General features: G+C 33.9%; 92 protein-coding genes (1 of these 92 running past the window's edge). 57 read left to right on the forward strand and 35 right to left on the reverse strand.

Features of this window, described 5'->3' with window-relative positions; translation table 11 throughout:
- The 32 genes from fusA to eno all read left to right on the forward strand — a co-directional run.
- Positions 1 to 171, forward strand: partial view of an elongation factor G gene (gene fusA, locus H593_RS0103210; protein ID WP_028871101.1) — the end only. It extends 1,956 nt beyond the left edge of the window; only the last 171 of its 2,127 coding nucleotides appear in the window; its start codon lies off the left edge, out of view; the stop codon is at positions 169 to 171.
- A 13-nt stretch (positions 172 to 184) separates the two neighbouring features.
- Positions 185 to 490: a 30S ribosomal protein S10 gene (gene rpsJ, locus H593_RS0103215; protein ID WP_007650482.1), complete on the forward strand. Its 306-nt coding sequence runs from the start codon at positions 185 to 187 to the stop codon at positions 488 to 490.
- A 144-nt stretch (positions 491 to 634) separates the two neighbouring features.
- Positions 635 to 1,252 (forward strand): 50S ribosomal protein L3, encoded by a 618-nt coding sequence (gene rplC, locus H593_RS0103220; protein WP_028871102.1) that lies wholly within the window; start codon positions 635 to 637, stop codon positions 1,250 to 1,252.
- Complete coding sequence (gene rplD, locus H593_RS0103225) at positions 1,252 to 1,881, forward strand: 50S ribosomal protein L4 (RefSeq protein ID WP_028871103.1); 630 nt, start codon at positions 1,252 to 1,254, stop codon at positions 1,879 to 1,881. The genes rplC and rplD overlap by 1 nt, the downstream gene beginning before the upstream one ends.
- A gap of 7 nt (positions 1,882 to 1,888) precedes the next feature.
- Positions 1,889 to 2,179, forward strand: coding sequence for a 50S ribosomal protein L23 (gene rplW / locus H593_RS0103230; protein WP_028871104.1), 291 nt, complete (start codon positions 1,889 to 1,891; stop codon positions 2,177 to 2,179).
- 10 nt (positions 2,180 to 2,189) lie between these two features.
- On the forward strand, positions 2,190 to 3,017 hold the full coding sequence (gene rplB / locus H593_RS0103235; protein WP_028871105.1) for a 50S ribosomal protein L2: 828 nt from the start codon (positions 2,190 to 2,192) through the stop codon (positions 3,015 to 3,017).
- Positions 3,018 to 3,027: 10 nt separating this feature from the next.
- Complete coding sequence (gene rpsS, locus H593_RS0103240; protein WP_028871106.1) at positions 3,028 to 3,306, forward strand: 30S ribosomal protein S19; 279 nt, start codon at positions 3,028 to 3,030, stop codon at positions 3,304 to 3,306.
- Positions 3,307 to 3,312: 6 nt separating this feature from the next.
- Positions 3,313 to 3,720: a 50S ribosomal protein L22 gene (gene rplV / locus H593_RS0103245; protein ID WP_028871107.1), complete on the forward strand. Its 408-nt coding sequence runs from the start codon at positions 3,313 to 3,315 to the stop codon at positions 3,718 to 3,720.
- An 8-nt stretch (positions 3,721 to 3,728) separates the two neighbouring features.
- Positions 3,729 to 4,451, forward strand: coding sequence for a 30S ribosomal protein S3 (rpsC, locus tag H593_RS0103250; RefSeq protein WP_028871108.1), 723 nt, complete (start codon positions 3,729 to 3,731; stop codon positions 4,449 to 4,451).
- A gap of 19 nt (positions 4,452 to 4,470) precedes the next feature.
- The gene (gene rplP, locus H593_RS0103255; protein WP_028871109.1) at positions 4,471 to 4,890 is read left to right on the forward strand and encodes a 50S ribosomal protein L16; all 420 of its coding nucleotides are present in this window, start codon (positions 4,471 to 4,473) and stop codon (positions 4,888 to 4,890) included.
- Positions 4,891 to 4,901: 11 nt separating this feature from the next.
- The gene (rpmC, locus tag H593_RS0103260; RefSeq protein ID WP_028871110.1) at positions 4,902 to 5,093 is read left to right on the forward strand and encodes a 50S ribosomal protein L29; all 192 of its coding nucleotides are present in this window, start codon (positions 4,902 to 4,904) and stop codon (positions 5,091 to 5,093) included.
- A gap of 18 nt (positions 5,094 to 5,111) precedes the next feature.
- Entirely contained in the window at positions 5,112 to 5,369 is a 258-nt protein-coding gene (gene rpsQ / locus H593_RS0103265) for a 30S ribosomal protein S17 (RefSeq protein ID WP_028871111.1), read from the forward strand.
- Positions 5,370 to 5,371: 2 nt separating this feature from the next.
- Positions 5,372 to 5,740 (forward strand): 50S ribosomal protein L14, encoded by a 369-nt coding sequence (rplN, locus tag H593_RS0103270; protein ID WP_028871112.1) that lies wholly within the window; start codon positions 5,372 to 5,374, stop codon positions 5,738 to 5,740.
- An 11-nt stretch (positions 5,741 to 5,751) separates the two neighbouring features.
- Positions 5,752 to 6,063, forward strand: a complete 312-nt coding sequence (gene rplX, locus H593_RS0103275) for a 50S ribosomal protein L24 (protein ID WP_028871113.1) — start codon at positions 5,752 to 5,754, stop codon at positions 6,061 to 6,063.
- Between the two features lie 2 nt (positions 6,064 to 6,065).
- Positions 6,066 to 6,617, forward strand: a complete 552-nt coding sequence (gene rplE / locus H593_RS0103280; RefSeq protein ID WP_028871114.1) for a 50S ribosomal protein L5 — start codon at positions 6,066 to 6,068, stop codon at positions 6,615 to 6,617.
- A gap of 3 nt (positions 6,618 to 6,620) precedes the next feature.
- Positions 6,621 to 6,890, forward strand: a complete 270-nt coding sequence (gene rpsN / locus H593_RS0103285; RefSeq protein WP_028871115.1) for a 30S ribosomal protein S14 — start codon at positions 6,621 to 6,623, stop codon at positions 6,888 to 6,890.
- Between the two features lie 101 nt (positions 6,891 to 6,991).
- Positions 6,992 to 7,390, forward strand: coding sequence for a 30S ribosomal protein S8 (gene rpsH, locus H593_RS0103290; RefSeq protein ID WP_028871116.1), 399 nt, complete (start codon positions 6,992 to 6,994; stop codon positions 7,388 to 7,390).
- A 17-nt stretch (positions 7,391 to 7,407) separates the two neighbouring features.
- Positions 7,408 to 7,950, forward strand: a complete 543-nt coding sequence (rplF, locus tag H593_RS0103295; RefSeq protein WP_028871117.1) for a 50S ribosomal protein L6 — start codon at positions 7,408 to 7,410, stop codon at positions 7,948 to 7,950.
- A 10-nt stretch (positions 7,951 to 7,960) separates the two neighbouring features.
- Positions 7,961 to 8,317 carry a 50S ribosomal protein L18 gene (gene rplR / locus H593_RS0103300; RefSeq protein WP_028871118.1) on the forward strand — a complete coding sequence of 119 codons (357 nt, stop codon included), beginning with the start codon at positions 7,961 to 7,963 and terminating at the stop codon, positions 8,315 to 8,317.
- Between the two features lie 6 nt (positions 8,318 to 8,323).
- Complete coding sequence (rpsE, locus tag H593_RS0103305) at positions 8,324 to 8,848, forward strand: 30S ribosomal protein S5 (RefSeq protein ID WP_028871119.1); 525 nt, start codon at positions 8,324 to 8,326, stop codon at positions 8,846 to 8,848.
- Between the two features lie 11 nt (positions 8,849 to 8,859).
- Positions 8,860 to 9,042, forward strand: coding sequence for a 50S ribosomal protein L30 (gene rpmD / locus H593_RS0103310; protein WP_028871120.1), 183 nt, complete (start codon positions 8,860 to 8,862; stop codon positions 9,040 to 9,042).
- A 9-nt stretch (positions 9,043 to 9,051) separates the two neighbouring features.
- Positions 9,052 to 9,504: a 50S ribosomal protein L15 gene (gene rplO / locus H593_RS0103315; protein ID WP_028871121.1), complete on the forward strand. Its 453-nt coding sequence runs from the start codon at positions 9,052 to 9,054 to the stop codon at positions 9,502 to 9,504.
- Between the two features lie 10 nt (positions 9,505 to 9,514).
- Positions 9,515 to 10,870 carry a preprotein translocase subunit SecY gene (gene secY / locus H593_RS0103320; RefSeq protein ID WP_028871122.1) on the forward strand — a complete coding sequence of 452 codons (1,356 nt, stop codon included), beginning with the start codon at positions 9,515 to 9,517 and terminating at the stop codon, positions 10,868 to 10,870.
- Positions 10,871 to 10,942: 72 nt separating this feature from the next.
- Positions 10,943 to 11,158, forward strand: coding sequence for a translation initiation factor IF-1 (gene infA / locus H593_RS0103325; RefSeq protein WP_026753784.1), 216 nt, complete (start codon positions 10,943 to 10,945; stop codon positions 11,156 to 11,158).
- A gap of 8 nt (positions 11,159 to 11,166) precedes the next feature.
- On the forward strand, positions 11,167 to 11,283 hold the full coding sequence (ykgO, locus tag H593_RS20390; protein ID WP_008269159.1) for a type B 50S ribosomal protein L36: 117 nt from the start codon (positions 11,167 to 11,169) through the stop codon (positions 11,281 to 11,283).
- Between the two features lie 2 nt (positions 11,284 to 11,285).
- Positions 11,286 to 11,660, forward strand: a complete 375-nt coding sequence (gene rpsM, locus H593_RS0103330) for a 30S ribosomal protein S13 (RefSeq protein ID WP_028871123.1) — start codon at positions 11,286 to 11,288, stop codon at positions 11,658 to 11,660.
- Positions 11,661 to 11,764: 104 nt separating this feature from the next.
- Complete coding sequence (rpsK, locus tag H593_RS0103335; RefSeq protein ID WP_028871124.1) at positions 11,765 to 12,148, forward strand: 30S ribosomal protein S11; 384 nt, start codon at positions 11,765 to 11,767, stop codon at positions 12,146 to 12,148.
- 213 nt (positions 12,149 to 12,361) lie between these two features.
- Positions 12,362 to 12,967, forward strand: coding sequence for a 30S ribosomal protein S4 (rpsD, locus tag H593_RS0103340; RefSeq protein ID WP_028871125.1), 606 nt, complete (start codon positions 12,362 to 12,364; stop codon positions 12,965 to 12,967).
- A gap of 21 nt (positions 12,968 to 12,988) precedes the next feature.
- On the forward strand, positions 12,989 to 13,981 hold the full coding sequence (locus H593_RS0103345; protein WP_028871126.1) for a DNA-directed RNA polymerase subunit alpha: 993 nt from the start codon (positions 12,989 to 12,991) through the stop codon (positions 13,979 to 13,981).
- Between the two features lie 62 nt (positions 13,982 to 14,043).
- Positions 14,044 to 14,517: a 50S ribosomal protein L17 gene (gene rplQ / locus H593_RS0103350; RefSeq protein ID WP_028871127.1), complete on the forward strand. Its 474-nt coding sequence runs from the start codon at positions 14,044 to 14,046 to the stop codon at positions 14,515 to 14,517.
- A 304-nt stretch (positions 14,518 to 14,821) separates the two neighbouring features.
- Entirely contained in the window at positions 14,822 to 15,928 is a 1,107-nt protein-coding gene (gene carA, locus H593_RS0103355) for a glutamine-hydrolyzing carbamoyl-phosphate synthase small subunit (RefSeq protein ID WP_028871128.1), read from the forward strand.
- 197 nt (positions 15,929 to 16,125) lie between these two features.
- Positions 16,126 to 17,418, forward strand: a complete 1,293-nt coding sequence (gene eno, locus H593_RS0103360) for a phosphopyruvate hydratase (protein WP_028871129.1) — start codon at positions 16,126 to 16,128, stop codon at positions 17,416 to 17,418.
- Positions 17,419 to 17,719: 301 nt separating this feature from the next.
- Here eno and H593_RS0103365 read toward each other — a convergent pair whose 3' ends face one another.
- On the reverse strand, positions 17,720 to 18,472 hold the full coding sequence (locus H593_RS0103365) for a DUF481 domain-containing protein (RefSeq protein ID WP_028871130.1): 753 nt from the start codon (positions 18,470 to 18,472) through the stop codon (positions 17,720 to 17,722).
- Positions 18,473 to 18,684: 212 nt separating this feature from the next.
- Here H593_RS0103365 and H593_RS0103370 point away from each other — a divergent pair, with 212 nt between their 5' ends.
- Both H593_RS0103370 and H593_RS0103375 read left to right on the forward strand, forming a co-directional pair.
- Positions 18,685 to 19,971 carry a citrate synthase gene (locus tag H593_RS0103370; protein WP_028871131.1) on the forward strand — a complete coding sequence of 429 codons (1,287 nt, stop codon included), beginning with the start codon at positions 18,685 to 18,687 and terminating at the stop codon, positions 19,969 to 19,971.
- Between the two features lie 63 nt (positions 19,972 to 20,034).
- Entirely contained in the window at positions 20,035 to 20,949 is a 915-nt protein-coding gene (locus H593_RS0103375) for a dimethylarginine dimethylaminohydrolase family protein (RefSeq protein ID WP_028871132.1), read from the forward strand.
- A 325-nt stretch (positions 20,950 to 21,274) separates the two neighbouring features.
- Here the strand turns inward: H593_RS0103375 and H593_RS0103380 are convergent, their stop codons facing one another.
- From H593_RS0103380 to rsfS, 10 genes are all read right to left on the reverse strand, one after another.
- Complete coding sequence (locus H593_RS0103380; RefSeq protein WP_028871133.1) at positions 21,275 to 21,943, reverse strand: RluA family pseudouridine synthase; 669 nt, start codon at positions 21,941 to 21,943, stop codon at positions 21,275 to 21,277.
- A 311-nt stretch (positions 21,944 to 22,254) separates the two neighbouring features.
- Positions 22,255 to 23,028: a hypothetical protein gene (locus H593_RS18430; RefSeq protein WP_051229609.1), complete on the reverse strand. Its 774-nt coding sequence runs from the start codon at positions 23,026 to 23,028 to the stop codon at positions 22,255 to 22,257.
- A 130-nt stretch (positions 23,029 to 23,158) separates the two neighbouring features.
- The gene (locus H593_RS0103390; RefSeq protein WP_028871134.1) at positions 23,159 to 24,238 is read right to left on the reverse strand and encodes an NADH:flavin oxidoreductase; all 1,080 of its coding nucleotides are present in this window, start codon (positions 24,236 to 24,238) and stop codon (positions 23,159 to 23,161) included.
- A 15-nt stretch (positions 24,239 to 24,253) separates the two neighbouring features.
- Positions 24,254 to 25,414 (reverse strand): M28 family peptidase, encoded by a 1,161-nt coding sequence (locus H593_RS0103395; RefSeq protein ID WP_028871135.1) that lies wholly within the window; start codon positions 25,412 to 25,414, stop codon positions 24,254 to 24,256.
- A 20-nt stretch (positions 25,415 to 25,434) separates the two neighbouring features.
- Positions 25,435 to 25,701, reverse strand: coding sequence for an acyl-CoA-binding protein (locus H593_RS0103400; protein WP_028871136.1), 267 nt, complete (start codon positions 25,699 to 25,701; stop codon positions 25,435 to 25,437).
- Positions 25,698 to 26,351 (reverse strand): phosphatidylserine decarboxylase family protein, encoded by a 654-nt coding sequence (locus H593_RS0103405; RefSeq protein WP_028871137.1) that lies wholly within the window; start codon positions 26,349 to 26,351, stop codon positions 25,698 to 25,700. Before H593_RS0103405 ends, H593_RS0103400 begins: the two co-directional genes overlap by 4 nt.
- Complete coding sequence (locus tag H593_RS0103410) at positions 26,341 to 27,162, reverse strand: phosphatidate cytidylyltransferase (protein WP_028871138.1); 822 nt, start codon at positions 27,160 to 27,162, stop codon at positions 26,341 to 26,343. Before H593_RS0103410 ends, H593_RS0103405 begins: the two co-directional genes overlap by 11 nt.
- The gene (locus H593_RS0103415; RefSeq protein ID WP_028871139.1) at positions 27,163 to 27,768 is read right to left on the reverse strand and encodes an LUD domain-containing protein; all 606 of its coding nucleotides are present in this window, start codon (positions 27,766 to 27,768) and stop codon (positions 27,163 to 27,165) included.
- Positions 27,769 to 27,883: 115 nt separating this feature from the next.
- Positions 27,884 to 29,920, reverse strand: coding sequence for an ATP-dependent zinc metalloprotease FtsH (gene ftsH, locus H593_RS0103420; protein ID WP_028871140.1), 2,037 nt, complete (start codon positions 29,918 to 29,920; stop codon positions 27,884 to 27,886).
- Positions 29,921 to 29,955: 35 nt separating this feature from the next.
- Complete coding sequence (gene rsfS, locus H593_RS0103425; protein ID WP_028871141.1) at positions 29,956 to 30,327, reverse strand: ribosome silencing factor; 372 nt, start codon at positions 30,325 to 30,327, stop codon at positions 29,956 to 29,958.
- A 96-nt stretch (positions 30,328 to 30,423) separates the two neighbouring features.
- On the opposite strand from rsfS, the gene H593_RS0103430 reads away from it, so the two are divergent.
- Positions 30,424 to 31,155: a biotin--[acetyl-CoA-carboxylase] ligase gene (locus H593_RS0103430; protein ID WP_028871142.1), complete on the forward strand. Its 732-nt coding sequence runs from the start codon at positions 30,424 to 30,426 to the stop codon at positions 31,153 to 31,155.
- On the opposite strand, the gene H593_RS0103435 is transcribed toward H593_RS0103430, so the two are convergent.
- Positions 31,152 to 31,547 (reverse strand): SRPBCC family protein, encoded by a 396-nt coding sequence (locus tag H593_RS0103435; protein WP_028871143.1) that lies wholly within the window; start codon positions 31,545 to 31,547, stop codon positions 31,152 to 31,154. The two genes, H593_RS0103430 and H593_RS0103435, sit on opposite strands and share 4 nt — an antisense overlap.
- 32 nt (positions 31,548 to 31,579) lie before the next feature.
- Entirely contained in the window at positions 31,580 to 32,224 is a 645-nt protein-coding gene (gene pyrE / locus H593_RS0103440; RefSeq protein WP_028871144.1) for an orotate phosphoribosyltransferase, read from the reverse strand.
- 99 nt (positions 32,225 to 32,323) lie between these two features.
- Between pyrE and H593_RS0103445 the strand changes: the two genes are divergently transcribed.
- Positions 32,324 to 32,905 carry an NUDIX hydrolase gene (locus H593_RS0103445; protein ID WP_028871145.1) on the forward strand — a complete coding sequence of 194 codons (582 nt, stop codon included), beginning with the start codon at positions 32,324 to 32,326 and terminating at the stop codon, positions 32,903 to 32,905.
- A gap of 9 nt (positions 32,906 to 32,914) precedes the next feature.
- On the opposite strand, the gene H593_RS0103450 is transcribed toward H593_RS0103445, so the two are convergent.
- The 4 genes from H593_RS0103450 to H593_RS0103465 all read right to left on the reverse strand — a co-directional run bounded on the left by H593_RS0103450 (position 32,915) and on the right by H593_RS0103465 (position 38,198).
- The gene (locus tag H593_RS0103450) at positions 32,915 to 33,595 is read right to left on the reverse strand and encodes an N-formylglutamate amidohydrolase (RefSeq protein ID WP_028871146.1); all 681 of its coding nucleotides are present in this window, start codon (positions 33,593 to 33,595) and stop codon (positions 32,915 to 32,917) included.
- The gene (locus tag H593_RS0103455) at positions 33,592 to 34,818 is read right to left on the reverse strand and encodes a glutamate-cysteine ligase family protein (protein ID WP_028871147.1); all 1,227 of its coding nucleotides are present in this window, start codon (positions 34,816 to 34,818) and stop codon (positions 33,592 to 33,594) included. The genes H593_RS0103450 and H593_RS0103455 overlap by 4 nt, the downstream gene beginning before the upstream one ends.
- Before the next feature lie 2 nt (positions 34,819 to 34,820).
- The gene (locus H593_RS0103460; RefSeq protein WP_028871148.1) at positions 34,821 to 36,266 is read right to left on the reverse strand and encodes a RimK family protein; all 1,446 of its coding nucleotides are present in this window, start codon (positions 36,264 to 36,266) and stop codon (positions 34,821 to 34,823) included.
- A gap of 156 nt (positions 36,267 to 36,422) precedes the next feature.
- Positions 36,423 to 38,198 (reverse strand): M14 family metallopeptidase, encoded by a 1,776-nt coding sequence (locus H593_RS0103465; protein ID WP_051229610.1) that lies wholly within the window; start codon positions 38,196 to 38,198, stop codon positions 36,423 to 36,425.
- An 85-nt stretch (positions 38,199 to 38,283) separates the two neighbouring features.
- On the opposite strand from H593_RS0103465, the gene H593_RS0103470 reads away from it, so the two are divergent.
- Both H593_RS0103470 and ctlX read left to right on the forward strand, forming a co-directional pair.
- On the forward strand, positions 38,284 to 38,670 hold the full coding sequence (locus tag H593_RS0103470; RefSeq protein WP_028871150.1) for a hypothetical protein: 387 nt from the start codon (positions 38,284 to 38,286) through the stop codon (positions 38,668 to 38,670).
- 47 nt (positions 38,671 to 38,717) lie between these two features.
- Positions 38,718 to 39,650, forward strand: a complete 933-nt coding sequence (gene ctlX / locus H593_RS0103475) for a citrulline utilization hydrolase CtlX (protein WP_028871151.1) — start codon at positions 38,718 to 38,720, stop codon at positions 39,648 to 39,650.
- Positions 39,651 to 40,337: 687 nt separating this feature from the next.
- Here the strand turns inward: ctlX and H593_RS0103480 are convergent.
- Positions 40,338 to 42,392, reverse strand: coding sequence for a tetratricopeptide repeat-containing sensor histidine kinase (locus H593_RS0103480; RefSeq protein WP_028871152.1), 2,055 nt, complete (start codon positions 42,390 to 42,392; stop codon positions 40,338 to 40,340).
- A gap of 588 nt (positions 42,393 to 42,980) precedes the next feature.
- On the opposite strand from H593_RS0103480, the gene argS reads away from it, so the two are divergent.
- From argS to H593_RS0103500, 3 genes are all read left to right on the forward strand, one after another.
- Positions 42,981 to 44,765 carry an arginine--tRNA ligase gene (argS, locus tag H593_RS0103490; protein WP_028871153.1) on the forward strand — a complete coding sequence of 595 codons (1,785 nt, stop codon included), beginning with the start codon at positions 42,981 to 42,983 and terminating at the stop codon, positions 44,763 to 44,765.
- A gap of 124 nt (positions 44,766 to 44,889) precedes the next feature.
- Complete coding sequence (locus H593_RS0103495; RefSeq protein WP_028871154.1) at positions 44,890 to 45,480, forward strand: porin family protein; 591 nt, start codon at positions 44,890 to 44,892, stop codon at positions 45,478 to 45,480.
- Between the two features lie 121 nt (positions 45,481 to 45,601).
- A complete protein-coding gene (locus tag H593_RS0103500; protein WP_028871155.1) occupies positions 45,602 to 46,564 on the forward strand; it encodes a lipid A deacylase LpxR family protein in 963 nt (320 codons plus the stop codon).
- Here the strand turns inward: H593_RS0103500 and H593_RS0103505 are convergent.
- The 5 genes from H593_RS0103505 to H593_RS0103525 form a co-directional block, all read right to left on the reverse strand.
- Positions 46,554 to 47,105, reverse strand: coding sequence for a YfiT family bacillithiol transferase (locus H593_RS0103505; RefSeq protein WP_028871156.1), 552 nt, complete (start codon positions 47,103 to 47,105; stop codon positions 46,554 to 46,556). The two genes, H593_RS0103500 and H593_RS0103505, sit on opposite strands and share 11 nt — an antisense overlap.
- 4 nt (positions 47,106 to 47,109) lie before the next feature.
- Positions 47,110 to 47,454, reverse strand: a complete 345-nt coding sequence (locus H593_RS0103510) for a divalent cation tolerance protein CutA (RefSeq protein WP_037051401.1) — start codon at positions 47,452 to 47,454, stop codon at positions 47,110 to 47,112.
- A gap of 27 nt (positions 47,455 to 47,481) precedes the next feature.
- Entirely contained in the window at positions 47,482 to 49,797 is a 2,316-nt protein-coding gene (locus tag H593_RS0103515; protein WP_147231911.1) for a TonB-dependent receptor plug domain-containing protein, read from the reverse strand.
- A complete protein-coding gene (locus H593_RS0103520) occupies positions 49,790 to 50,686 on the reverse strand; it encodes a FecR family protein (protein WP_028871159.1) in 897 nt (298 codons plus the stop codon). The genes H593_RS0103515 and H593_RS0103520 overlap by 8 nt, the downstream gene beginning before the upstream one ends.
- Before the next feature lie 187 nt (positions 50,687 to 50,873).
- Positions 50,874 to 51,389 carry an RNA polymerase sigma factor gene (locus tag H593_RS0103525; protein WP_028871160.1) on the reverse strand — a complete coding sequence of 172 codons (516 nt, stop codon included), beginning with the start codon at positions 51,387 to 51,389 and terminating at the stop codon, positions 50,874 to 50,876.
- Positions 51,390 to 51,725: 336 nt separating this feature from the next.
- Here H593_RS0103525 and ffh point away from each other — a divergent pair, with 336 nt between their 5' ends.
- The 3 genes from ffh to H593_RS0103540 all read left to right on the forward strand — a co-directional run bounded on the left by ffh (position 51,726) and on the right by H593_RS0103540 (position 54,907).
- Positions 51,726 to 53,054 carry a signal recognition particle protein gene (gene ffh, locus H593_RS0103530; protein WP_028871161.1) on the forward strand — a complete coding sequence of 443 codons (1,329 nt, stop codon included), beginning with the start codon at positions 51,726 to 51,728 and terminating at the stop codon, positions 53,052 to 53,054.
- Between the two features lie 48 nt (positions 53,055 to 53,102).
- On the forward strand, positions 53,103 to 53,978 hold the full coding sequence (locus tag H593_RS0103535) for a bifunctional 5,10-methylenetetrahydrofolate dehydrogenase/5,10-methenyltetrahydrofolate cyclohydrolase (protein WP_028871162.1): 876 nt from the start codon (positions 53,103 to 53,105) through the stop codon (positions 53,976 to 53,978).
- Positions 53,979 to 54,187: 209 nt separating this feature from the next.
- A complete protein-coding gene (locus H593_RS0103540; protein ID WP_028871163.1) occupies positions 54,188 to 54,907 on the forward strand; it encodes a YwaF family protein in 720 nt (239 codons plus the stop codon).
- On the opposite strand, the gene H593_RS0103545 is transcribed toward H593_RS0103540, so the two are convergent.
- The 6 genes from H593_RS0103545 to H593_RS0103570 all read right to left on the reverse strand — a co-directional run bounded on the left by H593_RS0103545 (position 54,893) and on the right by H593_RS0103570 (position 59,481).
- Positions 54,893 to 55,318 carry a VOC family protein gene (locus H593_RS0103545; RefSeq protein WP_028871164.1) on the reverse strand — a complete coding sequence of 142 codons (426 nt, stop codon included), beginning with the start codon at positions 55,316 to 55,318 and terminating at the stop codon, positions 54,893 to 54,895. The two genes, H593_RS0103540 and H593_RS0103545, sit on opposite strands and share 15 nt — an antisense overlap.
- Positions 55,319 to 55,328: 10 nt before the next feature.
- A complete protein-coding gene (locus tag H593_RS0103550; protein WP_028871165.1) occupies positions 55,329 to 56,075 on the reverse strand; it encodes a pseudouridine synthase in 747 nt (248 codons plus the stop codon).
- Positions 56,076 to 56,092: 17 nt separating this feature from the next.
- The gene (locus H593_RS0103555) at positions 56,093 to 56,920 is read right to left on the reverse strand and encodes an alpha/beta fold hydrolase (RefSeq protein WP_028871166.1); all 828 of its coding nucleotides are present in this window, start codon (positions 56,918 to 56,920) and stop codon (positions 56,093 to 56,095) included.
- Positions 56,917 to 57,282: a cupin domain-containing protein gene (locus H593_RS0103560; RefSeq protein WP_028871167.1), complete on the reverse strand. Its 366-nt coding sequence runs from the start codon at positions 57,280 to 57,282 to the stop codon at positions 56,917 to 56,919. The genes H593_RS0103555 and H593_RS0103560 overlap by 4 nt, the downstream gene beginning before the upstream one ends.
- A gap of 69 nt (positions 57,283 to 57,351) precedes the next feature.
- The gene (locus H593_RS0103565; RefSeq protein ID WP_028871168.1) at positions 57,352 to 57,912 is read right to left on the reverse strand and encodes a hypothetical protein; all 561 of its coding nucleotides are present in this window, start codon (positions 57,910 to 57,912) and stop codon (positions 57,352 to 57,354) included.
- Between the two features lie 30 nt (positions 57,913 to 57,942).
- Positions 57,943 to 59,481: a helicase HerA-like domain-containing protein gene (locus H593_RS0103570; protein WP_028871169.1), complete on the reverse strand. Its 1,539-nt coding sequence runs from the start codon at positions 59,479 to 59,481 to the stop codon at positions 57,943 to 57,945.
- Between the two features lie 57 nt (positions 59,482 to 59,538).
- Between H593_RS0103570 and H593_RS0103575 the strand changes: the two genes are divergently transcribed.
- The 4 genes from H593_RS0103575 (at position 59,539) to H593_RS0103590 (ending at position 63,677) form a co-directional block, all read left to right on the forward strand.
- Positions 59,539 to 59,985 carry a RidA family protein gene (locus H593_RS0103575; RefSeq protein ID WP_028871170.1) on the forward strand — a complete coding sequence of 149 codons (447 nt, stop codon included), beginning with the start codon at positions 59,539 to 59,541 and terminating at the stop codon, positions 59,983 to 59,985.
- A gap of 300 nt (positions 59,986 to 60,285) precedes the next feature.
- Positions 60,286 to 60,918: a 7-carboxy-7-deazaguanine synthase QueE gene (locus H593_RS0103580; RefSeq protein WP_028871171.1), complete on the forward strand. Its 633-nt coding sequence runs from the start codon at positions 60,286 to 60,288 to the stop codon at positions 60,916 to 60,918.
- A 102-nt stretch (positions 60,919 to 61,020) separates the two neighbouring features.
- Complete coding sequence (locus tag H593_RS0103585; protein WP_028871172.1) at positions 61,021 to 63,039, forward strand: sensor histidine kinase; 2,019 nt, start codon at positions 61,021 to 61,023, stop codon at positions 63,037 to 63,039.
- Positions 63,040 to 63,041: 2 nt separating this feature from the next.
- A complete protein-coding gene (locus H593_RS0103590; protein WP_028871173.1) occupies positions 63,042 to 63,677 on the forward strand; it encodes a response regulator transcription factor in 636 nt (211 codons plus the stop codon).
- A gap of 453 nt (positions 63,678 to 64,130) precedes the next feature.
- Here the strand turns inward: H593_RS0103590 and H593_RS0103595 are convergent, their stop codons facing one another.
- Entirely contained in the window at positions 64,131 to 64,676 is a 546-nt protein-coding gene (locus H593_RS0103595) for a DUF2911 domain-containing protein (RefSeq protein WP_028871174.1), read from the reverse strand.
- Between the two features lie 259 nt (positions 64,677 to 64,935).
- On the opposite strand from H593_RS0103595, the gene asnB reads away from it, so the two are divergent.
- From asnB to H593_RS20710, 7 genes are all read left to right on the forward strand, one after another.
- Complete coding sequence (gene asnB / locus H593_RS0103600) at positions 64,936 to 66,606, forward strand: asparagine synthase B (RefSeq protein WP_028871175.1); 1,671 nt, start codon at positions 64,936 to 64,938, stop codon at positions 66,604 to 66,606.
- Positions 66,607 to 67,048: 442 nt separating this feature from the next.
- The gene (gene gyrB / locus H593_RS0103605; RefSeq protein WP_028871176.1) at positions 67,049 to 68,998 is read left to right on the forward strand and encodes a DNA topoisomerase (ATP-hydrolyzing) subunit B; all 1,950 of its coding nucleotides are present in this window, start codon (positions 67,049 to 67,051) and stop codon (positions 68,996 to 68,998) included.
- Positions 68,999 to 69,254: 256 nt separating this feature from the next.
- Positions 69,255 to 70,268, forward strand: a complete 1,014-nt coding sequence (locus tag H593_RS0103610; RefSeq protein WP_028871177.1) for a DUF6588 family protein — start codon at positions 69,255 to 69,257, stop codon at positions 70,266 to 70,268.
- 198 nt (positions 70,269 to 70,466) lie between these two features.
- Complete coding sequence (locus H593_RS0103615; protein WP_028871178.1) at positions 70,467 to 71,393, forward strand: malate dehydrogenase; 927 nt, start codon at positions 70,467 to 70,469, stop codon at positions 71,391 to 71,393.
- A gap of 188 nt (positions 71,394 to 71,581) precedes the next feature.
- A complete protein-coding gene (locus tag H593_RS0103620) occupies positions 71,582 to 72,196 on the forward strand; it encodes a hypothetical protein (RefSeq protein WP_028871179.1) in 615 nt (204 codons plus the stop codon).
- A 207-nt stretch (positions 72,197 to 72,403) separates the two neighbouring features.
- Positions 72,404 to 75,385, forward strand: coding sequence for a protein translocase subunit SecDF (secDF, locus tag H593_RS0103625; protein WP_028871180.1), 2,982 nt, complete (start codon positions 72,404 to 72,406; stop codon positions 75,383 to 75,385).
- Between the two features lie 431 nt (positions 75,386 to 75,816).
- Positions 75,817 to 75,978 (forward strand): hypothetical protein, encoded by a 162-nt coding sequence (locus tag H593_RS20710; protein ID WP_157588765.1) that lies wholly within the window; start codon positions 75,817 to 75,819, stop codon positions 75,976 to 75,978.
- 3 nt (positions 75,979 to 75,981) lie between these two features.
- Here the strand turns inward: H593_RS20710 and H593_RS0103630 are convergent, their stop codons facing one another.
- The 5 genes from H593_RS0103630 to folE all read right to left on the reverse strand — a co-directional run bounded on the left by H593_RS0103630 (position 75,982) and on the right by folE (position 80,358).
- The gene (locus tag H593_RS0103630; protein WP_028871181.1) at positions 75,982 to 76,488 is read right to left on the reverse strand and encodes a DUF192 domain-containing protein; all 507 of its coding nucleotides are present in this window, start codon (positions 76,486 to 76,488) and stop codon (positions 75,982 to 75,984) included.
- Positions 76,489 to 76,490: 2 nt separating this feature from the next.
- Positions 76,491 to 77,324 carry a prolipoprotein diacylglyceryl transferase gene (lgt, locus tag H593_RS0103635; RefSeq protein ID WP_028871182.1) on the reverse strand — a complete coding sequence of 278 codons (834 nt, stop codon included), beginning with the start codon at positions 77,322 to 77,324 and terminating at the stop codon, positions 76,491 to 76,493.
- A 235-nt stretch (positions 77,325 to 77,559) separates the two neighbouring features.
- The gene (yidD, locus tag H593_RS0103640) at positions 77,560 to 77,796 is read right to left on the reverse strand and encodes a membrane protein insertion efficiency factor YidD (protein WP_028871183.1); all 237 of its coding nucleotides are present in this window, start codon (positions 77,794 to 77,796) and stop codon (positions 77,560 to 77,562) included.
- Positions 77,797 to 78,108: 312 nt separating this feature from the next.
- Positions 78,109 to 79,590, reverse strand: coding sequence for a cysteine--tRNA ligase (gene cysS / locus H593_RS0103645; RefSeq protein WP_028871184.1), 1,482 nt, complete (start codon positions 79,588 to 79,590; stop codon positions 78,109 to 78,111).
- A gap of 90 nt (positions 79,591 to 79,680) precedes the next feature.
- On the reverse strand, positions 79,681 to 80,358 hold the full coding sequence (gene folE / locus H593_RS0103650; RefSeq protein WP_028871185.1) for a GTP cyclohydrolase I FolE: 678 nt from the start codon (positions 80,356 to 80,358) through the stop codon (positions 79,681 to 79,683).
- A gap of 226 nt (positions 80,359 to 80,584) precedes the next feature.
- On the opposite strand from folE, the gene H593_RS0103655 reads away from it, so the two are divergent.
- Positions 80,585 to 81,046 carry a hypothetical protein gene (locus H593_RS0103655; protein WP_028871186.1) on the forward strand — a complete coding sequence of 154 codons (462 nt, stop codon included), beginning with the start codon at positions 80,585 to 80,587 and terminating at the stop codon, positions 81,044 to 81,046.
- 29 nt (positions 81,047 to 81,075) lie between these two features.
- Positions 81,076 to 85,059 (forward strand): PKD domain-containing protein (locus H593_RS21195; RefSeq protein WP_051229612.1); only part of this gene is annotated, 3,984 nt, incomplete at its 3' end.

An 85,059-nucleotide genomic window follows, 5' to 3' on the forward strand; every position in this document is an offset into this window, starting at 1 on the left:
AAGACTGTAAAAGCTACAGTGCCTTTATCTGAAATGTTTGGATATGTAACTACATTAAGAACATTATCATCTGGTCGTGCAACATCAACAATGGAATTTTCACATTATGCTGAAACTCCTTCGAATATTTCAGAAGAAGTAATCAAGGCGGCTAAAGGCATAGAAGCTTAAAACTAAAAAGAAAATGAGTCAGAAAATTAGAATAAAGTTAAAGTCTTACGATCACAATTTAGTTGATAAGTCTGCTGATAAGATTGTAAAGACAGTAAAAAGTACTGGTGCTGTTGTAACTGGACCAATTCCGTTACCTACACACAAAAAGATTTTTACAGTATTACGATCACCACACGTAAATAAGAAGTCTAGAGAGCAATTTCAATTAAGCTCATACAAGAGATTATTGGATATCTACTCTTCATCTTCTAAGACAATTGATGCGTTAATGAAGCTTGAATTGCCAAGTGGAGTTGAAGTTGAAATTAAGGTGTAGTGGAATTTATCATGTAGTTGATAAAAGTGAAGAACATGTCCTGAGCTGCGTGCAAAGGAAAAACGGTTAAATACAATTCAAGGTCGAATGTATTTTCGGCCTTAAGTTTTTTAATAAATAGTAATAATAAATAAATTAATAATTATGTCTGGGTTAATAGGAAGAAAGATCGGTATGACCAGCATTTTCGATGAAAATGGAAAGAATATTCCGTGTACAGTAATCGAAGCTGGACCATGTATCGTTACCCAAGTCAGAACCGAAGAGGTCGACGGGTACAGAGCCCTTCAACTTGGTTTCGATGACAAGACAGAGAAAAGTGCTACAAAAGCTGAAATTGGTCACGCCAAAAAAGCTGGTACTTCTGTTAAATCAAAAGTCGCGGAATTTCAAGGATTTGAAGGAGATTACAAATTAGGAGATGCTATCACAGTAGAACACTTTATAGAAGGTGAGTTCGTTGATGTAGCTGGTACTTCAAAAGGAAAAGGTTTCCAAGGTGTTGTAAAACGTCATGGATTTGCTGGTGTGGGTCAAGCGACACATGGTCAGCATAACCGTTTAAGAGCTCCGGGTTCTATTGGTGCTGCTTCATATCCTGCAAGAGTTTTCAAAGGAATGAAAATGGCTGGACGAATGGGTGGCGAAAGAGTATATGTTGAAAATTTAAGAGTCTACAAGGTAGTTGCTGAAAAGAACTTAATTGTGGTTAAAGGATGTGTTCCAGGGCACAAAAACTCTTATGTAATTATTCAAAAATAATGAAAGTAGCAGTTTTAGATATAAACGGAAAAGACACAGGTAGGAAGGTAGACCTTTCTGCACATGTGTTCGCTATTGAGCCTAATAATCATGCGGTTTATTTAGATGTTAAGCAATATCTTGCTAACCAACGTCAAGGAACGCACAAGGCAAAAGAAAGAGCAGAAATTTCAGGTAGTACACGAAAGATTAAAAAGCAGAAAGGTACGGGTACGGCGAGAGCAGGTAGTATCAAATCTGGTGTATTTAGAGGTGGTGGACGTATGTTCGGACCAAGACCAAGAAATTACAGTATTAAATTGAACAAAAACCTGAAGCGTTTAGCACGTAAATCAGCGTTAACAATGAAGGCAAATGATAAGGATATCGTTGTTTTAGAAGACTTTAATTTCGAGGCTCCAAAGACGAAAAACTTTACTGCTGTATTGAAGGCATTAGACATACAAAACAAAAAGTCATTGTTTGTGTTGGGTGCGTCAAATAATAATGTATATTTGTCATCACGAAATTTTAAAGGCTCTGAAGTTATAATGAACTCAGAATTAAGTACTTATAAAATTTTGAATGCAAATAAATTAATTCTTCTAGAGAGTTCTTTAGAGGGAATTGAATCGAACTTAAGTAAATAATAAGACAATGAGTATCTTAATTAAACCTATCATCACTGAAAAAGCGACAACTAATAGTGAGTTGAACAACTGCTTTACATTTCAAGTGAAAACCAAGGCGAACAAGGTAGAAATCAAAAAAGCGGTGGAAGCTGCTTATGGTGTCTCTGTTGAAAAAGTTCGTACTATAAATGTCCGTCCAGATCGTAATACTAAGTTTACAAAAACTGGTGTTCAACATGGTAAAACAAATGCTGTTAAAAAAGCAATTGTACAACTGGCGGAAGGTGAAGTAATTGATTTATACACTAACATGTAATTAGACAATAATGTCAGTAAGAAAATTAAAACCAATCACAGCAGGTCAGCGATTTAGAGTAGTAAATGGATTCGATGCCATAACTACTGATAAGCCGGAAAAGAGTTTACTCCTTCCGAATAAAAGATCTGGTGGAAGAAACAATCGAGGAAAAATGACGATGCGCCAAATTGGTGGAGGTCATAAGAAGAAATATCGTATTATCGATTTTAAAAGGGATAAAGCGGGTTTACCTGCCGAAGTTGCTTCTATTCAATACGATCCAAACAGAACAGCGTTTATTGCATTATTGAACTATCAAGATGGTGAAAAGCGCTACATTATTGCTCAAAACGGTTTACAAGTTGGGCAGAATGTGGTTTCTGGAAGAGAAGGAGTAGCACCAGAAATTGGTAATGCTATGCCATTAAACGAAATGCCTTTTGGTACAATTATTTCTTGTATTGAGTTACGTCCAGGACAAGGAGCGGTAATGGCTAGAAGTGCTGGAGCGTTTGCTCAGTTAATGGCAAGAGACGGTAAGTTTGCTAATGTAAAGTTACCATCAGGAGAGACTAGAATGATTCTTGGAGAATGTATGGCTACAATTGGAGTAGTTTCTAACTCTGATCATCAATTAACTGTATCTGGTAAAGCGGGTAGAAGTAGATGGTTAGGGAGAAGACCACGAGTAAGACCAGTGGTAATGAATCCAGTTGATCACCCAATGGGTGGTGGTGAAGGTAAATCTTCAGGAGGACACCCAAGATCGAGAAATGGTATTCCAGCTAAAGGTTATAGAACGCGTTCTAAGACTAAAGCTAGTAATAAGTATATTGTAGAACGTAGAAAGAAATAACTGAGATAATATGGCACGTTCATTAAAAAAAGGACCTTACATCCATTATAAATTGAGTAAAAAAGTTGATGCAAATGTTGCTTCAAACAAAAAGACGGTAATCAAAACGTGGTCAAGAGCCTCTATGATTTCTCCTGATTTTGTAGGACAAACTATTGCTGTACACAACGGACGCCAATTTGTACCAGTCTATGTTACTGAAAACATGGTAGGTCATAAATTAGGAGAATTTTCACCGACAAGATCTTTTAGAGGTCATGCAGGTGCGAAAAATAAAGGTAAAAAATAGTAAGCTATGGGAAGTCGTAAAAAACAAATGGCAGATGCTATTAAGGAAGGCAGAAAAAAAATTGCATTTGCAAAACTAAATAACTGCCCTACCTCACCAAGAAAAATGCGATTAGTTGCAGATTTGGTAAGAGGAAAGGAAGCTGAAAAAGCATTACAAATCTTAAGATTTAGTTCAAAAGAAGCGTCAAGGCGTTTAGAGAAGTTGGTGTTATCAGCAATTTCTAACTGGCAGGCTAAAAATGAAGATGCTGATATGGAAGAAGCAGATTTATTTGTTCAAGAGATTAGAGTTGACGGAGGGACTATGTTGAAGAGATTACGTCCAGCACCTCAAGGTCGTGCACACAGAATAAGAAAAAGATCTAATCACGTAACAGTTGTGATTGGAGCTAAAAATAACACACAAGCTTAGATAGAGATATGGGACAAAAGACAAATCCAATCGGAAATCGTTTAGGAATTATCAGAGGATGGGAATCTAACTGGTATGGTGGGAACGATTATGGTGATAAACTCGCTGAGGATTATAAAATCAGAGAGTATATTCATGCTCGTTTATCAAAAGCTAGTGTATCTAGAGTTATTATTGAGCGAACGCTTAAACTTGTAACCGTTACTATCACTACTGCTAGACCTGGTATTATTATAGGTAAAGGCGGACAAGAGGTAGACAAGTTAAAAGAAGAGCTTAAGAAAATTACTGGAAAAGAAGTTCAGTTGAATATCTTTGAAATTAAGAGACCTGAACTTGATGCATTTTTAGTAGGTACGAGTGTTGCTCGTCAAATTGAAAATCGTATATCTTACAGACGTGCGATCAAGATGGCAATTGCTGCTGCAATACGAATGAATGCTGAGGGAATAAAAATTCAAATTAGTGGTCGTTTAAATGGTGCTGAAATGGCACGAAGCGAACATTATAAAGAAGGTCGTATTCCTTTGTCTACTTTCAGAGCTGATATTGATTATGCTTTAGTTGAGGCACATACTACTTACGGTAGACTAGGTGTTAAAGTATGGATTATGAAAGGTGAAGTATACGGAAAAAGAGAACTTTCTCCATTAGTAGGTTTGTCTAAGAAACAAGGTGGTAAGCCTGGAGGACGCGGTCGTGATAATAATAAATCTCGTCGTAGAAAGTAATTTTTAAAGAAAAGTAATAATGTTACAACCGAAAAGAACAAAATTTCGTAAAGTCCAGAAAGGACGTATGAAAGGAAATACCGGAAGAGGTTACACACTTTCGAATGGTATGTTTGGAATAAAATCTTTGGATACAAATTTCTTGACATCTCGTCAAATTGAAGCTGCGCGTATTGCTGCAACTCGATTTATGAAGAGAGAAGGTCAATTGTGGATTAAGATATTTCCAGACAAGCCAATTACCAAAAAGCCATTAGAAGTACGTATGGGTAAAGGTAAAGGAGCTGTAGAATACTGGGTAGCTGTGGTAAAACCAGGAAGAATTTTATTCGAAGTTGGTGGAGTGCCAATCGAAGTTGCGAAGGAAGCCTTAAGATTAGCTGCACAAAAATTACCAGTAAAGACTAAATTTTTAATAGCTCGAGATTACGAGGCTTAATATTAATAATTATGAAGCAAGCAGAAATTAAAAAGCTATCAGTAGCTGAGTTGCAAGAAAATCTTGGCGAAACTAAAAAGAGTTATGCAGACCTTAAAATGGCACATGCAATTTCTCCGTTAGATAATCCAATTCAGTTACGTAACGTTAGACGTTCGGTAGCAAGAATCGCAACAGAATTAACTAAAAGAGAAATACAATAATTGTATTCTGGCTGAAAGATGGAAAAAAGACACTTAAGAAAAGAACGTATTGGAGTTGTTACTAGTAACAAAATGCAGAAATCAATTGTGGTTGCTGAAGTTAAAAAAGTAAAACACCCTATGTACGGAAAGTTCGTTTTGAAAACAAAGAAATATGTTGCTCACGACGAAACAAACGACTGCAATATTGGAGATACTGTAAAGATCATGGAAACAAGACCTTTAAGTAAATCAAAATGTTGGAGATTAGTAGAAATAATTGAAAGAGCGAAGTAATTATGGTACAACAGGAATCAAGATTAAAAGTAGCTGATAACACTGGAGCGAAGGAAGTTTTAACTATCCGAGTTTTAGGTGGGACAAAAAGAAGATACGCTTCTATTGGAGATAAAATTGTTGTCTCCGTTAAAGATGCCACCCCTAATGGAAACATTAAGAAAGGAGCGGTTTCTACGGCAGTAGTTGTTCGTACTAAAAAAGAGGTTAGACGTCCAGACGGATCTTATATTAGATTTGATGATAACGCATGTGTCCTTTTAAATCCGACAGGAGAAATGAGAGGAACCCGTGTATTTGGACCAGTAGCTAGAGAACTTCGTGATAGACAATTCATGAAAATTGTTTCATTGGCACCAGAAGTGCTTTAATGACTAATAAAATGACAAAGTTTAAAATTAAATCAGGAGATACTGTTAGAGTAATAGCTGGAGACCATAAAGGTACGGAAGGCAACGTTCTTAAAGTATTAAAGGATAAGAACAAGGCCATTATTGAAGGCGTGAACATGGTTAAGAAACACACTAAGCCAAGTGCACAAAGCCCCCAAGGTGGAATTGTTGAGAAAGAAGCACCAATGCATTTGTCTAACTTATCATTGTTAACATCGAAAGGTGAAATAACAAGAGTAGGTTACAAAATGGAAGGTGACAAGAAAGTAAGATTTTCAACAAAATCAAATGAAGTAATATAGTTATGACTTATATTCCAAGATTAAAACAAGAGTACAAGGACAAAGTAGTTTCTGCTCTTACAGAAGAATTCGGATATATAAACGTAATGCAAGTTCCTAAGCTTAAAAAGATAGTAATATCTAAGGGTGTTGGAGCTGCTGTTGCAGATAAAAAATTAATTGATCATGCAATTGATGAATTAACGATGATATCTGGTCAAAAGGCTGTAGCTACATTATCTAAAAAGGATGTTGCATCATTCAAATTACGTAAGGGCATGCCAATTGGTGTACGTGTTACGTTAAGAGGAGAGCAAATGTATGAGTTTTTAGATCGTTTAGTAACTTCGGCGTTACCACGTGTTAGAGATTTCAACGGTATCAAAGCTACGGGTTTTGATGGTAGAGGGAACTATAACTTAGGTGTTGTTGAGCAAATTATCTTTCCAGAAATAAATATTGATAAAATCAATAAAATCTCAGGTATGGATATTACATTTGTAACATCTGCAGATACAGATAAAGAGGCAAAATCGTTATTAACTGAAATGGGTTTACCATTTCAAAAGAACTAAGATATGGCTAAAGAATCAATGAAAGCCCGCGAGGTTAAAAGAGCAAATACAGTAGCAAAATATGCTGAAAAGCGTAAGGCTTTGAAGGAAGCTGGAGACTATGAGGGATTACAAAAGCTACCAAAAAATGCTTCACCGGTTAGGATGCATAATAGATGTAAGTTAACAGGAAGACCAAAAGGGTATATGAGAACTTTTGGACTTTCACGTGTTACATTTCGTGAAATGGCAAATCAAGGCTTGATCCCAGGTGTTAGAAAAGCATCTTGGTAGTCGAAATAGTATTACACGATTTAAACAAGAATTATAAATTGGTTTTAGGTTCGATGTCCGATAAACGGATGGTCGAAAACCATTACCGCAAATTAGTATAAATGAATACAGATCCAATTGCTGATTATTTAACAAGAATCAGAAATGCAGTGAAAGCCAACCATAGAGTAGTTGAGATTCCTGCATCAAATTTAAAGAAAGAGATGACTAAAATATTATTCAATCAAGGATATATATTAAGTTATAAATTTGACGATTCTGTTGTGCAGGGGACAATTAAGATTGCCTTAAAGTACAATAAGGAAACTAAAGAGTCGGTTATCAGAGAAATTCAACGAATCAGTACACCAGGTTTACGTAAGTATTCTGGCGCTAATGAAATGCCAAGAATCCTTAATGGTTTAGGTATTGCTATCGTTTCTACATCTAAGGGTGTAATTACAGCTAAGCAAGCGCAAAGAGACAATGTCGGTGGTGAAGTATTGTGTTACGTTTACTAATATAAAGCAGAAAGAACATGTCAAGAATAGGAAATAATCCAGTAGCAATTTTAGAAGGGGTTACTGTAGATGTTAATGATAGCTTAGTTACAGTAAAAGGTAAATTAGGGCAATTAACACAAGCATTTGATACTGTTGGTATTAAAGTTGAAGACGGTAACGTACTTGTAACTAGAACAGCAGATAACAAAGATCATAAAGCAAAACATGGTTTATATAGATCCTTAATCAATAATATGATTGAAGGGGTATCTAAAGGATGGACTAAAGAATTAGAACTTGTAGGTGTCGGTTATAGAGCATCTAATCAAGGTCAGAAATTGGAATTAGCTCTTGGTTTCTCTCATAATATAGTTTTAGATATTGCTCCAGAAGTTAGTATTGAGACGATTTCAGAAAAAGGAAAAAATCCAAGAATAAAATTAACGTCATTCGATAAACAATTAGTTGGACAAGTAGCTGCGAAAATTCGTGGTTTTAGAAGTCCAGAACCTTATAAAGGAAAAGGTATCAAGTTTGTTGGAGAAGAGTTAAGAAGAAAAGCAGGTAAATCAGCTTAAAAAATTAGTTATGGTATTAACAAAGAACGAAAAAAGACTAAGAATAAAGAGCAGAATCCGTAAGGTTGTTTCTGGTACAGAAGCAAGACCACGATTAGCTGTTTTTAGAAGTAATAAAGATATCTATGCTCAGGTTATAGATGATGTATCGGGGAAAACCTTGGCTGCAGCATCTTCTAGAGATAAGGAGGTCCTTGCTTCAAAAGGAAATAAAACGGAAATGGCAACCTTAGTGGGTAAAGCTGTTGCCGAGAGAGCTGTAAAAGCAGGTGTTGACACTATATCTTTTGATAGAGGTGGATACCAATATCACGGAAGAGTAAAATCATTAGCTGAAGGCGCAAGAGAAGGCGGACTTAAATTCTAAGACACTATGTATCAAAAATATAAAAACGCAGAATTAGTAAAACCGAGTGGAATTGATCTTAAAGATCGTTTGGTAGGTGTACAGAGAGTTACTAAGGTAACAAAAGGTGGTAGGGCTTTTGGTTTTTCAGCGATCGTAGTGGTTGGTGATGAGGCCGGAGTAGTAGGTCACGGTTTAGGGAAATCTAAAGACGTAGCTACTGCAATAGCAAAAGCTGTTGAAGATGCTAAGAAAAACTTGGTACGTATTCCTATTATTAAAGGTACGTTACCGCACGAACAGAAAGGTAAGTTTGGTGGAGCTAGAGTAAATATTATTCCTGCTGCTCCTGGTACAGGTGTAATTGCTGGTGGAGCTGTGAGAACAGTTTTGGAAGCAGTTGGTATACATGACGTATTATCGAAATCTCAAGGATCTTCTAACCCTCATAATGTAGTTAAGGCAACTTTTGACGCTCTATTACAATTAAGAGATGCTAGAACAATAGCAAAGGATAGAGGTATTTCTCTTGAAAAAGTGTTTAACGGTTAATCAATAGGACGATGGCAAAGATTAAAGTAACAAAGGTAAAAAGCGCAATAAATCGTACTCAGACTCAGAAGAGGACATTAGAATCTCTAGGGTTGAGAAAAATTGGTCAAACAATTGAGCACGATGCGTCTCCAAGTATACTTGGGATGGTAAGTAAAGTTTCACATTTAGTTTCTGTTGAAGAGACAAAATAATAAGATACAATGAACTTAAGTAATTTAAAACCAGCAAAAGGTTCTGTAAAGAGCCAAGGTAAAAGAATAGGTAGAGGACAGGGTTCTGGAAAAGGTGGTACTGCGACTCGTGGTCACAACGGAGCAAAATCTCGTTCAGGTTATTCTAAAAAATTAGGTTTCGAAGGTGGTCAAATGCCACTTCAAAGACGTGTTCCTAAGTTTGGATTTACCAATATTAACCGTGTTGAATATCAGGGTGTGAACTTAGATAAGTTGCAAGAGTTAGTAGAAAATAAGAAAATAAAGGATACAGTTGATTTTCAAATTCTAGTAGATCTAGGTTTGGCGGGAAAGAATGAAGTAGTAAAGATTCTTGGCCGTGGTGAATTAAAGTCGAAATTAACCGTAACTGCTCATAAATTTACTGCTTCAGCAAAGGCTGCAATAGAAGCTGCAGGTGGAGAAGCTGTAACTTTATAAGAACACTACTATGAAAATAATAGATACATTAAAGAACGTTTGGAATATAACTGAATTAAAAGATAGAATCATTTTAACGCTTGGTTTGCTTTTGGTTTATCGTTTTGGTGCTCAGGTTGTTTTGCCTGGTATTGATGCAAGTCAACTTGGAGGTTTAGCTAGTGGTACTGATGGTGGGATATTAGGAATTCTTAATATGTTTACTGGTGGTGCTTTTGCTAATGCATCTGTTTTTGCACTTGGTATTATGCCTTATATTTCAGCGTCTATTGTAGTGCAGTTAATGGGGATCGCGATTCCATATTTACAGAAATTACAAAAGGAAGGTGCGAGTGGACAAAAGAAGATCACACAAATCACACGTTGGTTAACGATCATCATTTGTTTATTTCAAGCTCCAGGGTATTTGGCTAGTTTACAGCCTGCCTTTGGTATCCCATCTTCAGCATTTTTGCTAGGAACAGGACCTCAATTTTATATTTCTTCTGTGATAATATTAGTTACTGGATGTATTTTTGCAATGTGGCTAGGAGAGAAAATCACAGATAAAGGTATTGGGAATGGTATTTCATTATTAATTATGGTTGGTATTATAGCCACCTTACCACAATCGTTTATTCAGAATGCGGCCTCTCGTTTAGATGGTGGAGGAAACGGTGGTTTAATGATGATTTTAATTGAACTTGTAGTTTGGTTTTTAATCATACTGGCGTGTATTATGTTAGTTATGGCTGTTCGTAAAATAGCAGTGCAATACGCGAGACGTACTGCGTCTGGTGGATATGAGAAGAATGTGTTTGGAGGGAACAGACAGTTCTTACCATTAAAATTGAATGCTTCGGGTGTAATGCCTATTATTTTTGCTCAGGCAATTATGTTTGTTCCTAGTTTAGTTGGAAAGTCTATGGGCTCTTCAAGCGAAGTAGGTCAATGGATGCAGTCACAGTTTAATGACCCTTTTGGGTTATGGTATAATGTATTGTTTGCTTTATTAATTATCATCTTTACATATTTTTACACTGCGATTACTGTTCCTACTAACAAAATGGCAGATGATTTAAAAAGAAGCGGTGGTTTTATTCCAGGTATTAGACCGGGAACAGAAACATCTGAATACTTAGATAAAATAATGTCACAAATAACATTACCTGGTTCTATATTTTTAGCACTACTTGCTGTGTTCCCAGCGATTATAGTTAAGATTATGGGTGTTCAGGGTGGTTGGGCATTATTCTTTGGTGGCACATCGCTACTAATTATGGTTGGAGTTGCAATAGACACGATGCAGCAAATCAATTCATACTTGTTGAATAAGCATTATGATGGTTTGATGAAGACTGGTAAAAACAGAAAAGCAGTAGCTTAGTACGAATAATAAATTAGAGTTTAATTTAGTCAGGTTAATTCCTGACTGAGGTTAAAAACTATAATAGAAAATATGGCAAAACAAGCAGCAATAGAGCAAGACGGTTCAATCATAGAGGCATTATCAAATGCGATGTTTCGTGTTGAGCTAGAAAACGGTCACATTGTGACAGCACACATTTCGGGTAAGATGCGTATGCATTATATTAAGTTGTTACCAGGAGATAAAGTAAAATTAGAAATGAGTCCTTATGATTTAACTAAGGCTCGCATAACTTATAGATACTAATTAATACGATGAAAGTAAGAGCATCAGTTAAAAAGAGAAGTGCCGACTGTAAATTAGTCCGCAGAAAAGGTAGACTTTACGTCATTAACAAAAAGAATCCGAGATTCAAACAAAGACAAGGGTAATTATGGCAAGAATTGCAGGTGTAGACATACCAAAACAGAAAAGAGGAGTAATTTCTTTAACTTATATCTACGGCGTAGGTAGAAGCAGATCAATTGAAATTTTAGCTGAGGCTAAGGTTGACCAAAGCGTCAAGGTACAAGATTGGACAGATGAGCAAATTGGAGCAATCCGTGAGGCTGTTGGAACTTATACTATTGAAGGTGAGTTGCGTTCTGAAACACAATTAAACATTAAGAGATTAATGGATATTGGATGTTACAGAGGTATACGTCATAGAGCTGGTCTTCCATTAAGGGGTCAGAGAACTAAGAACAACTCTAGAACTAGAAAAGGTAGAAGAAAAACTGTTGCTAATAAGAAAAAAGCAACGAAATAAAAATTAGACATTAGTCATTAGTTTGAACCGTTAGACGAATCTGTTTGAAATAGAAATGTTTAGGATTCTAACAACAAAAAACTGACAACTAGAAACTTTATAATATGGCAAAGTCAAGTACTAAAAAGCGTAAGGTAATAGTAGATGCTGTTGGAGAAGCTCATATAGCTGCTTCGTTTAACAACATTCTTATTTCTTTAACAAACAAAAAAGGTGACGTTATTTCATGGTCATCAGCCGGTAAAATGGGATTTAGAGGTTCTAAAAAGAACACACCATATGCTGCTCAGCTGGCTGCAGAAGATGCATCAGGAGTTGCAAAGGAAGCGGGACTTAAAAAAGTGAAAGTTTACGTAAAAGGTCCTGGTAACGGTAGAGAATCTGCGATCAGATCAATTCATAATGCAGGTATTGAAGTAACAGAAATCATTGATGTTACGCCATTACCACATAATGGATGTCGTCCTCCGAAAAGAAGAAGAGTTTAATCTGAATTAGTTTCAGATGCTGCATGATATTTATCGTGTAATCTCATAAAAATTTAGATAAACTAATATTAATACATTTTTGTATGACATTAGTTTATTTTGCATAAATTTGCAAACTGAAAAACAATAAACAAGTATCAACGAGAGATCAACGTTCGTCGAAGGATAAGATTAAGACCTTAATTCACAAACACTCTCTAAACAAATTTTAAAATGGCAAGATATACTGGTCCTAAAACGAAAATAGCCCGAAAGTTCGGTGAAGCTATTTTTGGAGATGATAAGGCTTTCGAGAAAAGAAATTATCCTCCAGGTCAACATGGTGCAAATAAGCGTCGTGGAAAGAAATCTGAATATGCAATCCAATTGATGGAGAAGCAGAAAGCGAAATATACTTATGGTATATTAGAAAAGCAGTTCAGAAACATGTTCAAAAAGGCAACAGCTGCTCAGGGAATTACTGGTCAAGTTTTACTTCAACTATGTGAATCTCGTTTAGATAACGTTGCTTACAGAATGGGATTATCTCCATCTAGAAGTGGAGCAAGACAATTAGTCTCACACAGACATATCACTGTAAATGGTGAAATAGTTAATATTCCTTCTTACCAATTAAAGGCAGGGGATGTTGTAGCTGTTAGAGAGAAATCTAAATCATTAGAATCCATTCAATCTTCATTGGCTAACTCAAGCAATGTATTTGAGTGGATTACATGGAACAACGATACAAAACAGGGGACTTATGTTTCTATTCCTGAAAGAATCCAGATTCCAGAAAATATCAATGAGCAGTACATCGTTGAACTATATTCTAAATAATAACTAGATACAAAACGCAATATGGCAATATTAAATTTTCAGAAGCCCGACAAAGTAATCATGATTGATTCAACTGAGTTTGAAGGTAAGTTTGAATTTAGACCTTTAGAACCAGGTTATGGATTAACAGTAGGTAATGCTTTAAGAAGAGTTTTGTTATCTTCTCTAGAAGGTTTTGCAATCACATCAATTAGAGTAGAAGGAGTAGATCATGAGTTTTCTACAATTGCTGGAGTAGTTGAGGATGTTACAGAAATTATTTTGAACCTTAAGCAAGTTAACTTTAAACGTCAAATCGACGAAGTTGATAACGAGTCGGTTTCAATTTCTATTTCTGGACAGAATCAAATAACTGCTGGTGATTTTCAGAAGTTTATTTCAGGGTTCCAAGTATTGAATAAAGACTTAGTGATTTGCAATTTAGATCCTAAAGTAAATATCAATATGGAGATTACTATTGAAAAAGGTAGAGGATACGTTCCTGCTGAAGAGAATAAAAAAGCTTCTGCACCAATAGGGACCATCTTCACAGATTCAATTTATACTCCTATTACAAATGTAAAGTATAGCATAGAAAACTGGCGTGTTGAGCAAAAAACCGATTTCGAAAAATTAGTTTTTGAAATTGAAACAGATGGTTCAATTGCACCTAAAGATGCTTTAACTGAAGCAGCTAAAATATTAATTCATCACTTTATGTTATTCTCTGATGAGCGTATCACTTTAGAAGCTGATGAAATTGCTCAAACAGAAACTTATGATGAAGAATCACTTCACATGAGACAACTATTGAAAACTAAATTAGTTGATATGGATCTTTCTGTTCGTGCTTTAAACTGTTTAAAAGCTGCAGAAGTTGATACTCTGGGAGACTTGGTATCTTTCAATAAGAACGATTTAATGAAATTCCGTAATTTTGGAAAGAAATCTTTAACCGAGCTTGAAGAGCTTGTAAATGTTAAAGGTCTTAACTTCGGAATGGATTTAGCAAAATATAAATTAGATAAAGATTAATACGTCATATTTTGCTCCCCTATATTGGGTTTGTAGCAAGATGATGATTAAAATAAAATGTCATGAGACACGGAAAGAAATTTAACCATTTAGGAAGACAAACTGCGCATAGAAAAGCAATGTTAGCTAATATGGCGTGTTCGTTAATCGAGCACAAACGTATCAATACTACTGTTGCAAAAGCTAAAGCTTTAAAACAATTTGTTGAGCCAATGATTACAAAGTCTAAAACTGATACGACTCACAACAGACGTATTGTTATGGCTAAGTTAAGACAAAAGGATGTTGTCGCTGAATTATTCAGAGATGTAGCTCCTAAAATTGGTGATCGTCCAGGTGGTTACACAAGGATAATTAAATTAGGAAACAGACTTGGTGATAATGCTGATATGGCTATGATTGAGTTAGTGGATTACAATGAAATCTACAATATAGGTAAAGTTGAGAAGAAGACAACTAGAAGAAGTCGTCGTGGTGGTGTTAAACCAGTAGCTCCTCCAGTTGATGCGAAAGCAACTAACGAAGAAGAAGAATAAATGTTAATAAGCATTTTATATATAAAGGATAATCTATTTTAGATTATCCTTTTTTTTATGGATTTTTGTGAAAGCAATTTGGACAATACCTGTCAGTTTTCCTAATTGAGCTTTACTACATTAAGGATTCAAGAGTTGATAGGTTGTTGTTGTCGCTCTATTTAATGAGTATTATCAAAGCTTCAAACACAAATTACTAACAGCCTTGGTATAAAAAAGGAGTCGTATGTGCACGGATTGGTAATCTTTAGCACATAACAATAAGAATAGTGAGCAAAATAACAACATACAATATATAACAAAAATGAAATACCAAAAACGTAAAAAAGCGCTAATCTTACTCGCAGACGGAACAATTTTTCACGGTAAATCAATAGGTAAAGAAGGTACTGCCTTTGGTGAAGTTTGTTTTAATACTGGAACAACTGGTTATCAAGAAATTTTTACTGATCCTTCATATTATGGTCAGTTGATGGTTACTACCAATGCACATATTGGGAACTACGGTACAAAAGACGAGGAAGTAGAATCAGATTCTATTAAAATTTCTGGATTAATCTGTAAGAACTTTAGTTTTAATTATTCACGTCCAGATGGTGATAGCTCTTTAGACGATTTTTTAAATGATAACAATCTTTTAGCAATTTCAGATGTAGATACAAGAGCTCTTGTAAGTCACATAAGAGACAATGGCGCTATGAATGCTGTAATTTCTACAAACGTTGATAATGTTGATGAACTAAAGAAACAGTTAGCTGAAGTTCCAAGTATGGAAGGTTTAGAGTTAGCGTCTCAAGTATCAACCAAGGAGGCTTATTATTACGGTGATGAGAGTGCACAGTATAAAATAGCAGCTTTAGATATTGGTATTAAAAAGAATATTCTTCGCAACTTATCGAAGCGTGGTGCTTATATTAAAGTATTTCCGTACAATTCTAGATTTGAAGATCTAGAAGCTTTTAAACCAGATGGTTATTTCTTGTCTAATGGTCCTGGAGATCCAAAGCCACTTATTGAGGCTCAAGCTTTAGCAAAAGAAATCATTAAACGTAATTTGCCCTTATTTGGTATTTGTTTAGGACACCAAGTGATTGCATTAGCAAATGGCATTTCAACCTATAAAATGCATAATGGACATAGAGGAATCAATCATCCTGTAAAAAATTTAATAACAACTAAAGGTGAAATAACATCTCAAAATCATGGTTTTGCTATAAATAGAGAAGAAACGGAAAAGAATAATGAATTAGAAATAACACATGTACATCTCAATGATGATACAGTTATGGGTATTAAAATGAAAAACAAAAACTGCTTTTCTGTACAATATCATCCTGAAGCAAGTCCTGGGCCAAACGATTCAAACTACTTATTTGATGAGTTTATTCAGAATATAAAAAATAACGAATAACAAAAAAGCAATGAATTTTAGAATTCATTGCTTTTTCTCTTTTACGAAAACATTGTAGTTGAGATATAATGTAATTCTGGGTTAGGTAGATTCAATATAGACTAACTATTTTGTAAATTTGTAATACATGGTTACCAAGATTCTAAAAAGGTTCTTGGTATCTTTAGAATAAATTAATCAATTTTAAAATTCATATAATGAGCATTATAATTAATATTCATGCGAGACAAATATTAGATTCAAGAGGAAACCCTACGGTAGAAGTAGATGTGGTTACTGAAAATGGAGTTATGGGAAGAGCAGCAGTGCCTTCTGGAGCTTCAACCGGTGAGCATGAAGCTGTAGAATTGAGAGATGGTGGCGATGCTTATATGGGAAAAGGGGTATCCAAAGCTATTGCCAATGTTAATACTTTAATTGCTCAAGAATTATTAGGAGAATCTGTTTTTGATCAAAACAGAATTGATCAATTAATGATCGATTTGGATGGTACGCCAAACAAATCAAAATTAGGAGCTAATGCAATCTTAGGTGTATCTTTAGCCGCTGCTAAAGCTGCTGCAGGAGAATTAGGAATGCCATTGTACAGATATGTAGGAGGTGTTTCAGCAAATACATTACCAGTACCAATGATGAATATAATTAATGGAGGATCTCACAGTGATGCGCCAATTGCATTTCAAGAGTTCATGGTGATGCCAGTAAAAGCGAAAAATTTTTCACATGCCATGCAAATGGGAACAGAGATTTTTCATAATCTTAAAAAAGTATTACATGATAGAGGTTTAAGCACAGCTGTTGGAGACGAAGGTGGTTTTGCGCCAAATCTTCCAGGTGGAACAGAAGACGCTTTAGAAACTATCGCTGTAGCTGTATCAAATGCAGGTTATAAATTGGGTGATGATGTAATGATTGCTTTAGATTGTGCGGCAGCAGAATTTTATGTGAATGGAAAATATGATTACACCAAGTTTGAAGGTGAATCTGGTAAGGTGCGTACAAGTAAGGAACAGGCAGATTATTTAGCGGAATTATCTCGTAAATATCCAATATTATCTATAGAAGACGGGATGGATGAAAACGACTGGGACGGTTGGAAATACTTAACTGAGCAAATAGGTGATAAAGTACAATTAGTAGGTGATGATTTATTTGTAACCAACGTAGAGCGTTTATCTCGCGGAATTGAAAACGGAATTGCAAACTCAATACTTATTAAAGTAAATCAGATTGGTACGCTGACAGAGACAATTTCCGCAGTGAATATGGCACATAATGCAGGTTATACATCTGTAATGTCACATCGCTCTGGAGAAACAGAAGATAATACTATTGCAGATTTAGCAGTGGCTTTAAATACAGGCCAAATTAAAACGGGTTCTGCTTCACGAAGTGATCGTATGGCTAAGTACAACCAGTTACTGCGTATTGAAGAAGAATTAGATGCTACGGCTTATTTTCCAGGAATGAAGGCCTTTAAAATAAAATAAATTAGGGTTGCTGATCTGTTTGAAGTATCGGAACACAAAAACTTAACACCTATTCGTTAATTCGGATAGGTTTTTTTTATGTCATTGAATAGGAGCCCCTTTTCGTCACTAAAAACTTTATTAAAAAAATATAGATTCTTCGTAAGCTCTGAATGATTACAAAATTAAATATTAGTTATATTTTAAGGACTCTGTCATTCTTTGGGAGGTGGTAATCCACAATTAAGAAATCTATAGCTTATTTATTATTAGTAAGAATAATAAGCTCAATTCTATGACTTTAAATATTAATAAATTAGAATTAAAATGAATAAATTAACCCATTAGTCAGTTCAAATTGTGTCTTCGGAATGTTAGAACTTACAGGAACCGCATCATAAAAAAAATTAAAGTTAGTCTTAAATGCTAAGTCTTTAAAGATCTCAAATAGGAGCGAAGTGTTACTAGAAAAGCGATAATCACTAAATGCATCCAATTTTGGTTGGTAGTAGCTCGTGCTTAGAATACTTATCGTTTCTGTAGGATATAGGCTAAAGGATAGGTAGACACTTCCTCTCAGATCGTTTTGTGTTCGGTTACTAATAACATTAGATGCTTTTTCATATTCGTACATGATTAAGGTACCTAAATAGAAACGATAGTCATCACTTTTCGTTAATTTAAAACGGGGACCAGTTCCAACCAAACCTCTAAAATCAATTTCTGAAATCGCATCGTATTGTGCCTGTGTAAAAGCTTCCCATTTGACACGCTCTGAGATTTTTCGGTTATATCTTAGATGTTGTGTACCTCTATTAACTAATGAGTTGCCTCCTGTTTTTTGAAAGTTTAAATCATTAACAAATAACCATAAATTGATTTGATCGTTGTATTGAACATGCGCCTTGTTCGCAATTCTAAAAATATCATTCTTATTTTTTATCAATGATACATCTAAACTCACCGAGCCTGTCCATTTTGCAGAATCTGATGCTTTTCTTAAAGTTTCAATATTGACTACCTGAGAGAAACTAGTAAGGCTTATAAAGAATATTAGATATAAAAGTTTCGACATATGAATAAAAATTAAGCTACAAAAATAAAATTTTTAATCTATATGGAACCATCGCTATTACGAATAATGTATGTTTCCGTAGAAAAAGATAATCTACTTTATCAATATCGTAATTGTTAAAAGCATTATAAATGTACTTCGTAAATCCTTAGATATTTCGTAAATTTACATACAGCATAAAAAAATCAATTTTAATATAATTCTAAGAATAAATGTCAGATAAAGCTACACTAGAAATTAATGGTCAAAAATACGAATTCCCGTTAGTTAAAGGTACAGAAAACGAAGTCGCAATAGATATCAAAACATTGAGAAGTGTTACAGGTGGTTTTACAACAATTGACCCTGGTTACAAAAACACAGGTGCTTGTGAAAGTGCTATTACGTTTTTGGATGGAGAAAAAGGAATCTTAAGATATCGTGGTTACTCAATAGAAGAGTTGGCAGAAAAGGCAGATTTTCTTGAAGTAGCTTATTTACTGATATTTGGAGAATTACCAAATAAAGCAGAACTTGATAAGTTTCATGCAGATATAAAAAAGCATGCTGTTGTTGATGATGACATTAAGAAAATTTTGGATGCATTTCCTAAATCTGCGCATCCAATGGGAGTTTTAGCATCTTTGACAAGTGCTTTAACAGCATTTAATCCAACATCTGTTAATGTAGAATCTGAAGAGGATATGTACAATGCCATTGTTAGGATTCTTGGGAAATTTCCAATATTGGTAGCGTGGACAATGCGTAAGAAAAAAGGAATGCCATTAGAATATGGAAGTTCATCTTTAGGTTACGTAGAAAACATCTTAAAAATGATGTTTAAGCACCCAAATGAAGATTATGTACAAAATCCTATTTTAGTAAATGCATTAGATAAATTATTAATTTTACATGCAGATCACGAGCAAAACTGTTCTACATCTACTGTGAGAATTGTAGGATCATCACACGCAGGATTATTTGCTTCATTAGCGGCAGGAATCTCTGCACTTTGGGGACCACTTCATGGTGGAGCAAACCAAGCAGTTTTAGAAATGTTAGAAGGTATCAAAAAAGATGGAGGTGATACTAAAAAATATATGGGTAAAGCTAAGGATAAAGAAGATCCTTTTCGCTTGATGGGCTTTGGACACCGTGTTTATAAAAACTTTGATCCAAGAGCAAAAATCATTAAAGTTGCAGCAGATGACGTACTAACAAATTTAGGAATCGAAGATCCAATTTTAGATATCGCAAAAGGTCTTGAAAAAGAAGCCTTAGAAGATGCTTACTTTGTAGATAGGAAATTATATCCAAATGTGGATTTCTACTCAGGAATCATTTATAGAGGTATGGATATTCCAACCGAAATGTTTACAGTAATGTTCGCTTTAGGTCGTTTACCAGGTTGGATAGCGCAATGGAGAGAAATGCGTTTACGTAAAGAGCCAATAGGTCGTCCACGTCAATTATACATTGGGGAAACGCACAGACCATTTAAAGATATTAGTAAAAGATAAACTGTTTAACACAATATTAAAGGCTTCATAAATTATTATGAAGCTTTTTTTATATTAGTAGCTATGATAAAACTTAATGTAAAAAATGAGACCACTCGTTTGCGAGCAGTCATTCTTGGTACAGCAAAGAGTAATGGTCCAGCACCAACTCTTGACGAAGCTTACGATCCAAAATCTTTAGAACATATTAAAGCAGGAACTTATCCTATAGAAGGCGATATGATCAAAGAAATGGAAGCTGTAGCTCAAGTTTTTGAAAAGTATGACATCAAAGTCTACAGACCAAAAATTATAGAAGACTGCAATCAGATTTTTAGCAGAGATATTGGTTTTGTTATTGACGATATCTTTATAAAGGCCAATATTTTGCCTGATCGTGAGGAAGAGTTAGAAGCGATTCAATACGTGATTGACCAGATAAATCCTGAAAAAGTTATGCGTCCACCAGAAGAGGTGCATATAGAAGGAGGAGACGTTCTCGTTTGGAACGATTATATATTTATTGGGACGTATTACGAACCAGATTATGCAGATTATATTGTTGCACGTACCAATATAGAAGGTGTTGCTTATATCACCAAGCAGTTTCCTCATAAAATCGTAAAAAGTTTTAATTTGCGTAAATCACAAGTCAACCCAAAAGATAATGCCTTACATCTCGATTGTTGCTTCCAGCCTATTGGTAACAACAAAGCAATTTTGCATAAAGAAGGATTTTTAGATGTCGATGAGTATGAGTGGTTGCTTAATTTCTTCGGTAAAGAGAATTGTTTCATTATTTCGAAAGATGAAATGTACAATATGAATAGCAACGTGTTTTCAATTTCTGAAAGCGTCATTATTTCTGAACAAAATTTTACCCGTTTAAATGCATGGCTTCGCGACCAGGGCTTCGTAGTTGAAGAAGTACCTTATGCTGAAATTGCGAAGCAGGAAGGCTTATTAAGGTGCAGTACTTTGCCTTTAGTTAGGGATTAGGGTAGAAATTTTTACAACCATTTATTTAATGTTATAGCAATCACCAGTGTTTAGTCTAATACGCTTTTTTCGTTTGTGTTAGCATACTTATTGATATTTATATATTGTTATTTGTTTTATAGCTGGTGCGAAATTTTAAAGATTTGATAGACATAGTGAATGCTTTCTTATGTTTGGTTAAGAGCTAAAGGTCATATTCATTTAGAAGGGCTTTTGTTCTTAATATACAGCAAACAACGTCGACTGTCTGCACATTAAATCAATTAGTAGCTTCTTCGTAGATTCCCTATAAATTATCTGGTAATCTTAGTTTTAGCTGCAAAGTTTAGACTGATTTGAATGTCCAAAAAGCATTTTTAGGCAATGGTGCTTCATAAGTTTTGAATTCTTTAGAACCAATGACTTGATAGTTTAATTTCCATGCGTGAAGACAGATAGATTGAGGTAAGTATTTTTGATCAGAACCATATTTTTCATCACCAATAATAGGGAGACCTATATTTGCTAATTGAGCTCTTATTTGATGGAATCGACCAGTTTTTGGTTTTATTTCTAAAAGATAACCAAAATCATTTTTGTCTACAACCTCATAGGAAAGAATGCATTCTAGTGAGTCTTTTGATTTTGATTGAATAATATCTGCTCTTTTTTCTAGATTATTTTTTACAAGAAAATTAATTAAGTGTTGCTTGTTTTTTTGTGGCTTGTTTTTAACAATTGCCAAATACGTTTTTTGAACTTTTCGGCTACTAAATAGATTATTAAATTCAACAAGAATGCTTTTTTTCTTAGCAAATATCAATACTCCACTTGTCACGCGATCTAACCTATGTATTATGCCAATATAGGGTTTTCGTTTGTTTTTTAAAAGATGATTAAAAGTTTGACTCTCAATAGTACAGTCCTCATAAGGGCTTTTTTCACTTATAAGTCCAGCCATTTTATTTACGACTATATAATCGTTGTTTTCATGTACTATTTCAAGATTTGACATTAGCAGTTTACATTTTCAAATTTTAAAATAGTATTGTTACGATTAATATGTTCAGTCGCTATCTGATTATTCAATGTTTTAGTCATTTAAATTTATTGTTGGTCAGGGAAATTGATATTAATTATTTCACCTTTTTTGTCTTTTATAGAATGATTTATTGCAGTAACGCTCTACTGTTAATATCCCATGAGTTAACAACTACTAATACTATTTTAGGATAAAAACTCATTTAATTATCTATAACCTCATTTTAACGAAGTTAGTTTTTTTCCTTGGATTATCAATACACAGTCCTACGTATATTCTTTCTCTTACTGCTCAATCGCATTATGAGCTATATATCTAGTATCATCACTAAACATGGTTTCTCCTTTAATAAGCCAAGCAAAGCCAAAACTTTCTACTGCGACGGTTTCCATCCAAAAAGTAAGTTGATTACCATTATAAAAATCTTCATTAATGACTCCAGTAAAACCTAGTAAAATTATAATTAGTGATAATACAATGAGCCCAGCACACACTCTACAAATTCTATTTCTAATTACTTTTTTTTGTCCTCGATATCCTTTTAACTTATTAGATTTAGTGAACAAGAAAAATGACATATAAGCCAATAGTATTAAAAAAAGTGCTGCAGAGATCAAGTGAAATGTTTCCCTAAAACCTGAACTTGTATTGCCTTCAATAAATGTAATGGAGTATGCTTTTAAAGACTCGCAATACGTCTCACTTAAATTACCTGTTGGGAAGAATACCACAAATAATGCAAAGATTCCCGCAAACGTAGAGATATAAAAATCTTTTGGTGCTTTACCACTATACACAATTAAAAATATAGCTATTACACTTAAAATGACAGTAAAAATGCTTCCCGCCCTTGTGTAATAATAATGACTAATAGATTCTATAGGCCTAGAGAGATCAAAAAATAAAAAGGTAATAATGATTAAAAGAATTGGTAATGCCATCCCTAAAACACCAATGAGTTTTCTCAGTGTTTTACTATTTTGTAACCAGAGATCATCTTCTTTTTTATAGTCAAGATTAATCATGTTATTAACCTTTTTGGTGAGTTGATTTTGCATAATTAATAGTTTTAAATACTTTGATATTGAAACATAATAATCATTATCAAATAGTTACAGTTTTCAAAAACTAAGTTACGGTTTTAGATAATACAAAATAGAGGTGATTTTAAGTATACTTTAAAGTTGCTTAGTCTCTTACAAAGCCGTCCCAACGTTTCATATACGTCACAAAAGCATTACCTAAACCTTCTTGTTCTAAATAGACTTCAGATACTGGAGTTTGTATTGGCTCAAAGTTTGGATTTTTAATGACTTGCTTTGGGAAATCGTGATGTAGAATTCCAGATTTGCCGATAGAGACAAAGTCCACTCTAGTGTTTAAAACTTTTTGGACATCTTCACCAGAACTTATTTTTCCTGCGACCGTCCATTTTACATTTTTGTAATCTAATTCCTCGAAGTGGGCGAGGAGTGATTTGTTTCGATATGCTTCATTTTCGGGAGTTTTGAAAACATCCCAAAGTGAAATGTCTAAAAAATCAATTTGATTGGTATCAATCAATTGTTGCGAAACTATTTTTACTTCATGGAGTTGCATCCCAAATCGTTCTGGTGAGAGGCGAACGCCTAATAGAAATTGTGCTCCACAAGCTTTTCTAATCCCATCAACTATCTCAAATAGGAGTCGTGCTCTGTTTTTTAAATTTCCTCCGTAAATATCCTTGCGTTTATTAATATCTGTACTTAAAAATTGAGTTAAAATATAACCATGAGCACCATGAACCTCTACACCGTCATATCCGCTTTTCTGCGCTCTAATCGCAGCATCAATAAAGTCGTTGCGTAAGTTATAGACCTCTTCTAATGTTAGTGCACGAGCGTTGTGTTTTTGAATTACCGAAGGACAAACCGGTTGTTCACCAATAACGTTCTCAGGAGATCGCATACCGGCGTGATGCAATTGAATTACGGCTATACAACCTTCTTTGTGTATACCTGCAGCTAAACGTTTATGACCGTCTATTTGGTGGTCTGAAAAAAACCCTAATTGGCCAGGAAACCCTTTGCCAATGGCCTGCACGTGAGAAGCACAAGTCATCGTCAACCCAAAACCTTCTTTGGCTCTCATGGTTAACCAATTAAACTCATCATTTGAAAGCGTCCCATCATCACGACTTTGTGAATTGGTCATTGGTGCTAACATGAAACGATTGGACATTGTTACTCCACACTTAAATGTGAGCGGTGTGTTTGGGGAGTTATGCATGCTCAATGAAGTGTATTATTCTATAATAATAGTCTTAACAAAACGCTTGTTGTCAATTTTAAAGACTGCAAAATATTGTGCAGAAGCTATACTATCTAACGCAATTGTTTGTTGTTGCTTACTTAACGTGTCTTGGTATACTTGTTTGCCTAGGGTATCGATAAGTTTAAAATCAACAGCTTGTTGTAGTGGTTCTTCAAACGTAATATTGAGGTAATTACTTGAGGGGTTAGGAGAAATGCTAATCATTTTGCTAAAGTTTTCTTGCTCTTCATCACTTAAGGTTTCAAAAGCAACTGCAAATTCTAGAACAGCTCCAAGAGAACCTTTTATGACTTCATAAGCATAAGGAACATCCATATTAGCTAGGTTGTCATTTATCGTATGATTTACTGGTGACACATTACTTTCATATAATCCTGTAATGATTTCGCCATTGTTTTCAAAAGGCACATAGTCTGATGCGTAAGCATTTGAAATTTCGGTCTCTAGATTTGAATAGAGTTCTATCAAAATTGCTAAGCTATTTGTTGCTGCATTTGATGCTGCATTATTTGATTGTGGACTGGTTAAATCACGCTCACAAACAACGGTATCATTTGTCATTCCATTAACGCCTCCAACTTCATCAATATTAAAAACAAGCCTAATATCTAAATTTTGAGGGATCACTGTGTTATTTACGTAGTAGTTACTACCTACTAATCCATCCTCTTCTCCTGAAAAGTGAATGAATTTAATAGAATACTCTGTTTCCACATTTTTTAAAAGTCTTGCGAGTTCTAATAGTAAAACGGTTCCTGTGCCATTATCATTAGTGCCAGGTCCATTAATTGTATCGTAATGGGCATCAATAATTAAAAAAGTATTAGGATACAAAGTTCCCGTTTTGGTTACGATAATATTATTGCTTGTTCCTGCGGAATAGGTAAATGGTTGAAGTACCACATCTGTATAGCCAAGACTTTGGTATCTAGAAGTAATCCAATTTTCGGTATTTACTAAAGCTGAAGATCCCACAGTTTTTATTCCGAAGTTTTCAAAAGCAGTCAAATCATTAAGCACATTTGTTTGTGATGTATTGCTTACAATATTTCCATAAAATTGATTGAATGTTTGAGCGCTCGTTATAGATATAACAAATACGGTTAGTAATACTATTACTAATTTTTTCATATTTTGGGGTTTAAGGAGTTCTATTTTCGGTATAAAAAATAGTTATTTACCAAATCAATATAAATGCGTTTGGCTTCATCTTCAGTAACATCTTGGACTTGAAATAATGCATTTGTTTTAAACGCATTGATTATAGGTTTGCGACTACTAGGACGCTCGTAGTTGTTACTTGCTTTTTTATAATAAGCGTATAAACGCAATAACATGTCTGCAGGAAAACGTTCGGTATGCGCATTTACGCGCTCTACCGCTTCACTAAATTCTATTTCTAATTCTTCTGATGTCATGGTTTTGTCGCAATAACAGTTTCGCCTCCTTTTACGTTTTGATTTAATTCTACTTTAATATCTGAATCTAGAGGCAAATATAAATCGACTCGAGATCCAAATTTTATAAACCCAGAATCTGAACCTTGTACAACATGGTCTTCAATGTTTGCATAATTAACAATACGTTTTGCTAAAGCTCCTGCGATTTGCCTGTACAGTATTTTTCCAAAGTTATCATTTTCTACGACAACAGTAGTACGCTCATTTTCTTCACTAGATTTTGGATGCCAAGCAACAAGAAATTTTCCCGGATGATATTTGGAGTAGGTTACATTTCCGCCGATAGGATAACGGGTTACATGAACATTAATGGGTGACATGAATACAGATACTTGTATGCGTTTATCTTTGAAGACCTCTTTCTCAAAAACTTCTTCTATAACGACCACTTTACCATCTACAGGTGATACTGCTGCATGGCTATCTAAGATAGTGTGTCGTTTTGGATTTCTAAAAAACTGAAGAATAAGCAACAGCAATATAAGCATTCCAATCATGAGCGAAAATCGCAACCATGTAAGATCAATGAAACGATCTATAATGAGAATGGAACCAATCACGATGACTAGTGTTATGAGAATAATTTTATAACCTTCTTTATGAAACATAAGTAATGAGTCTTAAATATAAAAATATAAATGGTGCAGCAAAGATAATACTATCTAGGCGATCTAGTAAGCCTCCATGTCCAGGCATAATGACACCACTATCTTTAACGCCAGCTTGACGTTTAAATTTGGATTCTATTAAGTCTCCAATAGTACCAAAAACACTAACTATAATGCCTAAAATAAGCCAGTTAGTAAATGTGAGTTCGTCTGTAAAATACCAAATAAAATAACTTGCAATACATGAGAAAAAGAGTCCGCCGAGGAAACCTTCAACCGTTTTTTTAGGAGAAATACTTGAGAATAGCTTTTGCTTTCCTAAATTTTTACCTACAATATAGGCAAATGTATCATTGACCCAAACTAATATAAAAGATCCTAAGAGAAGGAGTGGTGTGAATTTTTCATAGAAATTTCCAATACAAATTAGAAATACGAATCCGCTTGATAAATAGAAGGTTGTAATTATAAATCGTTTGGAGCTAAATAACGGAATGGTTTTTTCTGAAAACAAGTCCTTTATAAGAATAAGCAGTACGAAAATGGTAATAACCAGCACTATTTGGGAAGTTTCATTAAATCCTACTAAGGACTCTGAAATGAGTTTCCAATAGGCAAACCCTAAATATAGGATTGAGAATATAATATAAGGCAGAAAGCTTTTTAACTGAATGAGTTTTTTAAACTCTGCCATACAAATCAAACCAAAAATAAAGAAGAGAGCAATAAGCGCATGCCTCCAAAATAGGGAACCAATAAGAAGACAGACGTATAACAATCCTGAGATAGCTCTTGTAGCAGTTTCTTTCATTTATAAATCTTCTAGAAGCAATAGATATAAGTTTTTTGAACTACTTCCATAGGTAAGGAAGTCTTTGTCTTCTATAGTTTTAAAGTGTTTGATAGTAGTAATGTTAGTGGGTATTTTATCTCTATTTTTTCCTTTAATACCTCTAAGGCCTTCACCAATGTTTTGCACGAATTGGCTCGTAGTTGCATAGATAACGAAATTGTCGGGTAACTCTTTTAATTTCTTTTCAGCAATTTGATTGGAAGAAATTAATAGAGAACCATCATCTGAGATAAGATATTCACAGGTTGAAAAGAAAAATGAGCTTTCTGAAATTCGCTTTGTCTTGTCAAGTTTAAAATCTTTGAAAAGTTGATCTAAACGAGCATCGAACATTAAGACCATATCATTTCTCCAATTATTCTCTAATAAAATGGAATTTAGAGAGTTTTGAACCTCTTGCATGTTTTCACAGTACAAGAATTTTCCACCGTTAGCTTTAAAGTTTATCGTAAATTGTTCATCAACAGGTAGCTTGATTTCGGGCATGTACTTGCCTCGCTGTTCGCTTTTTATGTTGTCTTCAGGTGTGCTTTTCAAACCGAAGATTTTACGAAATAGACTCATTTGAAAGGGATAGCTATCAATCTAGTTGAATTAATGTATGATTCAAATATAAAAAAAACTTAAATTAATGTACGTCAATTTAAGTTTTTTATAAGATATATTAATAACTATTGATTTATTCTTCTTTCACTTGTTCGTCTACATCCTCTTCTTTCACCGTTTCTTTATCATCTTTTTCTTGATCTTTTTCAACAATTTCTTCTTCTGTTTTATTAGATTGCAACAGACGTTGGTCTATTTGCTTTTGAAAAGGTCGATCTCCAAATATTTTTTCGAGATTATCTTTAAAAATAACTTCTTTTTCAAGTAGAACTGCGGCAAGCTCAGTAAGCTTATCTTTATTGTTTTCTAACAATACAATAGCACGTTGATATTGCTTCTCTATAATATCTGAAATTTCTTTATCTATGAGTTCTGCTGTGCGTTCACTATACGGTTTTGTAAATCCAGCCTCTTGACCCGAAGAATCGTAATAAGTAATATTACCCACCTTCTCACTAAGACCATAAATAGTAACCATAGCTCTAGCTTGCTTTGTCACTTTTTCTAAATCACTAAGTGCACCCGTAGATATTTTATCAAAAATAACTTTCTCTGCAGCACGTCCTCCTAAAGCAGCACACATTTCGTCTAGCATTTGTTCGGGTCTTACAATTAGACGCTCTTCTGGTAAGTACCAAGCGGCACCTAATGACTGTCCACGAGGTACAATAGTTACTTTTACTAAAGGTGCAGCGTGTTCTAGCATCCAACTTACAGTTGCGTGTCCAGCTTCATGAAAAGCAATTGCTTTTTTCTCTTCAATAGTAACAATTTTATTCTTTTTTTCAAGACCACCTACAATGCGATCAACCGCATCTAAGAAATCTTGTTTATCAACCGCTTTTTTGCCATTTCTAGCAGCAATTAATGCAGCTTCGTTACACACGTTCGCAATATCTGCTCCAGAGAATCCTGGCGTTTGTTTTGCTAAGAAATCAATATCTAATTTTTCAGCTTGTTTGATGGGTCTTAAGTGAACTTCAAAGATTTCTTTACGTTCTCTCACGTCTGGAAGATCTACAAAAATTTGTCTATCAAAACGTCCAGCGCGCATTAGTGCTTTATCTAAAACATCTGCTCTGTTAGTTGCAGCGAGTACAATAACGTTTGTATTAGTTCCAAAACCATCCATTTCTGTTAGAAGTTGGTTAAGTGTGTTTTCACGTTCATCATTAGAACCTGAGAAATTACTCTTACCACGAGCTCTACCAATAGCGTCTATTTCATCAATAAAAATGATAGCTGGTGATTTTTCTTTGGCTTGCTTGAATAAATCTCTTACACGAGATGCTCCGACACCCACAAACATTTCGACAAAATCTGAACCAGATAATGAAAAGAAAGGTACTTTCGCTTCTCCAGCAACTGCTTTTGCTAATAAGGTTTTACCTGTTCCAGGTTGACCTACTAATAGTGCTCCCTTTGGTATTTTACCACCAAGAGAGGTGTATTTCTCCGGATTTTTAAGAAAATCTACAATTTCTTGTACTTCTTCTTTAGCGCCCTCTAAGCCTGCTACATCTTTAAATGATGTTTTTACGTCAGTTTTCTCATCAAATAATTTGGCTTTAGATTTTCCTATGTTGAAAATTTGTCCACCAGCGCCTCCGCCACCACCACTAGACATACGCCTCATGATAAAGATCCAAACACCTATTATTAGGATGAAAGGTAATAATGAAAACAAAAGATTTCCAAAGACATTCTCCTCAGATTTAAACTCTACAGGAACATTTATATTTGGGTTTTCTATTTTGGTAGCATTGATTTGTTCTTCAAATAATTTTAAATCACCAAACTCAAAGGTATAATTTGGTAACGGTGTCACTTGAGGTAAAATACTTGAAGGTTTTGACGCCTTATGGACTTCTTTGTCTTGTGCATCTTTAGTCAAGTAAACACGTGCTTCGCGTTTATTAACGATATCAACCCTGTCAACATCGCCTTGCTCCATAAAACTAAAAAACTCTGATGGGTTTATTTTTTTGCCTCCAGAGCCACTCATACCCGAAAATATCTGTATTCCTAAAAACACTGCTATTACGATACCGTAAATCCACCAAGAATTAAACTTTGGTTTTTTACTTAAATTTTTATTGTCTTTTGCCATCTATATAGTACCGTAAATTCGGTTTTTTTTAATGTTTAGTAACTCGTTTCTACTTGTGTCGTTTTTGCATCTCCCCAAAGACTTTCAATATCATAGTACTCTCTAATATGTTTTTGAAAGACGTGAACAACGACATTAACATAGTCCATTAAGACCCATTCTGCATTATCGCTTCCTTCTACGTGCCATGGATTGTCTCTATGTTCTTTACTTACCTTTTTTTGTATGGAATTTACAATTGCATTAACCTGCGTGTTAGAAGTACCTTCACAGATAATAAAGTAATCACAAACTGTATTCTCAAGTTCTCTAAGATCTAAAATTATAATTTCTTTTCCTTTTACATCTTCAATACCAGCAATAACTGTACTTATAAGTTGATCTGGACTCGTATTTTTTTGCGTCATTAAATTGATTTAATTTTGTGCAAAGTTATTATTTTTTTGGTTCTTATAAACGGATATTTATCATAAGAAATTTATAATTTTTTTTAGCACATTACTATGCACATAATCAAACTTAATGCCATCGACTCTACGAGTACATTTTTAAGACAACTAAGTGGTGAAAAAAAATTGGAAAATTACACTGTTGTTGTTGCAGAATCCCAATCAAAAGGACGTGGTCAAATGGGAACTTCGTGGAGTTCTAATCCAGGTAAAAACCTCATGGCTAGTGTCTTTGTAGATGTTTCTTTCTTGGCGATACACTATAGTTTTTGGATTAGTATGGTAACATCATTGGCGATATCAAAGACATTAAAAGAGCTTTATATTAGTAATGTAAAAGTAAAATGGCCAAACGACATTTTGGCAGACCAAAAGAAAATTTCAGGTATTTTAATTGAAAATGTCATAAAGAATAATCGCCTTCAAGCTTGCATTATTGGTTTTGGTCTTAATGTTAACCAGGGGTGTTTTGATAATTTACCATTGGCGACATCGATGCAAATGGTTTCTAGGAAAACATATAACCTTGATGCGATCCTTAAAAAAGTCATAGACAACTTACAAATTTATATGACCCAATTGAAAGACGGTGATTTTACTAATATCAAAGACCTTTATGAAATTGAACTATTTAGAAAAGAAAAACCTTCTACATTTGAGGATGCAGAAGGCTCTTTGTTTTCTGGTTTCATAAAAGGGGTTTCAAAGTCTGGGCATCTTCAAGTTTTAATAGAAGATGGTGTTATTAAAGAATTTGAACTTAAAGAAGTAACACTTCTTTATTAGATTTGCTTAGGCATATTGGTCGCTAAAGTTTCAATAAACTTGGTGATTGGACCTTTAATCATCATCGCCATCATTGCATTGAATTCCCCTTCAAAAATTAATTCTACGACACTTTGTTCAGGTTTAGGTTCTACTATATTTGCTGTTAGTGAAAAGTCTAATTTTCCACCAGCAGCTCCTAAAACTATTTTGTTTGGCGCTATAGCTTCTTTCTTTTTAAGTACTATTTCAGGCATTCCTTTTAAGGCAAATAAAAACTTATCAGTATCAAGAACTTCAAATTTACTAATATTTTCGGGCATTAATTTTTCGAAGTTTTTGACATCCGAGAGAAAGTCAAACGTATCTTGAGCTGATTTATTTATAGTTATTTTTGGTGATTCTAATTTCATAGGTGTAAGATTATAATTTTATAGAGCTATAATCAAATAGCATTCCATTCACTTGGATTCGCATTCCAAAGGGCCAAAACTTCTTGTTCTTTAGTGGTTATATATTTGGTGTCAAGTGCTTGTTCTAATAGGTTTTCGTAATTGCTTAACGTATAAAGATCTACATTTGCCGTTTCAAAATTACTCTTGGAGATATCGAACCCATAAGAAAAGATAGCGACCATACCTTTAACATTAACATTTGCTTTTTTAAGCGCTTTTACAGCGTTAAGACTACTTTTTCCAGTACTTATTAAATCTTCAACGACAACTACATTTTGTCCAGCCTCTATAAAACCTTCAATTTGGTTTTGGCGACCATGAGATTTTGCTTCTGGTCTTACATAAATAAACGGAAGTCCTAAATATTCAGCAACCAACATTCCAATTCCTATAGCGCCAGTTGCAACACCAGCAATAACATCTACTTTTCCGTAGTGAGATTCAATATGTTTCGCCATAGTTTCGCGAATATAATTTCTAATTGGTGGAAATGAGAGTACAATTCTGTTATCACAATAGATTGGTGATTTCCATCCTGATGCCCATATAAATGGCTCGCTAGGTTGCAATTTTATAGCATTAATTTGCAATAAAACTTCAGCGGTTTGTTTGGCAGTTTCTTTGTCAAAAGTCATAGTGTAAAACTACACTTTTTTTAATAAAAATAATTTTAAAATAGGCATCATCTCTATAAAAATGATATTTTTACTTTTTAAACGCTACACTTATAATTTATGTATTACATATTCGTAAATGATAAACCTATTATCTTAACCACTAAGGTAGAAAAGGAGGATGGTTTTAAAAACTTCCTATTGTCGAAGGTAAATATAGGCAAGGTTATAAAGAAGCTAAATTCTTCAGCTCTAAAAGAGGTTAGACTTATTGGTAAAAATGAAGATAAACTCATTAAAAAGTTTCTAAAACTGCTACCAAATGTTGTAGCAGGCGGAGGAAAAGTCTATAATGAAAAAGGAGAGGTTCTTTTTATTTATAGAAATGATAAATGGGATTTGCCTAAGGGTAAAGCAGAGAAAAATGAAAGTATTGAAGAAACTTCAATGCGAGAAGTAGAGGAGGAGACAGGCGTAAAAGGCCTTGAAGTCGTAAAACCATTAGACACGACTTATCATATTTTTAAACGTAACGGGAAACATAAAATCAAAGTAACTTATTGGTTTGAAATGAAAACGTTATTTAAAGGACCATTATTCCCTCAAGAAAAAGAGGGCATTACAAAAGTAGAGTGGCTTTCAATAGAAGAAAGTCAAAAGGCGTTGGGAAATAGTTATGCTAATATTAGAAGATTGGTTTAAGGTATTTGATTAAATAATCTCCTTTATTGCGGCTAACACCCTGTCTTTTATAAGTAAGTTCATTTGGTTGTCTTTTGAGTATTTTTGATTTATTTCTATTTCTATACCTGTGTAATTCATTTTAAATTGACGTCTTAAATAGGTAGTAAAACCGTCAGATTTTCCTAAGTACGGATAATTAAACCTCACCTTTAAATTATGGTTTTTAGCTTTAATTTTAGCTTTTAAGAGTGCTGCAAACAGCTTCTCTGATGGTTTTCTAGGGTCGTACAGTAAACCAATGTCACACTCTCGCTTTGTGTTTTTAAGGCTTGGTGTGAAGGAATGTATAGAAAGATGCAATACAGTGTCGTCTTTAGATATAAAGTTTGATATTATTGACGACACCTCATTTCGATAGGGATGGTAATAGGTTGAGGTAATTTGATTCTTCTGAATTACGCTTAATTTATTGCTATATTCTGAAAATAGCTGACTATGATGAAGCGATCGATTTAGTTCAATTAACAAACGGCTTGTTGTACTCGCTTTTGAATAATCAGAAAGAGATTTTAAATAGTCAAAAGTATCGAGAGCACCCAAGTCAAAACCTCTATGAGTCTCTAAGACCTCTTGGTTTTCTTGAAATAAATAAACATATTCATTTGGGATTTTATTTCCACCATGTTCACAAGTGAGGATTAGTTTCAATTGACAAACAATTGATTCATTTCTAAACATTCAGCAAGATCAGAATACACTTGTTTGACTTTTGCTTCTGAAGTGTCATTTCCAATAGCTTTCAATATTCTAGAAGACAAAGATCCTTCAGTTAAGATGATTTCAATTGTCTTTTGATTTTCCGAAGATAGTTTTGGTTTAACCCAGTTATACATATGTTGCCAAACATCTTGCATTGTTGAAATTTCTTTTATTCCGAAAATTGATAAATAGTCAAAATTGACAACTCTTGCGAGTTCTCCGTACTTTATTCCGTCATTTAAGATGTCAAATAATTCTTGCTTTGTCCATTTCTTCTGTGCCTGTAGTGTACATAACTCTTTGTTGACTAAGGCTTTTAAAACTTCAATAATTAAGATGCAGATTGCAACATCAGCTTTGGGACATTCCTGAATGTCCACAAGACGAATTTCTATAGTATTTCTATCAAAACGTGCAATAGCACCTCTAGAATTTAAAAAGTGATGATCTAAAATATTTTTGGTATCAAAAGGTTTGATTGCTCTTTTTATAGGATCAAAAATGGTTGCGTAATAATCGACTTTATTAAAAACACGTTCAGGAATTACTAATCCTGTCATTTCGGGAATCTCTTTCTGATTCGTTTTATAAAATTCCAAACGGGAATCCATAATACCAGTAAGATTACCTTCCAAAATTGGAGAACTTGCACATAATCCAGGGATTAATGGTAAAATAACTCTTACGGCAGCATGGAGTTTTTCAAATTCTTTGTCGTCATAAAAGGGTAGGTTGATATGAGTACTTTGTACGTTACTCCAACCATGGCCTTTACAATCAAAAATTCTATTATAGAGTTCATAAACTTCACTGTAACTGTGTTTCCATAGTTCTGTGTCGTTCGATGGGTTCATTAATGGATGGGAGGCAGTCGGCAATAATTTTGCATCAACTGATTTTAATAATTGATTTATTTCTAAAATATTTTTATGAAACTTCTCAGATAATGACTCTAAATCTGTTGTTGGACCATTTGTTTTAAGTTCCACGACATGAGCGACTAATTCATTACTCCAAGCAATAGCGCCATTGTCTATATCTGACGTTAGTTTACCGTTTTTTAAGGTTAATAACTGATCAACTAGTGGTGCAACTTTGAATGTTGACGTGTTGATAAGCATGTATTCTAGTTCAATACCAAAAACTTCGAATAGGTGATATCTTTTACTCATGATTATTCTAATCTAGATTTTAACGCTAACAATATAGTGGCGTAGATTTTATCTCCATAGTATAAATCCTCTACACCAAAATCAATGTTTGGATTGTCGTTTATTTCAATAACCATCGGGTGGTCATCTACGACTTTAATATCAATTCCATATAAGCCTTTACCTATTAGTTTAGCACTTTTTATTGCCATATCTAGAACTATTTTAGGAACCTCTTCAAGAGGTAAACAGTCTGCTTCGCCATCTTGGTCGTTCTTTTTTTTTGCATTCCAATTATAGATTTGCCAGTGGTCTTTTGCCATGTAATATTTGCAGGCGTAGAATGGTTCGTCATCAATTATACCAATTCTCCAATCATAATCTGATGGACAGAATTCTTGTGCAATTATGAGGTCTGATTCTTTAAGCATTTCTGTAACTAAATGGTCATATTCTTCTTCTGTTTTAGCCTTTTTTACACCAAAAGAAAATGTGGAGTCTGGAGCTTTTAACACACAAGGTAAACCAACTATTTTTAGGACTTCGTCTTTATTGTCTTTATGAATAATAATAGTTTTTGGTGTTGCAATATTTGCATTATTTAAAGCCTCGGCCATATAAACTTTATTGCAGCATTTTAAAATAGCATTTGGATAATCAACAATAGCAATCCCTTCTTGTTGCGCTTTACGTGCAAAAGCATAGGTTTCATTATTTACTTCTGTGCTTTGACGAATAAATAAAGCATCAAAAGAGGATAGTCTTGATAAGTCTTTAGGATCAATAATTTCTGTATAAATATTCAATTTTTCAGCGATTTCTAAGAATTTTTTTAATCCTTTGGGATTACTTGGAGGTGCTGGATCATTGGGATTAACCAATATAGCTAAATCAAAGTCGTAGTTCGAAAGTTTTGGAGTATCGTAACGCTTCTTTCCAAAATACTGATTAGCGAAAATTTGTACGGTCTCAAAATGTTCTTGCGGGATCTCTGATTCTGAAATCGCCTTAATACTTTGTATCGTCCACTTTAGATTATGACTAAATTTCACTCTTAAAAAGGGAACTTGAAAATGTTTGTAAAACAAACTACTCAACTCCTTGTATTTTTGCGCTACATTTTGTCCAAAATAAATACTTAATGTAAACTCACGAGATTTTATACTTTTTAAACTCTGCTGAATGACGTCATCAAATTCATCTGAGACTATACGAACCAATTTTAACGCTCGTAGATCCACAATGTTTTTTACAGTTGGTATTGGTAAATGTTCTCTTGCTTCTGCTAAAAGAGACACATAATAGCCTTTAGATTGATAAGAGTAGTCCTTACATAGATTAAAAATTCTAGCTTTTTTTAGTTGCGAAAATTTAGGATTAGTAAGATACTCTTGTGAGGAAATTACGGTAATATTATCAATCAAAAAATTCCATTTTTCTGGTTGATTGACAACAATAAGTTTGTTCATGATTGACGCTTAAAATCGATATAATTTTAAACAAATTTATATAAAATTATGTTTGCTTTTACAAAAGATAAAAAATAAATATTTGGAATTCAAATATTTAATAATCAGATATTTAAATATGTTTTTAGGTTAATAATAGTTGGTTTTTTAATTTTATTAAAACAGTTTGTAAACAGGATATTGCAAATGTGACTTTTCATAATTTTTGCTCTGTTTATGTAGCCAATCCAACTGTGCAAACCAATTATCAGCAAATTCTTTATTGAATGTCTTTTTTAGATTGAAAGCTATTTGTAGTTTTGGATTACTTCTCAACAATTCTTGTGCGAAGTCCTCCCAAACATAAGGTGAGAAGCTTTCTTTTTGTTGTAGAATCGTATCAAAAAAGTTCCAGCTAAAAAATGAATCAGGAGCTTGTGGCTCTAAGGTTTCTAATAGATATCTAAATCCGTTTTGATTAGTATCAATTATATAATCACCTTTAAAAAAGCTTACTTTTTCTTCGGAAATATCTAAAGCCAAATTATAGTGAGAGTAATGACCTTCATAAACTTGTTTTCTCGTCTCATAGCTTTTAATAGTATATGAATTTACGGTAAGAGTCGTATCCTTTTCAAAACGTTTCATTTCAATGTTATTCAATTCTAAGAGTTCTAAAACGTTCCACCATCCTTGAGGAATTATATAAGCCTTTGGAATTTCTACCTCCAAAGTTGAGGTCATATAATTTTGATAGTTTATTTTTTTTGTAAATGGTTTATTTCGGTCATACTTTAATCGCTGTGCACCAGTTAAACCACTTTCAATCCTATTGCCTTCAAATCCTTTAAAATCTAAAATTGTTGTTTTTGTGGTATCAATAGACCATTGTAGAGGGTAGCTTTTTTTATTTCTTATATTTTTTACTGCATTTCTACGTAATTTAGAAATCGTCTCGCCTTCATTCTCAGTAATTTCTATCATGCTTTTCATGAGCTCATAAGTTCCTTCAACACGCTTGTCATAAGGTTTTAGCATATGAGTTTCTACCATCATACCTAATGTATTCCATAAGGTTGTGTAACCTGTTGAATAACGGGGAGAATCCATAAACTGGCTAAACCCTTGCTCAGGAGTACTATTAAAGACATTTACGTAAGGAGTGATGTCCCAATTTTTGTCAGCGAGATTTTGCTCTAATTGAGGTGTCATTTTAGTATGTAAGAATTCACCAAGTTCACCTCCTAATTTATTATGTTGCGTAAATAAATGCGTTAATGTATATTGGTAATCTGCACCATTACTCACATGATTATCAATAAACACATCAGGTTGAACCAAATGAAATAGTTGAGCAAAGGTTCTAGCATTTTTTGTGTCAGACTTTATAAAATCCCGGTTCAAATCAAAATTACGAGCATTGCCTCTAAACCCATAAGATATCGGACCGTTTTGATTCGTTCTCGTTGTTGAATTTCTGTTTAAACTCCCACCAACATTATAAATGGCTACCGTTACTAAAACAGTAGATTCAGGCATTTCAATTTTGCCTTGAACGATATCTCGAAATAACATCATTGTAGCATCAATACCATCAGACTCTCCAGGATGAATTCCATTATTGATTAATAGAATACGTTTGGTTTTTCTTATTTCAGAAAAATCAAAATTTGAATCAGGATTTAGTGTTATGATATGAAGTGGTTTACCTGAATCTGTTTCGCCAATACTATCAATTTTTACTTCGGAAAATGTTGCTGCTAGGCGCTCATAAAACATAATGGTCTCCTTATAAGTTGCTGTTTCTAAGCCTTCAGATTTTTCAAATTGTGTTGTAAAATCATATGTTTTAGTATCACTTTTAGTCGAACAAGACCAAACGCAAAGGGATAATACGATGATATTTACTTTTATTAGGTTCTGGTTTTTAAATAGATATGTCAAATTGTTCATATGTTGTTCATTTCTTTGTAAATGTCAATTAATTCATTTCAAAGTTAATCTTAATTTTATTTATCCTTCTAAACTAATAGCTATAATGAAAGTATTTATTCTCCCTTTCGGAAAAATCAACTTGATTAATCCTCACATTGCCGAAGTCATCATTAATGAAGGCACAATCTTAGATAAACCAGAAGTTGAAGCCTATCAAAATTTATTGCGATCTCAATTAAAGCCACCATTTTCCGTATTAATAAATATGGAAAATGCCTATTCTTATACATTTGAGGCGCAATTAGCGATGGGTGACCTAAAGGATATTGTATATCGAGCAGTTGTTGTGTATAATCATAATGCAGAAATGGCGACTAAAATAATAATGAATCTCAACAAAAATAATAATTGGAATATTAGGTTATTTAGAGAGCGACAGGAGGCCTTAGACTGGTTGCATATTAATGTTAATAATAGAAGTGCGGTATGATTCCTGTGCTTATTTTAATTAATTTAGCACTTCCTTAATTTTAAGTCATGTTACAAACTACAAATACAATTTTAATGATTCGTCCCGTTAATTTTAGGATGAATGAGCAAACCGCTATCAATAATTATTTTCAAGAAGCTTTGGACATAAAAAACGCAGAAATTAACTCAAAAGCACAAATTGAGTTTGATGATCTTGTTGTAAAGTTGAGAGGGGTTGGTGTTAATGTTATTGTTGAGCACGATGACAAATCAATGGATACTCCAGATTCTATTTTTCCAAATAATTGGGTGAGTTTTCATGAAAATGGTGACGTAGGTCTCTATCCAATGTTTGCTGCAAATCGTCGTAGAGAAAGACGGGATGATATTCTTACTAATTTAGAAAAAGAAGGCTTTCAAATTAATAATATTATAGACTATACGAGTGCAGAAGATGAAGGTTTCTTTTTAGAAGGAACAGGAAGTTTGCTTTTGGATCGTATGAACTCAAAAGCCTATTGTGCGCTGTCAGCTAGAGCAGACGAAGATTTGTTTATAGAATTTTGCGAAGATTTTGAATATACACCAGTTATATTTAAAGCCTATCAAAATGTTGATGATACGCGTTTACCAATTTATCATACGAATGTAATGATGTGTTTGGCTGAGCAGTTTTCAGTAATATGCTTGGACGCGATTGACGATAAGAAAGAGCGTAAACAGGTGACTAAAAGCTTAAAAGCAGATGGCAAGACGATCATAGTGATTTCTGAATCACAAATGCACCAATTTGCTGGTAATATGTTGCAAGTAAAAGGAGAAAATGATCAACGTTATTTAGTGATGAGTAAGGCTGCTCATGATAGTCTTACTTCAAAGCAAGTTGCAGATATCGAGGTCTTTTGCCCAATTATATCAAGCTCACTAGAAACTATAGAGACTTGTGGAGGCGGAAGTGCTCGTTGTATGATGGCTGAGGTTTTCTTGCCTAAAACTTAATTCAGTTTATCAAAAATATAGCTGCTTTTTAGGTACCCTTGATATGTATTGTTATCATTAAATCCTTTATTCTAAGAAATGATTTTATCTTTCATAATTTCAATTTTAATGGTTGCATAAGGTGTTTCATTTAGAGTGCTTTAATATGGTTTGTCCTTCTCCTTTGTGAAAATTTGATTTTATAGGTATTAATATAACTAGGTATACTTGGTTTTTACTCACACTGCCTGCGGTATGTGAGTAAAACGTTACTGGTGATTTCTATTTTCAAACCCATAGATAATTATTTACAATAGTCCAAATTGAAGAGCTGTACATGTGTTGCTTTCTTGTTTGACTTCATACACACTTTGTCCTTTATGTTTTTGTTGTTTAGCGTTAAGAGCACTCTCAATATGTAGGAAATATCCTTTGTCTTTCTAGATTAGATATATGTGTAATGAAATATCAAAATAGGAAGTATCTAATAGAGACTGAATTTCTGAAACGAATGAGTAGTCTCGGATTAAAGAAAACGACACTCGTACGTGGTTGATGTTTGTTTTTTCTTCGGAATTTGACGCTTTATCTTATTAACGAAGAACAGCCGTAAAAGGATATAAAAATATAAAGTGTCGTCATATGATTGGTTTTGAATTTGAGTAGAATACTAAAAATAAATAGATTCAATTAATTAAAGGAAATTGATTAATTTTTAGGTTCAATCTTAGGAAGTTCAACATAGAATTTAGTTCCTATTCCTGGTGTGCTTTCTACCCAAATACGTCCTTTATTTAGTTCAACTAATTCTTTGCAAATAGTCAAACCTAAGCCAGTACCTTTCTCGTTACTTGTCCCTCTGGTAGAGAACGTCCCACTTTGGAATAGCTTATCAATATTTTCTCTAGAAATACCAACACCTGTGTCTTCAACACAAATTAAACTTTTACCATTGTGATCAGAATTTGAAACGGTAATAGAATCGCCTATACGTGTAAACTTAACGGCATTGGTAATTAAATTTTGAATTACGATTTCAATCATACTTTTGTCTGCATAGATAAAATCTCGTCTTGACTCATCGATAAGTATGATACGTTTTTGATCAACTTTTTGCTCAACTAAACTTATTTTATTTTTAAAGACGTCTTGTATATTAAAAAGCTCTGCTTTTGGTTCTAAATTCTGCATTTGAGATTTAGACCAATTTAAAAGGTTGTAAAGAAGTTGCGATGCACTATCGGCATTTTCACTTAGCTCAGGGACTAAATCATAAAATTCTTCGCGTGAAATTCCATCTTCTTTAAGTAAATCTATAAAACCTTTTATCGATGAAATAGAATCTTTTAGATCATGAGAAACAATTGAAAACAATCTATCTTTTACATTATTTACTTCTTCAAGATGTTTTATTTTTTCAGCTAACTCTTCATTTTTTAATATGATTTCTGCATTCTTATTTTGAAGTTTTTTATTGAGTTTGAATATGTTTTTACGTTTGAAATAAACTAGTAATAGGATTGTCATTGCAATTAAAAATGCTACTCCTAAAACATAAGAAATAGTTTTTAGTTTTTGAAACTCAATAGCTTCATCTTCACTTTGTTTTTCTAACTCTAAAGCTTTGAAGTCTTTAATCTCATTTAAAGACTCGGTTTCTAGCGGTTTTCTTATGATAGGTATTTTTGGCTGATTCTCTTGGTCTAGCTCGCGTTTTAATGTATAATATTTTCCCTGCCAGAAAAATGCATTTTGAAATCTCCCTTTAATAGAATCTAATTCTTTATGCAATCTGTAATTTTTGAGAAGTTCAGGTTTATTATCGATTTTAACTGCGATGGAATACGCTTCATTTACTTGTACAGCAGCGGTTTTCAAATTTCCTTGTTGAATATTTAAATCACCCACGGCATTAAGTGCTCTTAAAACACCATCATTACTATTGATTTTTCTGTTAAATTTTAAACCCTCTACAAGGTATTTAGCAGCTTTATCATAATCTTTAAATCTTAAATATTCTGCGCCAATTCGAGGTAAAATTTCACCACGAAGTGTTTGATCTTTTTTTGGATTAAGAAGTGTTAACACCTTCTCATAATATTCTATAGCTTTTCTATGTTCTTTTCTTTCAGAATATAAAGTAGCTATGTTACGTATAGATGTTTTTATACCAGTACTATCTTTTAATTGTTCTCTAACTTTTAGAGCTTTGATGTTAAATTCTAAAGACTTATCAATTTGATTTGTATTGTAATAGGCGTCTGCCAAATTATTATACGCAGAGCTTAATTCATCTTTAAGGTTTCTAGTTTCAAAAGTTTGAATTGCAGAAAGTGAATTTTGTAAACCTATACCATAATTGCCACGCTTAATTTCAATTAAGCCAATACTGTTATTCACTTTTGCGATTCCTAATGTATCACCTAATTGGCTATAATATCTTCGCGATCTATTAAAACCATCAATCGCATTGTAGTAATCATCATTATGAGCGTAAATTAAAGCTTTGTAATAATTAGCGTCAGCAATTCCTTTAGTATGATTTAGTGATTTAGATAAGCGTTCTGTATTGTCAATATAGGTAAGGGCTTTTTTGTAACTCTTTTTGTTGTATAGTGCTTTTACTAATCGTAACGAGGTTTCAACTTTTAATGAATCCTGTTTTTGGTAAGCTAATTCTACAGTAAGGCTATCGATCTCATTTGTTTGTGAAAAACAAAAAAGCGAAGTGCATAATACAGCTAAAGTAATTAACTGCTTCATACCTTAGTTAAGGTGTGAATAATTGCAAAATTATTTGTACACGAAACATCCTTCGAGGTTGGATAGTTAGAGTGTTGAAATAATAATGTCAATCTCAATAAAGATTGATTATTATGTTTCATCAATGTTTGGGACTTTGATTAATAGCTATTCAAAAATGTAGAAAAAGGTTCTTAAACCCTAATTTTTAGGTCTTAATACCTATAAATTAGTTAAAGTGAATAATGTAAATTTGAAAAACATCGACGAATAGATGAACGGTAAAAATCATAGAAAAACTACACTTTTGTCGATGAAATGCACAAAGCCCCTGTGTTTTAGGTTAATGTATTGATATTTAAGTATATATGTGTGAATATTTACAAGATGGTGATTTCATAATAAGTAAGGATTATTCAAGCTTTTATTTTCCATTGATATTTCATTCGTCGAACCTATAGCACTCCTAAAAATTTTACACACATTATAAATTATATGCATAGTGTTTGTCTAGATTGTTATGAAGCTCAAAATAATCAATAAAAGTGCTGTCACATCTTTAAAATTTAATAAAAATCCTATCTTTGCAGACCTAAAAACGATATTAAAATGAATCTTCAGGAGATACTCTCACATAATGTAAAACAGGCTATTAAAGCTGTTTTTAATGCAGAATTACAATCGGTAGAATTTCAAGCAACGCGTAAAGAGTTTGCTGGAGATATTACGGTAGTTGTTTTTCCTATGTTGAGGGTTGTAAAAGGAAATCCTGTTCAAATTGGAGAACAAATTGGTCAGTACTTGGTTGCTCATGTTGATGAGGTGAAAGCGTTCAATGTGGTCAAGGGGTTTCTAAATATTGAAATTGAAGATGCATATTATATCAATTTTTTTAACGGTATAAAGGATGATTCTCGGTACGGTTTCATAGCACCAAACTCAGAACAAAAAGCAGTAATGGTAGAGTATTCCTCACCAAATACCAATAAACCTTTGCATTTAGGTCATGTTAGAAATGTGATTTTAGGATACAGTGTTTCCGAAATTTTAAAAGCTTCGGGGAAGAAGGTCTATAAAACTCAAATAATTAACGACAGAGGAATTCATATCTGTAAAAGTATGTTGGCATGGAAACGCTTCGGAAATGGAGAAACTCCAAAATCGTCAGGGTTAAAAGGTGATAAACTGGTTGGGAACTATTATGTGAAATTTGACAAGGAGTATAAATCTGAAATACAACAGCTCATTTCCGAAGGTCAAACAGAAGAAGATGCAAAGAAAAACGCGCCAATTATATTAGATGCTCAACAAATGCTTCTTAAATGGGAGGCTGGAGACGATGAGGTCGTTGCACTTTGGAAAATGATGAACAGTTGGGTTTACGACGGTTTTGAGACCACCTATAAAAGTATAGGGGTGGATTTTGACAAACTATACTATGAAAGTCAAACCTATTTATTAGGAAAAGAATTCGTTGCAGAAGGGTTAAAAACAGGCGTATTTATAGAAAAAGAAGATGGCTCGGTTTGGTGTGATTTAACCGAAGATGGTTTGGACGAAAAAATTGTGCTTCGTAGTGATGGTACTGCTGTTTACATGACGCAAGATATTGGTACAGCAATCCAACGGGTTAAGGATTTTCCAGATGTTGGTGGTATGGTTTATACGGTTGGGAATGAGCAAGAATATCATTTTCAAGTTTTATTTTTAATCATTAAAAAGCTTGGTTTTGATTGGGCAGATAGTTTATACCATTTAAGTTATGGTATGGTTGATTTACCTTCAGGAAAAATGAAGAGTAGAGAGGGGACTGTTGTAGATGCAGATGATTTGGTAGACGAAATGGCGCAGACTGCTGGAGAAATTTCTGAAGAGTTAGGGAAGTTAGATGGCTATTCTTTAGAAGAAAAACAAGACCTATACAAAACCATAGGTTTGGGTGCTTTAAAGTACTTTATCTTAAAAGTAGATCCTAGAAAACGTATTTTATTTGATCCAAAAGAGTCTATTGATTTTCAAGGAAATACGGGTCCGTTTATACAATATACATATGCTAGAATACAGTCTATTTTACGTAAGTCTAATATTGATGCCAGTGTCACATTAAGTACAGATGAAGTGTCTTTACATGAAAAGGAAAGAGAACTCATAAAACAATTAGCAGTATTCCCTGAGGTGATTCAAAATGCAGCAGACCATTACAGTCCAGCACTAATTGCTAATTACACCTACGAACTCGTGAAAGGGTTCAATTCGTTTTACCAAAATGTTTCTATTTTAGGAGCAGACACTGACACTGAAAAAGTATTTCGTGTACAGCTGGCACAAAGCGTCGCTAATGTTATTAAGAACGCGTTTGGTTTGCTAGGTATCCATGTACCAGAACGCATGTAGTTCACTTAAGTTTAGTTTCTAAAAATTTTAAATTTTTCATTTAGTCTCTACGAAAACTTTTTTCGGGTAGTAATCGTATATACTACTAGAATGGAAATTTAATAATTAACCCAAATATCATTTTATGAAAAAACAAGTTTTTGCAATTGTGCTTTTTTTTGGCTTATTAGGTGTTATTCAAGCGCAGGAAACTACCAAAAGAGAGTCAGCTGCCGGAATAAAAGGTGGTTATAATTTAGCGGCCGTATCTTATGATGGAGATGGTGAAACAGGTCAACGACATGGCTTTCACATTGGTGTTTATGGCGAATCATTTATTAATGATAATTTTTCTATCCAACCGGAGTTACTATACTCTCAACAAGGTTATGAAATTAAAAATAGCAATGGAACTTTTACTCAGATGCTTAATTATATAAATGTTCCAATTATGTTTAAAGTATATCCTACTGATAACTTTTTTATAGAAGTAGGTCCACAAGTCGGATATGCTATTTCTCATAAGGAAAAATTTGATAGTAGTTTTAATTTATTTGATACCTCTCAAGAGTTTGATCCTAATAGTTTTGACTACGGTGTTAATTTTGGAGGCGGATTTAAAACAGATTCGGGTGTGAGTATGGGTGTTAGATATCATTTAGGCTTAGGAGATATTTATGATGATGGAAGCCCTAACAATAGAGTATGGCACTTCTCAATAGGATTTGATTTGTAAAAAAAAATACAATTTGGTAATTATGCTCAAGATTTTAGTCTTGAGCTTTTTTTTGTAAAATACTTAGATGCTTTTTTGAGAATTTTAAAAACCACTACGAATCAAATCACGTAGATAACGTATGATAAAGACAACTGTTTTTAGTGTGGTTTTATGTGCGTTATGTTTTAATGCAATAGGTCAAAAAATTGATAATCTTGTGTCTTTTAGAGACATCGATAGTCCTCGTTATTTTAGGTTTAATTATGATAATGATTATTTTGCAGCAAGTGATGAAAACTATACACAAGGTTATAGTTTGGAGTTTGTATCTCCCTTTTTTGAAAAGAATCCTATCAATACAATTTTAATTAAACCAGACGGTTTTGATTTGAGATATGGCTTAGCTATTGAGCATATTGGATTTACACCAAATAAATATGATTTACCAGAAATACAATTTGGAGATCGACCATTTGCTGCAGCTATAATGCTAAGGAGCTCGGTGCTTGGTATAGACACAGAAAGGAAACTACGATTACATTCATCTTTAAATATAGGGTTAATAGGTCCTGGAGCTTTTGGCGAAGAAATGCAAGTAGCTATTCATAAAGCCACCGGTAATAAAATACCGAGAGGATGGCGACATCAAATTAAAAATGATCTTGTATTGAACTATAATTTAGGCTTGGAAAAGCAAATTTTAAAAGTGTATAATTTATTACTATTACAAGCGCAATCTAATATAAATATTGGGACTTTGTTTACTAATATTTCGGTGGGTTCAAATGTGGTTTTAGGGAGATTTAATAGTTCTTTTTCTTTTGAAGAAAAGAAAATAAATTTTCAAATTTACACCTATGCTCAACCTGTTTTCACTGTAATTGGTCATGATGCGACATTGCAAGGTGGTCTAATTAATAGGAAAAGCCCTTATACTATTTCTGGGAGCGATCTTGAACGTTTTACATTTCAGTTTAACTATGGCGTGGTTATACAAACCAAAACACTCTATTTTGAATATACACGCTCAAGTATTACAAAAGAATTTAACATGGGTGATTTAGCAAAATGGGGAGGCATAAGAATTGGTTTTACATTTTAAAGTATCCTTCATAGGTAATAGCTTGCTTAATATGAGCCAAATGATGATTACTATGCCAAGCATACATTCCAATAGTTTCATCTATTCTTAAACGTTTTAAATGATCAGGATGCACAAATTCTCTTGACAACTCCTCTTCGGAAATGTGCTTTAATAGCTGACCTAGTTTACTATGAAGACCCCTTAGTACATTCAAAGAGTCATCCAGAGTATCATCATTACCATCTATAAGTGTTGCCCAACGATCTTCATAAAATGGTTTTATGGTTGGAGAGTCCTCCGTTAGCGCTAACTTAAATCTTATAATACTGTGCATGTGGCTATCTGCGCAATGATGAACCACTTGCTTGATATTCCAGCCATCTGGTCGGTATGTCCAGTTTAATTGTTCTTTAGATAACACTTTTGTAGCTTTATCAATTTCCGAAGGAAAACGTTCAAGATCGTTAATCCATAAGTTGATCATTTCCGAAGAAATAGTATCAGGTTTTTGAAATTCTCCAATTGGAAACTTTAAGAGTTGTAATTGTGTGCTTTTCATAATCCTAAACTTTGGCAGTTCCTTCAATTATATCTTGAGATTGAGACTCATCCATATAAACTATGGGTACAGCATAAATAATTGGCGTATTTTTTGGATAGTGCACTCTTACTAGCTTATTGATGGTCTTAAATAAAAGAGCCTTAGTCGTACCAACAATTAGAACCTCACTGATGCTTGTTAATTTTCCTTCTTGATTAGTAACACGTCCAATAACCTCTTTTAAAATATACTCGTTTGTTAAGAGTCCATGCTCGTGAAGTAAGTCTGTAATTCTATTAGCTTGGTCTTCGTTTTTTGTAATAATATGTAATTGAATCATGATTGTATAAATTAAAGTTGACATCATAAAGATACATCTAGAATTTTATAAAATCTAAAATCGTAATCTAAAGCTAATATTTGGGGTGATACCTAAAGATAAGTTGTCTACAGTTATAATATCACCATCACTATTTTTCGCATAATACGTATTAATGACATTTTCTCTATCGAAAAGATTCCATAGGGAAGCTCCGATAGAAGCATCCAGTTTATTGGTGAATTTTAATTGATACGTTGCAGATATATCTGTTCTAAAGTAGGCACTTATGCGATTACTATTAGGGGTATCGTAATCAATTTGAGAATTAGATTGATTTTGTAGTTCTAAAGGTAAAGTTTGCGGTCTGCCAGAATGCCAATTGAAACCTAAAGCAAATTTTAAATTATCAAAATCATAGGTGCTAGCAAATGTCACAGCGTGACGAACATCAATATTATTAGGGAAAGGATTACCATCATTGAAATTATCAAAAATATAATCGTTTTTACTATAAGAATAACTTAACCATGTGCTAAAATAATCAAACTGTTTATTGATAAGAAAATCAATCCCTCTTACTTGAAATTTACCAATGTCCTCTATAAATTGAAATTGATTTTGAAAACCTTGACTTTGAGATGTGATGCCTTCCACGTCTTTTATAAAAGCTTCAATACTCACTAGTAGCTTGTTTTTATTGTAGTGAATGCCTGCAGCTGCTTGAACGCTTTTTATGATTGGGATGTTTTCATTATTAGATAAAATCCACCTGCGTTTTTCAATGCCTAAGAAATCATTTTGTAAATCTATAATTTGAGAGGTCGTTTGGCTTTTTAATTCTGCTAAAAATTCTAATCTAAAATCGTTGTTTAATTTATGACTTACAGATAATCGTGGCTCAGTAAAAAACTCTGAAAATTTTTCAATAAAATTAGTTCTTAAACCTATTCTCGCATAGGTATTTTTATTTGCTGAAGTAAATTCGGCTTCACCATAAATGGAGTGTGTGCGAACCACTTCTTTTATAAATTGCTCTGTGGTTGGATTGTTAGTGTTTTCAGCATTGCTAATAATCACTTCGCTAAATTGATAACCACCATGTATTTTTAAATTATCATCGATATGATTGGTAGCATTCATCTTTAGACCTAGATCATTAACTTTATTATCTTGATTAGTACGTTGGTCATTTGCAATATTAAAGTTTGTGGCTTTTAAATCGTAACTGGTATAGTAAAATTTAGCCGTTGTTGTCAGTTTGCTATTCCAATATTTTAAATACTCAAAACCTGTAGCAAAATTATTTTGTTCTAGTTCGTTTTTTAAAGGAATAACAGAATCATCATTTGCTTGTTGATCATAAGATAGTCTATTATTAATCGTTAAAAAGTTAAATCTAAATTGGTCTTGATCAGTAATATCATATAAAAACTTTGTAGCGATATCGTAAAAATAGAAACGTTCGTTATTTGAGATAATTTCTGAATTTTCCTGTTGCGGATTAGAAAAATCACTATCCTGAAACACACGCTGCAGGTATTGGTCGTAGGTTGGTGTGAAAATAAAATCGGTTATAGACCGTCTTGCAGAGACTTGAATTTCGGCTTGTTCATTAAGTGGGACTTTTGCAAAACCATCTGCATTGATAAGGTTGAAACCTGCTCCAGCTTTAAAATTTTGATCTAGACTATTAGAGAGTTGCATATCAATAACACTAGAAACGCCATCACCAAATTTTACACTAGTTCCATTTTTTGAGACATTTACTTCCTTTGTTAGATAAGGATTAAAAGCAGATACTAAACCAAAAAAATGTCCAGATTGGTACATTTTTATACCGTCCCACAAAATTAAATTTTGATCATGAGTTCCTCCACGAACATTAATATTAGATACACGCTCATCAACACTCATAACACCAGGTAAGGCCTGAATACTTTGTAAAATATCGGGTTCTAAAAGCCCAGGGAGAATCCCAAAATATTCAGTATTAATGTTAATTTTACCATCACTATTTTTTGAAATCCCTTTAGTTAAGTAGTTCGTAATGACGACTTCTTCAAGCTTTTGAGTGATAAAATCACTGAATGGATTAGACCGTTTTGAAATGACAACACTAGTGTTATTGATAATGATAAAATCGAGATTTGTTTCATATCTTAAATACTCTAATGTATTTTCTCGTGATAAAGTTTCCGAAGGGAGAAGGACACTTTTATTGGCTATAGTCTGATCTAAATAAGTGAAATGGATACTAAATCTGGATTCTATTATCGTGAGAACTTCGGCAAGCGGAAGTTTTGTTTTTAAATTTGATTGCGCATTACTGCTATTCAAATTCAAAAATAATAAGATTATAAAAAGATAGAAGACACCTTTTTTATTCACGTTTTAGTCTAATGATATTATCTGTTTTACTATACTTTAATTGTAAAGGTAAAGTAATAGATTTTAAGGCAGTTTCAATATCATTATGTATAAAATCTCCAGTGAAGTTTTGAGAGCCATCGAAATCACTAAATTCTACAGATACATTGTATTGTCTTTCAAACTCTGCGATAACTTCTCGGAATGGGATACTCCTAAAGGTACTCTTATTAATTAGCCATGATGGATGAGATACATTTTCTTTTTCAGTAGCAATATAGTTCCCATCAATAATTAAAAAGGTGTCTCCTGGTAGGAGTATTATTTGTTTTGTTTTACTGTTTACAGCAACTTTTCCTTCATAACAAGTCACTTCAAAATAGTCATTACGTTGCTTGATATTAAATTGCGTTCCAAGAACAGTTACAGTTCCTAAATTTGTTTTAACATCGAACTTTTTTCCTTTGGCAACTTTAAAATAAGCTTCTCCATGTAATACTAAATTACGGCTGCTTTTCCAATTAGATTTATTAAATGTTATCGTGGAAACTGCATTTAACTGCACTTGAGACGCATCTGGTAATACAATTGATTTTTGTTGTGAGGCAATCGTATAGGTTGTGGTGTCAAGAGTTGAAGTATAGAAATATATACCAAACGCGATGACTAAAATTGCAGCGATTTTTGATAATGTAGCAAATAATTTATTTGGTTTCTTCTTAAGAGAATCAATAGATTTTAAAACGTTTTTAAAAGCGTCATCTTCATTAATGGTGTCTGCTTTAAATCCAATAAGTCCTTGGTCTAATTTAATTAAATTAGGGTAGTCTTTAAGCTGTTTGAAAGCTTCTAGCTCTCTAGGATTTAGGTTATGGTCTAACCATTTTTGTATGAGGTCTTCTTTGTTCATTGTGTTCTATTCAAGTATATAACAGTTAATTATTAAAAAGTCCTACCCTTTAATTTAGTTTTCAGTTGCAGTCTCAGTTCTCAGTATCCTATGCAATTAATTGTTAACTAGACATGTTTAAGGCTTATTATAAGTCTAGTTTTGTATTTATGACTTTGGGTTCCTTTACTGCTACTGCTAACTTTTTTCACAGTTCATCAATATCTTGTCTTAATTTTTTAAGGGCGCCGTAAATACGTTTTTCTACTGCCTTTGTTGATATATCTAATAATTGTGCAATCTCTTTAAAACGTTTGCCTTCAACTCTGTTCATTAAAAAGGCGACGCGTTGCGCTTCTGTTAATCCGGCAATTGCTTTTTCTAATTTTGCTTTGTATTCTTTTTCTTCAAGTATAAACTCTGGATTTATATTCGTAGTATGTTTTGGTTGTATCATACGGTGTCGTAACACTACTTTTTGGTGAGCATACTCGTTTAGCATTAAGTTGTTTGCGGTGGTGAATAAAAAACTCTTGGCTTTGTTCTGCGGAATTTTAGCACAATTCTCCCACAATTTCACAAACGCTTCCTGCATTTTGTCTTGCGGATTTAACTGACTACCAAATTTATAATATAAAAAATCGTGCAAATTTTTGGAGTGCGTTCTAAAAATAGAGGAGAATAGCTGTTCCTCACAAATATGGTCTTTAAGTGGTTTTGACATTTTTTTTTGGTTGAGGCTAAGTTATGTAAATGAAATTGAAATCTAAATTTAACTTGAACATGAGTTGGAATTCGAGCTTAAATTTGAAATTTTGAGTTTTGAGTTTTGAGATTCACGACTTAGAAAGTAGGAGTTTTATGATTTTAACTGTTCTATTAAAAAAAACAAGTGATTGTTAAATAAACGCAACAGTTAGTTTTAGTTTTTAGTTGGTTAAAAAAGGGTTGTTGGTCGTAGCAATCCTTTTTTTTGTATTCTACCTTTTTATTTTTTCAATTGAACGTCATAAATACACGACAAATCGTTAATTTTGTCCCTTTAAAATTCTACAAGAATATGTTTAATAATTTAAGTGAAAAGTTAGATAAAGCGTTACACGTACTAAAAGGCCACGGTAGTATTACAGAAGTAAACGTTGCCGAAACCTTAAAAGAAGTTCGTAGAGCACTTTTAGATGCCGATGTTAACTTTAAAATTGCTAAAGATTTTACTAATAGAGTAAAGGAGAAAGCTTTAGGTCAAGATGTGTTAACGAGTTTGCAACCAGGCCAATTAATGGTCAAACTTGTTAAAGATGAGCTAACAGAATTAATGGGAGGAGACGCAGAAGGAATCAACTTGTCTGGTAATCCAAGTATTATTTTAATGTCTGGTTTGCAAGGTTCTGGTAAAACGACATTCTCAGGTAAATTAGCCAATTACCTAAGAAATAAGAAGTCTAAAAAACCATTGTTAGTAGCTTGTGATGTCTATCGTCCTGCTGCGATTGATCAATTGCATGTTGTAGGTGATCAATTAAAAATTGATGTGTATAGTGATAAAGGAAATAATAATCCTATTGCTATTGCACAAGCTGGTATAGCATATGCAAAAGAAAATGGACATAATGTGGTTATTATTGATACCGCTGGTCGTTTAGCTGTTGATAAAGCCATGATGGATGAAATTTCTAACATCCATAAAGCAATCCAACCACAAGAGACTCTATTTGTCGTAGATTCTATGACAGGTCAAGATGCTGTAAATACAGCAAAAGCATTCAACGATATTTTAAATTTTGATGGTGTAATCCTAACCAAACTCGATGGTGATACACGAGGTGGAGCGGCAATATCTATTAAATCTGTTGTAAATAAACCAATTAAATTTATTGGTACAGGTGAAAAGATGGAAGCGATTGATGTCTTCTATCCGTCACGTATGGCAGATCGTATCTTAGGAATGGGAGATGTTGTATCTCTTGTTGAAAGAGCTCAAGAGCAATATGATGAAGAAGAAGCGCGTAAGATTCAAAAGAAAATTGCTAAAAATCAATTTGGATTTGATGATTTCTTAAAGCAAATCCAGCAGATTAAGAAAATGGGTAATATGAAAGATCTTATCGGAATGATTCCTGGAGCAGGAAAAATGATGAAAGATGTTGATATTGATGATGACGCATTTAAAGGTATTGAAGCTATTATTCATTCAATGACTCCAGATGAACGATCAAACCCAACAGTTATAAATGCTAGTCGGAAAAAACGAATTGGAAAAGGTTCTGGTACTTCTGTGCAAGAGGTGAATCAACTTTTAAAACAATTTAACCAGATGAGTAAGATGATGAAGATGATGCAGGGTGGGAAAGGTAAAGCAATGATGCAAGCTATGAAAGGTATGAATTAAGAATTCACACCTTTTTATATAATAGAAATAACATAATATAACACTGCGATGACAATTCTAGACGGTAAAAAAGTAAGCAACGACATAAAAAACGAAATTAAGGCTCAAGTTGATAAAATGAAAGCTAAAGGAGAGAAAGTCCCTCATTTAGCGGCTGTTATCGTTGGGAATGATGGTGCAAGTCTGACTTATGTTGGGAGTAAAGTGCGTGCTTGTGAGCGCGTTGGATTTGAATCAACAATGGTTCGTATGTCTAATACGACCAGCGAAATAGAATTGCTAGATAAGATTGAAGAATTAAACCAAAATGATGATATCGATGGTTTTATCATCCAGTTACCATTGCCACCACAAATCAATACTCAAAAAGTTTTGATGGCTGTCGATCCAAGTAAAGATGTTGATGGGTTTCATCCAGAAAACTTTGGGAAAATGGCATTAGATATGAGTACATTTATTCCTGCAACACCTTTTGGTATTTTGGAGCTTTTGGATCGTTATGGTGTTGAAACTAAAGGGAAACATACCGTAGTCATTGGAAGAAGTCATATTGTTGGTAGACCAATGAGCATATTGATGGGGCGTAAAGGGTTTCCTGGGAATTCTACTGTAACATTGACGCATAGTCACACAAAAAACATTACGCAAATTACATCTCAAGCAGATATTATTATTTCTGCCTTAGGTGTTCCAAATTTCTTAAAGGCAGAAATGGTAAAAGATGACGTGGTAATCGTGGATGTTGGAATTACAAGAGTACCCGATGAAAACTCTCCCAAAGGGTATATAATTACAGGTGATGTTGATTTTGAAAACGTAAGTAAGAAAGCAAGTTATATTACACCAGTTCCTGGAGGTGTTGGACCAATGACTATTGCAATGCTTCTTAAAAACACTTTGTTAGCTCGTGAGCAACGCATGTAACTTTGTTTCTGTCCCAGAGTAACGTGATGAAACTTAAATTATAAAGATGCTTCGGTTGGACCTATTTCTAATGGCATTCATTGTATTTTAATTATCACTCATAGCAAAGCTAGTTTTTAGTCATTGAGTATTGCTGAAATAAAGAGATGTTTTTATTGGAGGCACATTGCGATAGTAATCTAAGTGTTGATTAAATTTTATATTGCAGCATGATTAAATTATTCGCCGCTGTAAATCGTGTTCAAATTCTAAGTTTGGAACATCTCATTCCTATTGGATTGGCTATAATTGTAGCAGTAACTTTAATTAGGTTCGCGAGAACAATTTCTTCAGAAAGTCAGCAACGCGTGATTCACTATATCGCTATTTTTATATCGCTAGCAGTTATAACGTTCCATTTATATTATATGTTCACTACAGACTATAATATTAGAACAGACTTGCCTTTGTACTTGTGCAGTCTCTTGGCAATAATCATTCCAATTTTCACATATTATCGACACTATTGGATGTTCGAAATCTTAGTTTTTTGGGTCATCGCAGGAACTTTGCAAGGTGTTATTACTCCAGATATTGCTGAAGGCTTCCCTAGTTTAGATTATATGAGATATTGGATAGTTCATTTAGGACTATTAACTGTAATAGTTTACACTATTTTTGTCTTTAAGATGAAACCTAAATTTAAAAGCATTTTTAAATCCTTTTTAGCATTGCAAGTGTATGTGGTCTTAATGATTGTGACGAATTACGTTTTAGAGGCTAATTATTTTTATTTGAATAGAAAGCCAGAATCTGCTTCAGTACTAGATTATTTTGGTGAATGGCCTTATTATATCATTGTTGCTCAGTTGATAATAATCCCTTTATTTCTAGTGATTTACTTGCCGTTTTACATCTCTGAAGCAAAGAAAAAATCACTTCTCAAATAATTGATTCATGTCTTTAAAAGCTTTGAATTCAAGTGCATTTCCTGCAGGATCAAAAAAGAACATGGTAGTTTGTTCACCAACTTGGCCTTCAAATCTAACATAAGGCTCAATAATAAACTCTACACCTTTAGATGCAACCGTTTTGGAGAAGTCTTGAAATGTATCCCAAGGTAAAACGACGCCATAATGCGGGACAGGAACAGATTTTTCGTCAACAGCATTGGTATGAATTTCTTCTTTTGATTTTGGCTTATAATGAATAACGAGTTGATGTCCAAAGAAATTAAAATCTACCCAATGGTCACTACTTCGACCTTCTTCACAGTTGAGAATATCTCTGTAGAATGTTCTACATTCTTCTAAATTATGAACAGGAATTGCAAGATGAAAAGGAGAGATATTAGTTGACATAAATCTGCTATTAATTATTTTTTTCTAAATACGTTTTGGTAGATGCTGCAAGTAGGTTATTTAATTCTGCGAATTCTCCTTTAGTCAATTCTCTGTATTCCCCAACAGGCATGTCTAAAGGGATATTCATGATGCGAACACGTTTCAAGGAAGATACTTCATAGTTGAGGTAGTCGCACATACGACGTATTTGTCTATTTAAACCTTGAGTCAAAATGATGCTAAAGGTTTGCGAATCGAGCCGCTTGACATCACATTTCTTTGTGGTTTTTTCAAGTTCTTCTAGATAAATCCCACTGGACATATGTTTTATAAATGTTTGGGAAATGGGCTTGTCTACAGTGACGATATATTCCTTTTCGTGATTATTACTTGCGCGAAGAATTTTATTGACAATATCCCCATCATCGGTTAAAAGGATTAAACCTTCACTAGGTTTATCTAACCGTCCAATTGGAAAAATACGTTTAGGGTAATTTATAAAGTCAATGATATTATCTTTTTCTACACGAGTGTCTGTTGTACAAACGATACCTACAGGCTTATTAAACGCCAAATAAACAAACTTTTGTTTTGTGTTTTCTATGAGTTTTCCATCGACATGAACTTCATCGGAAGGCGCAATTTTAGTTCCCATTTCTGGTACAACGCCATTAATTGTTACTCGTCCAGCATCAATGAGCTTGTCTGCTTCTCTGCGAGAACAGTAGCCAACTTCGCTAAGAAATTTGTTGATTCGTTTTAAATTATCTACCATGAGACAAAATTACAAAACTAAGCGTTAACAAAATCTATAATATGATTGTTTACTTCTTCATGTCGTAAACCGTGACCAAAACCTTCCGTAGAAATAAGTGTGGCATTTTTGAAGTAATTCTTAAAATCTTCTGCGTCACTATAAGGAATAATCCTATCTTTTTTATCATGAATTAAGAGCCCTTGAGTATCTTCGTTTTCTAGAAATCGTGCCGCATTAAAATGTTCTGGTTTCTCTTTAAAACGCTCATGTATTAGTTCATCCATAGCCTTGGATACACGTTTGTTGTAACCCATCATAGCAGTATATCGACTAAAAACACCAACAAAGTTGGAAGGGGCTCCTAATAAAATTAATTTATTTACAGAGGGTAATTCATACTTGCTTTTACAAAAAGCGGTAGCCATCCCGCCAACCGAGTGTCCAATAATAATATTTGCATTAAATTTCTTTGCTACAATATGAATACACTCAGCATACAGTACAGCATTAAATAGTTTTCCGCTTGATCTGCCATGAGCAGGTGCATCTAAAGCCACAATATTATAATCTAGCTTTTTAAGTCTTTCGATCAATGATTTCCATCTAAAAGAATTGCTTTCCCAACCATGAGCTAATAAAATAGTCTCCTTTTTACCTAACCATCGGTAGGTCATAATATTGAGGTTTTCATAGTCAATATCCTCAATAAAAGCAGTCATTAAGAAATCTTTTTCTGGCTCTTTAAGTTTGATTTTTCTAGGTTTCGAAAATAGCTTAAGAGCTATTTTGCCTCCAAGTTTAGGAGATAACATACTCGTGATATTTATAAAACCACCTATTGTCTTTACTATAGCTTGTCTCATTGATCTTCTCTGTTTACTAAGTCCATAGAAAAAGCAGGTGTGCATATAGCGATGTATTCACAAGCAATAGTGAAAGGGTTGGAGTATTGAACTCTGGTGTTCTTATTAATCTTTATGGATTGACCAGCATCCAGAATAATAGTTTCTCCTTCAATTATAAATTGTTTTTTACCTTTAATGATATAAGTATATTCATCAAATTCTGGAGTTTGAAAAGGCTCACTCCATCCCGTAGGAGCTATCATGTGAGCAATACTTATTTGTGAGTTGCCATCTGTAGCATTTCCAAAATGTTCTTCAATGACTTTTCCGTCAGTAGTGGGAACAACAAAAGGAGCGTTTTGAATCTTATATTTTTTCATGTATGATTATGTATTTCTCTCTAAACTTTTTAGTTGTGTATTATTCAACATGTTAAATTGCTTAATCTACTATTGCCAATGCATTATAAAATATTTAACCTGGGCAGCATCAGGTATTTGAACTGGCTCTATTTTAAGTGTCATATCGAATCTTAAGTTTGCAGGTAATTCTTTTTTATCTATTGTAAAAGAGGCATCGATTTCGTCAATATAAATAACGACTGAATTTATAAGATTATTTATACTAGAAATTTTATAAGCTTCTTTTAGGTCTTTGAAAGTACTTAATAAGGAAATGTCCTTTTCTGTTTTATAGTTTTCGCTCAATATTCTAACACTACCAATCACAGAGGTTGAATCTAATGCTCGTCGAGGAGATAGAATCAACATTTTTATTCCTTCAGAAGAATAGATTTCAATGTCATTATTTTGTAATATGAATTGATCTCCTTTAAGAGAAGGTTGTATTATAGAATCCTTTGCAAATACTAATTTTAAATCTTTAACCTGAGTAGAATCGGTTAGCAAACCGATATTTTGTTTATTAATCAAGAATGGATTTTGTTCTTTTTCCGAGGTGCAACTTGATAGCAATGCGGTTACAACGATAATGGTGAATAGTTTTGTCATATGAATTATAAAAAGGGGTCTAAAAATTAATTATTTAAGCAATTTTGTCAAGATACCAAGAACACTTCTAATTACAGTAGGACTTGTCAAAACTTTAAGGATTGGATTCTGTCTAGTACTTCTTCTGCGAGACAGGGATGAGCGTCTTTTACTTTCAGCTTTTTCTAGAGCATCTCTTTCTTGACGTGCTTTTTCTTTAGCGTCTTCTGCATCAGCAATCTCAATTTTTTTACTAAGCATTTCGTAAGCGCTCTCTCTATCTATGTCGTGGTTGTATTTTTTTGCAAGTTTAGATTTTCCGAGTAGACCACTAAGCTCTAAATCTGTTAGAACATCCATTCTACTCATTGGGGCGCGCATCATTGTTGCAGCCAAAGGTGTAGGTCTTCCTTTTTCATCTAATGCAGATACTAATGCTTCTCCAATACCTAATGATGTTAAAACATCGGCAGTATCGTAAAATTCAGTATCTGGATAGTTCTGAGCAGTTAATTTTATTGCTTTTCTATCTTTTGCTGTAAATGCTCTTAGCGCATGTTGAACTTTTAAACCTAACTGACCTAAAATAGCTTCAGGAACATCTGTTGGGTTTTGAGTTACAAAATACAAGCCAACACCTTTACTACGAATCAATTTTACGATACTTTCAATTTGGCCTAATAATGCTTTTGAGGCTTCGTTAAAAATCAAATGCGCTTCATCAATAAACAAAATAAGTTCAGGTCGGCCACTATCACCTTGTTCTGGGAATGTAGAATATATTTCTGCCAATAGACTCAGCATAAATGTGGAGAATAATTTTGGTCTATCCTGAATATCTGTTAAACGAATAATATTGATATAACCTCTTCCGCTATCATCAACGCGCAATAAATCGTTAACTTCAAATGAGGTTTCGCCAAAAAATAAAGCGCCACCTTGTTGTTCAATTTCAACTATTTTTCTTAGAATAGCACCTGTAGATGCTGTGGAGATTCTTCCGTAGGCTTCAGTAAATTCTATTTTGCCTTCTTGCGTTGCGTATTGTAATATTTTCTTGAAATCTTTTAAATCGAGTAAAGGCAATTTATGATCATCACAATATTTAAAAATTACTGATACAACACCAGATTGTGTTTCAGATAAGTCTAAGATTCTAGAGAAAAGAACAGGCCCAAATTCACTAACGGTGGCACGAAGTCTTACACCATCTTGTTCAGACAATGTCATGACTTCAACAGGAAATGATTTAGATTCAAAAGGTAATCCTATTTTGGCATGACGTTCATCAATTTTTGCATGACCAGGACTTGGTTTTGCCAACCCACTTAGATCACCTTTTATGTCCATTAATAATACTGGGATACCTTTTTCGCTCAAACTCTCAGCTAAAACCTGAAGCGTTTTAGTCTTTCCGGTACCAGTAGCGCCAGCAATCAAACCATGCCTATTCATCGTTTTTAGAGGCACATTCACAAAGGCATTGGTTAGGGCTTCACCATCCAACATGGCAGACCCTAAAGTGATATAATCACCTTTATTCGTATTTCCTTCTGTGATTTCCTTTAAAAAATCGTCAGTTCTACTCATGCATTCAAAATTTGTATAAAAATAGTATAATTTTAGACAAGTTTAAAATCAACTAAAATGAAACATTTACTATTTATTATTACTCTATTTTTTTGCTTCGGAAATGTGTCTTGCATAAAAAGTTCTTCGGAAATCGTCTTCTACAAATCTCATGAACCCAAAAAAGAACAAGCACCTTTTAGCGATGTAGTTGATGCCAACGGGTTTTTATTTCTAGCAGGACAAGTTGGGATGAATCATAAAACGAGAACGCTTGTTGAAGGTGGAATAGAAGCAGAGACGAAACAGTGTTTAGAAAATATAAAAGCGGTTTTAGAACAGCATGATTCAGGATTAGATAAGGTTGTAAAATGTACTGTGATTTTAAAAAATATAGATGACTTTGCAGCCTTCAATGCGGTTTATAAGTCTTACTTTTCGAAGAAACCGGCAAGGACCACGTTTGCAGCGTCAGGATTAGCTGTTGGAGCTCTTATTGAAATAGATGTTATTGCGGTTAAATAGATTACAGTAAAGAAGTTATTTTAAGAGTGGTAATTAGTTTTGAAGTCCATAGCTTAATGCAATAAGTTAATTTTAAATACGAGGGTTATATGGGAATTTGTCAAACAATAGCCTGATAAATTAAATAGCGCAGAGTGGTTTTTTTTTCTGGTTTATGTAAACTGTTAGAGAAAGCTCTTTGCCTTGACAGTCAAAAGCTCTCGGTACTGTGAAAGAAAAAAAATATTTCGAAGAGAAACAGTCTAAATTTACTGTATACAGCCACTGAATACTGCCTACTATTTAATACATTTGCAGGCTATGACAAGAACAGAACAACAAGATCTTATTGATAAAGGATTACTCTTGCCTCTAATGGAAGAGTTTTACACCATTCAAGGTGAAGGTTTTCATAAAGGAACAGCAGCGTATTTTATAAGAATAGGGGGCTGTGATGTAGGTTGCCATTGGTGTGATGTGAAGGAGAGCTGGTTGGCTGAATTACATCCACCTACAGAAACCGAAAAGATTGTTTCAAATGCTGTAAAGTACAGTAATACGATTGTGGTTACAGGTGGTGAACCATTAATGTGGGATATGAATCCGTTAACCGCACAATTGAAAGCTAAAGGGTTACAAACTCATATTGAAACGTCTGGTGCTTATGAATTATCTGGTACTTGGGATTGGATTTGTCTCTCACCAAAGAAGATGAAATTACCAACCGAAAAAGTCTATGAAAAGGCGCATGAATTGAAGTGTATCATTTATAATAAAGATGACTTTAGGTTTGCTGAAGAGCAAGCCGCAAAAGTAAATAAAGACTGTATTTTGTATCTACAACCAGAATGGAGTAAACGAGATAAAGTAGTGCCTCAAATCGTAAATTATGTCATGAAAAACCCAAAATGGAAGGTGTCTCTACAAACCCATAAATATTTAAATATTCCGTAAGGTGCTTATAGCTAAATCGTTATTGTGGTTATTGCTAATAGCAATTCATGTAAATTATAATTAAAACGAAAAATTGCTATCTTTAAGAGCTATCAAGTTTTTATGAAATATACTCTCTTAGTCATTTCCTTATTATTTGGATTTCAAATAGTAGCCCAAGATTTAGACCTTCAACGTAAAATAGAATTTGTCAATTCAAAGATTCAACAAACAGAAAAAGGAGAACGCCTTAATTGGTTTGATAGTTTGACAAAACTCACCTATCGCAATCCAGAATTAGAATACGATGCCATACTTCGTAAAACTATTGATTTTGCTATCAAATTAGATTCTTTAAATTTCGCTACCAAAAAAGTAGCTGATTTAATAGGCTTTCAAAATAATTTTTTAGGCAAACCTCAGGAAGGTCTCAAGCTGTTTAATACCTATGTCGAGAAATTAAATAAAGGAACAGATTTTGGTGCCATTGGTCGAATGTATTTAAATGCGGCTGATAGTTATTATTATACAGGTGATATCGACACTTCTTTTGAATATTATACCATCACAAAAGATTATGCTGAAAAAGCAAACGACGAGTATTTGTATGCTTATGCCGTAATGTACACAGGATATAATGAATCTGAAATCGGTAAGTTTGCAGAAGCATCTCAGAGTTTAAAAGAAGCCGCAGCCATATTTGTAAAACTCAAGGATACTACGAATATTCTTGGGGCTAAAAATGGACTAGCAGTTCTGTATAGTAGAAACGCATTTTATGAAGAGGCTGAAAAAGAACGCAACGAATCTATTTTGATGATTGGAAAAACAGATAGATATACAGCCTTAACAAATTTATACTTTAATGCTGCTGAAGATCATAAAAAAATAGGAGATTTTAAGCAGCAACTACTCAATATTAAAGCCGCCTTTTTGGCGAATAGTAAAACAAATAATGCGTTTTTGGCAGAGCCTGTAATATTAACTCAGCTTGTCAATGCCTATTGTAAAAACGACAGTATATTGCAAGCCGAAAAGTATTTTGAAGATCTCAATGCCTTATTTGTGAAAGATGAAAGTGAAGACCTTAAAGAGCAAATTGTAAAAGCAAAACGCGTATTGTCTTTTACTAAAGGCGACTATGAAAATGCCATAAAATATAGTTCTGAGTTTTTATCATTGCTACAGAATAAAAAAACGCATCTTGGTGATATTGTTGCAGCCGAACAATTTTTGGCAGAGGCATACAAAGCAAGTGGCGATGATATCAATTATAAAAAACATCTCCTGAATCATTATACCCTTAAAGATTCTCTTTCAAATATTCAAAATGTAAAATCTTTAGCTTATTACCAAACACTTTACGAAACAGAAAAGCGAGATTTGAAGATTGAAAACCAAAACGCTAATATCAGTTTATTAAATCTTAAGAATAAGAGTAAAACTCAATTATTAATTTTTGGATCTCTAGGCTTTTTATTACTATTCGGTGGGATTATTGTTTACCGTTCCTTTGTAAGCGCCAAGAAACGCGGACTAGCACAACAAGAATTTTCGCAACAGCTTATTGCTGCTCAAGAGCAAGAACGAACGCGTATTGCCAAAGATTTACACGATGGTGTTGGGCAGCAAATCACACTTATTAAAATGAAAGCTCAGAATAGTGACCAAACAGAACTGTCTGGTTTGGCTCATAATGCCTTAGAAGAAGTGCGAAGTATCTCTAGAGACTTATACCCAGTTACCTTAAAAAAGCTAGGGCTAACGGATAGTATTGAGCAGTTGCTTTTAGATTTGGACGAAGAAACTGATCTTTTTATATCGATAGAAATTGATGATGTCAATACCAGTTTTAATGAAACTGAATCCCTCAATTTTTACAGATTTATACAGGAATCTGTAAACAATGTATTAAAGCATGCTAAAGCTAAAACCTTAATTTTAAATATAGTAAAGCAGAGTGATGGTATTAAAGTCTTAATAAAAGATAATGGCCAAGGTTTTGAGGTGAACAAAATGATAAATCAAAATAGTTTAGGTTTAAAAACGATGGCCGAGCGTATTAGTATGCTCAAGGGCAACTTATCTATTAAAAGCAAAAGAGATGAAGGCACATCTATATTAGTACAAATTCCAGTATAAAAATGAATAATATCACACTTGTTGTAGCAGACGACCATCCTTTGTTATTAAGTGGCTTAGTTGGTCAGTTGAAGAATCATAATTATGATATTTTAGCGACTGCAGAAAATGGGGCCATAGCCTTAGAACGCATTCTAAACCTAAAACCAAGTATTGCCATTTTAGACGAAGAAATGCCAAGACTTACTGGTTTTGAAGTGATACAAAAATGCATAGAAAAAAAGATAGAGACCAAATTCATTATTCTCACTTCGCACAAGGAAAAATCTTTTATTTATAAAGCAAAAAAATTAAATATTTCGGGTTATATTCTAAAAGATGATCCTTTTAAGGAGCTTCACAATTGCATACAAAGTATAAGTAATGGAACGCCTTATTTTAGTTCTACCTTTACTAGAGTGTTTGAAGATGAGGTGGCACCGCAATTAAAAACAATGAAATTATTGTCACCATCAGAGCGCGTTATTGTGCGCTTGATAGGTCAAGGTGAATCCTCAAAAGATATCGGTGAACTCTTATCACTATCTCATAGAACTATTGAGAAACACCGCTCCAATATTATAGCTAAGTTAGGTCTTGCAGGAGATAAACATACCCTTATGTTATGGGCAAAAGAAAACTTAGAGTTTATTAATTAGACCTAAAGTCTTAATCCAGGATTTTATGGACAGCCTAAGGAAAAAAAGTGTGGTTGATAGTTTGAATAATAAAAATAGGCAATCGAGTAAAATTGATAATTAGGGTCTAGAAAAATTAGATTGGCTTAAATATTAAACGTACTCAAGACATAACATAAGTACCTGCTTAAAAATACTGTGTTGAGAAAAAAATAATTGGCTTGTATTTATTTGCTTCTAAAGACGGTTTAATAAAACGATTATAGTTAGTTTATGAGTCGTCAGTTTTACTAAATGATAACGTGCTATAGATAGTGGTATTAGCAGCGTGAGGGTTGAGGTCTGAATTATAAAAAATTTTATATGTCCACTACCAAGAATAGTACTGATTATTAAATAGCATATATTAAAATTAATACATAAAAAAAGCCTTGATTTCTCAAAGCTTTTTTTTACATCTAATATGGAATATATTTATTTTACAAAAGGTACTGCAACACGAATTGTTCCCCATCCCATGTGCATGTGAACACCATCCTTAGATTCTTCAAAGGCTATTGAAAAGGCCTCTAATGATTCTTTTCCTTCTGTAACAGGTACCGTTAATCTAGCGACATCATTTTCTTGTTTGTAGAAATAACTTCCCCAAACATTAAGATCTGTGCTAATGATTGCAGTCCATTCCTTTTCTCCAGGAATTACATAAAAGGTATAAGTTCCGGGTTTAATTTTAGTGTCTCCTAGAGCCATTGTTGTATACAGCGTTAATTCTACAGCTTCATTAGCTCCAGTTCTCCAAACGTCTCCGTTTGGTGCTAATTTTTCTATAGAACGACCATTAAGTTGAGGTCTGCCGTAAATTACTTTTATTAATTTATTTGATTCTTTGTAATTAGAAGGAAAAGACGCGCCATCCATAGGGCTTTTATCCATTTTAGCAAAGTCTTGTGCATTCATGTTTAAAGAGATGAGCATAATAAATGCCGTTGCGGTAGTTGTAATAATTGATTTTGTTTTCATGTTTTATTTTTAATTAAATTGAACATTATAAATATAAACCTCAAAGGTTTAATTATGGTCTTTAAAGTCGTAAACTGATGTTAAAGTTTACATTTTTTAGAAGATCATTGTGTTTTAAGAGTGATTTAATTTCATAAATGTATTAAAATTTAATTATTAGTTATAGTGTGTAACCAATAATGGATGTTATGTTTTATATATGTAATAGTAAATTCATATTTGTCCTATCAATTTGAATACTAATATAAAGAATAAAAATATGTGCGGAATTGTATGTGCGTTTGACCTAAAACAAAAAGCGGAAGATTTAAGACCTCAAATCCTTGAAATGGCTAAGACTATTCGTCATAGAGGACCAGACTGGAGTGGGATATATAGTGATGAGAAAGCAATATTAGCGCATGAGCGTTTAGCGATTGTAGATCCTGCTTCTGGAAAACAACCGCTGTTTAGTCCTGATAAAAAACTCGTTTTAGCAGCGAATGGCGAAATTTATAACCATCGTGCGTTAAGAAAACAATTTCCTGATTATCACTTTCAAACTGAAAGTGATTGTGAAGTCATTCTAGCATTGTACCAAGAAAAAGGGGTTGACTTTTTAGATGAAATGAATGGCATTTTTGGTTTTGCAATTTATGATACAGAAAAAGATGAATACTTTGTTGCCAGAGATCATATGGGAATAATTCCGCTCTATATTGGTTGGGATCAACACGGAACTTTCTATGTTGCTTCAGAATTGAAAGCACTGGAAGGAACCTGTACTAAAATTGAATTATTTCCTCCTGGACATTACATGTCAAGTAAGGACGGAGTCTTTGTGCAGTGGTATAAGCGTGATTGGACAGATTACGATGCTGTAAAAGATAACGAAACAAGTATTACGGCAGTTAAAGAAGCCTTAGAAGCAGCTGTTCATAGACAGTTAATGAGTGATGTGCCTTATGGCGTCTTATTGTCTGGTGGTTTAGATTCTTCCGTGGTTTCTGCAATAGCAAAAAAATATGCACAAAAACGTATAGAATCTGGTGATGAGAAGGATGCTTGGTATCCACAATTACATTCATTTGCGGTAGGTTTAGAAGGTTCTCCTGATCTTGCTGCAGCTCAAAAAGTAGCAGACTATATTGGGACCATACATCACGAAATAAAATTCACAATTCAAGAAGGTTTAGATGCTATTAAAGATGTGATTTACAATATAGAGACTTACGATATTACAACTATTCGTTCATCTACTCCCATGTATTTAATGGCTAGAGTTATTAAATCTATGGGTATTAAAATGGTGTTATCTGGAGAGGGTGCAGATGAGATTTTTGGTGGATATTTATATTTTCATAAAGCGCCAAATGCAAGAGAATTTCATGAAGAAACAGTTCGTAAATTAGATAAGCTACATATGTACGATTGCTTGAGAGCTAACAAAAGTTTAGCAGCATGGGGAATTGAAGGACGTGTGCCATTTTTAGATAAAGAATTTATAGATGTCGCGATGCGAATTAACCCTCAAGATAAAATGATTAACGGTGAACGTATGGAGAAATGGGTGATTCGTAAAGCTTTTGAAGACATGTTACCAGAAAGCGTAGCTTGGAGACAAAAAGAACAATTTAGTGATGGTGTAGGTTACAGCTGGATTGATACTTTAAAAGAACTGGTCGATAAGGAAGTGACTGATGAGCAAATGGCTAGTGCTAAATTTCGGTATCCAATTCAAACACCAATAAATAAAGAAGAGTATTATTACCGCAGTATTTTTGAAGGCCATTTCCCTAGTGATGCTGCGGCTCTAAGTGTGCCGCAAGAGCCAAGTGTGGCGTGTAGTACTAGGATAGCATTAGAGTGGGATGAAGCTTTTAAAAACATGAATGACCCTTCGGGAAGAGCAATTGCGAATGTGCATGCTAAGGCTTATGTGAAGGCCTAAAAACAGGCTTATGTAATACTTACTATAAGGAGAGGCCATTGGAAACATTGGTCTTTTTTGTATTAATTACTTCGGAAATGGACTCAATTGAAATGACGTTCAAAATAAATGAAATATGGCTTATTTCAACCTGTTTTTAAGTAGATCAAGATCATGAAATCTAGGCTTAGACGAATGTTGTGATTTAAGCACATTTCCGAAGATGTTAAAAAATAATAAAATCTATTTTAAGGCATTTTTCAGCTTGTTTAAGAGTGTTTTGTGTAATTAATAAATGTTAATAATTATTGAAGTCTGTCGATAAAAAGCTTTCAAAAAGCCTTCAATTTTTTTATCTTTGTTTGTACACGAAAGGATGCTACACGCATCTTTTTTTGTGATATGTGAGATTAAAATGTCGCATGAAAACAAGAACTAGATATTTCAAAATAAATTTAAATTTATGAGCGAGAAAAAAGAAGAGTTTAACAAAGATAATTATTCGGCAGATAGTATCCAGGCGTTAGAAGGCATGGAGCATGTGCGCATGCGTCCTTCTATGTATATTGGAGATGTTGGGACTCGTGGATTACACCATTTGGTATATGAGGTTGTAGATAACTCTATTGATGAAGCTTTAGCAGGTCATTGTGATAATATTACGGTGACTATAAATGAGGATAACTCTGTTACTACAGAAGATGATGGTCGTGGTATTCCTGTAGATCTTCATAAAAAAGAAGGTGTATCGGCACTTCAAGTAGTGATGACCAAAATTGGTGCTGGTGGTAAATTCGATAAAGATTCTTATAAGGTTTCTGGAGGTTTACACGGAGTTGGAGTGAGTTGTGTTAATGCCTTATCAGAGCATTTAAAAGCCACTGTTTACAGAAAAGGAGAGGTTTGGGAACAAGAATATGAAAAAGGTAAAGCCATGTATCCTGTAAAAAAGGTTGGTGAAACTGACAAAAGAGGAACAATCGTTACTTTTAAGCCAGATCCAACAATTTTTACGCAAACTCTAGAATATAGTTATGATACTTTAGCAAGTCGCTTGCGTGAATTATCCTATTTAAATAAAGGAATTACTATTCATTTAATAGATCGTCGTCACAAAAAAGATGATGGCGAATTTGAAGGTGAAACATTCCATTCTACAGAAGGTCTAAAAGAGTTTATTCAATTTTTAGATGCGACAAGAGAGCCTTTAATGAAAGATGTAATTGCGTTTGAAGGTGAGAAAAATGGTGTGCCTGTTGAGGTTGCTATGATTTACAATACCTCATATGCCGAAAATTTACACTCTTACGTTAATAATATCAATACACACGAAGGTGGGACACATTTATCTGGTTTTAGAAGAGGTTTAACACATACCCTTAAGAAGTATGCTGATGCTTCTGGAATGTTAGATAAATTAAAGTTTGATATTCAAGGTGATGATTTCCGTGAAGGATTAACAGCCATTATTTCGGTAAAAGTTCAAGAGCCACAATTTGAAGGACAGACAAAAACTAAATTAGGTAACAGGGAAGTTTCTGCAGCCGTAAGTCAATCTGTTTCTGAAATGTTAACAGATTATTTAGAAGAAAACCCAGATGACGCTAAAATCATTGTTCAAAAAGTAATTCTCGCTGCTCAAGCACGTCACGCTGCACAAAAAGCGCGTGATATGGTGCAACGTAAAACGGTAATGAGTCTTGGTGGTCTACCTGGTAAATTGAGTGACTGTTCTGAACAAGATCCTTCAAAATGTGAAATTTATCTTGTTGAGGGAGATTCGGCAGGTGGAACTGCAAAAATGGGTCGCGATAGAGCATTTCAAGCTATTTTACCATTGAGAGGTAAAATTCTTAACGTAGAGAAGGCAATGACTCACAAGGTTTTTGAAAACGAAGAAATTAAGAATATATTCACTGCTTTAGGTGTAACTATTGGTACTGAGGAGGATAGCAAAGCGCTTAACCTTTCAAAACTAAGGTATCATAAAATTGTGATTATGTGTGATGCTGATATAGATGGGTCTCACATTGAAACTTTAATTCTGACCTTCTTTTTTAGGTACATGAAAGAGTTAATTGAAAATGGACATATTTATATCGCAACACCACCTTTATTTTTAGTTAAAAAAGGAGCGAAAAAAGAATATGCATGGAGTGAAAAAGAACGCATGGTCTTAATGGATAAATTTGGAGATGGCGCAAAAATTCAACGTTATAAAGGTCTTGGAGAAATGAATGCCATACAACTTTGGGATACCACAATGAACCCTGAGTTTAGAACATTACGTCAAATACAAATTGATAATAGTGCAGAAGCTGATCGTGTATTCTCAATGCTTATGGGTGATGAAGTACCACCACGTAGAGAGTTTATCGAGAAGAATGCGATATATGCAAATATTGATGTATAGAGATAATTAGATTATAATATCTTTACCATCTCTAATTTTTAGAGATTGAAATAGCTTTTAAAGAAATTTCGAGAAGTGTAGAAACCAAGTTAAAAGCAATTACGTATTTATATGTAGTTGCTTTTTTTATTCAGAAATCTTTAAAATTCATTCAATAATCCATTTATAAACACCGTCAAAAAGTAATTTTATTCGATATAGTGCGTTAAACTACTATCTTTTATTACTTTTGAATACCCAAAAATACACATGACACATGAAACAGATACTTTTAATTGGTATTATATTACTCTCTGTCATTTCGACTAGAGCTCAAGAAAACGTAAACGATTTATTAGCTGCAGGTGCAGCTGATGCGGAACGATTTACGAAAGACTATATGGCTCCAGCCACAGAAGCTTTAGGTTACGGAATAAATAATGGTTGGTTCAACAATGCCAAAGCACCTAAGAGATTTAATTTTGAATTATCGATAATAGGAAATGTTGGTTTTATAAAAGATGAGAAAAAGTCTTTTCAAATGAATGAGGCCGATTATCCAAACATCAGATTTGAAGATGGTAGTGCATCTAAAATGGTGTCCACAGCTTTAGGAAATAACGATCCGGAAATTAGAGTGATTATAACCTATGACGACCCAATTTTTGGTCAGCAAGAAACAACATTAGTCTTGCCAACAGGAATAGGTGCAGAAGGTGTTGATTTAATTCCAACTGGATTTTTACAAGCCAGTTTTTCGCCATTTAAAGGCACACAAATTAAAGGTCGATTTATCCCTAAGATTGAGACTGAGGATGCAAAAATCGGACTCTATGGCATCGGACTTCAACAAGAGTTTACAAGTTGGTTGCCAGCAGATACAGTGTTGCCAGTTGCAGTGTCTGGGCTTGTCGCTTACACACATTTAGATGGGAGCTATGATTTTACAGATGCAGAGTTTGTTGACGGTGAAAATCAGCGTGTTGAAACAGATGTGAATACACTTTTGTTTGAACTTATTGTAGGGACAAACTTAAAGATTATTAATTTTTATGGTGCTTTGGGTTATATCACAGGAAGTTCTACTACAGATTTATTAGGAACCTATAGAGTGACAGATGGTTTTTTGTTTTCTGAAGAAATAAAGGATCCGTTTTCTGTAGAAAACGATATTTCTGGAATGAGAGGAACCGTAGGAGCCAATTTGCAGTTAGGGTTTTTTAGCTTAAATGCAGATTATACCATTGCAGAATTTGATAGTGCCACCTTAGGTATAAACTTTTCATTTTAATGAAATCCAAAATTCAAAAGCAAAGCGTATTGAGTTTTGTTGGTTGAATTAATCCCGTTCTCGGAAACGAGATCTTATTGTTATATATCATAAAATTTTCTAAAAGCGCAAGATTTTCTCTTGCGCTTTTTTCTTTAACACTGCTAAAAGCCGTAAATTTGTAGTCAATATAATCAATACAATTTAAAAACAAGATATATGAAGGTTACAGTAGTTGGAGCAGGAGCAGTAGGTGCGAGTTGCGCAGAATACATTGCAATTAAAGATTTTGCAAGTGAAGTCGTTTTATTAGACATCAAAGAAGGTTTTGCCGAAGGTAAAGCGATGGACTTAATGCAAACCGCTTCATTAAATGGTTTTGATACAAAAATAACAGGTGTAACTAATGATTATTCGAAAACTACTGATAGTGATATATGCGTAATTACATCAGGTATTCCGCGTAAACCTGGTATGACTAGAGAAGAGTTAATTGGTATCAACGCAGGTATTGTAAAGATGGTGTCTTCTAGTTTAATTGAGTACTCTCCAAATACAATTCTTATTGTAGTAAGTAACCCAATGGACACCATGACGTACTTAGTTCATAAAACTACAGATTTGCCAAAAAATAGAATTATTGGTATGGGTGGAGCTTTAGATTCTGCACGTTTTAAATATAGATTAGCAGAGGCTTTAGGGGCACCTATTAGTGATGTTGATGGGATGGTTATTGGCGGACATAGTGATAAAGGTATGGTGCCTTTAACAGCACACGCTACTAGGAATAGTGTAAAAGTCTCTGAGTTTTTATCAGAAGACCGTTTAAATCAAGTCAAAGAAGATACTAAAGTTGGTGGAGCAACATTAACAAAGTTGTTAGGTACTTCTGCTTGGTATGCACCAGGAGCTGCAGTAAGTGGTTTAGTGCAAGCCATTGCCTGTGACCAAAATAAAATGTTCCCTTGTTCAGTATTATTAGAAGGGGAATACGGTTTAAATGATCTTTGTATTGGTGTTCCAGTAATTTTGGGACGAAATGGTATTGAAGAGATTGTAACTATAAAATTGAGTGCTGCAGAAGAAGCGCACTTAAATGAAAGTGCAGAAGGGGTTAAGAAAACTAACGCATTATTAGAGCTATAAGCGCATCACCTTTTAAATATATTTAAGGCTACCGTGAATACGGTAGCCTTTTTAAATTTATAAAATAGTAAAGGTCTTTGCTCTATAAACTTTTCAAACGAGCTCTTTTACTGATACAATTCGTTTATTAATCTGCTATAAACGACGAACTGTAAACCTAAAGTCTTTATTTTTTATATATTTGGCACATGAATTCGAGATGGTACATTAGTATTCTCATAATTACACTTACCTTTTTAGGGAGCATCGCTAGTACACCGCAAGTAGCAACTCCTAATCAGGAAATTGTGCTTCAGTTTTCTTCGGAAAACGTCTCACCTCAAGACACTTTAAATGCGATTACAAGCCTAAAGCAACAGTTAGAATTTGCTGGAGTAAACGATATTAAGGTTCAAACACTTCAAGGTGGTCAATTAAAGATTACATATTTCAGTAATTCTGATGTTGAGGATATAAAAACTTTGTTATCAAAAGAATGTGCTCTAGATTTAGGTTACCTTTCACAAGGTAATAACCAAAGCAATACACCTTCCGAAGAGAAAAGTATCAAATATAACTTTGATGTTTATGAGATTCAGCAAGCTGATAATATTTCTGACTTAGAAGGGAAACTAGCTTTAGAACCAAAAACAGAAAACGATAGAATTTTCAATCCTAATGTGTTAATCTCTGCCAAAGAAATTGATATTGACGCAAAAGAAAATATTGAAAAGATTGCCTACAAATTAAGTAGAACCATTGCAATCGCAATAGATAATCATTCTTATAAAATCCCAGAAGTTCGCGCAGGGCCAGTAATCTAGGGATTGCTTTCTCGCTTCTAGCGATAAATAGTCCAAAATACTTCATGAGATGGATACTAAAATATAATGTATATCAATCTCAATCCATGGCTTTAAAAGCTACACAACAACATATATAACATAAAAAACAATTGTCAAATCAAGTGTAAATTTTATATTTGCGCTTCCGAAATTTTCGGATAACCATTTGACCTAAACAATAAAATAATGCAAAACAAAGGACTAGTAAAGCTTTTTGCAGTGCTATTTGGATTGGTAAGTATCTACCAATTATCATTTACATTCAAAAACAACCAAATTGATAATGCTGCAAAAACATATGCAGAGAGTAAGTATAACGATTCAGAGGACATCAACGACGCTGAAGTTCATTACATAGATTCTTTAGCTAATGTAGAGGCTTTCAACATAGGAATTGCAAGTTTCACGGGTAAGGAAGTTAAAGAAAAATCAATGAACCTTGGTCTTGACCTTAAAGGTGGATTAAATGTAATTCTTCAAATTTCAGTAAAAGATATCTTAGTTGGTTTATCAAATAAAAGTAAAGACCCAGCTTTTAATAAAGCATTACTTGACGCTGAAGAAATTCAAAAAGATGCTCAAGAGTCTTACTTAGAATCTTTCTTTGCTGCTTGGGAAAATGTAAAAGGTGATCAAAACTTAGCATCTCCAGATATTTTCGCTAATAAAGATTTAGATGGTATTATTGATAATAGTATGTCTGATTCAGAAGTAAAAAGCAAATTAGAAGAAAAGGTTGATGAGTCAATCATTTCTGCTTTTGAAGTATTACGTAAGCGTATTGACCAGTTTGGTGTAACCTCACCAAATATTCAACGTTTAGGGAATTCTGGACGTGTATTAGTAGAATTACCTGGTGTTAAAGATATAAAGCGTGCGACACAGTTAATTACAACGACTGCACAATTACAATTTTGGGATGTCGATAATGGACAAGCATTAGGAGACTTCTTTGCGTTAACAAATGAAACTTTAAAGTCTAAATTAGGTCTTAATGAAAAGGAAGATGCTACTGAAACACAGGATTCAACTACTGTAGACAGTACCGTTGATGATTTACTAGGAGATACGTCTACAGATTCTACAGCAACAAACCAAGTAAATCCATTATTTGATTTATTAGGTCCTCCAAGATCTGGTGGTATGCTAGGGTTGAAATTAGAAGATAAAGAAACACTACAATCCTATTTAGTAATGGATGAGGTTAAAGCGAATCTTCCTGCTGATGCGCGTTATACGAAATTTGCTTTTGGTTTACCAACGGTTGATGCAGAAACAGGTCTTGAATATGTTGATTTATATACTTTAAAGGGTAACAGAGATGACGAACCAGAATTAAGTGGAGGTGTTGTAACAAATGCTAGCCAGTCTTATACGCAAACAAATAGGCCATCTGTATCTATGCAGATGAATGCTCAAGGATCTAAAATTTGGGAAGAAATTACAGGTAGAGCTAGTGCTCAAGGAACTCAAATAGCAATAGTTTTAGATGATATTGTGTACTCTGCACCAACAGCTTCAAGTGGACCTATCTCTGGTGGAAACACAGAAATCTCTGGAAACTTCACCGTTAAAGAAGCAGAAGATTTAGCAAATGTATTAAGAGCGGGTAAATTGCCTGCACGAGCAGAAATTGTACAAGCAGATCAAGTAGGACCTTCATTAGGTAAAGAAGCTATTGATAGTGGTTCTAAATCATTTTTAATTGCGCTAACGTTAGTATTACTTTGGATGATCATGTACTACGGTAAAGCTGGTGTCTTCGCTAATATCGCCTTATTATTAAACATTTTATTAATCTTTGGTGTATTGTCAGGATTAGGGGCTGTATTAACATTACCTGGTTTAGCTGGTATCGTATTAACAATTGGTATGTCGGTAGATGCCAACGTACTTATTTTTGAGAGGATACGGGAAGAGCTTGGTAAGGGGAAATCACAAAAAGAATCTGTAAAAGATGGTTTCGCAAATGCATTATCTTCAATTTTAGATGCGAATATTACAACAGGTTTAACGGCCTTAATCTTATTTGTATTTGGTACAGGACCAATTAAAGGGTTTGCTACTACCTTATTAATAGGTATTATAACATCATTATTTACGGCAATTTTTATCACTCGTTTATTAGTAGATTGGTATGTAAATAGTGGTAAGAAATTAGATTTCTCAACGTCAATTACTAAAAACTTATTTAAGAATAATAAGATTAACTTCATTAGTAAACGTAAAGTTGCTTATGTCGTATCTGGTATTTTAATCTTAGTGAGTTTAGGATCTTTATTTACAAATAAATTAGATCAAGGTATTGACTTTGTTGGAGGTAGAACATATCAAGTTCGTTTTGTAGGTGCTGTAAGCTCTGAAAAAGTGGCAGAAGATTTAACTGCTGTATTTGAAAGTGTAGAAGTAAAAACAATTGGAAGTGATAATCAGTTAAAGATTTCTACAAAATATAAAGTAAATGAGAATTCTGTCGAAGCAGATGAAGACGTCAAAATGACCTTGTTTGAAGGATTGAAACCATACTTGCCAGTAGGAGAAACATTCAAAGACTTCTCTGAGGCTAAAAATGATGTGGGTATCGTGTTGTCCAGTAAGGTGAGTCCAACAATTGCAGATGATATCAAGAAAGAATCATTGTTAGCAGTTTTAGGATCGTTACTGGTAGTCTTCTTGTATATTCTTTTCCGTTTCAAGAAATGGCAATTTTCAATTGGAGCTGTAGCTGCAGTATTCCATGATGTTATTATCGTATTGGGAATCTTCTCATTACTGTACAAAATTATGCCATTTAGTATGGAAATTGATCAAGCATTTATCGCCGCAATCTTGACGGTAATTGGTTACTCATTAAATGATACTGTTGTTGTATTTGATAGAATTAGAGAAGAACTTGCCGAAAAAGGTGGATTCAAAGGAGGTAAGAATATTAACTCAGCAATCAACAGTACATTAAGTAGAACATTAAATACGTCTTTAACAACATTAGTCGTGTTATTGGCCATGTTCTTATTAGGTGCAGAATCACTTAGAGGATTATTGTTCGCATTAATCGTGGGTGTAGTTGTTGGTACATATTCATCTGTATTTATCGCAACACCATTAATGTATGATACTTTAAAAAATAAAGGTATTGCGCCTCCAAAAGAGGAAGAAGACAATAACTAATTGTCATTCATATATATTAAAAAACCACTTCATTTGAAGTGGTTTTTTTGTTTGTATAGTTTTCTTTTCTTCGGAAATGAGCTTGTTTTGTAACTTTAAAATAATGTCATGGATACAATGGTCTTAAAATATCTAACAGCGAAGTTGGTTCAATATGTAAGAAAAGTAAATACACTGCAACAAGTAAGCTCTTTTGTCTTTTTACACAGATACAAAAGGTATTATGCTGCATAAAATGTTTATTATTTTGTCTTGTTTCTTAAGGTCATCTTCTAATATTCGAAAGTGTAGAATCGTGATAAGCTAGTCAAAAAATAAAAAGATAATATTGTGATTCTACTTTTTATCTAGGATTTGAAATAGCTACAACAGTTTTTTCAATACGCTTGTTTGCAGTGAATTATTTCCAGAATGGAAATTAAGAATTCAGAATGCTACCAGAACTTGGTATTAGTGTTGGTAATTGGGCTGATTTGAGCCATGATTACGGAATTCTATTTAAAAATAACAATCTGAATAATGTAAGTTACCATCGAGTAATTTTATGCTTTAATCTCAATAAAAAAACGCCGCAAGCAGCATTCACATTTTAGGAGCTAGTTAATTGCAGTAAACTCTATTATATCACCTTTATTTAAACCCCATTCGCCACTCAAACCAGCATTAACTTCAAGCACATATTTTGCAGGAGCTTCAGATGGTAAAGACGTTTCATTCATAGGTTCTGCATTTTTTTGAATACTCACAATAGTCTTATCCTCAGAAACAAAAATAATATCTAGTGGTATTTGGGTATTCTTCATGTAGAATGAACGATCGTTTGTATCCGGAAAAATGAATAGCATACCTTGATTATTAGCCATGCTAGAACGATACATCAAACCCGTTTGAGTAGAATATTCATCATCAGCAATTTCAATATCTAAAGAAGTGATTAAAGAGTCTGTAATCGCTTTTTTAAGTTGGAGTTCACCTTCTTTTTTAAATGTGACTTCAACTTGTTTTACTTCTGAAGATTTCTGTTCTTCTTTACATGACGAGAGTTGCAAGGCAACGCTTCCGAAGAATGAAAAAACAAAAACCTTAAATGCAAAACGTTTCATGATTAGCTCAATTTTGTTCTAGGTTTGTAAACAAACATAAAATAAAGACCTATTAAAACAAACGGAACACTTAGTAATTGACCTGTGTTAAGTCCAAATAAGATGAAATATTCATCACCTTGAGGTTCTTTTACAAATTCAACAAAAAATCTAACTGACCATAGTAAAACTAAAAATAATCCAAATAAGAAACCTTGTTGCTCACTCTTTTTAGTTTTCCAATAGAAATACCACAGAATTAAAAACACAAAAATATAACTACCAGCTTCATATAATTGAGCAGGATGTCTTGGCACTTGTTCTACTATTGGTAATTGTTTAAAGGTCACACCAAAATCGCTTCCTGTTGGTTTACCAATAATTTCAGAATTTATAAAATTTCCTAATCTCACAAATACAGCTCCAGAGGCTACAGGTATCACGACACGATCTAGAATCCAAAGTACGGTCTTATGTAATACTTTTTTATTGTATAGGTACATCGAGATAATCATGGCGATAGCTGCACCATGACTTGCTAGTCCTTGAAAACCTGTGAATTCAAAACCGCCTTTAAATTTAAAAGGTAAAAAGATGCTAAAAAAGTCTTCGCTTATAAGTTCTGGTTGGTAAAAAATAACGTGACCCAATCGAGCGCCTAGCATAATTCCAAGAACAGCATAGATGAATAAAGAATCTAAAGACTCGTTGCTTTGACCTTCATGCTTGTAGATGCGTTTCATGATTTGTAACCCAAGGAGAAACGCGACGATCCACATCACACTATAATAATGTAAGGTGAAAAAACCTAAATCTAATCCTTTTGAAGGATCCCAAACCATATCAATAGCAAGCATAGAATTTTATTTTTATGGGATAAAGATAATATTATTGAATGAACTCATCTTGACTTTTTGTTTTAAACCGAAAAATATTGTTTTTGTGCTGTAATGAAATCATATGTTCTCAACATAGCGCGCTAGGTTTATAAAAATAAACAAAATTAGAGTGCAAAATGACTGTTTTGGAGGTGGAAGAAAATGTAGGGTGTACATTTTTAGCGAACAGGCGGGCTTGCGCGTTGGCAAGTTTTTAGTTGTCATCCTTTTCTGGAACAGGGTCGTAGCCTGATCTTCCCCAAGGATGACAACTAAAAACTCTTCTGATTGCTAATTTTCCTCCTGTCCAAAGTCCGTGTTTTTCTAATGCTTCTTTTGTATAGTGAGAACATGTAGGTTGAAATCTGCAAGTCGCAGGTGTGAGAGGGGAGATTACCGTTTGGTAAACTTTAATCAATAGGAGGAAAGGATATGTTAGAAATTTCTTCAATTAAAAGTGTATTGTTGAGTTGTTTTTTGTGGAGTTGTTCCACTATTACTTTAGAAAATGGTTTCGAAGACTATTTATTTTATTAGTTATTGACTCTATGTCTTTTCTTAAATTCATGAAGCTTTCTTCTGAAATAAAATTAAGCCCTTTTGATATAATTAATTGAATAGCCTCTTTCCAGACTTCTGTTTTTTCAAATGAATAAACGTGCATGCTTGTGGATTTAGAGTGAATTCTAAATATATCTAATTTTTAAATCAAAGCACCATTTTAGTTAGTTAGCCACAATAAAACAAAAAAACAACCTTATATTTAATTAGTCGAGAACGTTGTCCCATCTTTCCCATCATTCAATTGGATGCCTTTTGCAGCTAATTCATCACGAATCTTATCTGACATCGCAAAATCTTTATTAGCTCTTGCATCTTGTCTTAGTTGGATTAATAATTCTACGGCACCTTGTAATTTATCGGTTCCAGTATTTATTTTACTAGAGTTTTCTAGCCCTAGAACATCATAAGTGAATTCTAACATCGTTCTTTTAAGTAGTTCTAAATCTTCCGAAGTCAATGAAGCACCACCAGAATTTATTTGATTGATTTGTTTAGAAGCTTCAAATAAATGCGCAATTAGTATTGGTGAATTGAAATCGTCATTCATCGCATCATAACAGTTTTGACGCCATTGTTTAACATCAAATGTTGATGCGTCACCAGCTTTTAAATCCTCCAGAAGATTAACAGCATCCATTAATCTATAGAATCCTTTTTCACTAGCCAATAATCCATCGTCTGTTAAATCTAACACGCTTTTGTAAGACGATTGTGCATTAAAAAATCGGATTACGCTCGGACTATATCCTTTAGACATAATAGCGTTATTTCCCGAAATTAATTCCTCAGGATTAATAATATTCCCTGTAGATTTAGACATGCGTTGCCCATTTAATTGAAGCATATTAGCATGCATCCAATAGTTTACAGGTGCTTTGCCTTTAGCAGCTTCACTTTGTGCGATTTCACATTCATGATGTGGGAATTTTAAATCCATTCCGCCACCATGAATATCAAAATTATCACCAAGATATTTTGTGCTCATTGCAGTACATTCTAAATGCCAGCCAGGAAAACCATCACTCCAAGGCGAAGGCCAACGCATGATATGTTGTGGTTCGGCACGTTTCCATAATGCAAAATCTTGTGGATTCTTCTTATCACTTTGACCATCAAGAGCTCTTGTATTATGGATAAGGTCTTCGAGTTTGCGCTTGCTTAAAATTCCGTAGTTATTAGTCTCATTAAACTTATGCACATCAAAATAAACAGAGCCATTAACAACGTATCCAAAACCATTTTCTATAATCGTTTTAATAAGCTCAATTTGCTCTATAATGTGACCAGTAGCGGTAGGTTCTATGCTTGGTGGTAAGAAATTAAAAATATTTAAGATGTTATGAAAATCAACAGTGTAGCGTTGAACAACTTCCATAGGCTCAATTTTTTCTAAACGTGCTTTTTTAGTGATTTTATCTTCACCAACATCGGCATCATTTTCTAAATGTCCTGCATCTGTAATATTTCTAACATAGCGTACTTTGAAGCCTAAATGCTTTAAATAACGAAACACCATGTCAAAAGACATAAACGTCCTTACATTTCCTAAGTGCACATTACTATACACCGTTGGTCCGCAAACATACATGCCGACGTAACCGTTTTCAATAGGTGTGAAGACCTCTTTATTTCCGCTAAGAGTATTATAAATTTGAATCTTCTGCTCTTCGTACAAGTGCATAGTGCTAGGTGTTTAAATTTCTATTCGTGTTGAAATATATTAAAGTAGTCAAAGCTAACATTTTATTTTTTTCTTCGGAAGAAAGAAAGCTTAAAACGCAGTATCGAGGCTTACGTAATCTAAGAATTCTCGTTTGGTTTCTTTGCTTTTAAAAACACCTCCAAATTCTGAAGTTATGGTACTACTCGCGACATCTCTTATGCCTCTAGAATTAACACACAAATGTTTTGCATCGATTATGCAGGCTACATCTTCAGTATTTAAAACCTTTTGAAGTTCTTTAACGACTTGAATTGTAAGGCGTTCTTGTACTTGTGGACGCTTTGCAAAATAATCAACGATTCTATTCATTTTTGAAAGCCCAACGACGGTACCGTTGGAAATATAAGCAATGTGAGCTTTTCCAACAATTGGCAGTAAGTGATGCTCGCAAGTTGAATAGACCGTAATGTTCTTTTCAACGAGCATTTCTCCATACTTGTATTTATTATCAAATGTAGAAGCTTTTGGTTTTTTATCAGGATCAAGTCCACCAAATATTTCGTTTACAAACATTTTTGCAACTCTGTTTGGTGTCCCTTTAAGGCTATCATCTGCCAAGTCAAGTCCTAATGTTTCCATAATGTGTTTAACATCCTCTTTTATAATATTAATTTTTTCAGATGACGTTAGTTCAAAAGCGTCATGTCGTAAGGGCGTTTCAGATGATGATCCAACATGGTCATCTCCAATAGCGTCATAGTCTTGAATATCTTTTTCTATTTTCATTTGTTATACTTCGTAGATCTTTAAATTCCTTTTAATTAAAATAATCATTCCTTTTTCCAAAGGAGGATGCAAAGATAAACAATAAAAAAAAACGAGAGTAGGGTAGGGTTTTTTAAATTTAACATGTTATATGTCTATAATCGGAATGAGCTTACATGATATCCGATTTAACAGTTTATTTATTAAAATTTTCTTAAATTCCGCTTCTTAAAAAAACAAAACAACCATGAATCCAAAATTTCTGTTCCCTCTAATATTGATCTTTACACTATTAGTGTCTACGTCACTATTTTCGCAATCAAGAAAACAAAAAACAATCCATTATAATGCTAATGTGAGTGCGCCTTTAATGAGTTCAGAATTAGGATGGATTACAGAGGTTTATAGTTCTACAGCTCATGAAAATATATTAGATAAACCACAACGTTTAAAGGATATTAAAAACATTCTTCGAAACAGAGTTGAGATTAAAAATATTCCTAATCCTAGTGATCAAAAAGAGTGTGCTTTATTATCAGAGGTGCCTTTAATGAATTACTACGTTTCTGATTTGCAACGTGACGCTAATTTTAATCCTCAAAATTTTAATCCATTAAAGTATTTATTTAATTTTTATTCCCGCGGAACGCAGATGTATAGAGTGGATAATACCAACTACTTTATCATTATCGAATCTCAATACAAATAAAATTTAATTATCCATTTATACTACAAGCTATGAAAAAGGCATTACTCATAATTTTTACATTATTTTCTCTTAATACCTACGCTCAAGATATTCTCATGCAAAATGGTACAGTTACCGGTTGTTCTGGAACATTCTATGATTCTGGTGGAGTAGGAGGAGCATACTCAAGCAATGAAGATTTAGTAATAACAATTTGTCCTGATAACCCAGGGCAATTAGTACGATTAATATTTACAGAATTTAGTACGCAACTGGGATCAGATGTGATGACGATTTATAATGGTGATAGTGTAGCTGCGCCTGTTTTTAATGTAGCCGATGGGGCAAACTCTCCTGGAACAGTTACGGCGACAGATGATAATGGGTCTGGTTGTTTAACCATCCAATTTGTGTCGGATGCTGCAGGAACAACCACAGGTTGGGCAGCAGACATATCCTGTTTTACACCATGTCAAACGGTAGTGTCTCAATTAGATTCTGCTGTGCCGACTCCTAATGGAGATGGATATATTAGAGTATGTCCTAATGAGGATATTACGTTAACAGGAAGTGGAGTTTTTGAATTTGATGGAGCAGGAGCTAACTACGAATGGGATTTAGGAGATGGTACTACAGTTGCAGGTCAAACAGCAACCTTTTCTTATGCAATTCCTGGTGTTTACATTGTAAATTTGAACATAAGAGATGCCAATACAGATTCAGATCCTTTGGGATGTGCTAATACTAATTTAATAAATCAAGTTATTCAAGTAGCCACAGAGCCTAGTTTTTCGGGTACTGGTGCTGCAAATACAGATTTATGCTTTGGAGAAACAACAACTATTGATGGTGTTGTTACGCCCACACTTTTTGCAAACGATTGTACGCCACCTGTAAGTGGAACTACATTTTTACCTGATGGTTCTGGTGCAGTCTATACAACTTGTATTACTGTAGATTGTTTTGAGTCAGATCAAGTATTAACAGATGTTAATCAACTTATTGATATCTGTGTTAATATGGAGCATTCTTATTCTGGAGATTTAGATATTAGAATTATATCTCCAAACGGTCAAGAGGCAGATTTATTTACACAAGCAGGAGGCGGTATTTATTTTGGAGGTGCTGATAATTTGGATAATAATGTACCAGGAGTAGGTGCAGATTATTGCTTCTCCATGTCTGCAACAACGTTGCTAGAAAATGCAAATACTGTTATTGCAGGTTCAAATCCACCTAATAACTCTTGGGCACCAGGAACCTATTTACCAGTAGAGTCTTTTAATGCCTTAATTGGTAGTCCTTTAAATGGAGATTGGTGTATCGAGATTGTTGATAATATTGGAATAGATAATGGATATATATTTTCTTGGGGATTAAATTTCGATCCAAATATTCAACCACCAGAACTGTCGTTTACACCTGTAATAACTTCTGAAGGTTGGGATACAGATCCTTCAATTACGAACATTACAGGTGCTACAATTACTGTAGCACCTGTAACCGCGGGTACATATTGTTATACGTATAGAGTTACTGATGATTTTGGATGTGAGTACACACAAGAAGTTTGTATCGATATGGCAGAAGATATTACTGCAGATGGAGCAGCAACAGTTGCAACTATTTGCGATGGAGATGATGCGGTTTTCAATATTACAGGAACAGCAAATGCTTCTGTAACCTATACCATTAATGGAGGAGCGGTACAAACTGTGGTATTGGATGGAACAGGTAATGCAACAGTAACTATTACCGCGCCAACAGCAGACCAAACCTTAAATCTTATTGACGTTTCTCTTGGAACGCCAGATGTCATTGGCAATGCACTAACAGCCATTGGTGGTTTTAACACAGCTAACGCCCTTGGTCCAATTGATCCTGCCGGTACTGCCGCTAGTGGTACAAATTGTGCGAGAATAACTTCTGCAGAACCTTTACTAACAGTAACATTAGAAAATAATGTGCCAATTGGAACAGATATAATTATAAGCTTAGCCAGAAATAATGTTACAGGAGATATGATCATTTCAGATGGTGTAGCCAATTTAAATTATAGTACTGGAACAGAAGATGTTTTAGAATATATCGTTTTCACTACTGGCGCTTCGACTAATTCATTGACATTTGAGAGAATTGAAGGTCAACTTTGGATTGATGGTGTTGAATATACTATTCCTGGAAATCTTTGTACAGTTATTGTTGACGATACTGAAATTATTACTGTTGGAGCTGTATTTGATACTACTTTTACTATGACACCAACATGTGATGGAGCAATAGCGACTATCATCGGAGATACTGGAGGTGTATTTACTTTTGAAGACCCACAACCTACGGATGGTGCAGTTATAGATTCGGTTACAGGTACTGTAACTAATGGAGTTTCAAATACAACATATAATGTAATTTATGAATTTGCTGATGCTTGTAGTCCAGGAACGACACAAACGTTTACTGTGCTTCCATCTAATAATGCATCTTTTTCTCTAATACCAACATGTGATGGAGCAACCGCAACAATTACAGGAGATACTGGAGGCGTATTTTCGTTTAATCCAATCCCAACAGATGGGGCTATAATAGATCCCACTACAGGAACGATAACAAACGGAATTCAAGGAGCTACATACTCAGTAGATTACTCAGTAGCGGGTGCATGTCCGGCTATGGCTAATCAGTCAGTAACAGTTTTACCATTTGAAGACGCTAGTTTTACTCTAACAGCGACTTGCGCAGGAGCTACAACGGTTATTACAGGTGATGTAGGAGGTGCTTTTGCTTTTAATCCAGTTCCTACTGATGGGGCAACGATAGATGCCGCTACAGGATTAGTTACAGGAGTTTCAGGAACAAACTATATAGTAGAATATACTACAGGAGGACCTTGTGCGGAAACTACAAGTGAGACAGTAACGGTTTTTTCTTCGGAAGATGCCTCATTCACATTTACGCCAAATTGTACAGGCGCTATAGCTTCTATAACGGGAGATACAGGAGGTGCTTTTAATTTTAATCCAGAGCCAACTGATGGAGCTTTAATTGATCCTGCTACAGGTGAGATTACCAATGGAGTTTCAGGTGTTTCTTATACCGTAGATTATACAACTACAGGAAATTGTCCAGTAACAGTAGCACAAACGGTAATTGTTTTTCCAGAAGATAATTCTAGTTTTAACCTTTCACCAACTTGTGACGGAGCGACTGCAACAGTTACAGGATTGCCAGGTGGAACCTTTTCATTTAATCCAGATCCTTTAAATGGAGCTATTATTGATTCAGCAACAGGAACCATAACAGGAGGACCATTTGATGCAGTGTATACTGTTGATTATATAACCAATAATGGCACATGTCCAACAACAACTTCACAAACAGTGACTTCTTACTCACAGCCTATAGTTTTCGCTCCAACTGCTTTAGAAGTTTGTGACGATGGCACACCAGATGGAATAACGAGTATCGATTTAACATTAAAAAACATAGAAGTCACTGGTAACGATCCAAATTACTCAGTAAGTTACCATATTAGTCTAATAGATGCAGATAACAATGTAGATCCATTACCAATCCCATATACAAATACAGCCAATGGGCAAATTGTATTCGTAAGAGCACAAGATATCAATACAGGTTGTTATGATACGACCACATTAGAATTAGTTGTACAGCAAGCACCAATCGCCAACCCACCGTCACCATTAGAAGATTGTGATCCAGACAGTGATGGTTTTGGGGTATTTGATTTAGGGAGTATGGATAATGAAATTACAGGAGGCGATCCCAGTTTAACGGTAAGTTACCATGAGACTATGGCAGATGCAAATAACAATGTGAACCCATTAGCGAGTCCATACAATAATATTGTAGAAGACCAACAAACGATTTATGTGCGTGTAGAAAGCTCAACGATAGCGACTAACTGCGCAACGATTGTAGAATTAATACTAGAGGTTAATCCAACACCACAATTAGGGGCATCACCAACGCCATTGGAGGTCTGTGATGATTTATTGGCAGATGGTTTTGCGCAA

It is taken from the genome of Psychroserpens burtonensis DSM 12212 (genome assembly GCF_000425305.1).
Classification (GTDB): Bacteria; Bacteroidota; Bacteroidia; order Flavobacteriales; family Flavobacteriaceae; genus Psychroserpens; species Psychroserpens burtonensis.

Excerpts from the sequence above, each read along its gene's own strand:
- rpsJ (WP_007650482.1), top strand. The coding sequence starts at position 185 with ATGAGTCAGAAAATTAGAATAAAGTTAAAGTCTTACGATCACAATTTA.
- rplC (WP_028871102.1), top strand. The coding sequence starts at position 635 with ATGTCTGGGTTAATAGGAAGAAAGATCGGTATGACCAGCATTTTCGAT.
- rplD (WP_028871103.1), top strand. The coding sequence starts at position 1,252 with ATGAAAGTAGCAGTTTTAGATATAAACGGAAAAGACACAGGTAGGAAG.
- rplW (WP_028871104.1), top strand. The coding sequence starts at position 1,889 with ATGAGTATCTTAATTAAACCTATCATCACTGAAAAAGCGACAACTAAT.
- rplB (WP_028871105.1), top strand. The coding sequence starts at position 2,190 with ATGTCAGTAAGAAAATTAAAACCAATCACAGCAGGTCAGCGATTTAGA.
- rpsS (WP_028871106.1), top strand. The coding sequence starts at position 3,028 with ATGGCACGTTCATTAAAAAAAGGACCTTACATCCATTATAAATTGAGT.
- rplV (WP_028871107.1), top strand. The coding sequence starts at position 3,313 with ATGGGAAGTCGTAAAAAACAAATGGCAGATGCTATTAAGGAAGGCAGA.
- rpsC (WP_028871108.1), top strand. The coding sequence starts at position 3,729 with ATGGGACAAAAGACAAATCCAATCGGAAATCGTTTAGGAATTATCAGA.
- rplP (WP_028871109.1), top strand. The coding sequence starts at position 4,471 with ATGTTACAACCGAAAAGAACAAAATTTCGTAAAGTCCAGAAAGGACGT.
- rpmC (WP_028871110.1), top strand. The coding sequence starts at position 4,902 with ATGAAGCAAGCAGAAATTAAAAAGCTATCAGTAGCTGAGTTGCAAGAA.
- rpsQ (WP_028871111.1), top strand. The coding sequence starts at position 5,112 with ATGGAAAAAAGACACTTAAGAAAAGAACGTATTGGAGTTGTTACTAGT.
- rplN (WP_028871112.1), top strand. The coding sequence starts at position 5,372 with ATGGTACAACAGGAATCAAGATTAAAAGTAGCTGATAACACTGGAGCG.
- rplX (WP_028871113.1), top strand. The coding sequence starts at position 5,752 with ATGACAAAGTTTAAAATTAAATCAGGAGATACTGTTAGAGTAATAGCT.
- rplE (WP_028871114.1), top strand. The coding sequence starts at position 6,066 with ATGACTTATATTCCAAGATTAAAACAAGAGTACAAGGACAAAGTAGTT.
- rpsN (WP_028871115.1), top strand. The coding sequence starts at position 6,621 with ATGGCTAAAGAATCAATGAAAGCCCGCGAGGTTAAAAGAGCAAATACA.
- rpsH (WP_028871116.1), top strand. The coding sequence starts at position 6,992 with ATGAATACAGATCCAATTGCTGATTATTTAACAAGAATCAGAAATGCA.
- rplF (WP_028871117.1), top strand. The coding sequence starts at position 7,408 with ATGTCAAGAATAGGAAATAATCCAGTAGCAATTTTAGAAGGGGTTACT.
- rplR (WP_028871118.1), top strand. The coding sequence starts at position 7,961 with ATGGTATTAACAAAGAACGAAAAAAGACTAAGAATAAAGAGCAGAATC.
- rpsE (WP_028871119.1), top strand. The coding sequence starts at position 8,324 with ATGTATCAAAAATATAAAAACGCAGAATTAGTAAAACCGAGTGGAATT.
- rpmD (WP_028871120.1), top strand. The coding sequence starts at position 8,860 with ATGGCAAAGATTAAAGTAACAAAGGTAAAAAGCGCAATAAATCGTACT.
- rplO (WP_028871121.1), top strand. The coding sequence starts at position 9,052 with ATGAACTTAAGTAATTTAAAACCAGCAAAAGGTTCTGTAAAGAGCCAA.
- secY (WP_028871122.1), top strand. The coding sequence starts at position 9,515 with ATGAAAATAATAGATACATTAAAGAACGTTTGGAATATAACTGAATTA.
- infA (WP_026753784.1), top strand. The coding sequence starts at position 10,943 with ATGGCAAAACAAGCAGCAATAGAGCAAGACGGTTCAATCATAGAGGCA.
- ykgO (WP_008269159.1), top strand. The coding sequence starts at position 11,167 with ATGAAAGTAAGAGCATCAGTTAAAAAGAGAAGTGCCGACTGTAAATTA.
- rpsM (WP_028871123.1), top strand. The coding sequence starts at position 11,286 with ATGGCAAGAATTGCAGGTGTAGACATACCAAAACAGAAAAGAGGAGTA.
- rpsK (WP_028871124.1), top strand. The coding sequence starts at position 11,765 with ATGGCAAAGTCAAGTACTAAAAAGCGTAAGGTAATAGTAGATGCTGTT.
- rpsD (WP_028871125.1), top strand. The coding sequence starts at position 12,362 with ATGGCAAGATATACTGGTCCTAAAACGAAAATAGCCCGAAAGTTCGGT.
- H593_RS0103345 (WP_028871126.1), top strand. The coding sequence starts at position 12,989 with ATGGCAATATTAAATTTTCAGAAGCCCGACAAAGTAATCATGATTGAT.
- rplQ (WP_028871127.1), top strand. The coding sequence starts at position 14,044 with ATGAGACACGGAAAGAAATTTAACCATTTAGGAAGACAAACTGCGCAT.
- carA (WP_028871128.1), top strand. The coding sequence starts at position 14,822 with ATGAAATACCAAAAACGTAAAAAAGCGCTAATCTTACTCGCAGACGGA.
- eno (WP_028871129.1), top strand. The coding sequence starts at position 16,126 with ATGAGCATTATAATTAATATTCATGCGAGACAAATATTAGATTCAAGA.
- H593_RS0103365 (WP_028871130.1), bottom strand. The coding sequence starts at position 18,472 with ATGTCGAAACTTTTATATCTAATATTCTTTATAAGCCTTACTAGTTTC.
- H593_RS0103370 (WP_028871131.1), top strand. The coding sequence starts at position 18,685 with ATGTCAGATAAAGCTACACTAGAAATTAATGGTCAAAAATACGAATTC.
- H593_RS0103375 (WP_028871132.1), top strand. The coding sequence starts at position 20,035 with ATGATAAAACTTAATGTAAAAAATGAGACCACTCGTTTGCGAGCAGTC.
- H593_RS0103380 (WP_028871133.1), bottom strand. The coding sequence starts at position 21,943 with ATGTCAAATCTTGAAATAGTACATGAAAACAACGATTATATAGTCGTA.
- H593_RS18430 (WP_051229609.1), bottom strand. The coding sequence starts at position 23,028 with ATGCAAAATCAACTCACCAAAAAGGTTAATAACATGATTAATCTTGAC.
- H593_RS0103390 (WP_028871134.1), bottom strand. The coding sequence starts at position 24,238 with ATGCATAACTCCCCAAACACACCGCTCACATTTAAGTGTGGAGTAACA.
- H593_RS0103395 (WP_028871135.1), bottom strand. The coding sequence starts at position 25,414 with ATGAAAAAATTAGTAATAGTATTACTAACCGTATTTGTTATATCTATA.
- H593_RS0103400 (WP_028871136.1), bottom strand. The coding sequence starts at position 25,701 with ATGACATCAGAAGAATTAGAAATAGAATTTAGTGAAGCGGTAGAGCGC.
- H593_RS0103405 (WP_028871137.1), bottom strand. The coding sequence starts at position 26,351 with ATGTTTCATAAAGAAGGTTATAAAATTATTCTCATAACACTAGTCATC.
- H593_RS0103410 (WP_028871138.1), bottom strand. The coding sequence starts at position 27,162 with ATGAAAGAAACTGCTACAAGAGCTATCTCAGGATTGTTATACGTCTGT.
- H593_RS0103415 (WP_028871139.1), bottom strand. The coding sequence starts at position 27,768 with ATGAGTCTATTTCGTAAAATCTTCGGTTTGAAAAGCACACCTGAAGAC.
- ftsH (WP_028871140.1), bottom strand. The coding sequence starts at position 29,920 with ATGGCAAAAGACAATAAAAATTTAAGTAAAAAACCAAAGTTTAATTCT.
- rsfS (WP_028871141.1), bottom strand. The coding sequence starts at position 30,327 with ATGACGCAAAAAAATACGAGTCCAGATCAACTTATAAGTACAGTTATT.
- H593_RS0103430 (WP_028871142.1), top strand. The coding sequence starts at position 30,424 with ATGCACATAATCAAACTTAATGCCATCGACTCTACGAGTACATTTTTA.
- H593_RS0103435 (WP_028871143.1), bottom strand. The coding sequence starts at position 31,547 with ATGAAATTAGAATCACCAAAAATAACTATAAATAAATCAGCTCAAGAT.
- pyrE (WP_028871144.1), bottom strand. The coding sequence starts at position 32,224 with ATGACTTTTGACAAAGAAACTGCCAAACAAACCGCTGAAGTTTTATTG.
- H593_RS0103445 (WP_028871145.1), top strand. The coding sequence starts at position 32,324 with ATGTATTACATATTCGTAAATGATAAACCTATTATCTTAACCACTAAG.
- H593_RS0103455 (WP_028871147.1), bottom strand. The coding sequence starts at position 34,818 with ATGAGTAAAAGATATCACCTATTCGAAGTTTTTGGTATTGAACTAGAA.
- H593_RS0103460 (WP_028871148.1), bottom strand. The coding sequence starts at position 36,266 with ATGAACAAACTTATTGTTGTCAATCAACCAGAAAAATGGAATTTTTTG.
- H593_RS0103465 (WP_051229610.1), bottom strand. The coding sequence starts at position 38,198 with ATGAACAATTTGACATATCTATTTAAAAACCAGAACCTAATAAAAGTA.
- H593_RS0103470 (WP_028871150.1), top strand. The coding sequence starts at position 38,284 with ATGAAAGTATTTATTCTCCCTTTCGGAAAAATCAACTTGATTAATCCT.
- ctlX (WP_028871151.1), top strand. The coding sequence starts at position 38,718 with ATGTTACAAACTACAAATACAATTTTAATGATTCGTCCCGTTAATTTT.
- H593_RS0103480 (WP_028871152.1), bottom strand. The coding sequence starts at position 42,392 with ATGAAGCAGTTAATTACTTTAGCTGTATTATGCACTTCGCTTTTTTGT.
- argS (WP_028871153.1), top strand. The coding sequence starts at position 42,981 with ATGAATCTTCAGGAGATACTCTCACATAATGTAAAACAGGCTATTAAA.
- H593_RS0103495 (WP_028871154.1), top strand. The coding sequence starts at position 44,890 with ATGAAAAAACAAGTTTTTGCAATTGTGCTTTTTTTTGGCTTATTAGGT.
- H593_RS0103500 (WP_028871155.1), top strand. The coding sequence starts at position 45,602 with ATGATAAAGACAACTGTTTTTAGTGTGGTTTTATGTGCGTTATGTTTT.
- H593_RS0103505 (WP_028871156.1), bottom strand. The coding sequence starts at position 47,105 with ATGAAAAGCACACAATTACAACTCTTAAAGTTTCCAATTGGAGAATTT.
- H593_RS0103510 (WP_037051401.1), bottom strand. The coding sequence starts at position 47,454 with ATGATGTCAACTTTAATTTATACAATCATGATTCAATTACATATTATT.
- H593_RS0103520 (WP_028871159.1), bottom strand. The coding sequence starts at position 50,686 with ATGAACAAAGAAGACCTCATACAAAAATGGTTAGACCATAACCTAAAT.
- H593_RS0103525 (WP_028871160.1), bottom strand. The coding sequence starts at position 51,389 with ATGTCAAAACCACTTAAAGACCATATTTGTGAGGAACAGCTATTCTCC.
- ffh (WP_028871161.1), top strand. The coding sequence starts at position 51,726 with ATGTTTAATAATTTAAGTGAAAAGTTAGATAAAGCGTTACACGTACTA.
- H593_RS0103535 (WP_028871162.1), top strand. The coding sequence starts at position 53,103 with ATGACAATTCTAGACGGTAAAAAAGTAAGCAACGACATAAAAAACGAA.
- H593_RS0103540 (WP_028871163.1), top strand. The coding sequence starts at position 54,188 with ATGATTAAATTATTCGCCGCTGTAAATCGTGTTCAAATTCTAAGTTTG.
- H593_RS0103545 (WP_028871164.1), bottom strand. The coding sequence starts at position 55,318 with ATGTCAACTAATATCTCTCCTTTTCATCTTGCAATTCCTGTTCATAAT.
- H593_RS0103550 (WP_028871165.1), bottom strand. The coding sequence starts at position 56,075 with ATGGTAGATAATTTAAAACGAATCAACAAATTTCTTAGCGAAGTTGGC.
- H593_RS0103555 (WP_028871166.1), bottom strand. The coding sequence starts at position 56,920 with ATGAGACAAGCTATAGTAAAGACAATAGGTGGTTTTATAAATATCACG.
- H593_RS0103560 (WP_028871167.1), bottom strand. The coding sequence starts at position 57,282 with ATGAAAAAATATAAGATTCAAAACGCTCCTTTTGTTGTTCCCACTACT.
- H593_RS0103565 (WP_028871168.1), bottom strand. The coding sequence starts at position 57,912 with ATGACAAAACTATTCACCATTATCGTTGTAACCGCATTGCTATCAAGT.
- H593_RS0103570 (WP_028871169.1), bottom strand. The coding sequence starts at position 59,481 with ATGAGTAGAACTGACGATTTTTTAAAGGAAATCACAGAAGGAAATACG.
- H593_RS0103575 (WP_028871170.1), top strand. The coding sequence starts at position 59,539 with ATGAAACATTTACTATTTATTATTACTCTATTTTTTTGCTTCGGAAAT.
- H593_RS0103580 (WP_028871171.1), top strand. The coding sequence starts at position 60,286 with ATGACAAGAACAGAACAACAAGATCTTATTGATAAAGGATTACTCTTG.
- H593_RS0103585 (WP_028871172.1), top strand. The coding sequence starts at position 61,021 with ATGAAATATACTCTCTTAGTCATTTCCTTATTATTTGGATTTCAAATA.
- H593_RS0103590 (WP_028871173.1), top strand. The coding sequence starts at position 63,042 with ATGAATAATATCACACTTGTTGTAGCAGACGACCATCCTTTGTTATTA.
- H593_RS0103595 (WP_028871174.1), bottom strand. The coding sequence starts at position 64,676 with ATGAAAACAAAATCAATTATTACAACTACCGCAACGGCATTTATTATG.
- asnB (WP_028871175.1), top strand. The coding sequence starts at position 64,936 with ATGTGCGGAATTGTATGTGCGTTTGACCTAAAACAAAAAGCGGAAGAT.
- gyrB (WP_028871176.1), top strand. The coding sequence starts at position 67,049 with ATGAGCGAGAAAAAAGAAGAGTTTAACAAAGATAATTATTCGGCAGAT.
- H593_RS0103610 (WP_028871177.1), top strand. The coding sequence starts at position 69,255 with ATGAAACAGATACTTTTAATTGGTATTATATTACTCTCTGTCATTTCG.
- H593_RS0103615 (WP_028871178.1), top strand. The coding sequence starts at position 70,467 with ATGAAGGTTACAGTAGTTGGAGCAGGAGCAGTAGGTGCGAGTTGCGCA.
- H593_RS0103620 (WP_028871179.1), top strand. The coding sequence starts at position 71,582 with ATGAATTCGAGATGGTACATTAGTATTCTCATAATTACACTTACCTTT.
- secDF (WP_028871180.1), top strand. The coding sequence starts at position 72,404 with ATGCAAAACAAAGGACTAGTAAAGCTTTTTGCAGTGCTATTTGGATTG.
- H593_RS20710 (WP_157588765.1), top strand. The coding sequence starts at position 75,817 with ATGCTACCAGAACTTGGTATTAGTGTTGGTAATTGGGCTGATTTGAGC.
- H593_RS0103630 (WP_028871181.1), bottom strand. The coding sequence starts at position 76,488 with ATGAAACGTTTTGCATTTAAGGTTTTTGTTTTTTCATTCTTCGGAAGC.
- lgt (WP_028871182.1), bottom strand. The coding sequence starts at position 77,324 with ATGCTTGCTATTGATATGGTTTGGGATCCTTCAAAAGGATTAGATTTA.
- cysS (WP_028871184.1), bottom strand. The coding sequence starts at position 79,590 with ATGCACTTGTACGAAGAGCAGAAGATTCAAATTTATAATACTCTTAGC.
- folE (WP_028871185.1), bottom strand. The coding sequence starts at position 80,358 with ATGAAAATAGAAAAAGATATTCAAGACTATGACGCTATTGGAGATGAC.
- H593_RS0103655 (WP_028871186.1), top strand. The coding sequence starts at position 80,585 with ATGAATCCAAAATTTCTGTTCCCTCTAATATTGATCTTTACACTATTA.